84 protein-coding genes, 3 tRNA genes and 6 pseudogenes (2 of these 93 only partly in view) are annotated in these 115,343 nt (G+C 58.5%); 30 read left to right on the top strand and 63 right to left on the bottom strand.

The genetic code is table 11. The features are described from left to right. The 8 genes from atpD to CSQ86_RS01500 form a co-directional block, all read right to left on the bottom strand. Nucleotides 1-770 carry the 5' portion of a F0F1 ATP synthase subunit beta gene (atpD, locus tag CSQ86_RS01535; protein WP_100493374.1) on the bottom strand. The gene continues 718 nt to the left of window position 1, outside the view, so only the first 770 of its 1,488 coding nucleotides appear in the window; the start codon lies at nucleotides 768-770; its stop codon lies beyond the left edge, outside the window. A gap of 9 nt (nucleotides 771-779) precedes the next feature. Further along, on the bottom strand, nucleotides 780-1,700 hold the full coding sequence (locus CSQ86_RS01530) for a F0F1 ATP synthase subunit gamma (RefSeq protein ID WP_100493373.1): 921 nt from the start codon (nucleotides 1,698-1,700) through the stop codon (nucleotides 780-782). Nucleotides 1,701-1,703: 3 nt separating this feature from the next. Then, nucleotides 1,704-3,332, bottom strand: coding sequence for a F0F1 ATP synthase subunit alpha (gene atpA / locus CSQ86_RS01525; RefSeq protein ID WP_100493372.1), 1,629 nt, complete (start codon nucleotides 3,330-3,332; stop codon nucleotides 1,704-1,706). A gap of 84 nt (nucleotides 3,333-3,416) precedes the next feature. After that, on the bottom strand, nucleotides 3,417-4,247 hold the full coding sequence (locus tag CSQ86_RS01520; protein WP_100493371.1) for a F0F1 ATP synthase subunit delta: 831 nt from the start codon (nucleotides 4,245-4,247) through the stop codon (nucleotides 3,417-3,419). Nucleotides 4,248-4,293: 46 nt separating this feature from the next. Continuing rightward, on the bottom strand, nucleotides 4,294-4,812 hold the full coding sequence (locus tag CSQ86_RS01515) for a F0F1 ATP synthase subunit B (protein WP_100493370.1): 519 nt from the start codon (nucleotides 4,810-4,812) through the stop codon (nucleotides 4,294-4,296). A gap of 107 nt (nucleotides 4,813-4,919) precedes the next feature. After that, nucleotides 4,920-5,150 carry an ATP synthase F0 subunit C gene (gene atpE, locus CSQ86_RS01510; protein ID WP_033890625.1) on the bottom strand — a complete coding sequence of 77 codons (231 nt, stop codon included), beginning with the start codon at nucleotides 5,148-5,150 and terminating at the stop codon, nucleotides 4,920-4,922. Nucleotides 5,151-5,238: 88 nt separating this feature from the next. Further along, a complete protein-coding gene (atpB, locus tag CSQ86_RS01505) occupies nucleotides 5,239-6,048 on the bottom strand; it encodes a F0F1 ATP synthase subunit A (protein ID WP_033890627.1) in 810 nt (269 codons plus the stop codon). A gap of 370 nt (nucleotides 6,049-6,418) precedes the next feature. Beyond that, nucleotides 6,419-7,462: a homoserine O-succinyltransferase gene (locus CSQ86_RS01500; protein WP_100493369.1), complete on the bottom strand. Its 1,044-nt coding sequence runs from the start codon at nucleotides 7,460-7,462 to the stop codon at nucleotides 6,419-6,421. A 195-nt stretch (nucleotides 7,463-7,657) separates the two neighbouring features. Between CSQ86_RS01500 and CSQ86_RS01495 the strand changes: the two genes are divergently transcribed. Beyond that, a tRNA-Met gene (locus tag CSQ86_RS01495) sits at nucleotides 7,658-7,734 on the top strand. 48 nt (nucleotides 7,735-7,782) lie between these two features. On the opposite strand, the gene CSQ86_RS09705 is transcribed toward CSQ86_RS01495, so the two are convergent. After that, nucleotides 7,783-9,705, bottom strand: coding sequence for a cell surface protein (locus tag CSQ86_RS09705; protein ID WP_133119261.1), 1,923 nt, complete (start codon nucleotides 9,703-9,705; stop codon nucleotides 7,783-7,785). 232 nt (nucleotides 9,706-9,937) lie between these two features. Here CSQ86_RS09705 and CSQ86_RS01480 point away from each other — a divergent pair, with 232 nt between their 5' ends. From CSQ86_RS01480 to valS, 8 genes are all read left to right on the top strand, one after another. Further along, nucleotides 9,938-12,226: an alpha-1,4-glucan--maltose-1-phosphate maltosyltransferase gene (locus CSQ86_RS01480; RefSeq protein WP_165773695.1), complete on the top strand. Its 2,289-nt coding sequence runs from the start codon at nucleotides 9,938-9,940 to the stop codon at nucleotides 12,224-12,226. Between the two features lie 63 nt (nucleotides 12,227-12,289). After that, nucleotides 12,290-12,784 (top strand): inorganic diphosphatase, encoded by a 495-nt coding sequence (locus tag CSQ86_RS01475; RefSeq protein ID WP_100493365.1) that lies wholly within the window; start codon nucleotides 12,290-12,292, stop codon nucleotides 12,782-12,784. A gap of 165 nt (nucleotides 12,785-12,949) precedes the next feature. Then, a complete protein-coding gene (locus CSQ86_RS01470; RefSeq protein WP_100493364.1) occupies nucleotides 12,950-13,528 on the top strand; it encodes a manganese efflux pump MntP in 579 nt (192 codons plus the stop codon). 61 nt (nucleotides 13,529-13,589) lie between these two features. Then, nucleotides 13,590-14,294, top strand: coding sequence for a hypothetical protein (locus tag CSQ86_RS01465; RefSeq protein WP_100493363.1), 705 nt, complete (start codon nucleotides 13,590-13,592; stop codon nucleotides 14,292-14,294). A gap of 193 nt (nucleotides 14,295-14,487) precedes the next feature. Then, a complete protein-coding gene (locus CSQ86_RS01460; protein ID WP_165773723.1) occupies nucleotides 14,488-15,255 on the top strand; it encodes a winged helix-turn-helix transcriptional regulator in 768 nt (255 codons plus the stop codon). Between the two features lie 57 nt (nucleotides 15,256-15,312). Continuing rightward, entirely contained in the window at nucleotides 15,313-15,984 is a 672-nt protein-coding gene (gene nth, locus CSQ86_RS01455; protein ID WP_100493361.1) for an endonuclease III, read from the top strand. A gap of 24 nt (nucleotides 15,985-16,008) precedes the next feature. Beyond that, nucleotides 16,009-17,562 carry an ABC transporter substrate-binding protein gene (locus CSQ86_RS01450; RefSeq protein ID WP_100493736.1) on the top strand — a complete coding sequence of 518 codons (1,554 nt, stop codon included), beginning with the start codon at nucleotides 16,009-16,011 and terminating at the stop codon, nucleotides 17,560-17,562. 62 nt (nucleotides 17,563-17,624) lie between these two features. Then, on the top strand, nucleotides 17,625-20,366 hold the full coding sequence (gene valS, locus CSQ86_RS01445; protein WP_100493360.1) for a valine--tRNA ligase: 2,742 nt from the start codon (nucleotides 17,625-17,627) through the stop codon (nucleotides 20,364-20,366). Between the two features lie 405 nt (nucleotides 20,367-20,771). Here valS and CSQ86_RS01440 read toward each other — a convergent pair whose 3' ends face one another. From CSQ86_RS01440 to gatC, 12 genes are all read right to left on the bottom strand, one after another. Then, nucleotides 20,772-21,182, bottom strand: coding sequence for a transposase (locus tag CSQ86_RS01440; protein ID WP_100493359.1), 411 nt, complete (start codon nucleotides 21,180-21,182; stop codon nucleotides 20,772-20,774). A gap of 108 nt (nucleotides 21,183-21,290) precedes the next feature. Then, entirely contained in the window at nucleotides 21,291-22,970 is a 1,680-nt protein-coding gene (locus CSQ86_RS01435) for a SpaH/EbpB family LPXTG-anchored major pilin (RefSeq protein ID WP_100493358.1), read from the bottom strand. Nucleotides 22,971-23,423: 453 nt separating this feature from the next. Then, on the bottom strand, nucleotides 23,424-26,216 hold the full coding sequence (locus CSQ86_RS01430) for a SpaA isopeptide-forming pilin-related protein (protein ID WP_100493357.1): 2,793 nt from the start codon (nucleotides 26,214-26,216) through the stop codon (nucleotides 23,424-23,426). Nucleotides 26,217-26,689: 473 nt separating this feature from the next. Continuing rightward, nucleotides 26,690-28,624, bottom strand: coding sequence for a hypothetical protein (locus CSQ86_RS01425; protein WP_100493356.1), 1,935 nt, complete (start codon nucleotides 28,622-28,624; stop codon nucleotides 26,690-26,692). A gap of 218 nt (nucleotides 28,625-28,842) precedes the next feature. Next, on the bottom strand, nucleotides 28,843-29,232 hold the full coding sequence (locus tag CSQ86_RS01420) for a chorismate mutase (protein ID WP_100493735.1): 390 nt from the start codon (nucleotides 29,230-29,232) through the stop codon (nucleotides 28,843-28,845). A 421-nt stretch (nucleotides 29,233-29,653) separates the two neighbouring features. Beyond that, nucleotides 29,654-31,744: a transcription termination factor Rho gene (rho, locus tag CSQ86_RS01415; RefSeq protein ID WP_100493355.1), complete on the bottom strand. Its 2,091-nt coding sequence runs from the start codon at nucleotides 31,742-31,744 to the stop codon at nucleotides 29,654-29,656. 427 nt (nucleotides 31,745-32,171) lie between these two features. Further along, a complete protein-coding gene (locus tag CSQ86_RS01410) occupies nucleotides 32,172-33,785 on the bottom strand; it encodes an NAD(P)/FAD-dependent oxidoreductase (protein ID WP_100493354.1) in 1,614 nt (537 codons plus the stop codon). Nucleotides 33,786-33,900: 115 nt separating this feature from the next. After that, nucleotides 33,901-34,215, bottom strand: coding sequence for a DUF2469 domain-containing protein (locus CSQ86_RS01405; protein WP_100493353.1), 315 nt, complete (start codon nucleotides 34,213-34,215; stop codon nucleotides 33,901-33,903). A gap of 7 nt (nucleotides 34,216-34,222) precedes the next feature. Next, entirely contained in the window at nucleotides 34,223-35,302 is a 1,080-nt protein-coding gene (locus tag CSQ86_RS01400) for a GNAT family N-acetyltransferase (RefSeq protein WP_165773694.1), read from the bottom strand. 435 nt (nucleotides 35,303-35,737) lie between these two features. After that, complete coding sequence (gene gatB, locus CSQ86_RS01395; protein ID WP_100493352.1) at nucleotides 35,738-37,237, bottom strand: Asp-tRNA(Asn)/Glu-tRNA(Gln) amidotransferase subunit GatB; 1,500 nt, start codon at nucleotides 37,235-37,237, stop codon at nucleotides 35,738-35,740. Nucleotides 37,238-37,264: 27 nt separating this feature from the next. Further along, nucleotides 37,265-38,806, bottom strand: coding sequence for an Asp-tRNA(Asn)/Glu-tRNA(Gln) amidotransferase subunit GatA (gatA, locus tag CSQ86_RS01390; protein WP_100493351.1), 1,542 nt, complete (start codon nucleotides 38,804-38,806; stop codon nucleotides 37,265-37,267). Between the two features lie 5 nt (nucleotides 38,807-38,811). Beyond that, on the bottom strand, nucleotides 38,812-39,111 hold the full coding sequence (gene gatC / locus CSQ86_RS01385) for an Asp-tRNA(Asn)/Glu-tRNA(Gln) amidotransferase subunit GatC (protein WP_044089358.1): 300 nt from the start codon (nucleotides 39,109-39,111) through the stop codon (nucleotides 38,812-38,814). Between the two features lie 746 nt (nucleotides 39,112-39,857). Between gatC and CSQ86_RS01380 the strand changes: the two genes are divergently transcribed. After that, nucleotides 39,858-40,838, top strand: coding sequence for a hypothetical protein (locus CSQ86_RS01380; RefSeq protein WP_100493350.1), 981 nt, complete (start codon nucleotides 39,858-39,860; stop codon nucleotides 40,836-40,838). Between the two features lie 25 nt (nucleotides 40,839-40,863). Here CSQ86_RS01380 and CSQ86_RS01375 read toward each other — a convergent pair whose 3' ends face one another. The 7 genes and pseudogenes from CSQ86_RS01375 to CSQ86_RS01350 all read right to left on the bottom strand — a co-directional run bounded on the left by CSQ86_RS01375 (nucleotide 40,864) and on the right by CSQ86_RS01350 (nucleotide 46,502). Then, nucleotides 40,864-41,853, bottom strand: a complete 990-nt coding sequence (locus CSQ86_RS01375; RefSeq protein ID WP_243387542.1) for a permease of ABC transporter system — start codon at nucleotides 41,851-41,853, stop codon at nucleotides 40,864-40,866. Next, nucleotides 41,843-42,802 (bottom strand): ATP-binding cassette domain-containing protein, encoded by a 960-nt coding sequence (locus CSQ86_RS01370; RefSeq protein ID WP_100493349.1) that lies wholly within the window; start codon nucleotides 42,800-42,802, stop codon nucleotides 41,843-41,845. The genes CSQ86_RS01375 and CSQ86_RS01370 overlap by 11 nt, the downstream gene beginning before the upstream one ends. 104 nt (nucleotides 42,803-42,906) lie before the next feature. After that, a pseudogene (locus CSQ86_RS10070) lies at nucleotides 42,907-43,194 on the bottom strand (TrmH family RNA methyltransferase); the annotation flags it as partial. Nucleotides 43,195-43,298: 104 nt separating this feature from the next. Next, a pseudogene (locus CSQ86_RS10065) lies at nucleotides 43,299-43,815 on the bottom strand (RNA methyltransferase); the annotation flags it as partial. A 112-nt stretch (nucleotides 43,816-43,927) separates the two neighbouring features. Next, nucleotides 43,928-44,557: a type I phosphoribosyltransferase gene (locus tag CSQ86_RS01360; RefSeq protein WP_165773693.1), complete on the bottom strand. Its 630-nt coding sequence runs from the start codon at nucleotides 44,555-44,557 to the stop codon at nucleotides 43,928-43,930. Nucleotides 44,558-44,687: 130 nt separating this feature from the next. Continuing rightward, nucleotides 44,688-46,133 carry a DNA recombination protein RmuC gene (locus tag CSQ86_RS01355; RefSeq protein WP_100493347.1) on the bottom strand — a complete coding sequence of 482 codons (1,446 nt, stop codon included), beginning with the start codon at nucleotides 46,131-46,133 and terminating at the stop codon, nucleotides 44,688-44,690. An 87-nt stretch (nucleotides 46,134-46,220) separates the two neighbouring features. After that, entirely contained in the window at nucleotides 46,221-46,502 is a 282-nt protein-coding gene (locus tag CSQ86_RS01350; RefSeq protein WP_100493346.1) for a metal-sensitive transcriptional regulator, read from the bottom strand. A gap of 111 nt (nucleotides 46,503-46,613) precedes the next feature. Here CSQ86_RS01350 and CSQ86_RS01345 point away from each other — a divergent pair. Continuing rightward, a pseudogene (locus CSQ86_RS01345) lies at nucleotides 46,614-48,470 on the top strand (HAD-IC family P-type ATPase); the annotation flags it as partial. A gap of 114 nt (nucleotides 48,471-48,584) precedes the next feature. Further along, nucleotides 48,585-49,292 (top strand): annotated as a pseudogene (locus tag CSQ86_RS10060) (YHS domain-containing protein); the annotation flags it as partial. A gap of 86 nt (nucleotides 49,293-49,378) precedes the next feature. On the opposite strand, the gene CSQ86_RS01340 reads toward CSQ86_RS10060, so the two are convergent. The 6 genes from CSQ86_RS01340 to rpsF form a co-directional block, all read right to left on the bottom strand. Continuing rightward, the gene (locus CSQ86_RS01340) at nucleotides 49,379-50,113 is read right to left on the bottom strand and encodes an MIP/aquaporin family protein (RefSeq protein ID WP_100493344.1); all 735 of its coding nucleotides are present in this window, start codon (nucleotides 50,111-50,113) and stop codon (nucleotides 49,379-49,381) included. Between the two features lie 218 nt (nucleotides 50,114-50,331). Next, a tRNA-Lys gene (locus CSQ86_RS01335) sits at nucleotides 50,332-50,405 on the bottom strand. Nucleotides 50,406-50,958: 553 nt separating this feature from the next. After that, nucleotides 50,959-51,405 (bottom strand): 50S ribosomal protein L9, encoded by a 447-nt coding sequence (gene rplI, locus CSQ86_RS01330; protein ID WP_100493343.1) that lies wholly within the window; start codon nucleotides 51,403-51,405, stop codon nucleotides 50,959-50,961. An 18-nt stretch (nucleotides 51,406-51,423) separates the two neighbouring features. Then, the gene (gene rpsR, locus CSQ86_RS01325) at nucleotides 51,424-51,672 is read right to left on the bottom strand and encodes a 30S ribosomal protein S18 (RefSeq protein ID WP_033890661.1); all 249 of its coding nucleotides are present in this window, start codon (nucleotides 51,670-51,672) and stop codon (nucleotides 51,424-51,426) included. A 115-nt stretch (nucleotides 51,673-51,787) separates the two neighbouring features. Beyond that, nucleotides 51,788-52,489 carry a single-stranded DNA-binding protein gene (ssb, locus tag CSQ86_RS01320; protein ID WP_100493342.1) on the bottom strand — a complete coding sequence of 234 codons (702 nt, stop codon included), beginning with the start codon at nucleotides 52,487-52,489 and terminating at the stop codon, nucleotides 51,788-51,790. Nucleotides 52,490-52,560: 71 nt separating this feature from the next. Further along, a complete protein-coding gene (gene rpsF / locus CSQ86_RS01315) occupies nucleotides 52,561-52,851 on the bottom strand; it encodes a 30S ribosomal protein S6 (protein ID WP_003828111.1) in 291 nt (96 codons plus the stop codon). Nucleotides 52,852-53,087: 236 nt separating this feature from the next. Here rpsF and CSQ86_RS01310 point away from each other — a divergent pair, with 236 nt between their 5' ends. Further along, nucleotides 53,088-54,101, top strand: a complete 1,014-nt coding sequence (locus CSQ86_RS01310) for a ribose-phosphate diphosphokinase (protein ID WP_100493341.1) — start codon at nucleotides 53,088-53,090, stop codon at nucleotides 54,099-54,101. Between the two features lie 269 nt (nucleotides 54,102-54,370). Here CSQ86_RS01310 and CSQ86_RS01305 read toward each other — a convergent pair whose 3' ends face one another. From CSQ86_RS01305 to CSQ86_RS01295, 3 genes are all read right to left on the bottom strand, one after another. Continuing rightward, nucleotides 54,371-55,210 carry a YggS family pyridoxal phosphate-dependent enzyme gene (locus CSQ86_RS01305; protein ID WP_100493340.1) on the bottom strand — a complete coding sequence of 280 codons (840 nt, stop codon included), beginning with the start codon at nucleotides 55,208-55,210 and terminating at the stop codon, nucleotides 54,371-54,373. Nucleotides 55,211-55,423: 213 nt separating this feature from the next. Beyond that, a complete protein-coding gene (locus CSQ86_RS01300) occupies nucleotides 55,424-56,845 on the bottom strand; it encodes an MFS transporter (protein ID WP_100493339.1) in 1,422 nt (473 codons plus the stop codon). Between the two features lie 213 nt (nucleotides 56,846-57,058). Next, on the bottom strand, nucleotides 57,059-59,056 hold the full coding sequence (locus tag CSQ86_RS01295) for a glycoside hydrolase family 127 protein (RefSeq protein ID WP_100493338.1): 1,998 nt from the start codon (nucleotides 59,054-59,056) through the stop codon (nucleotides 57,059-57,061). A 180-nt stretch (nucleotides 59,057-59,236) separates the two neighbouring features. Here CSQ86_RS01295 and CSQ86_RS01290 point away from each other — a divergent pair, with 180 nt between their 5' ends. Next, nucleotides 59,237-60,289: a LacI family DNA-binding transcriptional regulator gene (locus tag CSQ86_RS01290; RefSeq protein WP_100493337.1), complete on the top strand. Its 1,053-nt coding sequence runs from the start codon at nucleotides 59,237-59,239 to the stop codon at nucleotides 60,287-60,289. A 10-nt stretch (nucleotides 60,290-60,299) separates the two neighbouring features. Here CSQ86_RS01290 and CSQ86_RS01285 read toward each other — a convergent pair whose 3' ends face one another. The 4 genes from CSQ86_RS01285 to CSQ86_RS01270 form a co-directional block, all read right to left on the bottom strand. Continuing rightward, nucleotides 60,300-61,352, bottom strand: coding sequence for a LacI family DNA-binding transcriptional regulator (locus CSQ86_RS01285; protein ID WP_100493336.1), 1,053 nt, complete (start codon nucleotides 61,350-61,352; stop codon nucleotides 60,300-60,302). A 145-nt stretch (nucleotides 61,353-61,497) separates the two neighbouring features. Continuing rightward, a complete protein-coding gene (locus CSQ86_RS01280) occupies nucleotides 61,498-62,382 on the bottom strand; it encodes a carbohydrate ABC transporter permease (RefSeq protein WP_100493335.1) in 885 nt (294 codons plus the stop codon). Beyond that, nucleotides 62,379-63,299 (bottom strand): carbohydrate ABC transporter permease, encoded by a 921-nt coding sequence (locus CSQ86_RS01275; RefSeq protein WP_100493334.1) that lies wholly within the window; start codon nucleotides 63,297-63,299, stop codon nucleotides 62,379-62,381. Before CSQ86_RS01275 ends, CSQ86_RS01280 begins: the two co-directional genes overlap by 4 nt. Before the next feature lie 115 nt (nucleotides 63,300-63,414). Then, entirely contained in the window at nucleotides 63,415-64,764 is a 1,350-nt protein-coding gene (locus CSQ86_RS01270) for an ABC transporter substrate-binding protein (RefSeq protein WP_240542215.1), read from the bottom strand. 421 nt (nucleotides 64,765-65,185) lie between these two features. Here CSQ86_RS01270 and CSQ86_RS01265 point away from each other — a divergent pair, with 421 nt between their 5' ends. Then, nucleotides 65,186-67,372, top strand: a complete 2,187-nt coding sequence (locus tag CSQ86_RS01265) for an alpha-galactosidase (RefSeq protein ID WP_100493333.1) — start codon at nucleotides 65,186-65,188, stop codon at nucleotides 67,370-67,372. A gap of 84 nt (nucleotides 67,373-67,456) precedes the next feature. Here the strand turns inward: CSQ86_RS01265 and CSQ86_RS01260 are convergent, their stop codons facing one another. The 6 genes and pseudogenes from CSQ86_RS01260 to dnaB form a co-directional block, all read right to left on the bottom strand. After that, the gene (locus CSQ86_RS01260) at nucleotides 67,457-69,595 is read right to left on the bottom strand and encodes an alpha-galactosidase (RefSeq protein WP_100493332.1); all 2,139 of its coding nucleotides are present in this window, start codon (nucleotides 69,593-69,595) and stop codon (nucleotides 67,457-67,459) included. A 350-nt stretch (nucleotides 69,596-69,945) separates the two neighbouring features. Next, a complete protein-coding gene (locus CSQ86_RS01255; RefSeq protein ID WP_423734792.1) occupies nucleotides 69,946-71,808 on the bottom strand; it encodes an ABC1 kinase family protein in 1,863 nt (620 codons plus the stop codon). A gap of 8 nt (nucleotides 71,809-71,816) precedes the next feature. Next, complete coding sequence (locus CSQ86_RS01250; protein ID WP_100493331.1) at nucleotides 71,817-72,089, bottom strand: hypothetical protein; 273 nt, start codon at nucleotides 72,087-72,089, stop codon at nucleotides 71,817-71,819. A 199-nt stretch (nucleotides 72,090-72,288) separates the two neighbouring features. Further along, entirely contained in the window at nucleotides 72,289-73,041 is a 753-nt protein-coding gene (locus CSQ86_RS01245) for a type 1 glutamine amidotransferase (protein ID WP_100493330.1), read from the bottom strand. Then, nucleotides 73,038-74,399: pseudogene (locus CSQ86_RS01240) on the bottom strand (MurT ligase domain-containing protein); the annotation flags it as partial. The gene CSQ86_RS01245 and the pseudogene CSQ86_RS01240, both read right to left, overlap by 4 nt. A gap of 5 nt (nucleotides 74,400-74,404) precedes the next feature. Continuing rightward, a complete protein-coding gene (gene dnaB, locus CSQ86_RS01235) occupies nucleotides 74,405-75,853 on the bottom strand; it encodes a replicative DNA helicase (RefSeq protein WP_207761537.1) in 1,449 nt (482 codons plus the stop codon). A gap of 319 nt (nucleotides 75,854-76,172) precedes the next feature. Between dnaB and CSQ86_RS01230 the strand changes: the two genes are divergently transcribed. Then, nucleotides 76,173-77,501, top strand: a complete 1,329-nt coding sequence (locus tag CSQ86_RS01230; RefSeq protein WP_100493728.1) for an MATE family efflux transporter — start codon at nucleotides 76,173-76,175, stop codon at nucleotides 77,499-77,501. 101 nt (nucleotides 77,502-77,602) lie between these two features. Here the strand turns inward: CSQ86_RS01230 and CSQ86_RS01225 are convergent, their stop codons facing one another. From CSQ86_RS01225 to ftsY, 4 genes are all read right to left on the bottom strand, one after another. Further along, a complete protein-coding gene (locus CSQ86_RS01225; protein ID WP_100493329.1) occupies nucleotides 77,603-79,429 on the bottom strand; it encodes a [protein-PII] uridylyltransferase family protein in 1,827 nt (608 codons plus the stop codon). Between the two features lie 129 nt (nucleotides 79,430-79,558). Continuing rightward, on the bottom strand, nucleotides 79,559-79,897 hold the full coding sequence (locus CSQ86_RS01220; protein ID WP_003828096.1) for a P-II family nitrogen regulator: 339 nt from the start codon (nucleotides 79,895-79,897) through the stop codon (nucleotides 79,559-79,561). 1 nt (nucleotide 79,898) lies between these two features. Further along, nucleotides 79,899-81,194 carry an ammonium transporter gene (locus CSQ86_RS01215; RefSeq protein WP_100493328.1) on the bottom strand — a complete coding sequence of 432 codons (1,296 nt, stop codon included), beginning with the start codon at nucleotides 81,192-81,194 and terminating at the stop codon, nucleotides 79,899-79,901. A 327-nt stretch (nucleotides 81,195-81,521) separates the two neighbouring features. Beyond that, on the bottom strand, nucleotides 81,522-82,736 hold the full coding sequence (ftsY, locus tag CSQ86_RS01210; protein ID WP_100493327.1) for a signal recognition particle-docking protein FtsY: 1,215 nt from the start codon (nucleotides 82,734-82,736) through the stop codon (nucleotides 81,522-81,524). Nucleotides 82,737-82,864: 128 nt separating this feature from the next. Here ftsY and CSQ86_RS01205 point away from each other — a divergent pair, with 128 nt between their 5' ends. Both CSQ86_RS01205 and CSQ86_RS01200 read left to right on the top strand, forming a co-directional pair. After that, on the top strand, nucleotides 82,865-83,635 hold the full coding sequence (locus CSQ86_RS01205; RefSeq protein ID WP_420838139.1) for a TetR/AcrR family transcriptional regulator: 771 nt from the start codon (nucleotides 82,865-82,867) through the stop codon (nucleotides 83,633-83,635). Nucleotides 83,636-83,749: 114 nt separating this feature from the next. Next, a complete protein-coding gene (locus CSQ86_RS01200; protein WP_100493325.1) occupies nucleotides 83,750-84,793 on the top strand; it encodes a glycosyltransferase family 2 protein in 1,044 nt (347 codons plus the stop codon). A 17-nt stretch (nucleotides 84,794-84,810) separates the two neighbouring features. Here the strand turns inward: CSQ86_RS01200 and CSQ86_RS01195 are convergent, their stop codons facing one another. Further along, nucleotides 84,811-86,508 (bottom strand): C69 family dipeptidase, encoded by a 1,698-nt coding sequence (locus CSQ86_RS01195; RefSeq protein ID WP_100493324.1) that lies wholly within the window; start codon nucleotides 86,506-86,508, stop codon nucleotides 84,811-84,813. A 92-nt stretch (nucleotides 86,509-86,600) separates the two neighbouring features. Between CSQ86_RS01195 and CSQ86_RS01190 the strand changes: the two genes are divergently transcribed. Beyond that, nucleotides 86,601-86,673 (top strand) — tRNA-Lys (locus CSQ86_RS01190). Between the two features lie 42 nt (nucleotides 86,674-86,715). On the opposite strand, the gene CSQ86_RS01185 is transcribed toward CSQ86_RS01190, so the two are convergent. Next, nucleotides 86,716-88,344 carry a serine hydrolase gene (locus CSQ86_RS01185; protein WP_100493727.1) on the bottom strand — a complete coding sequence of 543 codons (1,629 nt, stop codon included), beginning with the start codon at nucleotides 88,342-88,344 and terminating at the stop codon, nucleotides 86,716-86,718. Between the two features lie 608 nt (nucleotides 88,345-88,952). Here CSQ86_RS01185 and zwf point away from each other — a divergent pair. The 3 genes from zwf to CSQ86_RS01170 all read left to right on the top strand — a co-directional run bounded on the left by zwf (nucleotide 88,953) and on the right by CSQ86_RS01170 (nucleotide 92,403). After that, complete coding sequence (gene zwf / locus CSQ86_RS01180; protein ID WP_100493323.1) at nucleotides 88,953-90,491, top strand: glucose-6-phosphate dehydrogenase; 1,539 nt, start codon at nucleotides 88,953-88,955, stop codon at nucleotides 90,489-90,491. Continuing rightward, nucleotides 90,488-91,483, top strand: coding sequence for a glucose-6-phosphate dehydrogenase assembly protein OpcA (locus tag CSQ86_RS01175; RefSeq protein WP_100493322.1), 996 nt, complete (start codon nucleotides 90,488-90,490; stop codon nucleotides 91,481-91,483). Before zwf ends, CSQ86_RS01175 begins: the two co-directional genes overlap by 4 nt. A gap of 68 nt (nucleotides 91,484-91,551) precedes the next feature. Then, entirely contained in the window at nucleotides 91,552-92,403 is an 852-nt protein-coding gene (locus CSQ86_RS01170; protein WP_100493321.1) for a 6-phosphogluconolactonase, read from the top strand. A gap of 230 nt (nucleotides 92,404-92,633) precedes the next feature. Here the strand turns inward: CSQ86_RS01170 and gndA are convergent, their stop codons facing one another. Further along, on the bottom strand, nucleotides 92,634-94,088 hold the full coding sequence (gndA, locus tag CSQ86_RS01165) for an NADP-dependent phosphogluconate dehydrogenase (protein WP_100493320.1): 1,455 nt from the start codon (nucleotides 94,086-94,088) through the stop codon (nucleotides 92,634-92,636). Nucleotides 94,089-94,194: 106 nt separating this feature from the next. After that, a complete protein-coding gene (locus CSQ86_RS01160; protein ID WP_100493319.1) occupies nucleotides 94,195-95,469 on the bottom strand; it encodes a putative ABC transporter permease in 1,275 nt (424 codons plus the stop codon). Nucleotides 95,470-95,732: 263 nt separating this feature from the next. On the opposite strand from CSQ86_RS01160, the gene CSQ86_RS01155 reads away from it, so the two are divergent. The 8 genes from CSQ86_RS01155 to CSQ86_RS01120 all read left to right on the top strand — a co-directional run bounded on the left by CSQ86_RS01155 (nucleotide 95,733) and on the right by CSQ86_RS01120 (nucleotide 107,591). Next, nucleotides 95,733-96,758 (top strand): glycoside hydrolase family 43 protein, encoded by a 1,026-nt coding sequence (locus tag CSQ86_RS01155; protein ID WP_100493318.1) that lies wholly within the window; start codon nucleotides 95,733-95,735, stop codon nucleotides 96,756-96,758. Nucleotides 96,759-96,818: 60 nt separating this feature from the next. Next, nucleotides 96,819-98,084 (top strand): oligosaccharide MFS transporter, encoded by a 1,266-nt coding sequence (locus CSQ86_RS01150; protein ID WP_207761536.1) that lies wholly within the window; start codon nucleotides 96,819-96,821, stop codon nucleotides 98,082-98,084. Nucleotides 98,085-98,243: 159 nt separating this feature from the next. After that, complete coding sequence (locus CSQ86_RS01145) at nucleotides 98,244-99,266, top strand: LacI family DNA-binding transcriptional regulator (protein WP_165773692.1); 1,023 nt, start codon at nucleotides 98,244-98,246, stop codon at nucleotides 99,264-99,266. A 197-nt stretch (nucleotides 99,267-99,463) separates the two neighbouring features. Next, nucleotides 99,464-101,098 carry a beta strand repeat-containing protein gene (locus CSQ86_RS01140; protein WP_243387540.1) on the top strand — a complete coding sequence of 545 codons (1,635 nt, stop codon included), beginning with the start codon at nucleotides 99,464-99,466 and terminating at the stop codon, nucleotides 101,096-101,098. 96 nt (nucleotides 101,099-101,194) lie between these two features. After that, the gene (locus CSQ86_RS01135) at nucleotides 101,195-101,821 is read left to right on the top strand and encodes a hypothetical protein (RefSeq protein WP_100493316.1); all 627 of its coding nucleotides are present in this window, start codon (nucleotides 101,195-101,197) and stop codon (nucleotides 101,819-101,821) included. Between the two features lie 267 nt (nucleotides 101,822-102,088). Further along, nucleotides 102,089-104,749: a YhgE/Pip domain-containing protein gene (locus tag CSQ86_RS01130; protein ID WP_100493315.1), complete on the top strand. Its 2,661-nt coding sequence runs from the start codon at nucleotides 102,089-102,091 to the stop codon at nucleotides 104,747-104,749. Beyond that, a complete protein-coding gene (locus tag CSQ86_RS01125) occupies nucleotides 104,746-106,908 on the top strand; it encodes a YhgE/Pip domain-containing protein (RefSeq protein ID WP_100493314.1) in 2,163 nt (720 codons plus the stop codon). The genes CSQ86_RS01130 and CSQ86_RS01125 overlap by 4 nt, the downstream gene beginning before the upstream one ends. A gap of 65 nt (nucleotides 106,909-106,973) precedes the next feature. Further along, a complete protein-coding gene (locus CSQ86_RS01120; protein ID WP_423734797.1) occupies nucleotides 106,974-107,591 on the top strand; it encodes a TetR/AcrR family transcriptional regulator in 618 nt (205 codons plus the stop codon). Nucleotides 107,592-107,602: 11 nt separating this feature from the next. Here the strand turns inward: CSQ86_RS01120 and CSQ86_RS01115 are convergent, their stop codons facing one another. The 8 genes and pseudogenes from CSQ86_RS01115 to CSQ86_RS01085 all read right to left on the bottom strand — a co-directional run. Continuing rightward, entirely contained in the window at nucleotides 107,603-108,154 is a 552-nt protein-coding gene (locus CSQ86_RS01115) for an FMN-binding protein (protein WP_100493313.1), read from the bottom strand. A 96-nt stretch (nucleotides 108,155-108,250) separates the two neighbouring features. Continuing rightward, nucleotides 108,251-109,054: an ABC transporter ATP-binding protein gene (locus CSQ86_RS01110; RefSeq protein ID WP_100493723.1), complete on the bottom strand. Its 804-nt coding sequence runs from the start codon at nucleotides 109,052-109,054 to the stop codon at nucleotides 108,251-108,253. A gap of 79 nt (nucleotides 109,055-109,133) precedes the next feature. Beyond that, a complete protein-coding gene (locus CSQ86_RS10055) occupies nucleotides 109,134-109,523 on the bottom strand; it encodes an ABC transporter permease (protein ID WP_423734796.1) in 390 nt (129 codons plus the stop codon). 408 nt (nucleotides 109,524-109,931) lie between these two features. After that, nucleotides 109,932-110,441: pseudogene (locus CSQ86_RS10050) on the bottom strand (ABC transporter permease); the annotation flags it as partial. A 126-nt stretch (nucleotides 110,442-110,567) separates the two neighbouring features. Then, on the bottom strand, nucleotides 110,568-111,869 hold the full coding sequence (locus CSQ86_RS01100; protein ID WP_423734795.1) for an ABC transporter permease: 1,302 nt from the start codon (nucleotides 111,867-111,869) through the stop codon (nucleotides 110,568-110,570). A gap of 123 nt (nucleotides 111,870-111,992) precedes the next feature. Then, the gene (locus CSQ86_RS01095; protein WP_100493310.1) at nucleotides 111,993-113,270 is read right to left on the bottom strand and encodes a DUF2318 domain-containing protein; all 1,278 of its coding nucleotides are present in this window, start codon (nucleotides 113,268-113,270) and stop codon (nucleotides 111,993-111,995) included. A 216-nt stretch (nucleotides 113,271-113,486) separates the two neighbouring features. Next, on the bottom strand, nucleotides 113,487-114,176 hold the full coding sequence (locus CSQ86_RS01090; protein ID WP_100493309.1) for an iron transporter: 690 nt from the start codon (nucleotides 114,174-114,176) through the stop codon (nucleotides 113,487-113,489). Nucleotides 114,177-114,283: 107 nt separating this feature from the next. Continuing rightward, nucleotides 114,284-115,343 carry the 3' portion of an FTR1 family iron permease gene (locus CSQ86_RS01085; protein WP_100493308.1) on the bottom strand. It continues 734 nt past the right edge of the window, so 1,060 of the gene's 1,794 nt are visible here — the last part of the coding sequence; the start codon falls outside the window, past its right edge; its stop codon occupies nucleotides 114,284-114,286.

The following is a 115,343-nucleotide window of genomic DNA, read 5'->3' as shown; positions in this document are numbered from 1 at the left end:
TCTGCCATGGTCAGTGCGGTCAGCGGCACGCGCAGACGGGTACCCGGCTGCTCATCCATCTGGCCGAAGACCAGTGCGGTCTTCTCAAGCACGCCAGCTTCATCCATCTCGCCGATCAGGTCGTTACCCTCACGGGTACGCTCGCCGACGCCTGCGAACACGGACACACCGCCGTGGTTCTGAGCCACGCGCTGAATCATTTCCTGAATCAGCACGGTCTTGCCCACGCCTGCACCACCGAACAGACCGATCTTGCCGCCCTGCACGTACGGGGTCAGAAGATCGATGACCTTAATACCGGTCTCGAACATCTGGGTCTTGGACTCCAGCTGATCGAATGCCGGCGGGTTGCGGTGGATAGGCCAACGCTCGGTAACGGTAATCTGCTCATCCGGCTTCTTGTTGAGGATGTTACCGGACACGTCAAAGACGTGGCCCTTGGTCACATCGCCGACCGGCACGGAAATCGGAGCACCGGTGTCGTACACAGCGGCGCCGCGCACCAGGCCGTCAGTCGGCTTCAGTGCCACGCAGCGCACGGTGGAGTCACCGAGGTGCTGTTCGACTTCGAGGGTGATCTCGGTCGACTTGGCTTCGCCTTCCTCCTTGGCGCCCGTGTTGACGATGGTCACATGGAGGGCGTTGTAGATGTCGGGCATATGGCCGACCGGGAACTCAACGTCGATAACCGAACCCTGGACTCGGGTGACGCGTCCGTGAATCGGCTCGCCGTTGGTCTCGGAAGCCACAGTGGTCTGATTCTCAGCCATAGTGCGTTCCTACTCTTCCTTTGTGTTCAGTGCATCAGCACTGCCGATGATTTCGGTAAGTTCCTGGGTGATCGAAGCCTGACGGGAAGCATTGAGCTTACGGGTGAGGTCGTCGACCAGATTGCGTGCGTTGTCCGTTGCCGTGTGCATGGCGTTCTGGCGGCTTGCGGTCTCGGATGCCGCAGCAGTCAGCAGGCATTCGTGGATACGGGACTGAACGTACTTCGGCAAGATAGCGTCCAGTACTTCATCCAGGCTCGGCTCGAAGGCATACAGCGGCGGAATATCCTCCGCGGCCTTTTCGTTCTCCGGATCCGGAACCTTGGCTTCGTTCTCCACGATCTCAACCGGCAGCATGCGCAGCACACGCACCTTCTGAACCACCATGTTGATGAACTCGGTGAAGACGATGTAGAGCTCAGAAACTCCACCCTGCTCCGCCGGCTTCATGTAGGCGTCCATCAGTGTCTTGGAGATCGTCTCGGCGATCTCGACGCCGGGCTGATCGGTGTCGCCTTCCCATGTGGCCGCCACGTCACGGTTGCGGTACTTGTAGTACGTCGAACCACGACGGCCGTACACGAACAGCTCCGGCTGCTTGCCATCCGCTTCGAGGCGGGCCAGCAGCGATTCCGTTTCACGGATAATCGAAGAGGTGTACGGGCCGGCCATGCCACGATCCGAGGTGAGGGCGAGAACAGCCACGCGCGGGTTGTTCTCGTCCTTCACAGCGATCGGATGCGTGATATGGGTATGTGCCACCAACGCTTGCACGGCATCGAAAATCGCATCGGTGTACGGCTTCGCGTTCAGGGCCACATCACGGGCCTTGGCAATGTGCGAAGACGCGATCATCTCCTGAGCGTTGAAGATCTTCTCCAACGACTCAGTGGAGTGGATGCGTGATTTCAATGCGAGTTGCGAGCCCATGGCTTACTTCTCTCCCGCCACGATCTTTTCCTGTTCGACCGGAGCGGCCTTGGAGGTGTCAGGCTTCTTGTCGATCAGCGGCTTGCCGCTGGAGGTCACGAAGGTGGCACGGAAGGCATCCACGGCCTTGGCGAGGGCAGCCTCGGTGTCGGCGGTGAAGTCCTCGGTCTCGCGGATGGTCTTGAGGATATCGGTGTTGTGGTCGAGGTAGTCCAGCAGACCCTGCTCGAACGGAAGCACGTCTGCGAGCTCGAGATCGTCGAGCTTGCCGTGGGTACCAGTCCACACGGAAACGACTTCCTGCTCCATCGAGTACGGGTGGAACTGCGGCTGCTTCAACAGCTCGGTCAGGTGAGCACCACGGGTCAGCTGAGCCTTGGATGCCGCATCCAAATCGGAAGCGAACATGGCGAAGGATTCCAGCGAGCGGTACTGCGCCAGGGAGATCTTCAGCGTACCGGAGACCTTCTTCAGTGCCTTGGTCTGTGCAGCGCCACCGACTCGGGAGACGGAGATGCCGACGTCCACAGCAGGACGCTGGTTGGCGTTGAACAGGTCGGACTGCAGGAAGATCTGACCGTCGGTGATGGAGATCACGTTGGTCGGGATGTAGGCAGACACATCGTTTGCCTTGGTCTCGACGATCGGCAGACCCGTCATCGAGCCGCCGCCAAGGTCATCGGAGACCTTGGCGCAGCGTTCGAGCAGACGGGAGTGCAGGTAGAACACATCACCCGGGTAAGCTTCACGCCCCGGCGGACGACGAAGCAGCAGGGAAATCGAACGATAGGCTTCGGCCTGCTTCGACAGATCGTCGAAGACGATGAGCACGTGCTTGCCGTTGTACATCCAGTGCTGGCCGATGGCGGAGCCGGTGTACGGGGCGATGTACTTGAAGCCTGCGGAATCGGAAGCCGGGGAGGCCACGATGGTGGTGTACTCCATAGCGCCGGCATCTTCCAGGCTCTGCTTCACCGAAGCGATGGTGGAGCCCTTCTGGCCCACGGCCACGTAGATGCAGCGGACCTGCTTCTTCGGGTCGCCGGATTCCCAGTTGGCCTTCTGGTTGATGATGGTATCGATCGCGATGGCGGTCTTACCGGTCTGGCGGTCGCCGATGATGAGCTGGCGCTGGCCGCGGCCGATCGGGGTCATCGCGTCGATGGCCTTGAGGCCAGTGGACAGCGGTTCGTCGACCGGGTGGCGGTGCATCACGTCCGGAGCCTGGGCTTCGAGGATGCGGCGGCCTTCGCTCTTGATCTCGCCGAGGCCGTCAATCGGCTTGCCCAGCGGGTCCACGACGCGGCCGAGGTAGCCGTCGCCGACAGGCACGGAGAGCACTTCGCCGGTACGGCGCACTTCCTGGCCTTCCTCAATTCCAGCGAAATCGCCGAGAATCACCACGCCGATTTCACGGGCGTCAAGGTTGAACGCCAGGCCGAGCGTGCCGTCTTCGAACGTCAGCAGCTCATTGGCCATGCAACCAGGCAACCCCGTCACGTGGGCAATGCCATCGCCTGCCGTGGCGACATATCCCACTTCCTGAGTGGGGGTGTCGCTCGGCTGGTAAGACGACACGAAGTCGTCCAAGGCCTTGCGAATCGAGGCGGGATCGATGGTCAGTTCTGCCATGATCACTCCTTCTATTGGTTATTGTTCAGTCAAGTCTTTGCTTGTGTTCCGCTGTGCGACGGGTGCCATATGCACTCCTATCGCTCAGTTAGAGCCCGCTTTCACGGTGCGGTTGAGGTGCTGCAGCTGGGCCACCACGGTGTTGTCCGTGACTTCGTCGCCCACCTGAACGCGCATGCCACCCAGCACGCTCGGATCCACCACGGAGTTGATGTGCACCGGGCGTCCGGCCTTGGCCGAATAGACCTTGGTCAGGCGTTCGATCTGCTCGCGCTTCAACGGGGTTGCGGTGGTCACAGTGACCATCGACTCGCCCATATGGCGGGAGAACTTGTTGATCAACCACTGGATGGTTTCCAAGTAACGGCGGCGACGCAGATTGCAGGTGGCGTGCTCGGCGAGTCTCATCGTGATCTTGTTCAGACCCTTGCCGTCGAAGATTTCGCGGAAGAGCTTCACACGGGAGTCGCTGGATGCCTGGTCGTCGTACAGCTTGGCGCGCACAACCGGCAGGGTCAGCAGGGCCGAATGCAGCTGGGAGAGCTCAATGGACACCTGCAACGTAGCGTCGGTGGCGTCGGCGTAGTACATCATGGCGTCCACGCCAAAGTCTTCGACCGCGTTGGCGATATCACGGGCGCGGCTCCAACGGCGAGCGACCAAATCTGTCATGATCTCCACCGTCATCGGGTGAGCCTCACCCTTGAACAGTTCGTTCAGCACCGCAACCTTGTCTGAGACCGGGCGGGAGGGATCAGTCAGCGCGCGTTCCAACGCGATGTTGTGATCGAGCACGCTGGTGATCTTGAACAGTTCATTGCCGATTCGCCATGCATCCTCACGGGTGTCACGCAGCTTCGGGGCCAGCGAATCACGCGACTCGCGGTCTGCAATACGAGATGCCTCTCCTCGCATGGTCACCTCCCTTTCTGGTTACGGATGTTCCTGACGATGTTCACGGTCACTTCTTGGCGTCCAGGTCTGCGATCATGGAGTCAATCATCGAGGACTGCACATCGCTGTCCTGAAGCTTGGCACCAAGAATCTTGCCGGCCAAAGCGGTGGCCAGAGCGCCGACCTCGCCCTTGAGCGAGACCAAAGCCTGCTGCTGCTGGGATTCCAGCGAACGCTGAGCGTTGGCGGTGATCTGAGCGGCATCGGCTTCAGCACGGGCGCGGGCATCGGCAACGATATGCGATGCTTCTGCGCGGGCGTCGTCGCGAATCTTAGCGGCTTCCACGCGGGCGTTGCTCAGCTGGCTCTCGTACTTGGCCTTGGCTTCGGCAGCTTCCTTCTGAGCCTGTTCAGCCTTGGCGATACCGCCTTCGATCTTGGCGGTACGCTCATCGAAAATGGCCTGGAACTTCGGCATGAAGAACTTGTAGAAGAACACCGCGATGACGGCCAGAATAACCAGCGACCACACGATGTCGTAGACCTCGGGGATGAACAGGTTGATACCGTTTTCCGCTAAAGTCATTGCCGTTCTCCTTTCATAGCTTCATTTCCGTTTGTGATTGCTTCGTTACCACCGGTCGACTGCCATGCGTGCGCAATGTGCGGTCGTGCGGCAGGTAACGACGGCGATCACTGGAAGATGAAGCCGGCCACCAGTCCGAGGAGGGCCAGAATCTCGACGAATGCCAGGCCCAGGAACATCAGGGTCTGCAGACGGCCGCCGAGCTCAGGCTGACGAGCGGTACCTTCGATGGTCTTGCCGATCAGGATGCCCAGACCGATGCCAGGGCCGATGGCGGCAAGGCCGTAACCGATTGCGTTGAGATTACCAGCGACCTCAGCGAGGGTGATGATATCCATGGGTTTTTCCTTTCTGGTTTTTCTTCTGTAACGAAGGAAATCTTGAAAATCTTGAGGGATTGCCGGTGATTCGGGCTAAGCCCGTGAATCACTCGGTTTCCGGGTAGCTCATGTTGATGTATGCGGTGGTCAGCATGGCGAAGATGAAAGCTTGTAGTGCCGCGACCAGAATTTCGAAGAGGGTCATGATTAGGCCTGCGGCAAGCGTGCCAACGCCGAGGATGGACCACAGCTTGTTCGGAATCTCAATGAGGAACCACTGGGTGGCGGCAAGGCACACGCCGACGGTGATGTGGCCGGAGACCATGTTGGCGAAGAGTCGCAGCGTCAGGGAGACCGGACGAATCACGAGCAGCTCGAGAATCTGAATCGGGGTAAGCAGAATGTAGATCGGAGCGGGCACGCCCTTCGGGAAGAGCTCGTCCTTGAGGAAGGAGCCGAGGCCCTTCTCACGGATGCCGGCGATCCAGTACTGGCAGAAGCACCAGCCGGCGAAGACCAGCGGCATGGTGATGGTGGCGGTGGCTGCGATGTTGAAGCCGGGGATGATGCCACACAGGTTGAACACCAGAATGGTGAAGAACATGGTGGTGATCATCGGCAGGTAGCGCTGTCCGCGCTCCTTGCCCATCACCTGGTAGACGATCTGGTCACGCACGAATTCGATGACCCATTCCACAGCCCCCTGCCAGCGGCCGGGAATCAGCTTGGCGCGTGCGGCGGAGATGCCGAGGATGACCAGCATGATTACCGTGGCGATGATGCGCACCATGATGATGCGGTTCATGGCAAAAGGAGTTCCGGGGAAGATGATCTGCGGAAGAAGGAAGTCGTTAACGGTCGGGAATTTCGGACCGTCCGCGGCCAAAGCTAACCCGTTCAAAAGGGCTTCGTTCATTCTCACGCCTCCTGCTTCTTCAATGTCAGGTGTCAGTTTAGACCAGCGGGACGCGCAAATGTGACGTATTGGTTACTTCCGCTCCCCGCTCCGGGGCTTGCCGTGCGGGGACTGGAGTCGACGCTGCGGCATTCGACTCCGAATGACTGAAAGGTGATTATTGGCCTGAGTTGGGACAAAGTCAACGGCACTCGGGCGTGTCTGCCTTCAGCCCTACTGCCATAAGGTTTTTACCATTTTGTTATGTTCTGATTTCCGGTTAGACGTTTGCCACTGGACTGCCGAATTTTGTTTAATGTAGCGTCCGAATAGTGAACATCACTACGTCCGATGGGCGGTCACAATGTGGCACAAACACCCCAACAAGCAATCAACGCGTCTCAGGAATCACGCCATAACCGTCGTGCAGGAACGGCTCGAAGTTGTCCTTGCGCGGGCCTCCCGGCAGGTGACGAATCGAACGATCAGTGCCGAGCTTCTTCTCTTTCCTGAGCTCCGGCACCTCGGTTAAGTCATACGGAGTGGTCTGATACACCCAATTCAGCCAGTTGCGCCACAACAGATTGCCGTGTGCACGCCAGCTGAACAACGGCTCCAACGATGGGTCGTCATGCGGGAAGTAGTTCTTCGGGAACGGCACGTTGGTCAGCCCTTTGGCCATATCACGTTCATATTCCTCGGCGAGCGTGTACTTGCCGTATTCCCAATGCCCAAGCGCGAACACTTCGGAGAAATCACGCGTGGCCACCAGCCCCGGACCGGACTGAGGCCCCCAGGTCAGCACCTGCAGCTCCTGGTTCCTCAACTCCAAATCAGCCTCGTTCACGCCGGCCAAACGCGAATGCGGCTGCAAGGCAATCTCGTCAAAGCCATTGGTCAGGAAGCAGTACTCGTCCTGCAGATATTGGGGAAAGACACCGAAGATCTTCTGTGGGTAATCCACCTTGCGCACGCCATAGCGGTAATACAGCGCGCCCATCGCACCCCAGCACAGATACATGGTGGAGAACACATGGGTGGAGGCCCAGTCAAGTATGGTCTTGAACTCCTCCCAATAGTCCACTTCCTCGAACGGCAGATGCTCCACCGGGGCGCCGGTCACCACGAAGCCGTCGTAATAATTGTCTTTGAACGCGTCCAACGTCTCGTAGAACTTCACCAGATGGTCGGCGGAGACATGAGTGGCCTCATGGGTGGAGGTTTTCATGAAATCGACTTCGACCTGCAACGGACTTTTGGAGATGAGACGAAGCAGCTGCGTTTCGGTTTCGATCTTCTTGGGCATCAGATTCAGGATCACCAGTTTGAGCGGACGAACGCGCTGACGCTCAGCTTCAGGCTTCTCGAGGGCGAAGATACGCTCCGAATCGAGGATGTCACGGGCCGGCAGGCCACTGGGAATCTTGATAGGCATGTTCTCATTATGGCCACGAAGCGGATATGTCGCATCTTATGTGCATCACTTTGCGCCGCAGACCACATAGATTCCGCTTATGACCGGTTATTGCCGCACCACCCACCACCGATGCGACACGCCGAGCAATTCAATCATGTTGACATTATTTGATTCCACAGTATTGTAGATAGAGCTGTCTGAAAGACAAGCCGACGCGGGGTGGAGCAGCTCGGTAGCTCGCTGGGCTCATAACCCAGAGGTCCATGGTTCAAATCCATGCCCCGCTACCAATGGAAAGCCGGAATCTGACAAGGTTCCGGCTTTTTGCTTATCCAATGCTAGATTCGGCGCCTGTTGGCGATGAACAATACGATGGCCCCGAGCGTTATAGCCGCAGCGGCCACTCCAAGGGGCGGAACCACGTTGATGCCGGTGGGCGGCAGCGGTTCCTCAGGCTCCTCGGGTTCCTGCGGCTCCTCAGGCTCACAAGGTTCCTCAGGCTCGCAGGACTCGGTCACCCGCGTACGCTCCCGCGCATCGTCATAACGACTTGCCGCCGGCATCACGCGATCATCACCTTTGAATTCCCAGACAAACACATACCATCCGTGCCTATCGGCCGTGATATCCATCGGTTCGCCATCGGCGCTGAGAGCCCCTGTGCCGATTTTGAATGTCCCATTGCGCGCAGGAATATTCCATGTAATCAACTTCTTATGATGCTCATCTTCCTTGGGCACCTTGGCTCCACTCGGCTTGAACTCATCATCATTGGACGGATCGTTTGGATCGCCCGACCACCACACACTGACCTGCGCGTTAGGCCTATCAGCGCCAAAACCATAATCACTATTGCCAGTGAAGCTGCCATGATCATCGGGAAATCCGGAAACCGTAATGGTGTCGCTCAACGGGGAACCCACTTCGGCAGAATGCTCGGCTACCGTTGATTCCACGCTCACTTTGCTACGATTCGAGCTGCTCTCCTCGGTTTCCAGAAAGGTGCTGCTCCAGTCACCACTCAGATATTCTTTGGCCTCGTCGTTTTGTTCCGATTTGCGGAACACCCATACCCATGTTCCGAATCCACCCGACGAGTGAGTCAAATACGGTTTGCTGCCATCAGGAGTGGTCATGGCTTGCACCCGAGCAGTTTGGCCGACTCCGGTAAACGACGCGCTGCCATAAGCACGAGGCTTGTATCCGGCGTCTTCCAGACGGGCGAGATAACTATCGGCGGTTTCTGCGCTATTAGGCACTGTTATGTTGGCCAAATCCATCGCGCCAAGCCCATCAAAATAATACCCTTGCGCTTCAAGCAGCAGTCCCGGCACCCAGTGGCTCTGCGCATCCGCCACCGCGCTGGTCACTTCATCGAAAATCGCAGAGCCCGCGTCCAGCACTTTATCCGCGATCTTGGTATTTACCGATGGCATGAAATCCTTACGCACTTTGAATGTCACCGCACCACCGGGAATATAAGTCATCGAATCGAACGCCCGCATATCCTGCCGCGCATCCATATGACTCATCTGAGGAATCTCATAGGTAGTTTTAGCTGTTACCTCACCAAGCCCCGTAGCCTTCCATGCATAGGTTTTGGGCTCGCTGCCGGATGTATCGGTCAAGGTTTTCTCACCCGAGGTAAACACCGCAGGCCCCTCCAACGTAACGGTGAATGGTATGCCGGCCACGAACTGCCCGGAAGTGCTCTTTACCGATACCGTGATCTCGCCGTGGCGCAATCCCTCGGCATAGGTGCGCTCAACAACGGCGTCTTTGGGCGCCTTTGCCTCAGCCTCCGTCCAAATCTCCTCTGCACGGCTGAATATCTCCGGATATTTCTCCAGCAAATAGGCCCTCTGCGGCTTCCATTGCTTCTGATTGCCGAACCTATCCTGCACAAGCGTGGCAACCGCCGCATAATCCTGGGTGGATGCCTCCTGATATTTTTCGAGAATCCATGCCATAAGGCGCACTGTGGGATTATCTTCGACCGTACTTGTTGGCCCAATTACATAATCAGTGAGGTTGGATGCCTCAATGCAGTAATACCGGGTGCCATCCGAGCCATTGGCCACCACGCCAAGCTGCAGTTCCTCTCCCCCAAATGCATAGACAATCCTCTGGTCCATGTCCGAAGGCCACAGAGATGCCGCATACCCATTCGCCGGTATTCCCATGAACACGCTCAGCATCATTGCCAAGCCCGTCAGCATGGCCCCTATGGCAATCGCGCGTTTCCTCAATGATGCCGCCATGTCCTTTCCTTTCCTTGATATGGATTCGACCGCGCCGTTGCGAGTCGATAGACCATGAGCATGGCAGATTTCCGGCTCTCATCAGCCGTTTTTCGACCTATGTGGTCCGAGCTTGCCGTTTACCGGCGAGTTGTGGATAACTTTGCGCCGAAGTTATCCACTTCAAGCCATTTATCGAACGTTCATCCAAAAATTGTCCACAATGCACGCCAAATGTCGGATTCCCCTTAGAATGGGCCGTATGGCAGTACAACATAGCGCGGATTCGCGCACATCTGAAACAGATTCCCTCGAGGCCACTAAGGCCGCTCAGACCACTAAGGTCTCCAAGTCCTCCAAGGCGGTGAAGTCAAAGGCGACTTCCCGATCCAAAACCACCAAGACCACTCGCAAGCGCGTCGACGCCGAAACCGCACGCGCCAACGCAGCGCTTAAGGGCCTGACCGGCGAAGCTCCGGCCCCGTCCATCCCCGCTGATGAGCCTGGCCAGTTCGGCCGCATCAACGTCATGGACATCACACCTGGCGAAGAGCGTGGCATCTACCCGGCTCGCGTGGAACTTGGTGAACCGTTCAAGGTAACCGCTCAGGTATTCATCGAAGGCCGTACCAAGGTGGGCGCCACCGCCATCGTGCGCAACGCCCGCGGCAAGGAAACGCTGCGCCGCGCCATGACCTGCACCAACCCGGGGCTCGACCGCTGGGAGGTCACGCTGAAGTGCGGCGAACACAGCGACCTGAAGCCTTGGGAAGACGGTTATGCCGCGGTCAAGCGCCAGCTTGGCGAGTGGACCGTGACCATCGAAGGCTGGGAGGACACCTACAAGTCCTGGCTGCATGACGCCCGCATCAAGGTGAAGGTTCAGGACGATGTGGATAACGCCCTGAATTCCGGCGCCGAGCTGCTCGCCCGTTGGGCCGTGACCCCGGACGCCGGCCTGCCGGCCCGCGAGCGCAAGGCCCTGCAGCAGGCCGCCGAGACGATGGCCGACGAGTCCCTGAGCGCAGAGGATCGTCTGGCCGCAGGCGACAACCCGCATATCGCCGCCCTGCACGAGACCAACCCGCTGCGCGACGGCATCTCCCCCAGCCAGCCGCAGTGCTTCAAGGTGGAGCGCCCGAAGTCCAGCTTCGCCGCTTGGTACCAGTTCTTCCCGCGTTCCGAAGGCGCCACAATCGACCCGAACACCGGCAAGATCATCCAGGGTACGCTGAAGACCTCGATCGCAGGTCTCGAACGAGCCAAGGCCGAGGGCTTCGACATCGTCTATCTGCCGCCGATCTTCCCGATCGGTGTGACTAACCGCAAGGGCCGCAACAATTCGCTGGTGGCAGGCCCTGACGATCCGGGTTCCCCGTTCGGCATCGGCTCCGAGCTCGGCGGCCACGATACCGTAGATCCGTTGCTCGGTACGATGGATGATTTCAAGGCTCTGACCGCACGCGCCCACGAACTCGGCCTTGAAATCGCCCTTGATTTCGCCCTGCAGTGCTCTCCTGACCATCCGTGGGTCAAGCAGCACCCGGATTGGTTCCGCCACAAGCCGGACGGCACCATCGCATTCGCCGAGAACCCGCCGAAGAAGTATCAGGACATCTATCCGATCGACTTCAACGCGGATATGCCCGGCATCGAGAAGGAAGTCGAGCGCGTGCTCAACCTGTGGATCGACGCAGGCGTCACGATCTTCCGCATCGACAATCCGCACACCAAGCCGGTCCGTTTCTGGCAGGATGTGATCGCCGCAGTAACCAAGAAGCATCCGGAGATCCTGTTCCTGGCCGAGGCGTTCACCCGCCCAGGCATGATGCGCGCACTGAGCTACGTGGGCTTCACCCAGTCCCACTGCTACTTCCCGTGGCGCAACACCAAGGAGGAGCTGGAGGAGTATCTGCCGGTCACCAACGGCGACGACGGCTATTACCAGCACAACACCTTCTGGCCCACCACCCCTGATATCCTCACCGCCTACGTGCGCGATAACGGCATCGCCGGCCATTGCGTGCGCGCGGTGCTCGCCGCCATGGGCTCCCCGAGCTGGGGCATCTACAACGGCTTCGAACTGATTGAGAACAAACAGCGCCCCGGCTTCGAAGAGCAGATCGATAACGAGAAGTACGAGGTCAAGGTTCGCGACTGGTCCAAGGCCGCGCGTTACGGCGTGGCCAAGATGCTCACCTCGCTGAACAAGATCCGCCGTGCGCACCCGGCCGCCTTGAGCTACCACAACCTCACCGTGCTGCCCACCTCCGACCCGAACATTCTGGCATTCGCACGCCATACTCCGGCCGAACTGACCGGAACCGGCCAGGCGGATACGCTGATCGTTGTGGTCAACCTCGATGGCCACAACGCGCATCAGTCCATGGTGCATGTGGACCTCGATAAGCTGGGTCTGCCCACCGACCGCCCCCTCACCGTGCGCGATGAGCTGACCGGCCGCGAATTCCAGTGGGGATGGGACAACTACGTCTCGCTCGCACCGTGGGCTGATGTGGCTCATATTCTGTCCGTGCAGTGATGACTGCTCGCACAGTCGGTAGTAGTGTGTGTAACGAATAGTTTCCAGACAAGGAGATAAACAATGGCAGAAACCTTCAACGTTGTGGTCGAAATTCCGCGCGGTTCCAAGAACAAGTACGAAGTCGACCAGGAAACCGGCCGCGTATTCCTGGACCGTGAGCTCTTCACCGCAATGGGCTACCCGGATGACTACGGCTACATCGAGGGCACCCTGGGCGAGGACGGCGATCCGCTGGACGCCCTCGTGATGGTCACCAACTCCGTGTTCCCGGGCTGCGTCATCGAGTGCCGCGCCGTTGGTCTGTACCACATGGAAGACGAAGAGGGCGGCGACGACAAGGTGCTGTGCGTGCCGGCCGACGTTCGTTACGACGGCGTCAAGGACGTCAAGGACGTCAACGAGTACCACCTCGCTGAGATCAAGCACTTCTTCGAGCAGTACAAGGCCCTGGAGCCCGGCAAGGAAGTCAAGCCCGGCGACTACTGGACCGGTGCGGACGTGGCCGAAAAGGAAATCAAGGAAGCCCGCGAGCGTCTCGCCGCTTCTCAGAAGTGATTTCCTGCTGCGCTGACGCGCAATAAAAACATGACAAAAGGCTCCCTCGGGAGCCTTTTGTTGTATAGTGGTGTTTTGTCTTTTCAACTAGGCGTAGGCGGCGTGTGGGAGCGCTGGTCGAGGCCCATCGCGCAGTACAGCAGCGATGAACCTTCTACATATTTCATGATTGCAATCATCATCCAAACCCTGTTGATTTCCCTTTCCGTCTCCATGGATGCGTTCGCCGTGTCCATCGGCAAAGGCCTTACCGTTGCAAAAGTCCGCACACTTGATGCCATCAAAACCGCCCTGTGGTTCGGCGGATTCCAGGCGCTTTTCCCTCTGCTCGGCTATTTCGCCGCATCCGCGTTCAGTTCATACGTCACCGAATTCGACCATTGGATCATTTTCGGTTTGCTGGTGTTCATTGGCGGCAACATGGTGCATGAGGCATTCGAAGAGCCGGAAGAAAACGCCAAGGAAACCCCACAATTCGATTGGAAGCATATGCTGCCGCTCGCCGTGGCATGCAGCATCGACGCATTCGCCGTGGGCGTGAGCCTGGCCTTCATGAAGATTAACGTGATTTTCGCCGTCACCTGCATCGGTATCGTCACCGGCCTCTTCTCTGCGGCAGGCCTGTATATCGGCCGGGTGTTCGGCTCCCGCTGGCAGCAGCCTTCACAAATCGCAGGTGGCGTGGTGCTGATTCTTATCGGTCTGAAAGTGTTGCTCGAGCACCTGGGTATCATCGCTTTCTAATGACCTTCCACAGTGCAGCGTAGGATTGTTGCAGAAATCGACGCGCGCATGAGAGGTTCACATGACGGAAATCACCCAGGAAAATTGGAAGCATAAAGCCTTGGGCATGTTGCTGACCCAGTTTACTGCCTATGTGCTGCTCATCGCGGCCACAGCCATCCCCACCCGCAGCATGTTTCCAGCTATTCCGCTGATTATGGCCGCACTGGTGCTCGGTGAATTCGTGCTGTTCTGGCCTTTCCGCGGATCCACACTGGATCGCGCGGTGACCATCGCATTCGGCGTGGTCTCGCTGATTTTCGTGGCCGTGCCATTCCCTTCCGATGAAATACCACCTGAGCAAATCTCCAAGAACGGCGACGCATACCCGTGGTATTCCTGGGCTCTGGCCGCCGGCCTGCTGCTGGTCGTGCTGGTGATCTTCTCCTTTGCCCGCCAAATGGCCCGTGAGAATCGTTCACACCTTATTCGCGCTCTCTCTCATGCCGTAACTTCAGGCGTCGCCGCCATTGCGGTGGCCGGCTGGTGCTTCCTGCCGGCATTGGGTTCCATGCTGCTCAAAGGCACCACGGAGGGAACCATCACCGTTATCGTGCTGGTGATTCTGGCGCTGGCTTTGGCCGTGGCCTCCACCTTGTGGGTACGCGACGCCGACCCAGATCCGGCGATTCGCCATCCATGGATCGGCACCGGTCTGCTGCCCGTGATGTTCATGGGCGTGACCATCGCCGCTGCGACGCTTATTCTGTCCCGTCTTGGCATGTGAGTTATGTCGCAGGCAGCGAACGTTCATATTCCGCATACGTAACATCTGTGTGTCCCATGTACGCGCGTACAATAAATGGCAACGTGACGGCAGCGGTGTGAACGTTCAACTCACGAATCATCATATGCAACGATTCGCACACATGCTGCGAGTCCATGAATGAGGGGGAATTAGCGTGACGGATCTTACGTTGATGACATTCGCCAGCGACCCCGCCACTGTGCTGCCGTCCCTCGCACTGCTCTCCCATCGTGTACGCGTGCTGCCGATGGACGCGGCCAGCTTGGTCAAGATGCCGGAAAACACCATCCTGTTCCTTGACGCCCGCGATGATCTGGCCACGGCCAAAACCCTGTGTCGTCTTATTCACGCCTCCGGCCTTTCCACCCCGATCGTATTGGTATTGACCGAAGGCGGCTTCACCGTAGTGAATTCCCAATGGGGCATCGCCGACGTTGTGGTGACCACGGCGTCTCCCGCCGAGGTCGAAGGCCGGCTCCGCTTGGTTTCCGAGCGTGGCAATGCGCCGGCAGCCTCCGCCACTGGTTCGGCGTCCGAGCCCACCACCACCGTGGAGGATGGCCAGATTCGTTCCGGCGATCTCATCGTGGATACCAACGGATACACCGCTTCCCTGCATGGCCGCCCGATTGACTTGGCTTATAAGGAATTCGAGCTGCTCAAGTATCTGGTCCAGCACCCGGGCCGCGTGTTCACGCGCGCCCAGTTACTGCAAGAGGTGTGGGGCTATGACTACTACGGCGGTACACGAACCGTGGATGTGCATATCCGTCGTCTGCGTGCCAAGCTCGGCGGCGAATACGAGCATCTTATCGGTACGGTGCGCAATGTGGGCTATCGCTTCGATCCGCCTGAAAGCGACAAGGGCGATGCCGCAGCGCAGGAAGCCGCCAAGGCCAGCACACACAGTGCCGATGAATCCGACGACCTCTCGGCCTGATCGGCAGCAAACACAGCTGAGCAAACGTCTACATCTACAATCCACAGGGCCGCTCTTATGCGCGAAAGTAAATCCGCTCGCATCGCTCGCATGCATCAGGAATACGATGTGCTGTGCCAAGTGATTCCCGCACCAAAGTGCGCATTGAACTTCACTTCCCCACTGCAACTGCTTATTGCCACAGTACTAAGCGCGCAAACCACCGATAAACGCGTCAATACCGTCACTCCTGAACTATTCGCCACCTATCCGACCGCAGCCGCGCTGGCTGCAGCGAATCCGGCGCAGGTCGAGGAAATCATCCATCCGCTTGGCTTTTACCGGTCGAAAACCCAGCATCTTATCGGCTTGGCAACGGCTTTGGATGAACGATTCGACGGCAGAGTGCCAAGCACCATGGAAGAATTGACCAGCCTGCCGGGTGTGGGCCGTAAAACCGCGAACGTGGTGTTGGGCAATGCATTCGATATTCCCGGCTTCCCCGTCGATACCCATGTGATGCGCGTGACCGGCCGTCTGCGCTGGCGACCGGATTGGCGCTCGGCACACCCCGATCCGGTCAAAATCGAAAAGGAGATCACCGCCTGCTTCCCTCCCGAGGAGTGGACCGATCTCAGTCATCGGCTGATTCTATTCGGACGCGCTACCTGCCACGCCCGCAGACCCGATTGCGAGCATTGCCCGCTGGCTGATTCCTGCCCAGGTTTCGAGCCTGCCGCCAAGCGGTAGTGCGGCATCGTTAGACTGATGGGCATGCGCAGCGAGCAACATCGAAAGCAATATAACGGACTGGTCAGCTGGGGAGTCTTTCTGGGGGTAGCTCTGGCGCTGGGAGCGCTGGTGTGGGCCGGCTGGTCGGTGCTTATTCAGCATCGTTCGATATCGCTTTCCGCATTGATGCATGGCACACCGCAGTCATCGGTCACTATTGGCATCGATGACATGCCGCAGTCGCTGGATATTCGTTCGGCTGGCTCCTCCTCCGCCGAGCGACTGCTCATCGACAATGTCTACGAAACCCTCATCACTGTGGACCAGCAGAATCAGCTCAAGCCCGGGCTCGCCACCGTCTGGAAGGTCTCCGATAACGCGCTGAAGTACACGTTCACCATCGCGCCAAGCGTCACGTTCTCCAATGGGCATACGCTGGATTCCTCGGATGTGGTGTGGTCGCTACAGCAAGCGATAACGCAAAAGTACGCCGGTGTGGACGCGCTCGGCGATACGCAGTCCATTACCAATCCGGATTCCACCACCGTGGTCATCACTTTGGCGAAACCGAATCCCACGCTGCTACGCGCGCTGTCCGGCAGACTGGGCATTGTGTACGATTCCGAAGCAGGCAATGCGGATTATGCCAACAGTGCAGTCGGCTCTGGCCCGTTCACCGTCAGCGCATTCAAGGCCGCGCAATCGCTGACATTGCAGTACAACGGTTCGTACCATGGAGCCAAAGCCAAGGTCGGATCCATCACCTTCAATCAGTACTCCGATGAAAATACGCTAGCCAAGGCGCTGGCCGACGGCACTGTGGATTTGGCTATGCCGACTACCGCAACCGTGGCTTCCGCCGCGAAAGAGAAGCAGAACCTTAAGGTGAGCGAGGGCGCCACCACAGACAAAGTGCTGTTGGCATTCAATAACAGCACCGATTCGCTGATGTCGGACGAACAGATCAGAAAAGCCATGCGTCACCTTGTCGACGCGTCTTCGATCGCATCCTCCCAGCCGGATTCCGCTGGTGCACTGGGAGGCCCGATCAGCCCGCTGGAGCCTGGATATGAGGATCTCACTGGGCTGTTTCCATACGACTTGAATCAAGCTCGAACGATGCTGGGCTACTTTGCCCCGCAGTTCATTCCCTCGGTCGATATCGTGGTCACTGAACAGTATCGTTCGATAGCGGAGACCATCGCCCAGCAAATCAGCCAGGTGTCGCTGCCGAAAGTCAATCTTGAAGTGGTGTCCGACGAGGACTACGCCAAGCGTATTCAGGATGGTTCCTGGGAGCTCACCATCATGAGCATGAACGGCACTGATGATGCCGGCACATTCGCTGACCCGAGTTCCCTGTTCCATTACGATCATTCGGAGGCCGAGCAGGCGTATGCGTCCGCACGAGAAGCCACCAATGATCAGGACTATGCCGAGCGGATGAAAGCCTATGCGAAGGTCGTGAGCGAGGATGCGGCCAGCGATTGGCTGTATACGCGCAAATGCTTCACCGTGGCCAGCACCAAGGTTTCCGGCTATCCGACTTCGTTGATTGATACGCGCATGCCATTGGGAGCATTGGATAAGCAGTAGCTCCTGCACTCGTTATTCCATAAGTCATTCCTTGTCATACAACATGCATAAACTTTGGCTTTATGACTGAAGGCAATTCCATCATCAACGCCAACCTCACCCCGCTGCCCGACAAGGTCGGTGTGGACGGTCTTGAGGATAAGTGGCGCGCCGTTTGGGATGAGAACGGCACCTACAAGTTCAACAACACTCGTGACCGCAAGGCCGTGTATTCCATCGATACTCCGCCGCCCACCGTCTCCGGCTCCCTGCATGTGGGCCATGTGTTCTCCTACACGCATACCGATGTGATCGCGCGTTACAAGCGCATGCGCGGCTACGACGTGTTCTACCCGATGGGCTGGGACGATAACGGTCTGCCGACCGAACGCCGTGTGCAGAACTACTACGGCGTGCGCGTGGACGTCTCCCTGCCGTACGACCCGGACTTCAAGCCGCCGTACGAGGGCACTGACGGCAAGAAGATCCAGGCCAAGGATCAGGTGCCGATTTCCCGTAAGAACTTCATCGAACTGTGCGAGAAGCTGACCGCCCAGGACGAGAAGCTGTTCGAGGCGCTGTGGCGCAAGCTGGGCCTTTCCATCGACTGGTCCCAGACCTACCACACCATCGGCGAGCACCCGCAGCGCGTGGCCCAGAAGGCCTTCCTGCGCAACCTCGCTCGCGGCGAGGCCTATCAGCAGGACGCTCCTGGCCTGTGGGATGTGACCTTCCAGACCGCAGTGGCTCAGGCTGAGCTGGAATCCCGCGAATACCCGGGCTTCTACCACAAGATCGCCTTCCGCTTTGAGGATGGCACCCCGATTTACATTGAGACCACCCGTCCGGAGCTGCTGGCCGCCTGCACCTCATTGATCGCCAACCCGGATGATGACCGCTACAAGAAGTACTTCGGCCAGGAGGTCTACTCCCCGCTGTTCAAGGTCAAGGTGCCGATCCTGGCTCACCCGGCCGCCGAAATGGACAAGGGCGCCGGCATCGCCATGTGCTGTACGTTCGGTGATGTGACCGATGTGCAGTGGTGGCGTGACCTGAAGCTGCCGACCCGTTCCATCATCCAGCGCAATGGACGCATCGTGATGGATACCCCGGATTGGATCACCGACCCGGCCGGCCGCGAGATCTTCGCCGAGACCGCTGGCAAGACCACGTTCTCCGCTCGTAAGGTGATCGTTGACAAGCTGCGTGAATCCGGCGATATGGACGGCGAACCGACGCCGACCAAGCGTATGACGAACTTCTACGAGAAGGGCGACAAGCCGCTCGAAATCGTCACCTCCCGCCAGTGGTACCTGAAGAACGGCGGCACCGACCCTGATCTGAATGCCCAGCTCATCGAGCGCGGCAAGGAACTGAACTTCCACCCGGACTTCATGCGCGTGCGCTACGAGAACTGGGTGCATGGTCTGAACGGCGACTGGCTGATCTCCCGCCAGCGCTTCTTCGGCGTGCCGTTCCCGCTGTGGTACCCGGTCAAGGCCGACGGTTCCGCCGATTACGACCACCCGCTGACCCCGTCCGAGGATCGCCTGCCGATCGACCCGACCATCGATGTGCCGGAAGGCTACGACGAGTCCCAGCGTGATGTGCCCGGTGGCTTCACCGCCGAGAAGGACATCATGGATACTTGGGCCACCTCTTCGTTGACCCCGCAGATTGTGACCCACTGGGCCGAGCCGGATGAGGCCTCCAAGGCACTGTTCGCCTCCACGTTCCCGATGGATCTGCGCCCGCAGGGTCAGGACATCATCCGCACCTGGCTGTTCTCCACCGTGGACCGTGCTCACCTGGAGAACAAGTGCCTGCCGTGGGCTCATGCCACTCTCTCCGGCTGGATTCTGGACCCGGACCACAAGAAGATGTCGAAGTCCAAGGGCAACGTCGTGGTGCCGAACGAACCGATTGAGAAGTTCGGTGCCGACGCCGTGCGTTACTGGGCTGCTGCCGCTCGTCTGGGTCTTGACGCCACCTACGACGTCGGCCAGATGAAGATCGGCCGCCGTCTGGCCATCAAGCTGCTGAACGCCACCAAGTTCGCGCTGGCCATTGGCCGCGAGGACGAGAACCATCATGTGGCTGATTCCGCTGTGGCTGCTTGGAACCCGGCCGATGTGACCGAGCCGCTGGATCGCGCCGCCATGGCCAAGCTGGCTCTGGTGGTTCGTCAGGCCACCGATGCACTGGAGGCTTACGAGCACTCCAAGGCGCTGGAGGTCATCGAAAGCTACTTCTGGCAGTTCTGCGATGACTACATCGAGCTCGTGAAGAACCGTGCTTACGGCACTCCGGACGAGAAGGGCGTTGCTCCTTCCGAGAAGGCCGTGCGTTCCGCTCGCACCGCTCTGGGCCTGGGCCTCGACGCCTTCGCCCGTCTGCTGGCCCCGTACCTGCCGTACGCCACCGAAGAGGTGTGGAGCTGGATGCACGCCGGTTCCGGTTCCGTGCACCGTGCCGCATGGCCGACTCCGGAGCCTTACGTTGAGGCTGCAACCGGCGTTTCTCCGGAGCTGCTGACTTGGGCTGGCAAGGCTGTGGAGCAGCTGCGCAAGATTAAGTCCGAGGCCAAGGTCTCCATGAAGACCCCGATTCTCTCCGTGGCGCTGACCGCCGCTCAGGAGGGTGTGGACGCCATTCACGCCGCTCTGGGCGACATCGCTCAGGCCGGCCGCGTGGTGGGCAAGTTCGACCTGGTTGCCAAGCACGCCGAGGAATCCGCCGCTGAAGACGCCGCCGAAGGTGCCGCCGAGACCGAGGTGGCCGTGGCCGCCAGCGAGCTCGGTGAGCCGCCGATCAAGAAGAAGTAACCAGTCCCGACTCCCCTTGTCAGGGGAGCTGTCAGCGCTAGCTGACTGAGGGGTAGTTCAAAGCCGTTGAACTGATGCAACGTCAGTTCAACGGCTTATTTTTTCGAAATTATCCCTATGTTCGCGAAAATAAGCCGCTGAGTTAATCTCAGTGGCTTAAATTTTCGCAATCGTGTCACACTTCGTGAATTTACGCCACTGACGGCACTTCAGTGGCGTATTTTCACGAAGTTCGTCTTCTCCGCGAAATTATGAGCCACTAAGTCATGCTATGCGGCTTGTTTTCACGAACTATACCTTCATTTCGAAAATTTAAGCCAAGAACCGTCCTCAACGACCGTTTCTTGGAGGAATTTCATTACAGTTCCATCTGCCATAGATGGATCCACATCTAAGCTTGGTGTCCTATACAGCGTCGAGGCCGCTACGGGCGCGCAGGCGGCGCGATTCCTGCTCAAGATTCATAATGCGTAATGCCTGCTCTCGAATAAGTGCATCTCGCGGGTCAGCGTCGGCCGCAACGGGCGTGAAATCACGATGTTCGCCTACAGTGGCATCCACAATCTTGTTCAGGTTTGGGTCGCTGCGCCAGCGAGAGAAGCTGCGCTCAATGCGCTTGGAGCCCACTAATGCCGGCGGCAAGCCGGCCTGTTTGAACATTTCCGTGGGAGATTCGCCCACACGGTCCCGACGCAGGCATTCCACTTTGAACTCCTGCTCATAGGTGATGCGGTTATGCGTTGCATGCCTCACTGCCGGCAACGTATTCAAATACCGCACCTGTCCCTCATCAAACAACACTTTCCCGTGAGTCATAACAAAACTCCAAAAGATAAGAAAGTGGGCCTGTTTTGCAACAGGCCCACTCATTACTTGTTCAGAATTCAGCCCACAGGCCGTTCCTCATGAACAATTGCCAACCTTTCAGGCTTGGAGGGCCTTGCTGGTGCGGCGGCTCTTGGCGAACACGGTGGCGGCTGCGCCCGCGAGGAGCACGGCGATCACAGTGAACAGGGCGGTGCCGGCGGCACCGGTCAGAGGCAGCTGGGTCAGGTTCTTCACGTTGAGGACCTTCTGGTACGTCACGCCGTTGTCCTTGACGGTATCATTCGCCTTGACCAGGCCGAGACCGCTGTTATCAGCGAAGGAGGCGTTACCGTTGTCATCGATGGTGACGGTAAACTTCGCGCGCACCTGGGCGTAGCCGGTCGGGATGCCGGACTCGTACACGGTGTACGTGCCAGGGCCGAAGCCCTTCAGGGTGAAGTGACCCGAAGCGTCGGAGGTCAGCTCATCCTTGGCGCCCGTGGCGGAGGCGGTGGCCTTCGTCCACGTGCCGTTGGAGCCGGTGAACTTCAGCGCGGTGGCCGTGTTCGGGTCGGCGTTGTTGCCCGGGTACACCTTGAACTTGGCGTCGGAGATGCCGTTGCCTTCCTTGTCGACCTTCTTGAAGTTGAAGTCGTAGGTGTAGACCTTCGGATCGACCGGAGGCGTGGTGTCATGCTTGCTGTCGTCGTACGGGTTGTTGGAGTACTCGAGCTTCACGTCGTTCGGGTTGCCCGTGCTGCGGATCACGGCGTCGTCGTTCAACAACGCGTGGTACTCGACGGTGATGGCCTCGCCGATGCTCGGCTTGCTCTTGACGAAGTCGGTGAAGTCGATCTCGACGACCTGCTGCTTGCTGGCGTCGCGGTCCTTCACGGTCACGGTGTAGTCCTTGTTCTCCTCGAGGGTCTTCGTGCCGATCTTCACGACGGGCTTGTCGCCGGCCTCGTTGACGAAGGTCAGGCCCTTGGAGAGGGTATCGATCATCTTGTACGTGTAGGTGGTATAGCCCGTGTAGTTCGGCACCGTGCCCTTGAGCCGGTAGAGGACCTTGTCGCCCACAGAGACCTTGTCGGTATCGGTCTCCTGACCGTCCTTCACAATCACCTTGTCGATGGTGGGCAACGTGTTCTTCATATCGACCTCGCCCTGGGACAGGACCGTCTGGGTCGAGCCCTCGGTGGTGGTCCACGGGGTGCCCACGACGATGGCCAGGGAACGTGTGGAGCCTTTGACCGTAGTGGTCGAGGCCACGGCGGCATCATCCACGATCAGGTACAGGCCGACGCTAGGCAGCTCGATGGTCTTCTGCCTGTCGCTGCCCTGTACGTCCTGAAGGGTCACGGCCTGCAGCCCACCAGCGACCGTGGCGTCCTTGGCCAGCGCATCCGCGAACAGACGGGTCTTACCTGTATACTTCGAGGCGCTGTCGCCGGACTGGTCCAGGGTGCCCGGGGTCTCCAAAGCCCACTGCAGCGGATCCTTGCCCTGCGGCACGGTCGCGCCGGCGTCCGACAAAGCATCGGTCACCTCGCTCTCGTAAGCGTCCACAGTCTTCACGCCGGCGACACCGTTGTTGGCGGTGTAATCGGCGATCTTCACGGCCTTGAACGTATGACCCGTGAACTGGGCCGCGTCCTCGGCGTTCAACGTAATCGTCTTGGTCGTCGGCAACGACACCGCCGCATTGGCGGTCGAAACGCCTAGGGCCAGGCCGCTCACACCGACCGCGAAGGCGGCAAGGGCGGCGAACCCCTTCTTCAACAATGAACCCTTCATCAGAGATCCATTCCTTTCTCCGCCCCCTTGGCCGGCTTCCTACACCGGTAGACTGGAGGCTGGTTGTGGTTAATACCAACTGCAATCACCCCGGGCAACGGCGTCGAATCATTGGCGTGAACCACGCCGCCGCCCGGTCCTCATGCACCCCGCCGCAAAACACACCTCATACGACGGGAAGTCTTTTATTTCTGTTCAGTTATGAACCAGATGGGCTGCGCCCGACTGTTCTTTTTGCTTCTCTCCCCCACCCGGCTTCCGCCGGGAGCTCGTCCAGCAATTAAGGACGAACTTCGTTCGCCTCTCTTGTTGGCTCGACTGTCGTCTCACACATTGCCTACAAACAGCTCTGCTGTTTGCTTCACGGCAATGTCCCATCAGAGGGGGCCAAGCCCAGGGATTGTTCCTGGCTCCCTCTGATGAGGGAGCCAAGGCCGAAGCCGAGGCTATGCCTCACAGCAGCAGCTCCTCCCTGCGCTTGCGCCACTCGTGCCAGACGGCACCGGCCACGACGATGAACAACGCCAGTCCGCCGCCCGCGAGAATCCAGCTGCGCGCGGTCCCACGGCCACCGGTCAACGGCAAGGCCGATATCGGTATACGCTTGTTGACGATTGTGATTGGTCCTTCGCCGGACAAATCACTCCAGTGGAATACCCATTCGCCATCAGTTCCGCGATTCTTGTCGAACCAGACGTTCACCTGATACGGCTTGCTAACTTGCTGATAACCATCAGGAGCCTTCGTCTCCACCAACTCATAAGTCAAAGGATGTCGAATATCAGTCACGACCTTGTTCGGCGTAAACGTGATCTTGAACTGGCCCGCAGTGTCATCTTCGTCCTTGCAAGAACCCTGAACTGCCCCTAGTGCACCCTTATCAGTGACCGTGCAGCTGAACGGAGCACTGCCGGCGGACGCACCAGTCTGTGTGAACGTCCATTCAGCACCCGGCAATAAAATACCGTCCAAACCCAAGCCATTTTTCTTCGACCATTCGATACTCACGTTTTTTGGCGTGTTCGCAACGCTATCCGTCGTATCGCTGGCACCTTCCGCCCGGATTCCGACCGGATTGCTACCATCACGACCCGCCTCAATCGTGAACTCATACGTCACATCGGTCTTCGTATACCCATCCGGAGCCTTCGTTTCCGTGAGCTGATACTTACCGGTAGGCAGATTCTCCACGCGAATCTCACCTGGCAACGTATTGGCATCGAAGTACGTGGCGTCATCCTTGGCATCGGAATCGGAGAACCGATCCGTAACCGTCACATCAATCGTGTTTGTCTTGGTCTCGGCACCCTGTATATGCCATGTCGATGGAGACGAGGTAATAACCTGATTCTTCGTATCGGTCTTATTCCATGCGACGGCACCGGTCTGGCGGGTGTTTTGGATGGGCTTACTGTTATTGACCTTGGCCAGACCGCCCGACGTGACCGTGAATTGCCGCGCCGTCGAATCCAACGCATACCCGTCCGGGGCCTTCGTCTCGATAAGGTAATACGTCCCCGCGCTCAGACCGGTCACCTGCAGGCTGCCCGGAAGCGCATCGGCGTCATGAGCGCCGTTATCCACGATTCCGTCAACAGCCACATCCTGGCCGGCCTCGTCCTTCGTAATCTTCCACGCGGACCCGGAAAGCGCCTGACCACTCGTATCGGTCTTGCTCCATTCCACACCACCACTCGTCGGGCAAGAGGTAATCGCATTACCGGTCCATGGGAAGTTGTGATGTTCCAGACCTAAACCGATGCCGTAACCGTGGTCTCCATCAGAGCGGATATCCTTATACGGATATGCCTCGGATAGCCATAGGTCTCCATTGGAAAACAGACGGCCGTTCGTGCTCACCCAATCCTGAAGCTCGGTCGCGTGCGCGGCAAGGATGCTGCCCGGCAGGGTCGCAGCGCTATCGCCATGGTTCTTAGACTCCGGATAGTCCTTGAGCACACCATCCTTCATCGCATCCGGGAACGGAGCCCACTTATCGCCGTTATGGATGACCAAGGAACCATCCACGTCATCCTCGAAATTCCACATAATCGACTGGGACGCGGTAGCGAAACCCTTCGCCGTCTCAGTGTTGAAGTACCCCTGACCGACATCAGTGCCGTTCCAGCCGAACTGCCAGCCGGTGTTCACCGTCAAATCACCCTTGCTGTCAGCGCCTTTCACGTTGACCAGCACGGAGGCGCCTTCAGGAATGTTCTCGAAATCGTAGTAGACGCCGGTCCAGCCGTACTTGGACATCGCTTCGTTCACCTTGGACATATCCAAGCTGAACACCTGAAGCGTGTTCTTCGCGTTGCCGTCACCGGTGAACGTGACCTTGCCCTCATGGAGCTTCAACTTGGTATAACGAGCCCATATCGTCTGCCCATTTACCGTGCTCTGAATCTTGCTGATGCCGTCGCCGTTCTCGTCGTACGTGCCGTTGTCGTTCTTACCAGCGTCGTAACGCGCTAAATCGTTGCCTTGCACCCACTTGACGACTTCGGAAGCGATGCTCTGCTGCACATCAACCTTGCCAAAGTTCACATTGTCATACACCACGCCGGAAGTCGGAGTTGTATTCTGGAAACCGTCAGCCATGGACTTCAACGTATTCTGGAATTTGTAATAATTGACACCGTTCACATTGCCCAGAGCTGCGGCACGTGCCTTCTCATCATCCGATTCGCCAGACACCGTAACGGTGCCACCATCTACTGCATTTACAGCTAGCCAATTGGTTCCACTGATGCCGGAGTTAAACCTGCCGATAGTTCCGTTTGAGCCAAACAGATAAAACGGCCAATCCACAGCATCAGCGGCGCGGCCAACCGCCAAAGCGGTCTTGCCGCTTGGAGCCGGATGGCCCGATCCCCAAGCCACACTTCCTACTCTGATACCTTGATTGCCCGTCAGCGCATTGTCTACTACGGTCACGCCTTCAATCTCGGCCACATACGAACGATCACCGGCCTGAAACTTGCCATTGCCTGCATTGGTGTGTTCACTCGCCGGAGGCAGACCGACGTACATGTTTTTGCCCGAGTACGTGGATACACTTGCATCCGCTGAAAGCACACTTTCGCCACCCCACTCGAACTGGTCGCCCGGCTTGCACTCAACTACATTGTTCGATGCACGGCTTTGGCGCAACGTTTCAGATGAATCAGATTGCGGCGCAGTCTCCACAGCCGAGGCAATCGGCACCCCCACGAACAGCATCGCGCCAGCGACCAGACCGGCCACGACACGACTAGTTAGCTTGGAGAATACCCCCCCCCAATGGAATTATTCTTTATCCGACGCATAGCATTCTCCTCAGGCTCTCAAACCCAATTCCCCTGCCGTTGGAATCGCCGACACATCCTTACGACCCCTTCGGCACTCTGTTCGGCAGTTTAGGGCAATGCCCCGTTAATTGCCACAGATACCCCCGTTATGAAGTTCAAGGGGTGCCACTAAGCCCAATATATGATACGCAATGTGTCCAATTCACCGCAGAAAGAGATACAGCGCGTGAAGAGAAAAAGCTCCTTCATACTTAGGCCCAACACCAACTCCCACATTTTTGGATCCTAATATGTGTGTGACTCCCACATTTTGGTGGGGGTAACCGAGGTAGTCATGGGTGGCTAACCTGCCATTGTGGGCGATTAACGGGCTACGGCCATATCTGAAGCGTCACTCCAGCGATTGGGCGCGTGCGAAATAAATCACATTCACACGGTAGGGATCACCAGAAGATAAGCGGAAGCGCGCGCCGATGACCGCTGCGAAACCGCAGCCAAGTTCAGCCGGCTTACAGCCTGGGCAATGAGCTGGCCCGCGTCGCCAATTTCCACCGTTTCGGCAATCAGCGTGCTCATATCATGTGTCAGCAATGTGCCGCCGGAGTCACTTTGACTGAAACCGAAGAGGATTGGAGCCGCATCGGTTTCGTCCTTCTCCGTACCCTGCCTTGCCGCAGCATCATCCGTCGTATTCGTACTTGCGGAGCTTCCGGAGCCGGCACCAGCAGAACTATCCGATTTGCCGCCGCCGAGCGCGGAAGTCAGCCCGTTCGCATAGCTCATCACATCGCTGGCAGACATCGACATCGTGTCATCTACCAACGAAGCATTGGAATCCTGCGATTGCTGCTGCTGAGCAGCTTGCGCTTTCTTGCGTGCGATAGCAGCCTTACGCTTGGCTTGAGCCGCCTTGGCTTTCCCATAGAATGACTCAGCCTGCGAATCCGCCAAACCCTGCGTGAGCAGATGCACAGCAGAGTCAGAAGATGTGCTCTGCATCGTTTTCGCAGACGTGATGCTGCCGCCCTCGAACTGATTGGAAAATCGCAGCAGAATCTGCTTCAACGCCTGCGACTTACCTGTATGCTCGCATGCGGTGGCGAGCGCAGCCATTGCAGCGTCTACCTTGGCTTGCGAATCCTTGAGTTCATCACTGCTATTGGTCTCGCCGATGGCTTGCTGCGCGTAGGCGCTGGCATTTGCGGAGGTCCCGCCGGTCAAAGCGCTGAGATTGGCCGTGTACACATCCGTGTATTTCATCGAATACGGAATCATCGCAGCGGAAAGCTGGCTTTGGCCTGCCGAATACTGTTTGGCTCCTTTGGTGGCTTCCTCTGCGGCTTCCTTGGTCAGGTCATCAATCAGACCTGTGGTCCCTTGTTGCTGAATGCGACGAATCACCTCATCCAATGCGTCCACAGCACCGTCATGCATATGCGCTGCGCTCACATTGTTCACCGCGTTTGCCAAATCGAGCACCGCTTGGGCGAGCGGCGTATCGCCGGAAAGCTCGCCAGCCGTGCCGACCAGTGCCGGCAACTGCGTGGAAGTACCGATGGAACCAGACAAATGTGTGGTGTATGAGCTTACATACGCAGCCATATAGTTCTGGAATGTCTGCTTATGCGTGGCGGCGCGTTCAGAGGTCACCGTTTGAGCAAGCTGTTCTTCGTTGGCACGCAAGGCCTTGAGCTGATTAATCAACTGCTGGTGCTCGCCGGAGCCGGCATCGGTCAGCGAATCGACCAGGGTGGATGCGGTGGATGTCAATTGAGTGATATCGCCATCGATAGCAGATGGCAACGCTGCGAGCGCGATGGAGCTCATTGTGAAATGCTTGGCATTCATATAGCAGCTGAATTCCAGCGGCGTTCCAGCTTGGCCGGCCGCTGCAATCAGCGTATTGGTATCCTGCGTGCTGACGGATACGTTGCTATCCGCGGAAACATCGTCGGCAACTTGGGTCGGAATAGTAAATGCCGCAACGGGCATGGTGCGGTTTGCCGCATGGTTCGCCCCACCCATCGGGCGAACCGTAACATGTACGCCCACGAGCCCAGAGGCGTTTGCAATCTCATCAGCGGAAACGTTTGGGCCATCCAACGAATAGCTGACGCTAATGTTCCACGGCAATTGCGCTGCGGAGGCGGGAATGCGCTGTACGGCAGCCACCGAATCCTGGGTGGGAGCCGTTGCCGCATACAATCGTGTGGGCTCGCCTTTGGAATCAGCCACCGCATAGACATCGGCGGCCGCGTTCAACATGGCAGCATAATCGGGTTCTTCAGGCCGGGAAAACCATGCACCACCTGCAGAGCCGGCCACGCACAAGGCGCAACTGAGCACTGCAGCGGTAAGCTTCATATCCGTAAATCCAATTCTTTCGTGCGCATCACCATGCGCCAACATTCAGGCCGCATACCAATCTAGCCGACATCATGGCATCACCATATAGGCAATATGCTTGCGAATAACTAGTAATGGTCATCCCATCCGAGGCGGGGAACTCATTCGCTGAGGAGCACTGCCAAAAGAACTGACAATATCAACAGCGTCAACGGCAATCCGCATTTACCGATAATCTAGGCGAACACGTCGAGTACGCCCGGATCACCACCGGCCTCGGCGATGCGCTGGTGACGCTTTTTGGCCTCGGTCACCACAAATTCGCGGTATTTCTCGGCGATTTCCGGGTCCAAACCGGCATCGATCGCGATGCGGTGAAGACGTTCAATTTGATAATCCTCGCGCTTCATATCTTCGGGAGCGAATCCGGCATTGGCTTTGAGCACACCGACCTGTGACGTGGTCTTGAACCGCTCGGCAAGCAGGGAGATAACCGCGGAATCGATATTGTCGATGGATTGACGAAGCGCCTTGATACGCGCCACCGCCTGCGCGGTTTCCGGGTGGGCCGCCGCTTGGGCGGAATCGATGGTCGTCCTCTGCCAGTCACTGCTCGTTTCGCTCATAATCATGAGGATACTCCCCCGAAGCGCCATTCTCCATGGTCAATCGATGTCGAATCGAAGCTATCTGCCTTGCAAGGGGTACATTGAGCACATTGAAAACATCTATCTGCTTTGCAAGGGGTACTCTGTAGGACTTACTACGAGTATTCATCGCCCACGCGTATCGCCATTTCGCCAATTTATAGGCCTTGATACTCGGGCAGGTACCCCTTGCAAAGCGAATAGGCCCCCGCAAACGCGCAAATATACCCCTCGCAAAGCAGATAGCCCTCCGGCTTATCGCGGAACATCTTTCCTGTACCTTGTACCTGCATTGCCACCGGGACCGTTTCATTCCACGTTACGCAAAAGGGTGAATACCGAAGTACCGGTATTCACCCCTCAGATATCAGATTGAATCTTTTAACGACGTGTAGCTCAATCAGTTGCCGTTTACGGCGTTGCCGTTGTTGGCCTGCTGCACGATGGCGGCGAGGAAGTCGCGGTTGGTGGCCGTCTTCTTCAGGCGAGGCACCAACGTCTGGTAGGCCTGCTCGGGCTCCATACCGCCGAGCAGTCGACGCAGACGGTAGATGATCGGCAGCTCCTTGGGCTCGGTGATAAGCTCCTCACGGCGGGTGCCGGAGGCGTTGATGTCGATGGCCGGGAACAGGCGCTTGTCCGCCAGCTCGCGGGAAAGACGCAGTTCCATGTTGCCGGTGCCCTTGAACTCTTCGAAGATCACTTCGTCCATCTTGGAGCCGGTTTCCACCAGCGCGGAAGAGATGATGGTAAGGCTGCCGCCGTTTTCGATGTTGCGGGCTGCGCCGAAGAACTTCTTCGGCGGGTACAGCGCCTGGGCATCCACACCACCGGAAAGGATTCGACCGGAAGCCGGAGCCGCGATGTTGTAGGCACGAGCCAGTCGGGTCATGGAATCGAGCAGCACGACCACGTCCTGGCCAAGCTCCACAAGGCGCTTGGCACGCTCGATGGCGAGCTCGGCGACCGTGGTGTGGTCGGAAGCCGGGCGGTCGAAGGTGGAGGAGATGACTTCGCCCTGGACCGTGCGCTCCATGTCGGTGACCTCTTCCGGTCGCTCGTCCACGAGCACCACCATCAGATGCACTTCGGGATTATTGGTGGTGATTGCGTTGGCGATGTTCTGCAACGTGATGGTCTTGCCGGCCTTCGGCGGGGAAACGATCAAACCACGCTGGCCCTTGCCGATCGGAGCCACGATATCCATGATGCGGCCGGTGAGCTTGTTCGGCGTGGTCTCTTGCCTCAAGCGCTCCTGTGGGTAGAGCGGGGTGAGCTTGGAGAACTGCGGGCGATTCATGGCCTCTTCCACGCTCTGGCCATTGATGGAATCGATGGACTGCAGCGGCACAAACTTCTGGCGCTGGTTGCGACGGTCGCCTTCGCGCGGGGCGCGAATGGAACCGTGCACGGCATCGCCCTTACGCAGGCCGTACTTCTTGACCTGGCCCATGGAAACGTAGACGTCGTTCGGGCCGGGCAGGTAACCGGAGGTGCGCACGAAGGCGTAGGAGTCGAGCACGTCGATGATGCCGGCCACCGGGACCAGATCTTCCTGCGGCTCTTCGCGGCGATTATCGCGAGCATCATCTTCTACATTGTTGTCGCGATCGCGGCCGCGCATACGGCGGCTGCGTCGATCGTTGCGATCCTGCCGTTCGCCACGGTCGGCTCGATCAGCGCGATCATTGCCGCGATCGGCACGTTCGCCACGGTTGCGGCTGCGACGGGTGAATTCACCACGCTCCTCGTCCTGCTCGTCTTCGTCGAGCGGTTCGTCGTTCTTCTGTGTGGGCAGCGTGGCCAAGATATCGTCGAGGTCACGCACGTTCTCTTCATCATGCTCAGCATGGCGACGACGACGCGGCTGGCTGTCTTCGTCATCGCGCATGCGGCGAATCAGCGGCGCTTCCTCGTCATCACGGCGGTGACGGCGCTCGTTCTGGGCAGGAGTTGCACCGTCGAGATCGAGGCTGGCCAGCAGATCATCGGCCGCAGGGGCAGATGCCGTTCCCGTATGCTTGCGCGGCTTACGACGAGTGAATTCGCCCTCATCATCATTACGCTTGCGACGGGAGTGAGTTTCAATGTTGGCATCAACGTCATTCTCATTCTTCTTGCGGCGGGAATGACGTTCAGTCTTACGTTCGGATTCAGCAGCGACCGGTTCGGGGAAGTCAATCTTCGGTTCGGAAGTCGGCTGTTCCGCAGCAGGTTGCGCATCATTGACATGCGCATCAGTTGCAGGCTGTTCCACCGGCTTTTGCGCATCGGTAGCAGGCACTGATTCAGTTCCGGTCTTGGCAACTTTGGTGGTCTTAGGAACACGCACAGTGACACCTGCAGGAGCTTCGCCACCGTTGCGCGCGGCCTGCAAAGTGGCAAGGAGTTCAGGCTTACGCATGGTTGAAGTGCCACGCAATCCCATCTGCTTGGCGAGTTCCTTGAGCTCAGGAAGCTTCATATCTTCTAGATTCTGGCTATTTGCCACTGGTTGCCCTTTCCATACCGAACAGGCACATGCCTACTTACGGAGTTAAGAGTGATTTGCGGGTTCACCCGCTCATGAATGCTCGCTGCGTCTTAAGCGCCCTTGCGAACTTCGAATACTTTACAACGCATCACCGACCAACGCAAAACCCTACGAAAAACGGCCTACCGCGTAATGCGATAGGCCGTTTGATGTCATACGGAGCCAGCTTCAGCCAGCATATTTACTATGCAGCAAGCTGCGCTTCTCTCCCCTCAGTCAGCTGCCGCTGCCAGCTCCCTCATCAGAGGGAGCCCGGAAAAGAGGCATACGCTCCACTGATTACTTTGCGTAGCAAAATAAATAATGTGTGTGGCCTCTAGGCGTACCGAGGGAAGGCGTCCGAAGGTACGTCGACCGAGGGACAACGACGAGGACACTCCATCATTTACTTTGCTTCGTGGTAGGACTTTTCGGTGTTGACAGACCAAACATTCTTCTTGGAGGTCTTGCCGGTCTTGATGTTGCTCACGGCTTCCATGGCGGTGGCCATGGAGTGGTCCATGTTGTTATAGCGGTGCTGACCATTACGGCCGACGCAGTAGAGGTTGCCGAAACCATCGAGGTATTCGATGAGTTCATCCATGTGCTCGTAGGTGTCGAAGTAGGCGGGGTATGCCTTCTTGACGCGTTCGCGATGGGAGTCGAGAACCTCTTCCGGGCCGTTGATCACGCGCATACGGGTGAGCTCGGAGATGGCGAACTTGGTCACGTCCTCTTCGGACATGTTCCAGAAGGAGTCACCCTCCTCGCAGAAGTATTCAAGACCGATCCAGACGGTGTTGTCGACATCCTTGACCAGGTAGGGGCTCCAGTTGTTGAAGATCTGGAGACGGCCGACCTTGTAGCCCGGATCCTGCACGTAGATCCAGCAGTCCGGAACGATCGGCGGGTTGCCGAGGGTGGGGATGTCGGTGGTGTTCTTGAGCTTCAGGTGCTTGACCAGCAGGCCCACGGTCACGAAGTCACGGTATGGCAGACCCTTGGCCACGGCAGTCATGTCATCCGGGGCGGCCTTGGAACCGGTGGCCTCGGGATCGGCACCGGCGGCGTCGATGGCGTTGACCAGGTCCTTGACCGGCATGGAGGAGATGAACTGGTCACCGGCGAGCTCGGTACGGTTGCCTTCGGAATCCTCATAAACCACGGAGGAGATGGCACCATTGGTCTGGCGCACTTCGACCACCTTGGCGTCGGTCAAGACCTTGACACCGGCAGCCTCACAGTTGGATTCCACGGTCTCCCACAGCTGGCCCGGACCATACTTCGGGTACCAGAATTCCTCGATCAGAGAGGTTTCGACTTCGGCGTTGGAGCGCTTCTTCGGCAGCAGCTTCTGGAAGGCGTTCTTCAGCACGCCCATGATGCTCAGGCCCTTGACGCGCTGAGCACCCCAGTCGGCGGAAATCTGGGAGGGGTGACGGCCCCACAGCTTCTCGGTGTATCCTTCGAAGAACATCGAGTACAGTTTGCGGCCGAAACGGTTGATGTAGAAGTTCTCCAAGTTGTCTTCAGGCAGCTTGTGGAACATGGACTTCAGGTAGCTGAAGCCGGCCACCAAGGTGAGCTTGAAGCCCATGGCCTTAAAGGTGTTGAGGCTCAGCGAAATCGGGTAATCGAAGAAGCGACGATTCCAGTAGATGCGGGAGACGCGGTGACGCTTGAGCATCACCTTGTCTTCGACCTCGGGATCCGGGCCGCCCGGCTCCATGTCATGTTCACGGCCGAGCTTCTTATCATCGTAGGAAGGAGCACCCTGCAGCGGCAGAACGGTCTTCCACCACTCCATGATGCGGTCGTCCTTGGAGAAGAAACGGTGTCCGCCGATATCCATGCGGTTGCCGTTGTGTTTCACAGTGCGCGAGATACCGCCAAATTCGCGGGTTTCCTCGAGCACGGTTACGTCGTACTTATCGGAGCCGCCATCCTTGACGAGCTCCCATGCGGCGGTCAAACCAGCGGGACCACCGCCGATAATCACCACGGATTGCTTTTCGCTCACTTGCATCTCCTTACAACAAAATCAGCGATAGCTTACCCTAAGCCTTGGAAACGCACGCTTTAATTGTGCATTTCGTCACGATTTCTCTTCGGCAATCGGCTGAACTCTAGACTGCCTATTGAATGTCGTCGGGGATGTCGATGTCTGTTTTCTGCACTTCTTCGACGTTGACATCCTTGAAGGTCACGATGCGCACGGACTTGACGAATCGGCTGGAGCGATACACATCCCATACCCACGCGTCAGTCAGCTGCACATCGAAATATACGTCCTGTCCAGCAGAGCGGACGTTGAAATCAACTTTGTTCGCCAAGTAGAAACGACGTTCTGTTTCCACAACATAGGTGAACAGCTTGATAACGTCGCGATATTCCTTATACAGGGCGAGCTCGGCATCAGTTTCGTAATTGTCGAGATCCTCGGCGCTCATGCTAAGTTCACTTCTCGCTTTCCGTGTCACGCTTACGGCCGCGGCCCAACGTACGCCACCAAGCATCCTTGGAGGTCTTACGCTCGCTCTGCCCATACGGCCAATTGCTTTCCTCTTCCGCACTCAGGCGGGACTTTTCATGCTTCTTGTGGTTTTCCTCAACCGACTGCGATTCCGCCGAATGCACGGCATGCACATCGGTCACCGGCTTGGCGTTGGAAGCCGCATCGGCCGCAGAGGACCATTTGGATTCCTTCTTCACGCCCGCATCGCCGCCCTCGGTATTCTGTCGCAATGCCACTGAATGCTCGCGCGCGGCGAGTGCTTCCTGGACGCCGGGGTTGTTTTCAATCAAATGCATACCGAACGCGTCAAGCGAACGAATCGGATCGTACTCGTCCACCAACGTATCCATCACAATCAAATCCTGGTACTTGCTGTTTTCCGCATCCCACAGGGCATCGCGGGAAGTACCGGAAGGCACGAAGCCAAGCGACTGGTACACGGAAATCGAACGCGTGTTCTTCTCAGGAACTGCCACCCAAATACGATGCATGCCAAGGCCTGCCGGTTCGGATGCGAAACCGTACGTCATGACGCGCGGCATGGCATCACGCGAATAGCCACGGCCGCGATAATCCCGGCCGAGCACGATCTGGATACGGGCCGAACGAGACCATCCATCAATATCAATGAGGAAAATCATGCCGATTACATTGTCGGTGGCGGAAGCATCGGTTTTGCCATCATCATCGTGATCGGCATCAGTGACCACCGCCCATGCAATCGTGCGGCGGGACTCCGGATCGCCCACACCGGATTCGCCCGGCGCCAGTCCGGCTTCCCAGGCTTGAGAACGACGTACCCACGTTTGAATCATTGAACGTTCGGTGGCTGCGTCCTTGCCAGTGATTTTCGATGCACCATAAAAGGCGTCGAGCTTGTCCAGGCAAGGAAGATCCTCCACAGTGGCGGGGCGCAGATGCACCATCTCGCCTTGAATCGGCGGAATGACGATGCTCTGAGGCAAGTCACGCTTGACCTGCGCGTCCGCTGGCATGCTCAACGTCTCGTTGGTCTCGGTCATTTGATGTTCGTCCCCTATTTCGGCTCACAATGGCTCATGGCTCATGATTCGCTCACGATCAGTGCCGAACATATCTTACTCTGCTGGGTGAACGCTGGAAAGAGGCTGTGGAGGACGCACTCTTATCTCCGTCGCTCCCCTCTCCGCGCAGTTACTGCCTTTGTATCGCCCAGAACAAGCAGTAACTGCGCGCTGCGGCCACTCTCCTGCGCAGTTACTGCCTCTTTGCGCAACAAAATAGGCCGTAAATGCGCGGGAATATTGTTCTTTTCGCGCAGTTACGGCCTATTTACTCGGGCTGTCTGCTTAACGGCTCGCCTCCGGCCCCTGCAAGAACGGACCGGCCTACGGCCGGACTCAAACCGACCTTCGCTCGGCTACCGCCTCACTCAGGCTGACGTTACAGACAGCCCACCGGGCTGTCTGCTTAACGCGTCAGCCCTTGATCTTGCCCATGACCACCTTGGTGACGGCCTTGGCATCGGCCTGGCCGCGGGTGGCCTTCATCACGGCACCGATGATCACACCCATCGGCTTCATGTTGCCGCTCTTGAGCTTCTCGACCACATCGGGGTTGGCCTCGAATGCGGCGTCGACAGCGGCTTCGATAGCGCCGTTGTCCTCGACGATCTTGTAGCCGTGCTTCTTGACGACCTCATCCGGGGTGCCTTCGCCCTTCAGCACGCCTTCGACGGTCTGCTTAGCGAGCTTGTCGTTGAGCTTGCCGTCGGCGATGAGCTTCTCGACTTCAGCCACATCGGCCGGGGTGATCGGCAGCTCTTCGAGGGAGACGCCCTGAGCGTTGGCGGCGCGGGACAGCTCGCCCAGCCACCACTTGCGAGCACCGGCGGCCTTGGCACCGGCCTTGACAGTGTCCTCAATCAGGTCGAGGGCGTCGGCGTTGAGGATGTCGCGCATCTGCAGATCGCTCAATCCCCACTCAGCCTTGAGACGGTTGCGACGTTCGCGCGGCATCTCCGGCATCTGGGCCTTGATCTCTTCGATGTGCTCCTTGGTGATGTGCAGCATCACCAGATCCGGATCCGGGAAGTAACGGTAATCGTCCGCGTCGGACTTCACACGACCGCCTGCAGTGGTCTGCGTAGACTCATCCCAGTGGCGGGTCTCCTGCAGGATCTCCTTGCCTTCGTCCAGACGAGCGGCCTGACGGCGAATCTCGTACTGGATGGTCTTCTCGATGCCGCGGAAGGAGTTCACGTTCTTGGTTTCGGAACGAGTGCCGTACGGGGCATCGGCGGACGGGCGCAGGGAAACGTTCACGTCGGCACGCATGTTGCCCTGCTCCATACGAGCGTGGCTGATGTTCAGTGCACGCACGATGTCGCGAATGGCACGCATGTAGGCGCCTGCGATTTCCGGAGCGCGGTCGCCAGCGCCCTCGATCGGCTTGGTCACGATCTCGATCAGCGGTACGCCGGCACGGTTGTAGTCCACGAGGGAGTGATCGGCGCCTTCGATACGGCCGTCGGCACCACCGACGTGGGTGTTCTTGCCGGCGTCATCCTCGATGTGAGCACGCTCGATCGGCACACGGAACACAGTGCCGTCTTCCAGCTCAACGTCCAGGTAGCCGTTGCCGTTGGTCGGCTTGTCGTACTGGGAGATCTGGTAATCGCGTGGCATATCCGGGTAGAAGTAGTTCTTGCGGGCGAACTGGCTCCACTCGTTGATTTCGCAGTGCAGAGCGAGGCCCAGCTTGATGGCATAATCAACGGCGGCCTTGTTGACCACAGGCAGGCTGCCCGGCAGGCCCAAGGAGACCGGGGTCAGCTGGGTGTTCGGTTCACCGCCGAACTCGATGTGAGCCGGGCAGAACAGCTTGGTGTTCGTGCTCAACTCAACGTGGGTTTCCAGGCCGAAGACCACATCGTATTTCTTGGTGGCATCGGCGTACTTCATCAGTTTTTCAGCCATGATGTTGCTTATCTTTCCTTCCGATGCTTACTTGGCGAGGCCGTCAAGCCACGGGGTCTTGAGGCTGTTCCAAATCGGGCCGCCCCAGCTTTCCTCAAGTGCTGCCTCGAGTGCGGCAGCCGGCTTGTACATGACTTCGTCGCGCTGTTGCGGGGCGATGAACTGGAAGCCGACCGGCAGACCGTCATCGGAGAGACCGGTCGGGATGGACATGGCCGGCACACCGGCGAGGTTGGCCGGAATGGTGGCGATATCGTTCATGTACATGGCCAGCGGATCGTCCATCTTCTCACCGAACTTGAAGGCGGTGGACGGGGAGGTCGGGGAAACCAGCACGTCGGCCTGTTCGAAGGCCTTCTTGAAGTCCTGGATGATGAGGGTGCGGACCTTCTGAGCGGAGCCGTACCAAGCATCGTAGTAGCCAGCGGACAGTGCGTAGGTACCGAGGATGATACGACGCTTGACCTCGTCGCCGAAGCCAGCCTCACGGGTGTAGGCCATCATGTTGGCGGCGGTCTGTGGCACGCCGGCCGGCGGCATGACGCGCAGGCCGTAGCGCATGCCATCGTAGCGAGCCAGGTTGGAGCTCACCTCGGACGGCATGATGATGTAGTAAGCGCCCAGGGAGTAGCCGATGTGCGGCACGGAGACCTCGACAACCTCGGCTCCCATTTCCTTGAGCTTGTCGACCGCCTCGTTGAAGCGGGCCTCGACGCCGGGCTGGAAGCCGTCGCCGCCGAGTTCCTTGATGAGGCCGACCTTCAGGCCCTTCAAGTCGCGCTTGGCGCCTTCGCGCGCGGCGGCGACCATCGGGCGCGGGCCTTCAGGAATGGAGGTCGAATCACGGCGATCATGGCCGCCGATGACTTCCTGCAGCAGAGCGGAATCGAGCACGGTACGGGAGACCGGACCAATCTGGTCGAGCGAAGAGGCCATGGCGATAGCGCCGAAACGGGAAACGCCACCGTAAGTGGGCTTGACGCCGACGGTGCCGGTCAGAGCACCCGGCTGGCGGATGGAGCCGCCGGTATCGGTACCGAGGGCCAGAGGAGCCTCGAATGCGGCGACTGCGGAGGCAGAACCACCACCGGAACCGCCGGGCACGCGCTCGGTATCCCACGGGTTGTGGGTGGTCTGGTAGGCGGAGTGCTCGGTGGAGGAGCCCTGTGCGAACTCATCCAGATTGGTCTTGCCGAGCAGCGGCATGCCAGCGGCCTTGAGCTTTTCGATGACGGTTGCGTCGTACGGCGGCACCCAGCCTTCGAGAATCTTGGAGGCTGCGGTGGTTTCGATGCCCTTGGTGACGATCATGTCCTTGATGGCAATCGGTACGCCGGCCAGCTCAGGCAGGGCGGCCTTGTCTTCGGCGGACTTCTTGTCGAAGGCGTCGGCCTGCTCGAGCGCCACATCGCCGGAGACCTTCAGAAAAGCCTTGATGGACGGTTCGGCGGCTTCGATGACCTTCAGGTGGGCTTCGACCAGCTCACGGGAGGTGACGTCGCCCTTCTTGATGGCAGCGGCCTGCTCGGCGGCGGACAGCTTAACGAGAGTTGCGGTTTCGTTGCTCATCGGGTTCACTCCTCGCTTCCCAGGATTCGCGGTGCCACGAACATACCGGCCTCGGTCTTCGGGCCGCCGGCGAGCGCTTCTTCCTGCGTGAGCGGGGTTTCGGCGACATCCGGACGCAGGTAGGCCTCGAGCGGAACCGGGTTGGCAGTGGGCTCGACGTCGTCGGAAGCGACTTCCTGAACCTTGTTGATGGAGTCTGCGATGACGTTCAGTTCGCCCTGCAGACGGGTGATTTCCTCATCGGTGAGCGCGATTCGGGCAAGATCGCCCAAATGCACGATTTCTTCGCGTGAAAATGTTGGCATGCGCCTTACTATACGAGCGGTTTGTGACACGCGGTTATCGAGAAGCCTCATTTTTCCCGCCTGTTGGAGCCTTTGGGCAATCCGCAGCCTATTCCAATCACTCATTCACTCCATCAGCTGCCCTTAGGCGGGGCAAAACCTCGGGCCAGCCAACAACCCACTCCACTGGCAATCCCTCAACGAGGCAAAACCTCGGGCCAGCTTACGGAATGAATCACTAATCACCTCTCAGCGTGGCAAGTCCGCGGCCAAGCCGAGGAATCACCCCATTCACCACCGACTATCGGAGCATACCTTTGAGTCAGCCGAGGAAACGCCCCATTTACCACCTCCCAACGGACCAAAACCTCGATCACGCCAAGGATTCACCCCGCTCAGGAGCTCTTAATAAAGCAAACTATCGTAATTACCGAGGAAACGCTCCGCACGCGCCCCACCAGTGAATCAAAATCTCGAAGCAACCGAAGAAACGCCCCGCTCGCAGCTTCTCAGCGAGGAAATATCTTGACCGAATCGATGAACGGCCCCAGTCGCCCCCCCCTCGAACAAGTGAGCGACAAATATCAGGCACCTCGTGTCAGTTATCCACATTCCCAAATATTGCCAACAAATCCAAGATTCTTGGAATCGTTCACAATCGTCCAAAATCCGCCATAATCATCAAGACTCAAATTGAAGGCAGAAGCTAGAACCACATTGCTGCAGATAGGTGGACACCCTATCCATCACTGGCATACCGTCGAATCATGAAGCATCACAAAGAAGTGGACGCCATGATTGCCCGAGCCGAAGCGGAGCGCAGATGCGCTTTCGGAATAACCAAAGCACATCGCTCAGCGTTGGCACGCCGAGCACAAGCGCTTGAGCTCAAGCGCGTATTCCCGAATATGTATGCCGCGCCAGAATACTGGAAATCACTGCCGCCAGACGAACGCACGAGACACCTAGCCAGAACTTTGCATCTCAAACATCCACATTGGATTTTCGCTGGAATCACGGCGGCTGCTATTCATGGTCTCGAACATCAATGGCATCTCCATGACGGCTCCATCACCATCGCCGTAACATCGCAGGGGCCCAACGCTAGTAGTTCACAAGTGAAACGCATATTCGTGCCCAATTGCACACCGGAATATGCCAGCGGACTTCCTGTGACTGGAAAAGCCAGAACCGTAGTGGATTGCGGCCTGTCCACCGAATTTCGTTTCGCGCTTCCCATTATTAATTCAGCACTGCGTAAAGGAGTCGCCATCGCAGAAATCCTCAACATTTGCAGCACTATGCGTCGCGATTGCACGTCGATATTCCGTTTGTTGCATTATGCCAACCCCTCATGCGAAAACGGCGGTGAATCACTAGGGCTAGGAACAATTATTGAAGGTGGTCTCATGGTTCCAGAGTTGCAACAGGAAATCACCGATCCGCAAACCGGAACCTTATATCGCGTGGATTATCTCTGGCGACTTCCTACAGGCCGCCTTGTTGTAGGCGAATTCGACGGCTATGAAAAATACGTGAATCCGAATATGAATAACCGGAGAGGAGTTCGCGGTGCGGTTCACGCGGAGAAGGAACGGGAGACAGGACTATATCGAGCCAAAGTCGATGCCATAGTTCGATTCACTTATGAAGATGCGATGGCTCAACATCCTGTAATCAATAAACTCAGAGCAGCGGGCATACCGAATGCCAAATCAATGATGGCACCGTTGACAGTTGCACATTAAGAAAAGCACTGCACCAGTGTACACATTATTTGATATCAGCTTTTGCCGTAACAACAAGGCCGCCGACCCATGCCGCGGCGACCCAGGCGAGCAGTATAAACCCGGATTGCCACCATTCGGGAATCCAATAATTCTGCTGCGAGGTGACGGAGGAGACCGCATCACTGTTAATGCTGGCTCCAAGGAAGTTGTTCATCGCCATATCGGGTGTGAGATAAGCCAATGTGCCGAGCCAGGAGACTTGGCTGACCGCCATGGAAACGATGGCCAGTATGGACGAGAGCACCATGAGCAGCACGACCACCGCGCTGACCCCGCCCACCGTGGAACGGGTCAGACCGCCCAGTCCTACAGCCATCAGTGCAATAAGCATGATGATCACAGGGAATCCGATCACGGTTATGGGAATGATGCGCCACTGATCATCACTGAGCGCAGTGACATCATGACCTTGCACGAACAGCCACAGCACACCGGAGGCCAGCAGGATGCCCACGACTCCTGAGGCGAGCGCATACAGCGCCACGGCAATTGACTTGCTGATGTAGAACATGCCGCGTCGAGGATTGGCAGTCAGGCTGGATTGGATGGCGGATGTGGTGTATTCGCTGGTAATGGCCATGACGCCGAAAATGCCGATTACGAGCGCGGCGGTGCTGCCGGATGAGGCCAATACCGCCCAGAGGTCAACGGCGGCGAGCGGCTTGGGCTGGTCAAGGGTTTTACCGGTGGTGATATCGATGGTGGCCATGAACGTTGTGGCCCAGGCGCTCAGCGCGGCCATGCCCACCATGAGCGCAGCAGCCAGACCGAGGAGAATCCATGTGGATTTCAACGATTTGAGTTTGAGCAGTTCGGCTTTGAGCGAGCCGAGGAACGATAGTCGGATGCGACGGCTCCAACGATTGGCACGACGACTGGCTGGGCGTCGCTCTGCTGCGTGTGCTGTTTGGGCGCTCATAACAGTGGCAGTGACGGTGGCATTGACATTGGCGTTGACATTATTAGTGCTCATCGTGCCGCGCCTCCGCAGTCAACTTTGCCTGATATTCGACTTGGCTATGGGTCAATGCCATGTATGCTTCCTCCAGCGAGGCATGTTCCTCAATAAGCTCATAGGTGACGAGCCCGGCTTGGGCGAATACGCGAGCCGCCGCAATCAAATCGGCTCCGGTGATGCGGAACACTTCGCCAATGGGTGGGTCCGCCGGTGTGCGTTGATCCGACACGACTCGCACTTCTTGTGCGGAAGCGAAAATCGCTTTGAGCTTGTCAGGCTCGGGTGTGACCACGCGGATGGATCGCGTGGAATGTTCGGCCACGAACTTGCGGACTGTGGTCGTCTCCAGAATACGGCCTTGGCCGATGATCACGAGATCGTCGGCAGTGAGCGCCACTTCGCTCATGAGATGTGAGCTCAACAGTACGGCTCGTCCCTGCGAGGCGTAGTAGCGGCATAATTCGCGCACCCATTTCACGCCTTCTGGGTCCAGCCCGTTGATTGGTTCGTCCAATACCAGATTATGAGGGTCGCCCAGTAACGCCGCGGCAATGGATAGGCGCTGGCTCATACCGAGCGAGAATCGCCCCGCTTTGCCTTTGGCCACGCTGGTCAAGCCGGTCATGTCAATGACCTCGTCCACTCGACGTTTGGGAATGTTATTGGTATAGGCCAAAGCCAGCAGATGGTCACGTGCCGATCTCGACCGGTGTGCGGACTTCGCATCCAGCACCGCGCCTACTGCACGCATCGGCGCACGGAGGCTGGTGAATGATTGGCCATCAATCAATGCCTGACCACTGTCCGGGGCGATGAGGCCGAGCATCGCACGCATGGTGGTGGATTTACCCGCCCCATTGGGCCCAAGAAAACCGGTGACCTTGCCGTCTTCGGCTGTGAAGATCACGTTATTCAGCACTTGTTTGGACTTGAATCGTTTGCTGAGCCCCTCAACCTCAATCATGATTCAACTCTACGCGACGTTTCAACGCCCCGCTAGCCTTACAGCGGTTATTGCCATCGCAGTTGTTTGATTTTGATATTGGGTGCCGGCCTGACTAGTCGCGGTTAATCGTGGTTAATCGTGGCGTGTTGGGCAATCCAGGCATGCATGGCTACGGCCGCTGCGGCACCGGCGTTGATGGAGCGAACGGAACCGAACTGGGAAATATAGACGACGTCATCGGCAAGGTCGAGAGCTTTTTGGCTAAGACCCGGGCCTTCCGCGCCGAACAGCAGCAGGCAACGCTTGGGGAATCGGTAGGTTTCCATCGGCACTGCACCTGGGATGATGTCCAATGCGATGACTCGAGCGGCTTGTAGTTCCTTAACGTGATTATCCGCATCGGCGAGTTCCGTCATTGCGGTTTGCACGGGGGAAATACCGCCAATGCTGCCAGCACTGAAAGAGTCGGGGATGAACGGCTGCCCATCAGATGCTGCAGTATTCGAGCCATACTCGTGAATGTGGATTGCGGCTGCGGCGGCTCGGGCGCGCTCGGCGGCGATTTCGCCGGCAATGCGGTTGCGCCAGCATTCCACCAGCTCGGCGATGGATGGATGATGCTCCACATGCTGGTAGAGCTCGGTCATCAGAGCGCCTTTACGGTTCCATTTATGCGGCCCGACAATATGCACGCGCTTGGCTTGGAAGGCGTTGGCCGTGCGCACCATGGATCCGATATTGAAATCGTGCGTCCAGTTTTCCACTGCGACTTCGAAGTCATGGCGACCACGTACGTCCAAGTCGTCTTTGATGGCTTGCACCGACCAGTAACGGTAACGATCGAGTACATTACGCCGATCGCCAGCGTCCAGCAATTCAGTATCGAAACGCGCATCATAGTTCGGTGATGCTGAATCATCCGGTCGCGGTTCACCGGGATGGGTCTCTTCCCACGGCCCTACGCCGATTTCACGGAATTCCGGCTCGCCCGAGGCTTTGGCGGCTAAAGAAATCTGATTAGGTGCGTGCACAATTGCTCCTCTACGGGAATCAGCGTCGCACGAACAGCCCCTCTCCTGGGTCTTGCGGGCGACCATGCATAGTTGCCCTCACCTCACCTGGGCGAGAACATCGAATGCAACGTTAACGAAGTTCGGATTCGTCGAAGACTTGGACGAAGGGCAGTACCTGGCCATCTCCCGTTACCGGGTTGACTACGTTGATATTCTTCGCGCCGCCACCCACAAGAGAGGCGATGGCCACTACTTTGGCGCCCAGCTGCTCGACAATGCCGAAGTCAAGGCTGAGTTCATTACCATTGCGCAAGGTGACCAGCGAGCTGGTCTGCACATATGATTTTTCGGACAGCCACGCATCCAGCAGCACCACTCGGCGGCCTTCGATGGACGGCCCCTTGATGGAGGGATACACAAAGTCCATCACAAAGCCGTCCAAATCCTCGCCACGAGAGGCGGCCGCCTGAATCATCGCGGAAACCATCGGCACGGCGGCGGCGGTCAACGCGCCTACAGCGTCAAAATCATCGACCGAATAACCGGCATCCTCCAATGCATCGATCAGCACATGGCCCATAATCGGAGCGGCATGATGATCGAACGTCACCGAAGCGAGTTCGGAGAACGGGCGGCCCACCACATGCTCTTTGAGCAAAGAGGCCAGTTGTTCACGCGGTTCCATCATCGCAAAGTCGGCCGTGTTCTTTGCGCCGGTGAGGTCCGACGTACCCGTTGGGCGGAATCCAGATTCAGTCATGGTGTAAGCCTATCGCCTGAGGGGGTCAGCCAAGTCAACGCACCATGAAACGGGCTCGAATCAGTGCTCCTCATGCATATTCCCCCCGTAGAATAGTTGCCCTCATGCGACCAATCCCAGATCAACGAGCTCAAGCTCGCTGATTGGCCTCATGATCGGTCTCCGCATCCGATGGAATGACTTCAGGCGCAGAGAGTTCGCTGATATTGCCTTTATCGGATTCGATAAGCGGCACTTCCTCGATCACCTTGGTCGGCTCGATTTTCTGCAGCTTTCGCGCCGTGGGCAGCACGCGGCGTTCCAAACTTGCCGCGAACTTGTTATAGGCGCCAACCGTCTTGGAAATCTGGGTTCCCAGTTTGGTGGCGTAATCGCCCAATACCGCGAAACGGTCATACAGCTCGCGAGATAGGTCAAAGAGTTGCTTGGCATCGTCAGTCAACGATTGCTGCTGCCATGCATATGCCACCGATTTCAGCACCGCCCAGAGTGTGACCGGAGAGGTAAGTGCCACCTTGCGGGAGAACGCATCGTCCATCAATGTGGGGTCCGCCTCCAAAGCAGCCTGAAGCAACGCCTCGTTCGGAATGAACGCCACGACGAAATCAGGAGCAGTTGCGAACGCATTCCAATATGCTTTCTCCCCAAGAGCACGCACATGCTCACGCAATGCCTTAGCATGCGAGCGCAGCAGGTCATCACGACGTGTCAAATCCTCGGGACTTGCCGTCTCAGGAATCTCACATGCCCGCTGATAATCGGCATATGGCACCTTGGCGTCAATCGGAATGGTCTTGCCACCCGGCAAATGGACAATCATGTCCGGGCGCAGCACCCGACCGTCCGCGCCGTTGACCACCACCTGTGTATCGAAGTCCACATGCTCCAGCAGTCCTGCCGATTCGACGATGTTCTTCAGCTGTGCCTCGCCCCATGCGCCACGCACTTTGTTATTACGTAGCGCAGCGGAAAGCGAACTGGTTTCCTTGTCCAATCGAGCCTGTTGGTCATTCAGTCCCTTGAGCTGAGCCCCCAAGGCGCCCATCTCCTGCTTACGGCCTTCTTCAATCTGGGTGACCTTGTTCTGCAATGCGTCAAGATTCTTGGCCACTGGAGCCAAAGCCTCCAACACCTTGCTCTGCTCCTTCAGACGCGCTTCCTGCTCTTGGCGCTTGGCTTCGGCGGCTTTCGCCTCCGCCAGCCGCTTCTCCTCGGCAGCCTTGGCCTCAGCCTTGCGGCGCTCCTCGGCTTCAGCCGCCGCGCGCTCACGCTCACGCTGGATACGAATCTGTTCAGCCTGTTGCGCCTGGGTCAACTGCGATTTAACGAACGCCAGCTGCTGATTGAGACCATCCACTTGCGCCTGGGCGGCCGCGTGAGACGCGTTGAGCTCGGCAATGTCACCCCGAGCATTCTGCAACAGCGCCCGAGCCTCTTCCAGCTCCTGGGAGCGAGCACCACGAGCCATTTCCTGACCCTGATGACGCCCCAGCAGTAAACCGGCAAGAAGACCGAGCCCTGCACCAATCACTAATACGGCAATCACGAGGATTGCGCTTCCCGTTTGTTCAAGCATGGTCCCAGTATCGCATCACTTTTCCAGGAGGGAATAATTTTTCCCTCCCAATTTTTATGGTGCATGGTGGAAGAGCCACTTGTGGTCTTAAGACTTGACCAACCTCGCGATAGCCGCCGAAGCCTCTTTGAGTTTCTCGTCAGCTACCGCCCCACCCTCGACCGACGCCTGACGAATGCAGTGACCAAGATGATCATCCAACAACAGCAATGCAACGGACTTCAACGCCGAATTCGAAGCGGAAATCTGCGTGAGGATATCAATGCAGTATTTGTCTTCCTCCACCATCTGCTCGATGGCGCGAACCTGTCCTTCAACACGACGAAGGCGGGCCACGATCTTTGCTTTATCACCGCTGTAGCCATGCATAGCTGCGCACCCCTTACTTTTCCAAGAGCTGAACATCATCGATTATATACCCTATAGGGGTATTGGGTATACACTGTGGACTGAGTAGAATAACGAGAGGAAGGAGTGGGCATGGGGTTCAACATATTCTTATTCGTAGTGGCCTTGCTAATCGCCGCCGCTGCCACATGGGCAATTCTGCGATTCTTCTTCGCACCACAGCAAGGAACTGCCGGCACCATCAGCAATGGCCAGCAACAAGCGACCATTACCGTCAAGGGAGGCTACTCCCCTGCCGTAGTGAATATGAAAGCCGGAGTACCCATCACCTTGACTTTTGACCGTCAGGAGACAGGTGAATGCACCTCCCATGTGGTCTTCGGCGATTTGGGCCTTGACGCCATGCTCCCCGGCAACACTAGTACGGACGTGAAATTACCTGCGCTGCCCGCCGGCGAACACCCGTTCGCCTGCGGCATGAACATGGTGCATGGGCTGCTGCGCGTGGAGGGTGACTCCGCTGCCCCCATCCCCCAAGCCGGCGTCTTGCAGCAGACATCCAGCGAGCCGGTAGACGCGGCACAGGCCGAGCAAAGTGAGGCCCAGGAACGCCGCAATGAAATCAAAGCGCTTACCAAACTGGTCATCGTCGGCGCGGTACTTACTATCCCAGTGTTTCTCACCACGATGCTGCATATGGCCGATTCATCGCTCGTACCGCACTGGATGGTCAATCCCTGGCTTCAAGCCATATTGATCACGCCGGTGATGTTCTACTGCGGACATCCCATTCATAACGTCGGCTTTCCCGCACTGGCGCACCGCTCACCGGACATGAACTCACTGGTCTCCTTGGGCACCGGCGCCGCATACCTGTACAGCCTGATCATCTGTATCGCGCCGTGGGTGTTCCCGGAAGGCTCCCGCGAACCATATTTCGAATCCGTAGGCGTAGTCATCACACTGGTGCTTGTTGGCCGACTGCTGGAGAACAAGGCTCGCGAAGGCACCGGCAAAGCCGTTCAGTCATTAATCAAGCTACGACCACGCACCGCACACAAACTTCGCGAAACAGTTGTAAGCGCAAATAGTATCGCGACATTCTCCGCGGATGGCGAAGTCTCCAAAGCACAGTGGCTCAATCCCGCAAACTGCATCGATATTGACGCCGATGCAATCGCAACCGGAGACCTGCTCGTTGTGCGCAATGGCGAGCGCATACCCACCGATGGCGTTATCGTCGCCGGCGAGGTCACGGTGGATGAATCGATGATTACCGGTGAATCCAAGCCGGTAATCAAAACCAAGGATGCATTGCTCACCGGCGCAACCGTCGTACTGAAGGGTGATTGCGTCATGCGCGCCACCCAAGTCGGTGCGAATACTGTGCTTTCGCAGATTACGACGATGGTTGCGCGCGCACAGGCCACCAAGGCGCCGGTGCAGCAATTGGCCGATCGCATCGCTCGGTATTTCGTACCGGCGGTGATGATTATCGCCGTATGGACGTTTGCGATTTGGGTGTCAGTCGGCCCGAGCCCTCAATTGGCCCATGCATTGGTGACCGCGGTCAGCGTGCTGATTATCGCCTGCCCGTGCGCATTGGGGCTTGCCACGCCACTTTCGGTAACGGTGGCGCTTGGTCTTGGTGCCACAAACGGTGTTCTGGTCACGTCCGCAAAGGCTTTGGAACAGGCGAGGCGCATCGGCACCGTGGTGTTCGACAAGACCGGCACCATCACCCGCGGCGTAGTGGACGACACTGCCGACTGGAACAAACCCAGCTATGAGAAGGACACCATCAAAGATGGTTCGGTTAAGGCGATTGCGGCATTGCGCGCACGCGGCATCCGCACGGTGATGCTGTCCGGCGATAAGGCCGAAGTCGCCGGTCGCATCGCGCGAGAGGTCGGCATCGACACCGTAATCTGCGAGGTCAAGCCGGATGGCAAGGCCCATTGGATTGAGCACTTGCAGCGCGAACGTGATGCTCAGCAGGTCGGCGAACAGTCTAATCTCGGCAATTCGACAGGCAAAGCCAATCAGCACCACACTGGTGATAATCAGCACAGCAGCGTCACGCTGACGAAAAAGCCTGAATCCAACCTCATCGCGATGGTGGGAGACGGCATCAATGATGCGCCTGCACTAGCTCAGGCCGATCTCGGCATCGCCATTGGCACTGGAACGGATGTGGCTATGCAGTCCGCTGATGTAACGTTGATGAGCGGCGATTTGCGCGGCGTGCTCAAGACCATCAATCTTTCCGAAGTCACTATGCGCAACATTCGAGAGAATCTGGGCTGGGCATTTGGATACAACATCATCGGCATCCCCGTTGCAGCCGGTGTGCTGTTCCCGTTCACCGGCTGGCTATTAAGCCCGATGATCGCCGGACTCGCCATGGCATTAAGCTCCGTCTGCCTCGTGCTGAACGCCAATCGTCTGCACACGGCGAATATCAACAGTGGCATCGGCACCGCTATGGCGAACCAGTCCACTACTCCCAACGCGAACAACTCGGTACCGGAGACCCATGAACCCACTATCATCGTCGATGATCGCACCGAGCTCACACATTTGTCCGGTCAATCACACAACACCAAGGAGAATCCTATGGATATGAACATGCACATGCATCACAACGCCCCTGTGGATGGCGAAACCGCAACCGATCCGGTATGCGGCATGACCGTCAGCGTGAACGCGGACGCCATCACGCGTGAGTTCGAAGGCAAGACCTACTACTTCTGCGGCGAGCATTGCGCCAACAACTTCGCCAAGGCACCACAGATCTTCCTGGAGAAGTAGCCCCAAGGCCGAACAGCAGTCTCATACAACAATGACCTCCATCATTACGATGGAGGTCATTGCATATCTACCGGGAAGCCGGGGAATCAGGCGGCAAAGAAGACCACAAACATCCAAGCGCCGATGATGGCACCAACAATCGGGGCCACAACCGGAATCCAAGCCTCGTTCCAGCGAGAGGTGCCCTTGGATGGAATCGGCAGGATGGCGTGCAGAATACGCGGCATAAGGTCGCGAGCCGGATTCAGGCCAGGGCCGGTCGGGCCACCCATGGAGGTGACCAAACCCCACACAATGAAGCCGACGACGATTGCGGCAGCGGCCGGATCCTTCTCACCCCACGGGTCCATCAGGCAGCACAGTGCGCCGAAGACGAGCACGAGGGTGCCGAACATCTCGTTGATGAAGTAGTTGAGCTTCTTGTTATCCGCATCGGTGGTGCAGAAGGTGGCGAGGATGGCGTCTGCATCCTCGGTCTCCTTGTAGTGCGGATAGTAGGTCAGGTAGACGATGAACTGGCCCAGAGCGGCACCGAGCAGCTGTGCGATGATATACGGCAGTACTTCATTCCACGGGAACATGCCGGTAACGGCCTGTGCGATGGTCATGGCCGGGTTGATGTGAGCACCGGAGACGGCACCGAACATCAACACCGGGAACATCACACCAAAGCCATAGCCCATGGCGATGTTCAGCCAGCCGGCATGATGGCCCTTGGTGTTCTTGAGTTCGACGTTGGCCACGGAGCCGTTGCCGAAAATCATCAGAATGGCGGTACCGAAGAATTCGGCAGCCAGCTTGGTAAAGAGGGAGTATTCCACTGCTTCTTCTTTTCTCGTTCTAGTGAATAATGTGACCCGCAGCGGCCGAATGGCCAAGTCACGCAAACGGGATAAGTGTACGCCGAGGGCTGAACGTGGGGACACTCATCAAACATACGCTCAGGCTCATTTAGTGTGCGTTTGGTGAGGTGTTTGCGGAGAGGAGGGTGAAGGATGGAAAAACAAAAAACCGGAACCTTTCGGCTCCGGTCTATCTGTGCCCCCGCAGGGATTCGAACCCTGGACACGCTGATTAAGAGTCAGCTGCTCTAACCAACTGAGCTACAGGGGCGTTGGTTAGTTGTTGAAGTGTTCCTTGCAACGAGTGATAAATATACTCAGAATCAAAACGAACGCAAGCTACGGCGTGTCGCCCGGAATTTCAACGTTTTGAAATTTGTGATTTTGCGGCGAAACACTGACTCTGTGCACACGTCGTACCTGCCGATATTAGAGCTTCACAAAATACACACATATTAGCCGCTTTCAATATCTCAGCTCTCTCAGCATGGATGTGCGTTGATTCTTATAAGTCTCTCCCTCAGTCAGCTTCGCTGACAGCTCGTCCCGCAATTACAGACAGGCTTCGCCTGCGATCCGTTAACTCGCTGACGCTCGTCCTCGCCTACAAACAGTCCATCAGGCTGTTTGCCCTGCAGCTCAGCCCGTCAGAAGAAGCCACTAAAAAAGAGAACCGGCAAATCTTCCCTAGCTCGCCCCATCAAACGGAGCCGGGGAAGAAACAAAACGAAAGCCCCGCGCTGTGCGAACACACAAACGCGGGGCTTTCAATGCTTAAGCTCAGACTTCCAGTCTGAAAGATTCCAGCATTACGCCGGAATGGTTCACTCGGCCACGACCTTCACGAAGAAGGAAGCGGTGATCTCCGGGTGGAGGGCCACCTTGGCGGGGAAGTCGCCGGTGGTCTTGATGGACTCGACCTCGATGGACTTCGGATCAACCGGAGCCTTGTCGGACAGAGCGATGGCGATGGCTTCCTTGGAGATGCCACCGAACAGCTTGCCGGACTCGGAAACCTTGGCGGCGATCTCGACGGTGGTGCCCTCGATAGCAGCCTTGGCAGCCACGGCGTCTTCACGGGTGGCGACGGCCTTGGCCAGACGAGCGCGCTTCATAGCGGTAATCTGAGCCTCAGCGCCCTTGGTCCAAGCGAAAGCCAGGCCCTGCGGGAACAGGTAGTTGCGAGCGTAGCCAGCCTTGACGTTGACAACGTCGCCCGGGTGACCCAGGTGAGCCACGGTCTTGGTGAGAATGATCTTGGTTTCAGCCATTGTTCAAGCCTTCCTAACTCAGCGACCGGAAGTGGCGTACGGCAGCAGAGCCATCTCGCGGGCGTTCTTGATAGCCTTAGAGATCTCGCGCTGTTCCTGAACGGTCACACCGGTGATACGGCGGGAACGGATCTTACCGCGGTCGGAGATGAACTTACGCAGCAGCGCAACGTCCTTGTAATCGATCTCGGTGATCTTGGCAGCCTTCAGCGGGTTCGGCTTCTTCTTGAACGGCTTGACCGGCGGCTGCGGCCTCTTACGTGACATGATGTTCTCCTTTAAAAAATTAATTTGATTGCTTGCTGTTCAGCTATGTGCAGTGCAGTACCGAGCAGTACCGAATCACGCAGTACTACTGACTTATGCGGCAGCGAATACGACGCTAGAATTCCGGATCGTTGTCGTCTCCACCGAATTCGGAAGAGCCACCGAACGTGAACCCGGAATCAGTGGATCCTGCGGAGCTACCGGAGCTCCATGGATCGACTGCAGGCGCGGCAGGGGCAGACGGGGCAGCGGGCTGCTGAGAGTATCCAGCACCACCCTGATAACCACCGTTGTAGCCACCCTGGTTCTGACCACCGGAGTAACCGGACTGGCCGCCATTGTAGCCACCATTGCCGGCACCTTGACCGGCCTGGTTGCCATAGCCCTGCCCGGGCTGGCCACCTTGGAAGCCACCGGAACGACCCTGGAAGCCGCCCTGGCTGGTCTGACGCGTCACCTGAGCGGTGGCGCGGGACAGTGCCGGGCCGATTTCATCAACGCGCAGTTCGACGACCGTGCGCTGGCTGCCATCCTGGGCCTGGTAGGAACGCTGGGTCAGTCGACCCTGAGCGATCACACGCATACCCTTGGACAGGCTGCTGGCAATATTGGAGGCCAGCGACGAAGCGCGGCCATCCCATGCCGAGCAGTTCATAAACAACGTGTCGCCGTCTTCCCACTGGTTCGTGTTGCGGTTGTACTGACGAGTGGATGCAGCGATGGTGAAATTCACCACCGTCGATCCGCTGCCAATAGTGCGCAGCTCGGGATCGCGGGTAAGGTTGCCGACCACGGTGATAATGGTTTCGCCTGCCATGCCATGCCTTCTTACTTGCGTATTACTTGCAATTGCACATCAGCTGTTGTAGCTGACTAAACGCTTTGAATTCAGCCCTTACGAAGGATCTTCGTACGGATCACGGATTCGTTGAGGTTCAGCACACGATCGAGCTCATCGCTAGTAGCGGGCTCAGCAGTGTACTTCACAACGACGTAGTTGCCTTCGGTCTTACCGGCAATCTCATAGGCGAGCTTGCGACGGCCCCAGTAATCGGGCTCATCGAAAGAACCGCCCTCCTTGGTGACGAGCTCCAGATACTGCTCGGTCAGCTTCTTCAGACCGCGCTCATCCAGCTCAGGATCGGCGATGAACATCAGTTCGTACTTATGCGCAGACATCACCCACCTCCTTCGGACTATTCGGCCACGGACGTTCCGTGGCAGGAGTGTGTATACGCTGTGCCCGGAAGCCATGCAGACACACTGCTTCCATTTGGGCAACTTGTACATCCTATGGCTAAGGCCAGACAGCAAACGCCGCAACACAATCATCACATTCAGCCCAATAAGGCTTAGGGGTGCTTGTACACTATGGTGAGGCTGAAATACACAACAACACAAAAGGATGCGAAAGCATGTCGGCAATTCTTGAAGGCACTCCGGATAAACGACTCGTTCTGGTCACGGGCCGCGCCTACCCCGAGCTGGCTGAGAAGGTGGCCGAATGTTTGGGCACCGAAATTCTCGAGACCACTGCCTACGACTTCGCCAACGGTGAGATGTACGTGCGCTTCGCCGAACCGGTGCGCGGCGCGGACGTATTCGTGCTGCAGTGCCACTCGGGAGACATCAACAAGTGGATCATGGAACAGCTCATCATGATCGACGCCCTGAAGCGTGCCTCCGCCAAGTCCATCACCGTGGTCGCCCCGTTCCTGGGCTACTCCCGTCAGGACAAGAAGCATCGCGGCCGCGAGCCCATCACCGCCCGCCTGATCTTCGATCTGTTCCGCGCCGCCGGTGCCGACCGCATCATGACCGTTGACCTGCACGCCGCTCAGGAGCAGGGCTTCTTCGACGGCCCGGTCGATCACCTGACCGCCATGCCGGTGTTGCTTGACTACGTGCGTTCCGCCGTGGACCTGAGCAATGCGACTATCGTCTCCCCGGATGCCGGCCGCATCAAGGTCTCCGAGCAGTGGGCCGCCAAGCTCGGCAATCTGCCGCTGGCCTTCATTCATAAGCAGCGTGACATCACTCGCCCGAACCACGCCGAAGCCCACGGCATCATCGGCGATGTGAACGGCCGCGATTGCGTGGTGGTGGACGATATGGTCGATACCGCCGGCACGATTTGCGAAGCCGTGCGCACACTGAACGAATCCGGCGCCAAGTCGGTGACGCTGGTGGCCACCCACGGCCTGCTTTCCGGCCCGGCCGTGGAGCGTCTGAAGAACTGCGGCGCACATGAAATCGTGTTCATGGATACCGTGCCGGTCCCGGAGGAGAAGCGTCTGCCGAACATGACCGTGCTCTCCGTGGCGCCGTTGCTCGCCGCTGGCATTCGTTCGGTGTTCGAGGAAGGTTCCGTGGCAACGCTGCTTGAGGGCCTGCCGGAGGATATGCGTCCGCGCAACATCTACGCGTGATTCTTCCTTCTTTTTCTTTATTAAATGTGAGAGCCGCCAAGTACAATGCTTGGCGGCTCTCACATTATTCCGACTTACTGTTGCCTTAGTCTCCCCAATTCCAGTGTCCATAATTCCGGTTATTAGCTTTATGTTCCTGAATTCCGGACACTGACATTCGGTAACCGTCCATAATTCAGGTAGTTACGGCTATTTACCCGATTTTCGGACACTGAGGCAGCTTCCGGGACAATACAGCAACTTGTTAGGCGGTGAACAAGGACCACAAATCAGATGAAAGCGCGTTCGCCAAAGATGGCGGTACCGACGCGCACGATGGTGGAACCTTCTTCGATGGCATAGGCCAAGTCATGGGTCATACCCATCGACAGTTCCGTGCAGCCCGCTGTGCCTTCGGCTCCGGAGGCGAGAATCTGGTCGCGCGTGCGGCGCAAATGCGCGAACCCCGCACGAATCGTACGTTCGTCGTCCACATGGGCTCCGATGGTCATCAGGCCTTGTAATTCCAAGCCGCCCATAGCGCCAATGCGCTGGGCAAGATCGATGGCATGGCTTGGCGCGCAACCGGATTTGGATTCCTCACCGGATTCATTGACCTCCAACAGCACGCCTACAGTGATACCGCGCATCGTGGCACGACGGGCGATTTTCTCCGCCAGTTCGATGGAATCGACTGATTCGATGGTGTCGACCACCGGCAACACTTTGCCGATTTTATTGGATTGCAATTGACCGATGAGATGGAACGGAATGTGCGTCGCAGCCGCAGCAGCACCAGCCACAGCACCGTCCGCAGTCGCATCAACAACACCCAGCGAAAATCCGCGCTCCCCCAGTCGCTTCGCCAATCCAGCCGACTTCACGGCGACTTCCTGCGGACGATTCTCACCGATCATCCGAATACCGGCATCGATAGCCGCCAGAATCTCTCCCACATCGCGGGTCTTCGTCGCAGCCAAAAGCCTCACCGAGCCCGCCTCGCGTCCGGCGGCAGTCTCGGCCGTCGCAATCCTATCGAGCACGCGATGCACACCGTCAGCGATTTCCTGCGCACGAGCTGAATCAATAACTTCGTTCGCAAGGTCTTTGTGATCCATATAAGCCGTCATATTCAACACCCCTTATGCCACACTCGCCCTACCGAGACGCAATACTGGCGCAATTACTCCTTATATATACAATATGCGCCCGGCAGCCGAAGCGACCGGGCGCATATTGCGATTGGAAAGGAAGGATTACCTTGTGAATATCACTCGATAATCATGTCAGTTGACCGATGTCGACCGCAATCGACTGGAGCCAGCTGAGAGTCACGCGAATGATCACGCGTTCTCAGCTTCGGCCTTGAGCTGAGCCTCATGACGGGCGGCCAGCTCGGCCTTGATCTGCGGCTCCATCTTCTCGAACTTGCGGTAGAAGGACATGATGACAGCCACGATGATGTAGACGATCACAGGCAGCCAGATGAAGCAGAAGCTGATGGCGTCCTGAGCGGCCTGGGACTGCACGTCCTTGGTGGCGTCGTAGCCGGCGGCACCCATGATCTCGAGCGGCAGGAAGGCGCCAAAGCCGGAGCCGACCTGGATGCAGAAGGCGGAGCCGACTGCGGTCAGGAAGCCTGCGGCGTGGATGCCGGTCTTCCATTCGCCGTAGTCAACGGTGTCGGCCAGCATGCCGAACGGCATACCGATGGCGATAGCGGCACCGAACACACCGATGGTCCAGAAGGTGACCAGCAGCGGCACATTGTGGCCGGCGAGCGGCATCAGAGCCTGGCCGAGACCGCCGATGACGAGACCGATAATCATGGTCAGGGTCTTGTTCTTGGTCTTGTTAGCGATGATCGGCATAGCGATGGTGCCGAGCAGGCCGAGCACCTGAACACCGTTGAAGATGGAGACGAGGTCGCGGTTGTTGAGCACGTACTGGGCGTAGTAGGTGGACACGCCGTTACGGGTGGACTGAGCAACCCAGTAGATCACGAAGGCGACGACCAGGATAATCCAAGGCCAGTTGCCCTTGGCAGCCTTGAGGGAGTCCTTCAGCGGAATCGGCTTGTTGAGTTCCGGGTGGTAGTTGCGCTCGGTGAGGTTCTTGAAGGAGAAGAGCAGCAGAATGATAGCCACGATGCCCCAGATGGCGGTGACGATCATGAAGCCGGTCTTATCGCCGCCACCGAACTGGACGCCGAACCAACCAACCAGCGGGATGGTGAAGGAAGAGGTGATGAAGGAACCGATCTGGCCGCCAGCCATACGGAAGGAGTTGGCGTTGTTGCGCTCGGTCGGGTCGGAGGTGAGGTTCGGCAGGATTGCGGTGATCGGGGTCTGGATGCCGGTGTACACAGCGCCAGCGGCCAGGATGTAGGTGATCAGAGCGTACCAGAACTTCGGAGCGCCATCAGGCAGGCTCGGAGCGGTGAAGGCAATCCAGACGGTGATGGCGAACGGCACGCACAGCCAGAGGAACCACGGACGGCTCTGGCCCCACTTGGTGTTGGTGTGGTCCACGATGGAGCCCCACACCACAGCGGAGATGGCGTCAGCGAAACGAGCCACGAGCAGGATGGTGCCTGCGCCCAGTGCACCAGCGGCCGGGATGTGGAACACGTTGGTGTAGAAGTACATGATGTACGACGAAATGGTCACATACAGCAGGTTGCCTGCCATATCGGTGAAGGAGTAAGCAATCTTCTCCTTGACCGAGAGCTTCACTGCGGAAGCGTCCTGAGTTGCTGCACTCATTGTTTTCCTTCTTCTTTGATGTGTTGCGATTAGTACAACAGTTGTGATGCTGGCTGCCCTGTATAGGAGGTCCCGGGGCAGCCGATGGTTGCAATCCGGCAGATAGTCAGGCGGAATGATATTGGCGTACCTCTGCGCTGTATCTGCTGTGATTGGCTAGGGTTGACTCGGCGCAACCGCCGAGTCAAGTGTTGGTGGTGGATGATCCGAGGCTTAGAAGTCGGAGTCGAACCAGACCTGCATCTGGCCGACCTCGCGGTTGGCCCATGCGTAGTACGGGATGAGCTTGAGGTCGTAGGACTTCTCGCCGACCGGATGCTCCTCGACGTCCGCGAACAGCGGGAACGACTCGTCGTCGTGCGTGCGCTTGGTGGCCGGGATCGTGATGACCTCCACGCCGTCGAGCTCGCCGAAGTGGTACTCGGCCTTCGCGCGGGACGCGTCGTGGCTGCCGATGTGGTAGTTCCACAGCGGAGCGGAGTTATCAGCCTCCTCGGCGCAGAACACGATCGGACCGCGCATCACGGCGATCTTGCCGATATCGTGGCGAACCAGTGTCTTGGAACGCATGAACTTCACAGCCATGTCAAGATCCAGGGTGATCTGGGTCTCGCCCGGGGTCAGCTCGATGGTCACAAAGCCGTCAACAACCGGCAGACGACGCGCGTCCTCGCCATTGACCTTCAGCTCATGCTGGGTGGCGGACCAGGACGGGATACGCACCAGGAACTTCACCGGTTCGACGCCCTCCGGCACGTCCACGGTGAACTCGATGTGGCCGTCCCACGGGAAGTTGGACTTCTGGGAGACCTTCACACCGTCGAAGAATTCGGCGTCGTTCGCGATGAACTGGTGGGCGACGATCTCGCGCTTGTCCTCGTGCACGGTGTACAGGTAGCGGTCCACGGAGGCGATCAGACGGGCGATGTTGGCCGGGCAGCAGGCGCAGCCGAACCACTCGGCACGGTGCATGAGCACGTGGTAGCGGTCGGGGTTGTGCTCGGTGGCCTGGGGATCGGCCTCGAGGGCGTTCACGTAGTAGAAGTGCTTGCCGTCCAGTGCGATGCCGGCGATGGAACCGTTGAACAGCTCCTTCTCGAGCACGTCGGCGTATTCGCCCTTGGTCTCGATCTCGAGCATCTGCTTGGCAAGGAAGCTCATGGCCACGGAGGCGCAGGTCTCGCCGTACATCGTGTCGTTCGGCAGATCGTAGTCGTAGGTGAAGGCCTCGCCCACGTGGGTGGAGCCAACGCCACCGGTGATGTACATGCGCTTGGTCACGATGTTGTGCCACAGACGCTTGGCGGTCTCCTCGAGCTCCTTGTCGCCGGTCAGGCGAGCGACATGGGCGACGCCGGTGAGCATGTAGCCCACGCGCACGGCATGGCCTTCTGCGGTCTGCTGCTGGCGGATCGGACGGGCGGTCTGGGTGTACTCATGCGTCCAGCCGCGCATCTGCGGGAAGATGTCGGTGGAGCCATCGCCGATCTTCTCGTTCTGCTTGTCGTAGAAGCTCGGGTCCTTGCCGCGCACGTCGATGAAGAACTTGGCGAGCTTCAGGTACTTCTCCTCCTTGGTGACCTCGTAGAGGCGGGCCAAGGCCAGCTCGATCTCCGGATGGCCATCGGCGCCCGGGATCTTGCCGTCCTCTTCACCGAAGTTGGCGTCCAGGCAGGCGGCCATCTTCTCAGCGACCTCAAGGGCTTGCTGGTTGCCGGTGACCTCGAAGTAGGCCACGGCGGCCTCGATGTAGTGGCCCATCACGTACATTTCGTGGGACTGCTGAATCTGAGTGAAGCGCTCACGGTTCTCGAAGGCACCGGACTTGATGATATACGGGGTGTCCAGGTAGCCGTCGTCCTGCTGGGCGCGGGCGATCAGGTCCACGACCTTGTCGCACAGCTGCTGCAGCTGCTCATCCGGCTCGTAGGCCAGGGAGTAGGCGGCCTCTTCCAGCCACTTGTACACATCGGAATCCTGGAATACGAAGCCCTTGAACTCGCCTTCCTCATCGCCGGCTGCGATGCGCAGGTTGCGCACGGCGCGGCTGTAGTGGTAGTCGATATCCTGCTTGGCGCCGGAGGGGTCGCGCGGAATGTCGATCTTCTGCTCGTCGTTGATGACCGCCCACTGGTAAGGAATCACTTCCTTGGCGACGTTTTCACGGTACCGCTTCCAGAACGGTGAAGTAACCGTGACATGCTGGCTCATGGTTCGTCCTTTCTACATTGGAGGTGCTGCTGATTACTACAATTTTTTTCACGTGAAAACAGGCTGCTCTGCCGACCGATTTTCACGTTCTGACCACTTGCATTGTTGATGGTATGCAATCGCATGTAATCAAAAATCCAGGTCTTGCAAATGCGAAAATTTTCGCATAAAGTGAGCGCCATGAGCCGCAAACCAACCCTTGCCGATGTGGCATCGCTCGCCAATGTCTCCGTGGCCACCGCCTCTAAAGCACTGAACAACACCGACCGCGTATCCGCAGCCACCCAGCGCGAAGTGATGGCCGCCGCCGAACAACTGGGGTATCACAAAGCCTCCGCAGCACACAACCGACACAAACGATCCGGGCTTATCGGGCTGATTACCTCCGATTACAACGGGCGTTTTGCGCTTCCTCTGTTGACCGGCGCGGAAAATACGCTCGGTGCTTCGAATCATGCGGCATTGTTGATGAGTTCACATGGCCGCCCGGCTTTGGAGAAAAGCCACATCGACCGATTGGCCGCACACGGCGTGGATGGATTGATCGTGGTGGGCAATACCACGAATTCGCGCCCGCCGCTCGATCCACGCACCACGATGGGCTTGCCGGTTATTTATGCATACGACCCTTCGCGAGATCCCAATGACTGCAGCATCATCTGCGACAATATCGGCGCCGGCGCGCAGGCAATCGAGTATTTGCTGAGTATAGGCCGACGCTATATTGCCGTGATTGCCGGCCCTGAAGATTTTCAAGCGGCAAAAGATCGCGTATTGGGCGCACAACGCACGTTCATTCTGTACGATTTTCGCCCGGTTGCCGTGTTGTTCGACGCATGGAGCGAGGAATGGGGCGAACGCGCGGCCAAACTGCTGGTGGAGCAGCACCCTCACTTAGATGCGATTTACTGCCTGAGCGATGAGATCGCACGTGGCGCCGCGCGCGGACTTGCCTCCATCGGCAAGCGCGTTCCGCAGGATGTGGCCATTATCGGGCACGACAATTGGTTTGTTTTCGCCTCGAACGCGCACCCTACACTGACCACATTCGACAACAACATCACGATGCTGGGCAAAACTGCGGCCAAGTTCATTCTCGATGCATTGACCGGCAGACCTCATCATGGCCTCACCACCATCGAATGCCCGATGATCGTGCGCGAATCCACTGAGGCCAGGCGCCACACCGCTTTGGAAAGCACCGGGCGGGTCTACGAGCGCAACATACAGTGATTGTCGCCGCTCAGACCGACGGTGGGGCACCGGCCGAGGCACGAACCACCAGCTCGCCCTGCAGCTCGACGAACCGCGGCGCCAATATCTCGCCCTGTTCCTGCGCCTCGATACGGGACAGCAACAGCTGCACGGCACGACGACCCGCAGCGGGGAAATCCTGGCGGTACGTGGTCACAGGCGGCGTCCACACGCACGACAGCGGATGATCATCGAAACCGATGACGCTGATATCGTCCGGAACGCTTTTACCTTCATCCTCAAGACCACGAATCAAGCCCATCGCAATCTCGTCGTTGCCGGCGAAAATCGCGGTAAGACCATAGACATGTGCCATCTGGCGGCCGATTTTGCGTGCGTCGGCAGGTAGCCACGAACAATGCCACATATCAGGAATCGGCTTGTCGTTGGCGCGTAGCACGGCCTCCCAGCCAGCGGTTCGGCTGTATCCGCCGCCACCGCCAGGAATCGTGACATGGGCGACGTTTGTATGACCCAGGCCCAGCAAATACTCGGTGATTTCACGTCCGGATTGGTTCTCACGCAGGTCGACCTGATCCAGATTGGGTTCGCGATCGCCGGCGATGACCACTTTGGTGACTGTGTCCGGGATATAGGTCAGCGCCTTGGCGGCCAGTTCGTCATACTTCATCACAATGACGCCACCCGGGTTCTGATCCATGACCATGGAAATGGATGCGCGCAACCCGTCAGTGGAATCATTATCCAATTTGGAGATGCTCACCGGATAATTGTTCGAACGGGCCTCGTCTTCGATGCCCTGAATCGTCATCGCCGAGCCGTACAGCGTAGTGTCGCTCGTGAGCACGGCAATGGATTTCATCGTCGAATTGACCAGTCCACGGGCCACACGACTCGGATGATAATCAAGCAATTTGATGGCATGAGCAATACGATCCCGACTTTCCTCGCTGATGCGGGGAGAATCGTTCAAGTATCTGGACACCGTTGACACTGATACCTTGGCAAGCGCGGCTACATCCTTGATTACCGGCGCCCGCTTCTCTTTGGGCCTTGGCATATGCACCTGTCTGTCTTCCATCAACAGCCATTATATAGAACAGTGAGCGATGGAGCGTGTGAGTAAGGAACGCCCCGGCTCCCCCGATTGGAAGGAGAAAAACCTGTCAGGGGATTCGGGGCGTTCCGGGAAGGAGGAGGGAATTGAACGTTGGTTATTGGGCTGTTTACTTAACGGCTCCGCCAGTGATACCGCTGATGATCTTGCGCTGGCCGATGACGAAGACAATCAGGAGCGGGAGAGTCATCAGGATGATGTAGGCGAAGATGAGATGCCAGTTGTTGAGGTACAGGCCTGCGCTTGCCACATTGTAGAGGTTGAGCGGCAGGGTACTCATCTTGCCGGAGAGGATGAACAGCGAGTAGAAGATGTCGTTCCAGATGTACAGCACCACCAGAATCGTGGAGGATGCAAGCGTCGGAGCGAGCAGCGGGAAGATGATCGTGAAGAAGATCCTCATCGGGCTGGCACCATCGATGCGGGCCGCCTCTTCCAGAGACGGCGGAATCGTGCGGATGAAGCCGGTGATGAAGAAGATTACCACGGACAGATAGATGCCGATGTACACGCAGTTCATGCCAAATGCAGTGCCGGACAGTCCGATCATCTTGAGGAGCATCATGATGGTCACCACGGAAGGCGGCAGGATGACGCCGGAGATGAACAGCGCGTAAAGCATGCCCACGCCCTTGGATGTGCGGCGGCCGAAGATCCATGCGGCCATCGAGCCGAAGAGCAGGCAGATGAACACTGAAGGCACCGTGACGAGCAGCGATCCGAAGAAGGCCTGGAAGACCTTGCCCTGTACGATGACTTCCTTGAAGTTATCGATGAGATGCCATTGGCTCGGCAGCGCCATGCTCGGCACCACGGCCTCGGCCTGGGTCTTGCCGGCAGTGACAATCAGAATCCAGAACGGGATGGCCAGGAACACCAGCATCAGCAGGATGACGATCACCGCATGGACGATGCCATGGACTTTCGAGGACTTCCTGACGACGGTGAGGTTGTTGGTTTTGACACCGGATTCGCTATAGGATGCGCTACTCATAGGATCTTCTCCTCACGCTTACGCAGGTAAGTGACAAGCGGGATGGCGATGATCATCACCATCACGAAGAGCACAAGGCTCATGGTGGTCGACTGGGAGTACAGGCCCTTGCCGAACGTACGCCAAATGAACAGGTTCAGGATTTCAGTGGATCCGCCAGGGCCGCCGTTGGTGGTGGCCTGAACGATATCGAAGGAGTTCATCGAGCCGAGCAGTGCGGTTGCCACGTTGAAGGTCATAGCCGGTGCGATCAGCGGGAACTTGACCTGCCAGAAGGTCTGCCATGCGTTGGCGCCGTCGATGGAGGCTGCCTCAAGCACTTCGGAATCGATGGTTTTCAGACCGGCGAGGTAGGTGAGCATTGCGAAGCCCATCCACTTCCAGCCGTGAATGATCGTGACGATCACGATGGTCCAAGTCGTGGAGCCGAGCCACTGGATGTCAACGGTATGGCCGGCGAAGAAGCCGAGGATCTGGTTCAGCACGCCGTCGGTCTTCAGAATGGCCTGCCAAATGTAGCCGGCGCCGAGGGCGGACATGATCACGGGGATGAAGAACATCGTGCGGGCGAAGCGGTTCAGAGCCGTATCCTTCTCGAGGAGCACGGCGAGCGCCAGGCCGAAAGTGTTTTGGAAGAATGCTACAAGCACTGCATAGATCAGGGTGACCTTGATGTCCGACATCAAGGTGCCGCTTTCGAACAGCTGCTTCAGATTGTCTAGACCGTTGAAGTCGATGGTCTTCTTGAATGCGGACCAATCGGTGAAGGCGTAGATGAAGTTCATGACCGTGGGCAGGAAGAAGAAGACCAGCAGCATAACGCCCGCGGGAACGATGTAGCGCAACGGATAGTTCTTGCGCTCCAATGTCCGTGTACCCTTGACTGGTTTGACGGACGAAGAGACGTGACTCGTCATTTTTTTCGTTTCCTTACAATTAGTGGCTGGGCGGCCGGGGCCCGAGATGCTGAGCGCTATCTCGGGCGTTGCCCGGCCGGATGCCTTAACCGGAATCGATGGGTAATCTACCCGATCAGAATCCCTTGACGCCCTGCGCCTTGGCGATCTGGGCGAACTGGTCCTGAGTGGTCTTGGCGACCTGCTCCGGGGTCATGGTGCCGTTGACCATGTTGGCGAGGTTCAGGTAGAGATCCGGGTTAGCCACTGCCTGGGACTGCATGGAGCCCACGGCGTTCTTCAGAGCGGCGAATGCGTCGAGCTGGGCCTGCGGAACGGTGTCAGGAGTCTTGACATCCTTCATGATGGAAACGTAGTTCTGATCCTTGATGAAGGTCTCGTACTCGGAGCCGAGCCAGAACTCCATGAACTGACGGGTCGCGGCCTCACGCTTGGAATCGCCGGTCTTGAAAGCGACGATGCAGTTGCCCTGCTGCGGGATGGAGGTGGCGATGTTGCCTTCCTTGGAGATCGGGAAGAAGCCGATAGTGTCGTCGAGCTTGGTCTTGTCGTTGTCGGCCAGGGCAGCGATGGCGCTGAACATCGAGTTGGTCTGGATGATCATGCCGGCCTTGCCGTCAAGCAGAGCCTGAGCCTGGTCGGTGTCCTTGGCGGAGCCTGCATCCTTGTTGTACAGACCGTCATCGATCATCTGCTTGTATTCCTTGATGGCACCGAGGATGTCCTTGCCCTCGAAGCTGTCCTTGTTGGCGTTGACGTTGTCCCACAGACCGTCCTTGGCGGCCTCGGCGAGCTGCACGTTCACAGCCCACTGGGTGCCCCACTGGGAGCCGGCCATCTCGAAGAACGGGGACTCGGCGGCGCCGGAGCTCTTGATCTTGTTGGCTGCCTCGAGCAGGCCATCCCAGCCCTTCGGGGTGTCGGTGATGCCGGCCTTCTCGAAGACCTGCTTGTTGTACCAGACGCCTTCGGTGTCAGGGGCGGAGACCAGAGCGCCGTAGTAGGTGCCTTGATACTTGCCGCCGGCGTCGGCGATGCCGTCAGCGTAGTTCTTGAGCCACGGAGCGTTGTCCAGCTTCTGCAGCTTGTCCTGAGCCACGAAGCCGGCCAGGGTGGACGGCACGGCCTGCCAGAACATGATGTCCGGGGCGTCGCCGGTGGTGATCTTGGTCTGCACGTTGGATTCGTAGTTATCCGGGATGGTCTGCAGATCGATCTTGGCGCCGGTCTTGGATTCGAAGTCCTTGATGACCTTCACAGGAATCTTATTGGAGTTCTGGGCTGCCCAGAACGTCAGCTTCACGCCGTCAAGCTTGGTGTCCTCGGCCGGCCAGTAGTCGGCGGAGGAGGTATCGGTGTTGTCGTCGCTGCCAGCTGCCGCAGGGTTGCCGCAGCCAGCGAACATCATGCCCAAAGCCGCAATGCCAGCAACGGCGGCGGTCGCTTTCTTCCAGTTCCTCATCATTGAGCCTTTCCTTGAGGATTCTTCATTCCACCCTCCAGCGGGATGAATTCTCGGCGTTCACGCGCTACCATGCCCCTCACTGCGGCACCGCAGCTTCTTGAATCCCGATAGCCCCAATCATATGTGGTATCGATTCCACGTCAACCATACACGGCGTGTCGAGGCAAAAATGTCATGCCGTAACATAAGTGAACAAAACTTACCAAATGGCTTATTTTCAACGCTTTTAGCCCATCATCGCCACGGATTGTGAGCCTTAACACTTTTTGCGCTGATTTTGTGGTACCGATTCCACGATGTATGCTGTTTGGTATCGATTCCTTGCGAAAGCGCAGCGAGAACCATCGTGAGAACACCACGAGAGAACAACGCATGAGCGCCGCGAGAAATACCGTGGAACACCAATACGACGAGGTATGTCATGCATACGAAAATCATCACCATCAGTCAGCCTGCATCATGCGATGACGCCGGCGGGCGAGCACCACAATCAACAATCACGCTTGCTGTCGGCCTGAACGACAACCGACTCCCACACATCGTCGCCATCACCAACAGCACAGATCGCAACAGCGCTGACTGCAGCAGCGCCGATAAAGCAGACCTCCAATTCCCGCAGACCCTTGATGCAGGGTTGTCCATCAGCGAATTCCCCACCTTGTTCCCCACCCAGGCCGAGGGCTGGACCGGTACGCCGGCAATCCAAGTCAACCGAGGCGGCGTGGAACTGTTCCCCGCACTGAAGGTCACCTCGCAATCGAAGACCAGCGATTCGTTCACCTTCGAGGCCACCGATCACGCCGCTGGGCTCTCGCTCACAGCCACCATCGTGATTGGAGACGAAGGCCTGATTCGGGTCGATACCGCGCTGACCAACACCGGCGCCACCCCGTTGACCGTAGCCCGGCTGACCCCGGTCGTACCGCTTCCCCCGCAAATCAGCGAAATCCAGACCTGCACCGGGCATCACCTTCGCGAGCGCGCGCTGCAACGCCAGCCGCTTACGGAAGGTCTGTTCGCCAAGGACGCGCATATGGGTCGCCCCGACTTCAATTCAGCCACTCTGCTGGCAGCCGGCACCACCGGGTTCGGATTCGAGCACGGACTGGTATTCGGCGCGCATGTGGCATTCAGCGGCAACAGTACGGTGTTCGCCGAGCGCACGCCTTATACCCACGGGGTCATAGGCGGCGGCGAGCTGCCATACGCCGGCGAAATCACGCTGCAGCAAGGCGAAACCTATCGTGCGCCACGACTGCTGGTCTCCGTGGGCGATGGACTCAACGCGGTCGCCGCCCGATTCCACGCTTACCTACGATCCTTCCATCCGGAGCTTGTCTCCAGGCCGCGCCCGGTGACACTCAACACCTGGGAGGCCATGTATTTCGACCAGAGCGAGGCCAAGGTCATTGCGTTGGCTGATCACGCGTCCTCCATCGGTGTCGAACGTTTCGTCATCGACGACGGTTGGTTCAACGGACGCCGTGATGACACCAAGGGCCTCGGCGACTGGCAGGTGGATCGCAGCATCTGGCCGGATGGACTGCACGCCGTGGCGGATCACGTGCATGGTCTTGGCATGGAATTCGGCCTCTGGTTCGAACCGGAGATGATCAGCCCTGATTCCGATACGGCACGCGCACATCCCGACTGGATTCTGGCACCGAACGCCGAACGGATGCCCGTCGAGGCGCGCAGCCAGCAGGTCATCGACCTGACCAATCCTGAAGCGGCACAATATGTGGAGGATTGCATCGATCAGCTGGTCGGCGAATATCATATCGACTACATCAAATGGGATCACAATCGGTTCCTCACCGAACCGATATCCCGCGCATCCGCATTGCCGGCCGTCCATCGGCAGACGCAGGCGTTCTACGACATCGTTGACCGTCTGCGCGCACGGCATCCATGGCTGGAGATCGAATCCTGCTCGTCGGGCGGAGGACGTATCGACGCGGGCGTGCTCACCCGCTGCAGCCGCGTATGGGCGTCCGATTGCACCGACCCGATTGAACGCGCGGATATTCAGCGCGGCACCTCGCTGATCGTGCCACCGGAGATGATTGGCGAGCATATCTCCGAATCGCCGAACCATGCCACAAGGCGCACAACCACGCTGACCACGCGTGCGGCGATGACGTTCTTCGGCCATCTGGGCATCGAATGGAACATCATGAAGCTTGGCGATGCCGAACTCGCCATGATCAAACGGTGGGTGGAGCTGTACAAGGAGCGTCGCGCGCGTATTCCACAGGGCGATCTGGTTCACGAGGACAGTACGGATCCGGCGGTGCGCGTCGATGGTCTGCTGGCTCCGAATCGCTCGTATGCGGTGTATCGGTTCGCCGCGGTCGCTTCGTCACGTGAATACCCGTATGGCCTGGTTCGCCTCCCCGGCCTTGACGAAGCGGCGACATACCATGTGCGGCCGCTGGGCGGCACCGAACTCTATCAAAGTGAGATGAGCCCGAACTGCAGGACTCGCTTGGATTGGTGGAGCGATGAAGGCATCACGGCAGCGGGAGCGCTTCTGACGCAATGGGGCATCCGTCTGCCCCAGCTCGCCCCTGAACATTGCCTCTTGCTTGAAGTGGAGCGGATATAACGATAAGCGGCTTCCCCTCTTTGAGGGGAAGCCAGATAACGTGAAGGCGGTCATACATCGTATGACCGCCTTCAATGTCAATGTCTATGCCCGGAATTCGAAGGTACGGGAGACGTAGCCGCCGCCATCCGGCACGGTCACTGTGGCCTCGCCGGTTTCAGCGTCCCAACGCACTGGCCAGTCGGCGAATCCGCTGCCCACCGGGAACAGTGTCTGCGGTGTGACCGCCTTGCCTTTGAGATGCGGCAGAACAAGCGTCATCTCTTCCCCGTCGCTTTTACGAGCCCACACCGTCACCAGAGTGCGATCGGCCGCTTTAAGCCCCAATGCGAGCACCTTATCGTTCCAACCGGGCAGCCCGAGCGGCCAAAACGGCACTGAGGAGCCGATTACCGGCTGGACGTGAGCCTTGTATGCCTCGACGGATTGCACGATCAGCGCACGTTGGGCGTCGCTCATCCGGTTGATGTAGCCGGACAGGAAGAAACGCCCAAGGAACGTGGTGTTGAGGTTGAACGCGAACTCCTCGGGATTGTCTTTGGCATTCGGATACGCCCAGTTGCCGGCCTGTTCGGGGGTCATGAGCATCGGCGCGGCCGCCGCGATGGCCGGATACAGGCGGAAGTCCTGCTGGTCGGAAGTGGACTGCACCTGGAAGCGCGAGGTCTGTGCGAAGTCCATGCGCATGCCTCCGGAGGAGCAGTTCTCGATGATGAGGTCCGGATGACGGCGATGCAGCCCCTCCACCCATGCGCTGTAAGCGCGGTTGTGCCCCAGCAGGCCGTCGCCAGCGCTGTCGGCGTTCAGGTCTGTGCCGGCGTCGGGTGAGACGTTGTAATCGAACTTGAAGTAGCCCACGCCGTAATCGTTGATCAGACGATCCACGGTATCGTCCAGATGCTTGCGGGCTGCAGGATCGCGCAGATCGAGCAGATACCGCTCCTGCTCGACCACGCGGTGGCCGTACCGGTGGAAGAACGCCGATTCGGGCAGGGATTTTGCCATCGGGCTTTTGACGCCGATCACTTCCGGTTCAAGCCACAGGCCCGCGATCATGCCCGCGTTGCGAATGGCGTCAATGACCTCAGTGATGCCGTTCGGAAAGCGCTTCTTGGAAGGCAGCCATTCGCCCACGGACGGCCACCAGTCGCCGGTGTCGTCATACCATCCGGCGTCGATGCAGAAGATCTGGATGCCGGATTCGGCCGCACCTTGAATTAGCGGCAGCAACTTGTCGGTGGTCGGATCGCCGTTGATGGTATTCATGTAATCGTTGAAGATCACACGAGGAAGCTTGTTGTCCGCCTTCGCGATGCGCATGGCACGGCGGTAGGCGGTAACGTTAGCGATCGCGCCGTCGAAATCGGCGGCCAGTGTGGCGGAAGCGGGCACAGTAGTGAACGATTCGCCCGGGGCGAGACGCTTGGCCCAGTCATGGTTCACATTGGTCGGACCAGCGAGCGCCAGATAGCCGTCTTCGGTATCGCGGCCGACCTCCCAGCGCCAGGCGGCGTTGTGCTCGATCTGGAACAGCCAAGTCAGTCCCAGCTCACGAGAGTCCAGCAGAGCGAGCGGCGTGTACCTGCCGGTGGACCATGTGCCGGTATTCACCACGGAATGTGCGCCACGCGGATTGTGTCCGGTCATCTGCTGGGCTAGACGCGGAAACAGCTCGCTGGTGGGCGTGGCATGCCAGCGGCCTTCACCAAGCCATTCATTGTCGCATTCGATCAAGCGCCACGCATCACAGTCGGCGGGCTTGCCGGCGGGCGCACCGAACGCCGAAATGAAGCTGGTCACGGATTCAAGCACAATCGACCCGTCCGCGGCAAGGGCCGGCGAATCCTCTGCGGTCGGGTGGCCTGCATTGGTCACCGTTGCGCTGACCTGGAACATCGGCACATTGTCCGGAAGCTCATAGTGGACGGTGACGGTGAGGCCCAGCGCCGCATCGGCCAGCTCTACATCAAGGTGTTCACCGCGGGAGTCGCGGCTAGTGGCGTGGGACACGTACCGAAGCGCACGGCCGATATCCGTATGCGCCAGGCGATCGTTCGCCAGCCAGTGACCGGTGCCTGTAGCCAGAATCTCCACAAGGGAGAGTCTGTGATCGAAGTGCACATCGAGACCGGCTGTGTGCAATGCACTGATGGCCACCGGCTGATCGTCCGCCCAAGTAAAAGTCAGGGTCAACGCTTCGTTGCCCCACATGAAGGTTTGCATGACACTCCTTGCCTTTCAATGACGAGTCTTCCCGTATGCCCGCAGACGTTCACGTCCTCGTCGCCGCATCGCCCGACCAGCAGCGGACACACGCGCCACGCATACACTCTCGTATGTTGTGGTATCGATTCCACATCTTACAAAAGAGCGACTTTGTTAGCAAATCAAACACACTTATTCTGCGCATGGTATCGATACCGCAGCACTGCAGAGCACAGCAGCACACTGCACAAAACAGCAGCACACTGACAATACTGTTTATTGCTGCTTACTGCACAGTACTGTTCGTTACTGCGCAGTACCGCTCCCGCGCCGCACCGACTTCGGCATGCTGCCGCCGGCCGCACGAGCTACCGCTTCTTGGCCTTACGGCCCTTGAGGTAGATGTCGATAACAATCCAGACGCCGAGCACAAAAGCCACCACATAGCCCATGAAGCCCACGATCGGGATGCCGAAGATAATCGGCTTCATACCGGCGTAATACACGATGGACGAACCGATGAACAGACCCACCACGATCAGGGCCATGGTCAAGCGGTTCACCATGTCGGAGAGCAACTGGAACGGCTCTTGGGATCCGACAAGCTCCATGTTCATGCGCAGCTGGCCGCGGGTGAGCATGCGGGCGGCCACATTGAGCTCGCTCATGGCGTCCAACGCGCTGTGTAAGGCCACATGGCTTTCGACGCCCAGATCCTTGAGTTCGTCCTTGATGGCTTGGCTGGTGGTTTTGGAGGTCGCGATGTGCTGGGAGATGATCTCGATCATGTTCACGTCTGGAATGAACTCATCCAGAAGTCCTTCCAACGTGACCAGTGCACGCCCCACGGTGGTGATGGAGCTGGGCACTTCGATGCCGTGACGCTGTGCCAACGACGTCAACGCGGCGATGAATGCCGCCAAATCCAGATCCTTCAGATCCACCGTGCCGTATTCCTTGACGATTACGTCCAGGTCCGCAAGCAGCGACGGATAGTCGGCGGGGTCGGCTTCCGCACCGGCGAAGCGCAAGAGGCCGTCCGCCAAATCCGGCGAATTCTGCTTGGCCACGGCGAAGATCATGTCCTTCATCACCGCGCGGGTTTTGGCGTCAAGCCGGCCGGTCATGCCGAGATCGATGAGCACGATCTGCCCGCCGCGAATGATGATGTTGCCCGGGTGCGGGTCGGCGTGGAAGAAGCCGTCATCCAGAATCTGGGTAGCGTAGTTGTCGACCAGTTTGGTGCCGATGTCTTTGAGATCGTAGCCGGCGGCGACTAATTCCCCGGCATGCGAAACGGAGATGCCGTCCACGTAATCCATGACCACCACATGCTCGGTGCACAGTTCCGGGTATGGCGTCGGGCAGTCCATGTACTTGAACCGCGAGGCGAAACGCTTGAATTCGGCGAGGTTACGCGCCTCAACGAGGAAGTCCGTCTCTGATTCGAACGTATCCCAGAGTTCCTCGACCACGCCTTTGAGGTCGACAATCTGAGAATTGCTCATTACCTTGCTTGCCGCTTTGGCGATGGAACGCATGATGGCCACGTCCTGTGCCATCGTCTCACGTACGCCAGGGCGCTGCACCTTGATCGCCACATCCTCGCCGGTCTTCAGCTTGGCGCGGTGCACTTGGGCAAGCGATGCCGAGCCCAATGGCTTCAAATCAATATGCTCGAAGATTTCACTGGTCGGGCGGCCATATTCCGCCGACAATACATCCAGTACGGTGGCGTACGGCATGGGATCGGCGTCCGCACGCAATTTGGCGAGTTCGTCGCAGAAGCTTTGCGGCAGAATCTCGGAGCGCATGGAGAGAATCTGGCCCACTTTAACGAATGTAGGTCCAAGTGCCTCGCACATCAGGCGCATTTTCACAGGCGTCAAGCCCTTGAGCGCATCGAATTGGTTGACAATGCGCACGATTTGCGCCAAGCGCTTCATCTTGCTGCGACGTGTCAGATGGTAGCGCTGGGAGAAATCGTCACGTCTCGGGCCGAACAGCCCAATGGTTTCCGTATTGACTGCGGCCCATTGTGCATATGCCGCGGTCGGTGGATAGTCGGATGACTCGGTGGAGTGTGATTCGTTGGCGGAAGGCTTGGAGGCAGACGACGTAGAGCCGGACACCCCGGATGAGGTGACCGGCTGAGTTCCTACGGTTGCACTATGCGATGCGGTATCGCGCACCGCACTCTGCGCCGTCTGCTCCGGTGTCTTCACAGTCACGAAAGTTATCAGTCCTTGTCAGCGGCGTCGGATGAATCAGCCGGAGCGCCTTCAGCGGGCTCTTCTTTCTCGGCAGCATCCTTGTTGGCATCGTTGACCAGGGCCTCGCCCACCTTGCGCTTGAGCTCGGTGTTCAGTGACTTACCCTGCTCGACGGTCAGCTCGCCCTTCTTGACCAGATCGTCAACGAGAGCGCTGCTCTTCTCATAACCGGTGGCCAAAGCGCCGATGCCGGCCAACAGAACCTTGCGGACGCCTTCGCCCAAATCGAAATCAGCCATAATAACCCCTCCTTCGAGGTTCGACGCGGCCTGATGCCTTGTCTCGTATTCACAAGATTAGCGCAAATACGCGTCGTTGACGCTAGGCCTTACGGCTGATTTCGTCTAATGACACTTGATATACAGCTCCGCCGGCAGACTCCCCTCAGTCTTCTAAGGCAACAACTCCTCTCCATGAGGGGAGCCGGAAAGTCCTCGCTTACCTTGGGCGCATCGCGGCCGTCTTGCGCGCGTTGGCAGCCACCTCGTCGAGTCGAGCGATTTCAGCGGCCTGCTCGGATGTCTGATGCGTCTTCTCAAACGAGCCGTAGCGGCGAGTGACAGCGGTAGTAATCAGGAAATCCGAAATGGCGGGATTCTTAGGCAGCAGCGAACCGTGCATATATGTGCCGATCACGTTGTTGACGCGTGCGCCTTCGGTGTGGTCCTGACCGTTATTGCCGCAACCTTCGGCATCCACCTTGCCGAGCGGCTGCACACCGTCTCGCAGGAAGGTCTGGCCGGAATGGTTCTCGTACCCAAGCACATCGCCGAATTGCTCGGAGTGCTCCACGAGGTTACCGATCATGCGCACATCCTGGCCTACGGTGTAGGCGCCGATGACGCCGATGCCATCCAGCCGTGTGCCGTCAACGGTTTCGAAGTATTCGCCGAAGAGCTGGTAGAGGCCGCAGATCATCAGCATGGGTACGCCATCCGAGGCAAGTCTCCGCAACAAATCAGCACGCATGTAGAAATCGTCGATGATCTTCTTCTGGCCGGTGTCTTGGCCGCCGCCGCCCAGAATCATGTCCACATGTTCGGGCCAGTCATCGCCTTGGTTGTATTGGTGGATCACCGGCTCGTAACCATAGAGTTCCAGCCGGCGGCGGATGGTCAGCACATTGCCCGAGTCGCCATAGATGTTCATGTCTTTCGGGTAAAGGGACATGATGTCGATTGTTGTGCTCATCGGCCCACTCCTGCGTCGCTTACTTCGGTGATTCGTCCTAGTGTCGCACGCGCCTTCAGCATGGCGGTATAGGTGCAGTAGATGTGCTTGCGAGTGCCGGGATTGGCGTTGACGAACGCAGTGACCGCACGCTCCAGGTCGGTGTCCACGTGTTCGACCGACACCTGGTCGTAACCAAGGCGCAGGGCCATATCCCATGCGCGCACGCCGGAGACCATGCCAACGCCGCTTTCCCGCAGCGAAGTGAAGTCCACATCCCACAGCCAGCTCATATCACGGCCGTCGGCATACTGATCGTTGATGATGATCATCGTGTCTGCACCGGAGGGGCTGAAGCTGGCTAGCGATAAGCGGAAGCCCATCGGATTCTTGACCAGCAGCAGTTCCACTGGCGAACCGTTCACATTGATGACTTCGCCGCGGCCGAATGCCGGAGTGACACGGGAGACTGCGGCAATGAGTTCATCCGAACTCACCGCGCATGCGTGGGCGGTGGATGCGACCTTGGATTGTGCTGCTGTATCGGTCATCACGGCACGCACTATGGCGAGCGCCGCGGCCGCGTTGTACAGATTGTAGACGCCTTCGAGTTTCACGGCAGTGGAGTATGACTGCCCGTCCATGCCGAACATGGCTTCATGGTCGCCGACTGCGGTGAGCGTCACATCCGCCGGCAATGCATGCTCCTTGCTCGGCTCGGCATCTGCGATAACTGATGCGGCATCACCCTCCACAGACACTGTGGTGGCCATGTCATCATCGGAGGGGAAGTAGTGCTTGAGATTCTCGGCCAAGCCGAAGTACTTGACCTGCGTACCAGCCGGCACCTTGGCTGCGAGCGCGGCGATGCGCGGATCCTCACGGTTCAGCACCACAGTTCCGGTGGTGGCTTCAGCGACATGGCTCAGCAGTTTCGCGGTGGTGTCAATCTCGCCGAAACGGTCGAGCTGGTCGCGCATCACATTGAGCAACAGCGCGTAACGTGGTTTGACCTGCTTGACGAAATGCACGGCATAGGCTTCGTCGAGCTCGAGCACGGCGATATCCGCATCCAGTTTGCCACTCAAGCTGACCTCGTTGAGCAGCGCGGAAACCACGCCGCGCACGAAATTCGAACCGGTGGGATTGGTGAATACCTTCAATCCCAGATCGGACAGCATGGAGGCCACCATGCGCGTGGTGGTGGTCTTGCCGTTCGTTCCGGAGACCAATACCACGCCGTATGGCAGCTGTGCAAGCGTGCGGGTCAGGAATCCAGGGTCGATGGTCTCCACGATCTTGCCCGGGAATGCCGAGCCGCCGTGTTTGGTAATACGGGACGCGACACGGACCAGTTTTCCGATGGCTGGTGTTGCGAACATCATCACACCCCCTGATTGGCGTTGTAATCCTGCGGCATATCCTTGAATTTCGACGTGGCGCCAAGGAATGCAAGATGGAAGGTTTCAGTTGGACCGTTACGATGCTTGGCCATGATGATATCGGCCTCGCCTGGGCGATCCTCCTTATCGTAGAAGTCCGGGCGGTGCACGAGGAACACCACGTCGGCATCCTGTTCGATCGAACCGGATTCACGCAGGTCGGAAAGCTGCGGCTTCTTGTCATTACGCATTTCCGGGCCACGGTTCAGCTGGGAGAGCGCCACCACAGGCACCTCCAGCTCTTTGGCCAGAAGCTTCAGCGCACGGGAGAATTCGGACACCTCCTGCTGGCGGGATTCCACGGCTTTGCCGGACGTCATCAGCTGCAGGTAGTCGATGACCACAAGTTTCAGATCATTGGTCTGCTTGAGCCGGCGACACTTCGCACGAATCTCCATAAGACTCATGTTCGGGCTGTCGTCGATGAACAACGGCGCGTTCTGCATCTTGGTCCAGAACTGGTTCAATGTGTTCCAACGTTCCGGCGTAATGTCATCCGCACGGCGAAGCGCAGCCATAGGGATATTGGTTTCGGCGGAGATGATGCGTTGCGCGAGCTCCACCTTGCTCATCTCGAGGCTGAACACCACGGACGTCATATTGTGGTGCAACGCGGCGGCGCGCGCGAAATCAATGCCCAACGTGGACTTACCCATAGCCGGGCGGCCTGCGACAACCACCATCTGACCGGGCTGCAAACCCTGCGTCACATCATCGATGTCGCGGAAACCGGTGGGCACACCTTTATTCACCAAGCCTTGCTGCAGCTTGTCCAGCTGGTCAAGGGCGTCATGCACCACCGGGCCGATGGCCGTGTAATCCTGACGCACCTTGCCCATCGACATCTCGTAAATCTCGGATTGCGCCAGGTTCACCACATCCTCGGCCTGCGAACCTTCAGCGGAATAACCGAGCTGAGCGATTTTGGTACCCGCTGCGATCACATTGCGCAGAATTGCACGCTGATGCACGATTTCGGCGTAATACATGGCGTTGGCAGCGGTAGGTACCGAAGCCACGAGACTATGCAGGTAATCGGCCCCGCCGACTTTTTCGAGGTTGCCGTCCGCAAGCAGCTGGTTGGCCACCAACACCACATCCACCGGCTGGCTGGCGGAGAACAGGTCGATGATGGCGGTGTAAATCGTCTGATGCTTGGGCTGATAGAAATCAGTGACATCAATGGTCTGCGAAACCTCGCCGATGGCATCCTTGCTCATCAGCATGCCGCCGAGCACAGCCATTTCCGCGTCGTCATCGTGCGGAGGGACGCGGTCGAAAATAGGGTCGGCCGCCGCTCCGGCCTGTGCGCCACCTGCAGCACGGCCATTGCCACCTGCAACCGAGCCGCCCGTGTAGCCCTGATATACGTTGTCACTTCCTTCTGCCATAGCTCCCCAGTATAGAAGGCGGTTGTTGAGAGGGAAAAAATTTACCGCAACCGAAAACGCATCGTATGGTTATGCACATAGACCGATGCCAGATATCCCCATCTGACATTGCATCATTAACGCTACGTTCACCTACAAGTGAGCTGTGCGACACGCAGAAGGCGCGAATGTGGATAGAAAAATAAGTTATCCACATTTTGGGGATAACTTGGTGGATAATCCACTGAGTTATCCACATACGGGGGATAACTTGGTGGATAGTCTGGGGATAACCTTTTAGGACGAAGGAGGCGAGTTGCGCAACGTAGTTAAGCATGATATGCGAACGGACATGCACGCCACCAGTCGGCAGATTCTTGCCCTCGCATTGCCCACGTTCGGCCAGCTCATCGCCGAGCCTACCTTCATTCTCATTGACACGGCGATTGTGGGCCACATCGGCGACGCTGCCTTGGCGGGCCTCTCCATCGGATCCACCATTATTCTGACGGCTGTTGGCCTGTGTATTTTCCTGGCGTATTCCACCACTGCCCAAGTCGCGCATCTGCTGGGAGCCGGCAAACGACGCGAAGGATTGCAGGCCGGCATTGACGGGCTTTGGCTGGCCTTGGGCATTGGACTTGCACTTGGCATTGCGCTTTTTGCCGCCGCCGAACCGTTATGTCGTGCGTTAGGCGGGCAAGGGGAGGTGCTGCATCAAGCCACGCTGTACACGCGTGCGGTGGTGTTGGGAGCGCCGGGCATGCTGCTGGTATATGCAGCGAACGGCATTTTCCGCGGCTTGCAGAAGGTACGCATCACCCTGATCGCAGCGGTCAGTGGCGCCATCTTGAACACTGTGCTGGAAGTGCTGTTCGTACTGGTCTTCCGCTGGGGCATCACCGGTTCAGGTGCAGCTACGTTGATTGCGCAATGGTATATGGGCTTATTCCTGGTTGTCCCAGCGATTCTGTGGGCGAAGGCCGACGGTGCAAGTCTGCGGCCACGTATAAGTGGTATTGCCGCAGCCGGCGGCGACGGCATTCCGTTGTTCATCCGCACGCTGGCGATTCGTGCGGCGATGGTGGTCACGGTGGCCAGCGCCGCACGCATGGGCACCTCGGTGTTGGCGGGATTCCAAGCGGTGAACTCAAGCTGGAACTTTGCCATGAATATGTTGGATTCGGTCGGCATCGCCGGCCAAGCTCTGGTGGCCACCGCCTTAGGAGCGGGCAATCGAGTCCGGGCCAGGGAACTCACGCGTGCGACCGGTCGCATGGGTGCACTCACCGGCACGGTTATTGGCTTGGGGTTCGCGGTTATCGGGCTGTTTGCCGGGCACTTCTTCTCCCCCACGCCACATATCCAACTGTTGATTGCTGCCGGCATGGTGACCATGGGACTGTTCTTCCCATTACAGGGCTGGATGATGGCCATTGACGGTATCCTGATCGGCGCACGCGATTACCGCTATTTGGCAGTCACTTGCACATTGACCGCAGTGGCGTATGTCGCAATCATTACGCCACTCGCCAATTACGCCGAATCTCAAGTAACCAGCGACATCGCGCGCACCATACTGCTATGGGCGACGTTCAATATCATTCTGATGGGCGGGCGCGGGCTCTTCAATGGCTGGCGCGTCCGCGGTGATGATTGGATGGAATAGAGATACGAATGGCAGCATATGCTGCCATTCGTACTATTTAATAGGTCTCTCCCTCCGTCCGCCTTCGGCGTCCACCTCCCTCATCAGAGGGAGGCAATGTATTACATCGCGGCTCGTACTGCGGAATACATGGTGTGCACGATCTGCTCACGCCACTTCGACCAGCCGTATTTCTTGGTGATGGACTCGCCTGCGGTGGCCCCAAGGGAGGAACCGTCCGCACGCGTGAGGTCGTACAGCATATCCAGCAGGAGCTTGTCATGATGCAGACGATCGGCGAGATCAGCGGCAACGGCCGGATCATTCGGATCCTTGCCGGTCGCGAATTCCGAAAGCGTCAGATGTTCGCGCACGAGCACAGTTGCCCAGTCAATAATCTGCTGCGGGTATCCCATACGCTTCAGAATCACCGGCACATGGCGGGCGCCTTCGGCGGCATGGTCGCGAACGAAGGCGCGCTTGCCGATGTCATGCGTGATGGCTGCAAGCAATAGCGCCTGATAATGCTCGTCGTCGTAGCGCCCACCGGCCGGTGTATCGCGTGTGATGCGTGAGGTGACTTCCACCATGTGGCGGTCAATGGTGTATCGGTGCGCGGCCGATGCGGATGGACGGTTGCGGATACCCAGCCATTCAGGCATCCAACGGCCGGGAATGTCTACGAAGTCGATGCTTTCCCACACATCCATGAGTTCCGGACCGCAAGCCAGCAAACGCACGAACAATTCACGCGATTCATCATCCCACTGGTTATCGCGAATCGGGCATTTCTTCAAGTTCACCAATGTGGATGGATTGATCGGCAATCCAAATTCGCCGGATGCCACGGCCATGCGCAATGCCAGCTTGGCGTCTTGGGTGGGGTCAACACCAGGTGCCAAAACAAGCTCGCCCTCATGCTTGGCGATGCCCGGGGCCACGATGTCGAACTGCGGGGCTTCGCGCTTGCCTCCGGCACGTTGCGAGAACATTTGGAAGAACGCGAAGCGTGGCTTCTCATGGGTCAGTGAATGCTCGGCACGGGAAGCGGTGGAATCCAAAGCAAAGGAAATACGGCGACCCAGGCGGGCGAGCATCGTCTGCAAGTCATCGATGGAGTAGGCCGCACGCTCTTCCTCCGGCCAAGTCGGATCCGCGAGACCCAGCATCGCCGCCACTTTGGCCTGATACGGGGTCAGCAGCAGATTCGTATCTTTGCCGGCGACCAGATGAATGCAGTCGCGCACATCGAGCAGTCGCTCCACAGCTTCGTCATAGCTGCCATGTGGGCGGTCAGCCAGCCAAGAGGTGGCGAGTGCGGAAACTAACACCGAGTCACGCAAGCCTCCGCGCGCCTCCTTGATATCCGGCTGGTTCACGTACTGGAGTCGCGCGAATTCATCCAGTCTGGATTTGGCGGAATCAAGCAGCTCCGGCAGACGCTTGCGCGCGGCTTTGCGCCAGCGTTCCAGAATCGAGGCGGCTGTGGTACGAATCAGCTCGGTGTCCCCTGCGATAGGCTTCACATCAAGCCAGCCCATGGCTGCGGGCAGATCATGGTCCGTGACTTCCTCGCACTGGGCGCGTGTGCGAATGGAATGGTCCAAATCAAGTCCGCTGTCCCACAACGGATACCACAGCTTGTTGGCGAGCTCATTGAGCTGCTGATCATTGACAGCACGCGGCTCGTAGATAATCACCAAATCAAGATCCGAGCTGGGGCCGATTTGGCCTCGGGCCAGGGAACCGACCGCGGCGAAACCGATACCGGAATCAGGCACGGTGAATGAAACGGCCTCGCAGGCTTCGCTCCATAACTTCGTCAGGCTCTGCATGGCCAATTCGGTGCGTGCCTTGCGCTTCGCCGTGCCGTTGCGATAGACGCCATCCGCATCCGGCTGGCTCATCTCCATGAATCGCTGCTTCAAACCATCTACTGCCGATGCCATTGCCCCAGATCTTTCATCGTGTCATACATACAAAAATGTAAAAAGTCCCCGCACGGCGACAAACGCAACGTGCGGGGACCTGTCTTATTTCATAGCCCGAACCTCAAAAGAGGATGATCGGACGCCTTATCAGATCGCGGCGGAACCGGTCTCGCCGGTACGCACGCGGGTCACGGAGTCAAGCGGGGCAACCCACACCTTGCCGTCACCGATGGTGCCGGAGCCGGCGGACTTGACGATCACGCCAACCAGCGTTTCGGCATCGGCGTCATCGGCCAGAACCTCGATGCGAATCTTCGGAATCAGATCCACGGTGTATTCAGCGCCGCGGTAGACCTCGGTGTGGCCACGCTGGCGGCCGTAGCCGTTAGCCTCGGACACGGTCAGACCGTGCACGCCGGCAGCTGCGAGAGCCTCCTTGACGTCGTCGAGCTTATGGGGCTGGATGATAGCGGTGATTAGCTTCATCTCACTTCACCTCCTTGAGAACGGAGCTGGCAGTACCAGCAAAATCGTAAGCACGTTCGCCCTGATCGGCAAGATCGATGCCGCCGACTTCCTGAGCCTCGGTGACGCGCCAGCCGATGGTCTTCTCAAGAGCGAAGGCGATGATGGCGGTGATCACTGCGGAGTAGAGGATGGCGACGAGAGCGATGAGGAACTGAACGACGAGCTGCTTCCAGTCGCCGCCAGCCAGCAGGCCGGTGCCCTCACCGAAGAAGCCGACGAGCAGGGTGCCGGTGAAACCACCAACGCCGTGGACGCCAACAACGTCGAGGGAGTCGTCGTAGCCGAACTTGAACTTCAGACCGCAGGCGAGGCAGGTCAGGATGCCGACGATGGCGCCGAGCACGATGGCCCACAGCGGGGAGACCACATCGGCGGCCGGGGTGATGCCGACCAGGCCGGCGACCATACCGGAGGCAGCGCCCATGGCGGTGTAGTGACCGGAACGAATCTTTTCAGTGAAGCCCCAGGAGAGCATTGCGGCAGCGGTTGCGGCGGAGGTGGAGACCCAGGCGTAGCCGGCGGTGCCGTTGGCGGCGAAGGCGGAACCTGCGTTGAAGCCAAACCAGCCGAACCACAGCAGGAAGGCGCCGAGCATCACGAACGGAACGTTGTGCGGACGGAACGGCTGGGTGCCGAAGCCCTTACGCTTGCCGATGATCAGCACGATGATCAGGGCGGCGACTGCAGCGTTGATGTGGACGACCGTACCACCTGCGAAATCGTGAGCAGTTGCGCCGATGGCCTTGGAAATCGCGCCGTCACCGGAGAGCAGACCACCGTTCCAGACCATGTGGGCCATAGGAGCGTAATCGAAGGTGATCCACAGGGCGACGAAGATCATCCAGGTGCTGTACTTGACGCGCTCTGCGATAGCGCCGCAGATCAGGCCGACGGTGATCATCGCGAAGGCCACCTGGAAGGCAACGTCAACGGAAACCGGGTAGTTGTTGGAGTTCAGACCGGTGGTGGTGAACACACCGTCCTGGGCGACCATGGAGTCCTTCAGCAGGAATCCGCTGGCCGGATCGCCGAAGATGCCGCCGATATCGTTGCCGGCGTAGGCGATGGACCAACCCCACAGGGTCCAGATAATCATGGTGACCGACAGTGCAGCCGCCTCAAGCATCAACATGTTCAGAACGGCCTTGGCACGAACCATACCGCCGTAGAAGAACGCCACACCAGGCGTCATGAGGAAAACTAAGGACGCGGATGTGAGGATCCATGCGGTATTTCCGGAATCAAGCGCTCCCATGTCTACCTCCCTCTCTCTTTCGTTCATGGCGTCGAGGGTTCGGAAAATCTCGAAGCCCCGGCGTCTAGTTCCAATAAATGCCGTCCCCCTTGTGGGGGCTAACAGTTCGTCAGTAAAAGCCGGTCGCGTTTTCAATTCGTTACATCAAGTTACGCGATTGTTAAGCGCCAGAGCATGGATGCGACTCTTCAAGGAGGGGGATTTCGGCTTGATTCCAATGGATACGGCAGGGCCCCGAACTATGTTTCGAACATAATTCGGGGCCCTGTTTACGTGGTTTGCAGCGTTTCACGCGTTCATAACGTGGACGCTAGGCGTGCGATTTGCTCAGGCGAGGATGCCGTCGACGAAGCCTTCCGGATCGAACGGCGCCAAATCGTCCGGGCCTTCGCCAAGGCCGACGAGCTTGACCGGTACGCCAAGCTCCTTCTGCACGCTGATCACGATGCCGCCCTTGGCGGAACCGTCCAGCTTGGAGAGCACCACGCCGGTGATGCCGATGGCTTCGGCGAACACCTTGGCCTGGGCCATACCGTTCTGGCCGGTGGTGGCGTCGAGCACCAGCAGCACTTCGCCCACCGGCAGCTGCTTTTCGGTGACGCGGCGGATCTTGCCGAGCTCATCCATCAGGTTCGACTTGTTCTGCAGGCGGCCCGCGGTGTCGATGATCAACACGTCGGCATCCGACTCCTTGGCCTTGCCGGCGGCTTCAAAGGCGACCGACGCCGGGTCGGCACCATCCTTGTCCGAGCGGACGACCGGCACGTTGACGCGAGCGCCCCAGGTTTCCAGCTGATCCGCGGCGGCGGCACGGAAGGTGTCGGCGGCGCCCATCACCACCTGCTTGCCTTCCGCCACGAACAAGCGGGCGAGCTTGCCGGCCGTAGTGGTCTTGCCAGTGCCGTTCACACCAACCATGATGATCACGGATGGCTTGTCCGCACCCGGCTTTTCGGCATTCAGACGGCGGTCGGTATCGCGGCCCACCAAGTCAAGCAGCTTTTCCTTCAACGTGGCGCGCACTTCGGCCGGATCCGATTTGCCGGTGATACGGGCGTCGGTCCTCAAATCATCGACCAGCTGGGCGGAGGCTTCCGCACCGACATCGGCGAGCAGCAGCGTATCCTCCACGTCCTCCCAGTCGGATTCGGACAGATTGTCCTTGGCGAGGATGTCGAACAGCGCCTTGCCGAACGGGTTGCCGGACTTGGCGAGCTTCGCCTTGAGCCTGGTCAGTCGCGAACCTACGGATTCCGGGGATTCCGGTTCAGCAGCCGGCTCAGCGGACTGTGCAGACTGAGTACTCTGAGCGGCATCACTGGCATCAGCCGCGGCCTCAGCCTCGGCTTCGGCAGCCTCCGCAGCCAAGCGCGCGTCCGCCGCCGCCTTGGCGTCACGCGTACGTTGATCATCAGGTGCAACCTTGCCCATCGCGCGGTCAAGGTCACGTTTGCGGGACTTGGAGAGCCAAATGCTCAGGGCAATCAGCACAACCGCTACGACGATCACGCCAATAACGGCCAAAACAGTATTCATTTCCATACCTGACAGTCTAAGTGTGGGCCTTCCCGTACAACCGATACAGCCTTATGCCGCCCACGGAATTTCGCCGATCACCGGCACCGACGCTCCCACCGACTAAGGTGGTCGGCATGGCACATTCCTCACGTATGACTTCACTGCAGCGACGAGAACAACTCATCACGGTCGGGCGCGCACTGTTCGCGGCCAAAGGATTCGAAGCAGTGAGCATGGAGGAGATCGCCGCACACGCCAAGGTTTCCAAACCAATCGTCTATGAGCATTTCGGCGGCAAAGAGGGCCTGTACGCGGTGATTGTGGACCGCGAGATGCGTGCGCTGATCAGCACGTTGGCGGACGCGTTGGACGCCCCCACCTTGCATCCGCGCCAAATCGTGGAACGCACGGCTCTGGCGCTGCTGACATATATAGAGGAGAATTCCGAAGGGTTCCAGGTGTTGGTACGCGATTCGCCTAGCACCGACCCATCCGGCTCGTTCAGTTCGCTGCTAGGCGATATTTCGATGCGCGTGGAGGACATTCTTTCCGAAGCGTTCAAGCGTCAGAAGCTTTCGACCAAGGGCGTACCGTACTATGCGCAGATGCTGGTTGGCATGACCGTATTCACCGGCCAGTATTGGGCGGATAGGCCGAAGGTAAGCAAGGAGCAGCTGGCGGCCTACATTGTGGATTTGGCGTGGCATGGCCTGAGCAGGCTTGATTCCAAGCCTCAATTGCGATTCGAAGGTGCGCGGGCGCATCGCGAGGCCCAACGCACGGCCCAGCACGAGGCGCGACAGCAGCAACTGCAGTCTCATCTCAGTCCAGACTTAGGGCCAAGTGACGATACTGGCAATGCCAACGATGCTCAGACAGGCACCGAGCCGCAGAACATGGGCGCAGAGCAACAACTTGCGTAACGACTGCGCCATGAACACCCGCAAGGTGCTACGGTTTGAACAGCACAACGAAAACGAACATATCGAATTATCGATTGCACATAATCGACCGAACCATGTGAGGACGTAACGAGTATGGCCAACGCGGTGACAACGGCAAAGACGCTCACGTTTGTGATTCCCGCATACAATATGGAGTCCTATCTTGACCGTTGCGTCAATTCAGTGCTCTCCGCCTCAAATCCCGAGGATATTGAAGTGCTGATCGTGGATGATGGTTCGAAAGACGGCACGCTGGCATACGCGCAGAAGCTGGAGCGCAACAACCCCGGCATCGTCCGTGCGATCCATCAGGAGAACAAAGGCCATGGCGGCGCGGTGAACACCGGCATCGCCGCAGCCACCGGCATGTACGTCAAAGTGGTGGATGCGGATGATTGGGTGGACCCGCAGGCCATCAACACCGTAATGGACACACTGCGTGCGCAGCGTGAAACGACCGAGCCCATCGACATGCTGGTGACCAATTATGTGTATGACAAAGTGGCCAAGCGGTATAAGCACACGGTGAACTTCCGACGTGTGATTCCCTCTGGCCGCGTGCTCGGCTGGGACGATCTGGGGCATTTCGGCCTGGCGCAATACATCATCATGCATGCGCTCACCTTCCGCACGCAGGTGGTGCGTGATTCCGGCCTGAAGCTGCCGGAGCACACGTTCTATGTGGACTTCTATTACTCCTACCAGCCGTTCCCATGGGTCAAGCGCATTCAGTACTTGGATGTGCCGTTCTACCATTACTTCATCGGCCGCGAGGGCCAGAGCGTGCAGACCGACGTGATGATTCGCCGCGTCGATCAGCTGCGCTTGGTGAATCGTCTGATGACCGAGGCCACGCCGGAACGCGGCACGGTGCCCGAGGGACTGTACCGCTATATGATTCACTTCCTGGCGATTGAGTCCTCGGTGACTTCTGTGTTCCTGATTCTTTCGCGCGATAAGGCCAACTATGCCAAGAAGAAGGAACTGTGGGAGGCGATTGACGCGTACTCGCCCGCCATCGGCCATGATGTGCGCGGTAAGCTGATGTCTCGTGCGATCAACCTTCCCGGTTCGGTGGGCCGTTGGATTGTGCGCAACGGCTACACCATCGCCGAGAAAGTCGTCGGTTTCAACTAAGGCGAGTCAGCATAGCGCTAGTCCGTCCAGCGGTCGGACATGGCGAAGCTATTGTGCATGAGATTGCTGGCAGTGTAGACCACGTTGTGCAGCAGCTTGGTCGTATGCTTGCGCAGGTAATCAGCCATCTGCTGGTTTGCCGCCTCCAGTGCGGACTGCACGGACGGCGCAGCGTTTGATTCTGCCTCACCGGCAAGCTGCATATCCTCCAACGCGATATCGGTCTGCTCCACCAGCCGGTGGCCGAACGCACGCACACCTTCCGCATACCCTTCGATGGCATTATGCGTTTCAAACCAATGTGCGTCCGCCACCACGGCGATCAGGCGGTTCGTCCAATACAGATTGTCGGTGGAAACCTCCGGCGTGGTATCACGCAGGTAATCCGGCGTATCGCGCACGTTCGCGTAGAACGGGGCAATCGTGGTGAATGGGCCGGAACCGAAGGAGACCCACATCACCGCGCGATTAGCGGCCGGCTCGTAAGGACGCAGCTGAATAGCCACCATGTGCCCGGTGCGATTCACACCAATCGGGCGATAACGGTGGCGTGATTCCGCCGTGCCCTTGGTGCCATACGGATCGTATGGCGTGCCTTCAAAGTGGCTGGAAAGCAGGAAGTCCACGTCCTCCAGACTCACCTTGCTTTCCGGCACACGGCACCACGGGATATCGTCGGATTCAGGCGTGTATTGTGCGGCTGGGGAATCCCAATCCTCGCTGGGATTCAGGTGGCGCTGCATATACCAGGCGCGCGGCGTGTTATAGATATGGTCCTTCGGCGTGCTCGCGCCAAATACCTTGCGCGGATTGAATCGGTTTGGCAGCGCTTCCACTCGTGCCTTGACGCGTGCTTCCCTATTGGCTGCCGCCGAATCGGTATCGGCTGCAACCACAGCCGAGCCGGAGCCGGCAGCACGGCGGGCATGGGACCCGGTGCGCGAGCCGGTGCCGTGAGCATGGCGGCCACCAGTCGCAGCCGGGGTGCCCATCGTGCGGTCGAGATGATGTTCTGCGATGAATTCGCGCAAATCAGCGCTGCACATGTATTCGCGTTGACGGCCGAACGCATCGGTGAAGCTGAAGTCGTCGATGCCCAGCTGATTCGGAATCGTGGCGTAGCAATCGTCCGGTACACGGCGGGCAATCCAATGGTGGCCGCCGATGGTTTCCACATACCAGATCTCATTCACATCGGAGATAATCACACCGTTGGATTCATAGGTGCCATAGGTTTCCAGCAGCTCGCCCAGCCGCTTGACGCCTTCGCGTGCGTCAGTCACATATGGCAGTACCAGAGTGATGATATCTTCTTCGCCGATGCCTCCCGGCTGTTCGGGCTGGTAATCGGCATCCTCCGGTTCGCCTACGGCAGGGCGGAGCTCGACCATCGGGTCGGCTGCGAGCACACGCTCGTTGACGGCGATGGTTTCAGTGGCGCTCATCGCCACGTTATGTTCATTCGTTCCGGCTTCCGCCAGAACGCCTCGATTGTGCAATACGTTCGGGGCGATGGTGTAGCGGCAGGGATTATCCGGCAAATCTATGGCCACGTGACTCAATACACTCACATAATGCCGTGGCTGGTCTTCAGGCGCTACAGCGACCAGATGCTTGGGATCGTAACGGCCGGAGCCGGAATCGTCATCACGGGCGATGATGGTCGAGCCGTCGTAACTTGCGTTCTTGCCAATGAGAATCGTGGTGCATGACATGTTGCCCCACTCTAGGAGCCGAAGTGGTCGGTGTCCACATGCGCAACGCCGATTATGCATTGTCCGGCATTCGCGTGTATCTTAGAAACGTTGCCCCTCTAGCTCAACGGTTAGAGCAGCGTCCTTTTAAGTCGTGGGTTGTGGGTTCGAATCCCACGGGGGGCACAAATAAACCCTTGGAATCTCAACGATTCCAAGGGTTTTTGCTTACAGATCCTCGTAAATCAGCAGACTGGCCTGTGCGATCTTATGCCAGCTGGCCCCATCGGTCATAATGACCATCGCATAATCGCCTTTGTCGCATCGCACAATCGCCGCATCATTAAGCAGACTGTCCAAGAACCCGACCTTGTCTTGCACCACGCCATCCGAGCCGATGCCAGTGGGGATGCCCTCGCGATACACCTGCTCACCCATAAGTTCGAACAAGTGATTCGCAGAATCCGCACTGACAATAGAGTTGCTGTAATAGCCTTTCAGCACAGTGGCCAGATCGTTGGCGGTTGTGGTCATATCGCCATATTGGAAATTGGTGTTATTCGCACCGATTTCATGCGCCTGCTCAGTCAACGAATCAAAACCATAACGAGTCAGCCACGCCTCCGGACAATCATTATCCGAATCGACGATCATCGTCGCCATACAAGAACTCAACGTCATGCCGTTAAGCGTGCTATCCCACGTCAAATCGCCTGATTCCACCGCATGAATCATCGAATAAGCCACAAATAGCTTATATGTGCTGGCTGAGGTGGTCACCGCATCCGCATTGATTTGCAGCTTGGATTTCCCTGTACTCAGGTCATATACAGCCACCGAATACGTAGCATCACCAAATAGCTGGCTCAGCTTATCTTTCGTATTTCCTTGAGTGGGCAACCCTTCGTACAGCTCGAAATTATCCACTTCGGTAATCGAGATGCCAACTGGCGAGTTGCTGCCGCTGGCAAGCATGGATGCCAACGAGCTGGCCGTGCTGCCGGCATCAATCGCGCGAGAGGCATAGCCTTTAACCGCGAACAATGACGGCACCACGCCATCATCAACGGCTTTCTGCGCCACTTGAAGGGCGACTCCATGAGATTTCAGCTGCTTGATCAACGTAGAACTGATGATGGTCACGTCCAGCTGAGTGTTATCTTGCTCGTTCGCGGTTGTGCTGACGGCCTTGGCGACGCTATTGGCAGGTAGGCTCCAGCTGCCATCGTCATACGTGAATGTGACACCGTCACCCAGTGCGGCATTAATGGTCTTCAGCAATTGCTGAGCCGCATCTATCGAAACGGTCGGCTGCACGATGTTCATCTCAATGGTCGCAGTAGCCAAATCATCATCGGTGTCGCTGCTGGCGAAACTGGAACCTGCGGCTTTGCGAATATCGCTGGCGTTGAAGGTGTACCCAACCGAGGGTGCCACCGCCCGCAAAGCACCGTCGGTAAATTTCACCGATGCATTGACCGCATCTGCATGCGTCTGGCCTTTCGAGGCGCCGAACGCATCAGGTAGGTCATCGGATGTGGTGTTGTGCACGAACAGCCACGAGAAAGGGATGACGCGCTGTGCCAGCGAATGCCGGGATGCCGACTTGGCACGCGCATCGTAATCCACAGTGATTCCGGCTTGTTTTGCAGTAAGCGTCACCTTGGTTGATGTAGTGGCATCCGTGAGCGTCACCTTACGTTGCAATGTACGGGCATTCAATTGTTGAGCCGCACCATGAGCGCTCTGCCCGCCAACCGAATAGCCGTCAAGCGTCGCCAAAGGGTAAAAACGATCAGACGGCCATAGCAGCTGGAATACTTCAACGAGCAGAACCAGGCCAAAGCAGGCAACCATGATGCGTCGGCGAGTGTACACACTGCCGCTCAACACAGAAAAGCGGCCAAAACGCCGTTTCGCGGGAGTGTGTTTGCCGCAGTCCGCGGAACTGAGATTCCTCAATGTCGTATGCAGGTATGCCAGGTTTTCCCCGCAGACTTTTGGGTGGATGCCGCAGATTTCGGCTTTCGTCCCCGGTGCTTCATGTCGATCAGGCTGACGGGCTCCGCGCGATGCTCGGCACGCTCTGAATCCGGCAGAGAAACATAGTGAGACGGCGGAAACGAAGGTGGTGTTTTAGGCATGCGTGTACTTCATAAATCGCTAGCAGATACATTGGAATCAAATAGTGGACACTATTTTTCTCCAAGAGGATGACATGACACATTCGTAGACTACGTAGCGAAAAGTACGACGTGATTTCGCTGAATGTTTACTTATAAACCAGCGCAAGGCAACGCTTCGCAAGCACATGATCCACACTGTTTTCGTTTATCCATAAACATCTTGCAAATGGACGCTTTTCAACCAAGTGAGGCTTGATATGAAGCAAAGTGCCTCACATCATAATATTTTTCGTATCGCTTCTAGCGATACATGCCAGGCGAGGTCTACGCTTAGAAAATATGAGTGAACTTTCCAATTGGAGCAATCCGCTGCGCGATTCGCGCGATCTGCGCCTGCCCCGCATCGCCGGCCCGTGCAGCCTGGTGATCTTCGGCGTCACCGGTGATCTGGCGCAGAAGAAGCTGCTGCCAGCCGTCTACGATCTCGCCAACCGCGGCCTCTTGCCGCCAAGCTTCGGCCTGACCGGCTTCGCCCGCCGCGACTGGACGCAGGAGCATTTCATTGAATTCGTGAAAACCGCCGTTCAGGCCCGTTGCCGCACGCCGTTCAAGGAATCGACGTGGAAGAACCTTGCCGCAGGTATTCGCTTCGTGCGCGGCACGTTCGACGACCCGGAGGCTTTCGAGCGTCTGAGCGCCACCGTGCAGGAGCTCGATCGCGACCGTGGCACCCGTGGCAATCATGCGTTCTACATGTCCGTGCCGCCGCGCGCCTTCCCGATCGTGGCCAAGCAGCTGGCCGCATCCGGCCTGTCCCGTTCCTCTGAGGGCGCTTGGCGTCGCGTGATTATCGAGAAGCCGTTCGGCCATGATCTGGCCAGCGCCAAGGAACTCGACCATGTGGTCTCCGAGGTGTTCGACCCGAGCTCGGTGTTCCGCATTGACCATTACCTTGGCAAGGAAACCGTGCAGAACCTCTTGGCCTTGCGCTTCGCCAACGCCATGTATGAGCCAATCTGGAACGCGAACTATGTGGACCATGTGCAGATCACGATGGCCGAGGATATCGGCATCGGCGGCCGCGCCGGCTACTACGACGGCATCGGCGCCGCACGCGATGTAATCCAGAACCATCTGCTGCAGCTTATGGCACTGACCGCCATGGAAGAGCCGGTGAGCTTCACCGCCAAGGATCTGACCGCCGAGAAGACCAAGGTGCTTTCCGCAGTGCGTCTGCCGAAGGATCTTTCGCTGCACACCGCCCGCGGCCAGTACGCCAAAGGCTGGCAGGGCTCGCACGAAGTGGTCGGCTACTTGGAGGAGAAGGGCATCGACCCGGCTTCCACCACCGAAACCTACGCCGCAATCGAACTTGATATCGATACCCGCCGCTGGGCCGGCGTGCCGTTCTATTTGCGTACCGGCAAGCGTCTGGGCAAGCGTGTGACCGAAATCGCCGTGGTGTTCAAGCGCGCGCCACACCTGCCATTCGAGCAGACCGCCGTGCGCGAACTCGGCAAGAACGCCATCGTGATTCGCGTGCAGCCGGACGAGGGTGTGACCATGCGCTTCGGCGCCAAGGTACCGGGCGGCACCACGATGGAGGTCCGTGACGTGAACATGGACTTCAGCTACGGCCGCTCCTTCACCGAGAATTCGCCGGAAGCCTACGAGCGCCTGATTCTTGACGTGCTGTTGGGCGATCCGCCGCTGTTCCCGACCACCGAAGAGGTGAACCTCAGCTGGGAAATCCTCGATCCGATTGAAGAGTTCTGGTCCACGCTCGGCCAGCCGCAGCCCTACCGTGCAGGCACGTGGGGACCGGCCGAAGCCGATGAGATGCTGGCGCGCGAAGGCCGCCACTGGAGGATGCCATGATCATCGATCTGCCAAATACGCGCACGCGCGAAATCGCCCATAAGATTGAGCAGCTGCACGAGGAGCGCGGCGAATCCGCCACGGGCCGTGTACTGACCCTGTTGATTTCCGCGGACGACAGCGAACTTGAGCATGCGCTGGAAGTCGCGAATGCGGCCAGCCGTGAGCATCCATGCCGTGTGATCGCAATCGTGCCGGATACAGATTATGAAGCTGATACCGCCGAGGCCGGCGTGAAGGCCATGGAGAAGACCGACAATCCGGCCATCGACCTGACCGACGGACCGGCTGAGTCGAATCTCAATGCCCAGGTGCGTTTCGGCGCCGATGCCGGCGCTGGCGAAATCATCATCCTGCGCCCGCGCGGCGGCCTCATCAATCACCCGGATACGTTGGTGATTCCGCTGCTGGTGCCTGATGTGCCGGTGGTGGCGTGGTGGCCGACGAACCCGCCGTCCAACCCGTCCAAGGATCTGATGGGCGCCATGGCTCGCAGCCGCATCACCGATGCATTGCGCTCCAACAACCCTGAAGCCACCATCGAGCGTTTGCGCCGTAATTGGACGCCGGAAGACATCGATTTGTCGTGGACCCGTCTGACCGTCTGGCGCGCCATGCTCGCTTCCATGCTCGATCAACCACCGCATCTGCCGATTACCGCGGTAAAGGTGACTGGCCCCGACGAGTTCCTGCCAATGGATCTGCTATGCGCATGGCTGAGGTTGAAGCTTGGCGTGAATGTGGACGTGGAGTATGTGAACGATGCCGAAGCCGTGACCGGCGTGTATCTCACGCGCGCTGACGGCGTGGTATCGCTTGAGCGCCCACATGAGGATCAGGCATTGATTTCGATGCCTGGCCAGACGCCGCAGGCCATTTCCGTGCCGGTGCGCACGATTGAAGACTGCCTGACCGAGGAATTGCGCCGCATCGATCCGGATGAGGTGTACGCCGAAGTCATCAATGAAGGCTGGGACCTGATTCGGCACTAAGTCCCATTACTTCCCTCAGCTAGTTATCCTTAGCTGAGGGAAGTTTTTTTATTGAAGGAATAATCGTTATGGCAAACCGCACACTTATCGTGTATCCCAATAAAAATTTGATGCTGCAGGCAGATGCGCAGCGTTTGGTGCTGGCGCTGCTGGATGCGCTGAACGAACGACTAGCTGACGGCAGCCATCGCGCACGCGTGGATGTGGCGCTGTCCGGCGGTTCGGCAGCGCAGCCGCTGGGCTTGGTATTATCGGATCCTTTGGCTGATTCCATTGACTGGTCTCGCGTGCACTTCTGGTTCAGTGATGAGCGTTTCGTGCCGGCTTACGACACTGATCGCAATGCGCTGGAAGCCCGCCGTCTGCTGCTGGACCGGCTCGTTGCCGAGGGCAAACTGCCGGAAGCGAACATCCATGAGATGCCGGCGGACACTCGTTCCGCCGATGAAATCGCTACCGTTATGGCCAATGCGGAAAGCAGTGACGCCGACGTGCGCGCTGCGGCAGACACCGATAACGCAACACTGCTGGATGCCGCCGCTCGCGAATACGAACAGGAGCTGATTCGCGAGATGGGCCCAGAACCGGTGTTCGACCTGATGATTCTGGGCATGGGGCCGGATGGTCATTATGCATCGCTGTTCCCCGCATCTTCCGGTCATCACGAAGTGGACGTCACCGATCGGCTGACCGTGGGCGTGAGTCACTCCCCCAAGATGCCGCCGTTGCGTATTTCCTTGACCTCGCCGCTGATCGCCCGTTCCCGCCACACTTGGTTCTTCGCAGCCGGCGCAGGCAAGGCCGATTCATTGGCTCACGTATTCGCCCGACCTAATAATCCGGAGTACCCGTCCTCCTATGCGGGCGGCACCGAGGAATTCGTCTGGTTCTCCACCGAAGAGACCGTCACCAAACTGTAAATACAAAAACACCTCATCAAACGTACTCTGAGGATGATTCAGCGTACGTTTGATGAGGTGAGGGGGCGGACTCAGGCCTGCTGCTCTTCAGGCTGACCTTCTTCGCCTCCGGCCCCTGCAATTACGGACTCGCTCTACGAGCGAGACTCAGTGTTGGCTCGATGGCATAGCCACCGAGCACTGAGCCGGTCGGACAGCCCACAGGGCTGTCCTTAAGCCTGAAAGCGAAGCTATGCTTCGATTTCAGGCTTACCCGGCTCAGCCCATAACGTGTGGAATACGCCGGGCTTGTCTACGCGGCCGTAGGTGTGGGCGCCGAAGAGGTCGCGCTGGGACTGGGTCAGGGCGGTGGGCAGGCGCTTGGAGCGCAGACCGTCGTAGTAGGCCAGGGAGCTGGAGAACACCGGGGTCGGGATGCCGGCTTCGATAGCGCGAACAATCACATGACGCCATGCATCCTGGGATTCACCGATGATCTTCTCGAAGTACGGGTCGAACAGCAGGGAAGCCGGCGGGTTATCGCCCTTGAAGGCCTCGGTGATGCGGTCGAGCAGGAACTGGGCTCGAATGATGCAGCCGCCACGCCAAATGCGTGCCACTTCGGACAGGTTGATATCCCAGCCGTATTCCTTAGCACCATCCTGAATCTCATTCAGGCCCTGGGCGTAGGCCACGACCTTGGATGCGAACAGTGCCTTGCGCACATCCTCCACGAATGCGGCCTTGTCTTCGCCGGCCAGGTCGATGGTCTTGTTCGGGCCAGCCAGGCCTTCCTTCTGGGCGGCTTCACGCAGCTCGCCGTGGGAAGACAGGGCGCGTGCGAACACGGACTCGCCGATGGAAGCCACCGGGGAACCGAATTCCAGACCGGTCTGCACGGTCCAAGTACCAGTGCCCTTCATGCCGGCGTGATCGACGACCACGTCCACGAACGGCTTGCCGGTCTCGGCGTCCTTGTGGTGCAGAATCTCAGCGGTGATCTCGATCAGGTAGGAATCAAGGTCGCCCTTGTTCCACTCCTCGAACACATCGCCGATCTCCTCGGCATCCATGCCCAGGCCACGACGCAGAATATCGTAGGCCTCACCGATCACCTGCATGTCGGCGTACTCGATGCCGTTGTGCACCATCTTGACGAAGTGGCCGGCGCCATCGGTACCGATGTGGGTCACGCACGGTTCACCATTCACCTTGGCAGCGATGGATTCGAGAATCGGGCCCAAAGTCTTCCAGGATTCCGCAGTGCCACCGGGCATCAGGGACGGGCCGTTCAGCGCGCCTTCCTCACCGCCGGACACACCGCAACCCACGAAGTGGAAGCCCTTGGCACGCACTTCCTTCTCGCGCTTGATGGTGTCCTTGAAGAAGGAGTTACCGCCATCCACAATGATGTCGCCCGGCTCGAACACCTCTTCAAGCTGCTCAATCACGGCATCGGTCGGCGCACCGGCCTTGACCATGATGACGGCGGTGCGTGGGCGCTTCAGGGAGGCCGCGAACTCCTCCAGCGTCTTGGCCGGCACGAAGTTGCCTTCAGTGCCATGCTCGTTCATCAGCTTTTCGGTACGGGAGTAGTGACGGTTGAACAGGGCCACCGTATTGCCGTGATGCGCCAGGTTGCGCGCCAGGTTGGAGCCCATTGCGGCCAGTCCAATAACACCGATATTTGCTGTAGCTTCGGCCATCTGCCTTGCCTTTCCTTGCAGTATTAAGGAACGATTCTTCCGGAATCCAAGTCTATCCTTGACACCGGAAGCCCGCACGGCCCGTCTTACGCTCATCGCGTAGCGCCTACATACGGCCGGCTTTGGCGAGGTCGATGGTCATGGTTTGGAAGCGGGCGGCCATGTAGTCGTTGCCGTAATGTTCGCTGAACCAGAGGGCAGCTGGCGAGGTTTGCGGCTGACCGGCGAGCCTGCCATACCAGCAGTCGAGCGCCATCAGCGTGAATACGATGTCGATGATCATCAGCACCGCGCACACTGCGGTCAACGAATACCGCACTTTCCATGGGATGCGATTGATCAGCGCCAGCATGCGCGGCAGCAGCCAGCGCACCCACACCAATCCAATCAGGCCCCAGAAGAACATGTATTTGCCGGACGTGCGGCCATCGATGGAGAGCCACTGGCCGGTGTAGTCCCAAGCGGTGATGCCGAACGCCACCTCCATGAACCAGCTGGTCACGTACTCGAAGGTGCCGCCGATCACCGCCGAGGCGCAGAAAATCAGTCCGGCGTTCGCTTTCCAAAGGCGATTCAAAAACACGGTGACCAGCACCGCTCCACAGCCGTAAATCGGCGAGAACGGACCCCATAACAGGCCTGCGCGATCCTGCAGTTCACCGTGATACAGCGCAAAGTGATAGATGGTTTCGATGATGAGACCGCCCACGGATGCGATGGTGAACAGCCAGAAGATATTGAAGAAATCCAGTGCGATGTAGCCTTTGCCGCTTTGGTCACGGCCGAGCATACCGGCGGCAAGCGCGGCATCGTATTCATCGCGGTCATCCATACGTTTGAGCGCGCGCTGCAGCCGGCGTTCTTCGCGCAATGAGGGGTCGGCGGTCACTGAAATCACCACGAGGATGATCATCTGAATCGCAGGCAGTACCAGATTCCAGCCCAAACCCTGCAGGGCCAGCGATAGCATGCCTTCCGCCAATGTGAGCGGCATCAGCACGTATGCCCAGCGCGCGGCATAGCGGCGACGATTGCGTAGCAACAGGATGCCGAAAACAATCAGGCATGCCGCATTGGTAATCAGCACCAACGTATGCAGAGCGGAAAGGATGAACGTGAGGCTCATGGCATCCACGTGCACACGGCCGGCGAGAATTTCGCGCACGCTGTAGATGGTGGCGAACACGGTAAACGGCAATGCGGCCAGACCATTGAGCAGAATCAGGATGCCATAGACGCGGGCCAGGATCGGCAGTCGCTTCGCGTCAAGGTCCATATCGGCACCGTCCAGTTCAGTGGCCACCAGGTCCGCTTCAATGGCGGACTCCTCGGCGGCAGCGGCAATACCGGATTTATTGAGTGATTCTTGTGCATGCGCCATACAGCCACGCTATCAGGCTCCGCACGACACGCCGTATGACTGTGCACGTTTCCAGTAATTGCAACAGGTAGCACATACTGCAATATTAAAGAACTTGCAAAACAACAGCACAGGCGTATATTTAGCAACTGGAAACGTGCACAGTGCTGTTTCAGGTTTGGTCAGCGTCAGACACATGCCGACCAAGAAGTCGCAAACCTGGCAATAGCATCACGCACACCGACACAACGATGTTCACTGTTCAACATCAACGAGGAGACACCATGGCATTACTGCCGAATCCGATTGTGCTGCAGCGCGCCGATCCATACGTGCTGCGCACCGATGATGGTTACCTATTCACCGGCTCCTACCCGGTGTACGACCGCATCACCCTTCGCCGTTCCAAGACCCTCTCCGGCCTGCAGCAGGCCGAGGAACACACCATCTGGCACAAGCACGAGAGCGGCACCGGCGAAATGAGCGAACTCATCTGGGCTCCGGAAATCCACCGAGTGAACGGCCAGTGGGTCATCTACTTTGCCGCCGCACACACCACCGAAATCGACCCGGTGGCCGACACCTTCCAGCACCGCGTATTCTGCCTGACCTGCGACGACGCCGACCCCATCACCGGCGAATGGGTTGAGCGCGGCAAGGTCGACACCGGCATGGATACCTTCGCACTGGACGCCACCAGCTTTGTGCACACCGATGGCCACCAGTACCTGATCTGGGCCCAGCAGGACCTCAACATCGAAGGCCACTCCAACCTGTACATCGCCCGCATGGAAAACCCGTGGACGCTCGCCACCAAGCCGGTGATGCTCAGCAAGCCGGAACTTGACTGGGAGAAAATCCGCTTCATCGTCGAGGAAGGCCCGGCGGTTCTGAAGCACGGCGACAAGATCTTCGTGACCTTCTCCGCCTCCGGCACCGGCCCCGAATACGCGATGGGCATGCTCACCGCCAATGCCGATTCCGATCTGCTCGACCCGGCCAACTGGACCAAGTCCAGCAAGCCGGTGTTCACCTCCGATGAGACCGTGCGCCAGTTCGGCCCAGGCCACAACTCCTTCACCACCACTGAAGACGGCCAGGATGTGCTCATCTACCACTGCCGCAACTACGTGGAGATTCTGGGCGACCCGCTGTTCGACCCGAACCGCCACGCCCGCATGGGGCTCATCACCTGGAACGAAGACGGTACTCCGAACTTCGGCACCCCGCAGATGGACACCCGCTGGACTCCGGCAACCACCGACGTACTGCCGGCGGATGGTCACCTCGACGTTGACGAAACGCTGTGACCAGCCATCAATAACCCTTAACCACCACAACATCTCACCAATCCAAGAAACGGAATCATCATGGCACAGGAACAATCAACCTCTCTGCTGAGCTCACTGAAGCGCGGCATTTTCTGGAACTTCGGCGGACTCTACTTCTTCTACTTCGCCGTCTGGCAGCTCATCTTCACCTTCCTGCCGTACTGGTTGAAGGGCCCGGCCGGCATGGACACCACCGCATCCGGCCTCGTGTTCTCCATCATGTCGTTCGGCGCGCTGATTCTGCAGCCGATCTTCGGACCGATTCAGGATCGCCTCGGCCTGAAGAAGGGCCTGTTCATCTTCGTGGTCTGCTGCATCCTCTTCCTCGGCCCGCTGTTCCAGTGGGTGTTCCTGCCGCTCATCGGCGTTAACCAGATTCTCGGCGCCATCGTGATGGGCGCTTACCTGAGCCTGTGCCTGAACGGCGGCGTTGGCGTTATTGAGGCCTACAACGAGCGTTCCTCCCGCGCCTACCACTTCGAGTATGGCCACGCACGTCTGTTCGGCTCCCTGGCCGGTGCTACCGCTTCCTTTGTGGGCGGCATCATGTGGGCCAAGAACACCGGCTCCATCTTCTGGGCAATGACCTTCTGCGCAGCCGTGCTACTCGTGCTGATCTCCATCGTCAAGCTGCCTGAGGACCACATGGCCGGCGCTGTCAAGGCCACCGAAGGCGAAGATGAGGATAACGAGCCGATCTCCCGCGAAGAGTGGGTTTCCATCTTCAAGAACCGCAGCTTCTGGGGCTTCTGCCTGCTGATCATCGGCTCTGCCACCATGTACGACGTGTTCGATCAGCAGTTCCCGAACTACTTCGCCTCCTTCTTCTCCGACGCCACCGCCGGTGCCACCTTCTTCAGCCGCGTGGTCTCCGTCCAGATTCTGCTTGAGGCCATCTGCATGCTGTTCATGCCGGCTCTGATCAACAAGATTGGCGCCAAGACCGGCCTGCTGATCTACGGCGGCATCCTGTTCGTGCGCGTGCTCGGCTGCGCCTTCATCAACACCATCCCGATGCTGGTCTTCTGGCGTTTGCTCGCCGCCCTGGAGATGCCGTTCATGCTGGTCTCCGTGATGAAGTACATCACCCGCGTGTTCGATAAGCGCCTCTCCGCCACGGTTTACATGTACGGCTTCGGCACCGCCAAGCAGATTGGTCTGACCATCTTCTCGCTGGTGATGGGCAACATGTACACCCAGCTCGGCTTCCACCACGCCTACCTGCTGCTTGCAGTGCTCATCGCCGTGTTCGTGATCGGCGGCTCGCTGCTGATGCGCAACGACAGCAAGCAGGTTGAGGCCTGATACCGTACTAGCATCATCGCACCATATGCAACGGCCGCATTGCCCTTCCGGGGCGTGCGGCCGTTGTGTATGCCGAGCAATCGCCACCGGCTACAATGGGAGCGTTTCAACTTCCGCGGGCTATCCGCACAAGCGGACATTCCGCATGAAAGGTTTCGAGTGAACCAGCACAAAGCCACCATCCACGACGTTGCACGTATTGCCGGCGTTTCCCGCGCCACTGTGTCCCGCTATCTCAACGGTCGCAAATGGGTGAGCCAGGACGCCGCCGCCAATATCAAGGCAGCCATCGAACAGACCGGTTATGTGGCCAACAGTCATGCCCGCGCGCTGGTGACCGGTCGCGCCGGATCGGTGGCGTTCCTGCTGGGAGAACCGCAAAAACTGCTGTTTGAGGACCCGAACTTCGCCGCGCTCTTGAGGGCCGTGGCCGATGAGCTCGGTAAAAAAGGGGTCTCCTTCATCCTGATGACCACCGACAACCAGGATGAAGCCAAACGTAATCTCGCCTACCTGCAGGCCGGCCATGTTGACGGCGTCATCCAAGTGGCCTGGCATAAGGATTCCAGCGAAATGCTGAACGGTTTGGTCGAGGCCGGCATCCCTACGGTCATCGCCGAACAGCCGTCTGACGAGACCTTGCCCGTAGGCTATGTGCACGTCGAGGATTATGGCGGCGCGCGCAAAGCCTGCGAATATCTGCACGAGCGCGGAGCGAAGCATATCGCGATGATCGCCGGTCCTGCAGGCCCCAGCGGCACACGCGACCGCATGCACGGCTTCCTCGATACTGTGGCCACGTTCGCCGATGACTCCGGCAATGCACAAGATCGCATCGTGCACGGCGATTACTCCGCAGACAGCGGTGAAACCGCCATGATTCAGCTGCTTGACTCCGACCCCGCCATCGATGGCGTCTTCGTTTCATCGGATACCATGGCCGCCGGCGCCATCAAAGCGTTGCGCGCACGCGGACTCAAGGTTCCGGACGATGTGCAGATCGTAGGCTTCGATGATTCCTCGGCAGCCACACTCGCCGACCCCGCTCTGACCACGATTCGACAGCCGTTCGCAGCCATCGGCAAGCATCTGGTCGATCAGCTGATGCGCCTGATCAACGGTGAGCAGCCGGTTGGCGTCACACTGCCCACCGAATTGGTGGTACGCAACAGCACACGCTGAATAATCGTCAGCGCTTTCAGGAAACGTCCAAAAACCTTCCAGAAACCATTGCCGTAACTTACGGATTCCCTTACCTGCCGCCCAAGCCGACATTAGGCCTTTCGCTGTGTACTTGAATCATCACAGACAAGCAATGTTTGGCTGCATCCCACCGCAAGCGCGGGGTTCAGCCGAACAGTCTCGCGAAAGGAACCATCATGACCAGCATCTCTTCGTTCGGCAAGCGGCGGACGACCACCGCAGACGGCAGCGCCAAAGCACGTCGATTCGCGCATATGCCGCTCGGTAAGGCAGCCGCCACCGCAGCGGCCATCTCCCTGGTCACCGGATTCGGATATGGCATGGCAGGCACGGCCATCGCCGGCAGCCTCGGCTGGGGCCGCAGCTCAAGTTCCAATAGCAGCGCCATATTGCAAGGCCAGCCCGGCGGTGGCGCGAACACGATGAATTACGACTACACCGGCACGTATTCCGGCGCGCTCACCGCGGACGGCAAGGAAGTGACCTCTGACGGCGAAACCACTGAGGCCACGGAGTCCGACCAGAACGCAGCACTGGCCCAGAACGGCGGCACGCTGACGCTCATCAACGCCACGTTGAACAAGTCCGGTGACTCGGATAACGCCGACAACAACAACTTCTATGGCACCAACTCGGTGTCGCTGACCGTGGGCGAGGATTCGAAAACCATTATTTCCGGCTCCTCGATTAATGCTTCCAGTTCCGGCTCGAACGGCATCTTCGCCACCGATTCCGGCACCGTGCTGGCCAATGACGTGACCATCAACACGTCCGCCGATAATTCCCGCGGACTCGACGCCACCTATAGTGGCACAATCCTGGCGAGCGCCATCACCGCTACCACCAAGGGCGACCACAGCGCCACCATCGCCACCGACCGTGGCGGAGGCTCGATTTCCGCCACCGACTCCGAGCTCAGCACAGCTGGCTCCGGCTCGCCGCTGCTGTACTCAACCGGCAATGTGCAGGTGTCGGGCGTGACCGGCACGTCCACCGGCTCGCAGATCGCCGGCATGGAAGGTCTCAATACGATCCTGATCAAGGATTCCACGCTCACCAGCACGGTAACCGGCAAAACCGCGAGCGACCCGGTGGCCAATGGCGTGATCATCTACCAGTCAACCTCAGGCGATGCCGAATCCACCACCGGCGAGCACGCCACTTTCCAAGCCGCCGACTCCACACTGAAGTCGTCCATCGAATCCGGTTCGATGTTCTACTTCACGAACACCACGGCTGACGTAGTGCTTTCCAACACCACATTGGACTTCGACTCCACCAAGGCAGCGCTCATCACCGCAGCCGGCAATGACTCCAATAATTGGGGTTCAGCTGGCTCAAATGGCGCAACGGTGGTATTCACCGGGCGCAACCAGACGCTGAATGGCACGGTTGCCGCCGACACCATCTCCTCGGTGACGCTCAACCTGTTGGACGGTTCAACCTGGACCGGCAAGGCGAGCATCACCAAGAACGCGAGCGCCACCGATAGCACCACCTCCGATGCGCCAATCACGGTGAACGTAGACGGCACCTCGACCTGGGTGGTAACCGGCGACACTACTGTTTCTGCGCTGAATGTGGCCAACGGCGGTTCGGTGGTTGATTCGGACGGCAACACCGCGACCATTGTGGCCGGCGGCAAAACCGTGGTGAAGGGCACCGGTTCGGCGACCGTCACGGTGACAGGCAATTACGGCACCACATTGCCGGATTCCGCCACCAGCAGCGATACCACGCTCAGCACCGACCTCATTGACCGCTCCGATTTCGACAGCGAATTCGGCACTTCCACATCCTGGAGCATGTAGCGAACACCTAATCCGATTGGATTATTCGCCGCAGACTCCTCTCCCCTCCAGTCGTTCCAATCATTCCATTACACACTTCCCCGAAAGGATCCCATCATGACCAGCAACAACATCAACCCGAACATTCCAGCCAAGAACACCACTGATACCGCAGCAACCGAGCCGATTGCCAATGGCACTGCATATGCCAACAATGCTCAAGGCACTGCGCAGCCCAACACCGCGCAGCCAGTCGGCGCTTCCGGTAACGCCAGCAACCCCAACTGGAACTGGCAGCAGACCCAGCAGTCTCGCATGAATGCGCCTCAGCCGAATCGTTTCGGTACTGCTGCAGCCATCAATCATGATTCCCCGGTCAAGGCCATCACCGGCAAGGCCGTGGCCATCATCGTAGGCATCAGCCTGGGCTGCGGCATCCTTGGCGGTCTCGGCGGCGGACTGGCATATGGCGCAATCTCCCATGGATCCAGGACCACTTCCAGCCAGCAGATGCAGATGCCGGGCGGATCCAGCTCCCAAGGCGGTCAGTCGCAGGGTCAGGGCGGCGGCATGCCGGGAGGCATGCCCGGCCAGTCCAATGGCAAGTCCGGCTCCGGCAATGGCCAGTCCACCGACGGCAACAGCAGCTCCGGTTCCGATTCGTCCAGCTCCTCCGGTTCCACCGGCTCCTCTTCCAGCCAGCAGAGCGGCACCAGCACCGATACCGGCACTATCGAGAGCTGACTTGCCACTCCATCAAATAATTGGACACAATGCCCAGCGACGCACGGTTAATCCGCGCGATTACGCTGGGCGTTGTCATATCCGGCCATTTTCGGCCAACCCAGACCAAAATCTCCCGACGCCGTATTACGCTACTCAATGCGTAGCGCTACGCTTAACGTATCGCTACGGAAAACGTAGCGCACAATCATGCCTAGGCAATGCCGGGCATCATGCGCGTAGCACTGCACACAGCACAGCAAGCACAACAGGCTCCGGGGGTAATCAGTGGGCAACATTCTCAAGGTCCTCAAGCGCGATTTCATGCGCCTGTTCCGAGTGCCAGCCGCATGGGTGATTCTCTTCGGCATGGTATTCATCCCGCCGCTGTATTCCTGGTACAACATCATCGGCTTCTGGAACCCATACGGCAATACCAAAGGCATCACCGTGGCCGTGGCCAACAACGATGCCGGCACCGACAATGCCCTGATTGGCAAGCAGAACCTCGGCGGCCAGATCGTGGACCAGATGAAGAACAACGATCAGCTCGGCTGGACGTTCGTTTCCGAAGCCGAAGCGATGGATATGGTGCAGTCCGGAAAAGCCTACGCCGCCATCGTGATTCCGAAGGATTTCTCCGATTCGCTGGCCGGCGTGGTGACCGGCGGCGAATCCAAGCCCACGTTAGAGTATTACGTCAACGAGAAGGCCAGCGCCATCGCCCCCAAGGTCACCGACGTTGGGGCCTCCACGGTGGATCGCACGGTGAACTCCACGTTCGTCTCCACGGTGTCTAAGGTGCTGACCGAAACCATCAACAAGGTTGGCGACAAGGCGCTCCAAACCGGAGACAAGACCAAGGCGAAAACCGTCACATCGCTGAATGAGGCTTCCAGCGATGTGCAGCACACGCGCAATACCATCGCCAAGCTGCAGACCAAACTGGATGACGCGCCCAACAAGACCCGCACCGCGCGTCAGGCGTTGGAGGATGCCCGCAAACTCGGCATTGACGCGGCCGAGGGTCTGGCAGGCACCTCCAAGCTCATCGGCACTGCGCAGAACAGCATGAACGGGTTCGTCACCTCCACGTCCGGCGCATTGGACCAGGGGTCAAGTCTGCTCAGCCAAGCCTCTGCACAGGCCAATCAGAATGTCGGTACAGTCACCGGCGTGATCAATGCCGCGAACCAGCAGGTCGGCGGCATGCTCAATACCGCCGAAGACATCAATCAGGCGAACGCGGACATTCTGGCCACGCTCAAAGATCTGCCGAGCGCCAATCAGGAGCCGCTGAAGTCGGCCATCGACCAGTTGGAGAAGCGCAACAGCCAACTCGGCAATACGCTCGGCAATCTCGACGATCTCAACAATTCGATTGGCAGCGCATCCAAGAACACCGCCGGACTGGCGGATAATCTCAACACCGCCACGCAAACCACGCTGCAGGCCACCAATGACGCCCGCAGCACCTTGGTTTCCGGCTCGTTGCCGCAGCTGAACAATGGGCTCAATACCTTGAGCACCACGGCGATCACGCTCTCCAACGACATTACGTCTCAGGATTCGCTGATCAGCCAATCCAAGAACGCGCTCGACCAGCTGGACAAGGCCGTAACATCAACCAAAACCGCGCTCACCGATACCGATAAAGCACTGGCCACTGTACAGAACAAGCTCGGTACATTGGCCACCGATATCAAGGCGATGAGCATCTCCACGTCGCTCGATTCGCTAATCGACAGCGACGGGTCGCTTGATGCAAGCAAAATCGCCGACTTCATGATGTCCCCCACCGTGATCAACGAGAAGACCATCTACGCGGTGTCTTCGTATGGTTCCGGCATGGCTCCGCTGTTCACCACGTTGGCCCTGTGGGTGGGCGCATTCGTGCTCGTGGTGATTCCGAAGCTCGAAACCGACAATGAGGGCATTGATGGCCTGACACCTACGCAAGGCTATCTGGGCCGTTTCTTCCTGCTGGCCACGCTGGCTTCTGCACAGGGCCTGGTAACCGGCATCGGCGACCTGGTGCTCGGCATGCAATGCGCGAGCATCCCGGTGTTCCTGCTCACCTGTTGGATTACCTCATTGGTGTATATGTCGTTCATCTTCGCCCTCTCCACCACATTCATGCATGTGGGCAAGGGCATTTGCGTGGCGTTGGTGATTCTGCAGGTGCCAGGCGCTTCCGGCCTGTACCCGATTGAGATGATGCCGAAGTTCTTCCGCGTCATTTACCCGATGTTGCCGTTCACCTACTCGATTGACGCGATGCGCGAAACCATCGGCGGCTTCTATGACGGCCAATGGTTCGGATATATCGGCAAACTACTGATTTTCGCCGTTCTCGCCTTCCTGCTGGGTCTGGTGGCACGCCCGAAGCTCGCCAACCTGAATCGTTTGTTCGCCCGCGAAATCGAGGAGAGCGACATGATTCTCGGCGAGCCGGTGCATATCGAAGCCAGCGAATACAAAGTCACGCAGGCGATTTCCGCTCTGGCCAACCGCAGCGAATACAAGCATGCGATTGAGCGCCGCGCCGCCAAGTTCACCCAGCAGTATCCGAAGCTGCTGCTCGGCGCGCTGATCGCCGGATTCGTGGTGCCGGCCATCCTGATCATCGTCTTCTCCCTGACCACCAGCGAGAAGATCGTGGTGATGGCCACATGGCTGGCCTGGGTGCTGATCATCATCGGCTTCCTGATGGTGGTGGAATACATGCGAGATTCCATTCGCCGCCAAACCGAGCTTGGCAATCTTTCCGACGAATCGATTCGTTCGATGTTGTACGGCCGCCATGCCGAATCCTCCAACAGCAGCGATGCGCCCACTACCCGGCTTCCAAATCTGACCGGCAAGAATCTCAATGAAATCGCGAATCTGACGAATCTTACAAACCTGCACGGCATTGCCCAGAACAAGGAAGGCAAGCACGCACGATGAGCAAAATCTGGAAACTGTTTATTGGAGACGTGAAGCGTCTGACCAGCAATGTGGTCTCCATCATTATCGTCATCGGTTTGGTGATGATCCCCGGTCTGTTCACCTGGTTTAACGTGGCCGCCTGCTGGGATCCGTTCTCGAACATGTCGAACTTGAAGTTCGCCGTGGCCAATGTGGATGAGGGCTACCGCTCCGATCTGATTCCGGTGAAGGTCACCGTGGGCGATCAGGTGGTGAACGCGTTGCGTGCGAACAGCCAGCTCGACTGGACGATCACTTCCAAGGATGACGCCATCGATGGCGCAAAATCTGGCAAATACTATGCGGCCATCGTTATTCCGAAGTCCTTCAGCAAAGACATGATGACCTTCTTCTCCGACGATGTACAGCATGCCAAGCTGACCTACTACCGCAACGAAAAGAAGAACGCGCTGGCCCCGAACCTGCTGAACGAGGGCACCGACGAGGTTGCCGCGGAGATCAATACCACGTTTGCCAAGACGATTACCTCCGCCGGATTGGAAATCGCTTCCTCGCTGGCCGACCAGCTTAATAAACCGGAGGCCAAGCAGCAGCTCACGGCCTTCAACGCGAACATCGCCGACTTCGCCACGCAATTGACCAGCACATCCGCCACATTGGGAACCTACAGCGCGCTCACCGATTCCGCGCAGACGCTGCTGGAGACCTCAAACAGTCTTATTCAGCAGGCTTCCGATTCGGCTACGACAGCCAGCAAGAATCTCAAAACCGCCAAGCAGGGCGTAACCGATGTGGCTGGCGCATTGACCACCACCACCGATGCGATGAGCAAGGCGTTGGATGCAAGCTCCAAGAGTTTTGGCGCGGTCTCCGATTCCATCGACAGCCTGTATCAAGATGCCAATAACGGTTCCACCACTGTGGCCAAGGAACTGGATGCCCAAGCTTTCGCAGTCGCCGATCAGATTGCCCAGTACACGTCGATTCGCGATACACTCGCCGGCATTCTGGGCGATGACGCAACCGTCATTAAGGCGTTGAATCGTTCAATCGCCCGTCAAACCAAGCTGAAGGATGCGTTGAATGCCGCGGCGGATGATGTGCGCAATAAGAATACGGAAGTGCAGAATAAGCATCAGCAGGTCAAGGACCTGGCCACTCAGGCGAAGAACAGCATCGCCAGTGTGAAGTCGGATTTCGCCACGAATGTGAAGCCGCAGATCGAGTCGCTTGCTGCTTCCGCTTCCGATGCTTCCGGCATTCTGCAATCCAGCTCCGCACAGTTGAAGACCACGCTGGGTGATGTGGAAGACGCTTCCGGCGACACCAATACGATGCTCGCGGATGCCCGTACCACGCTCAACAAGGTTTCCGACAAACTCAACGAGGCAAGCTCCGAACTGAGTTCCTTCAACACCAAGCTCGCCGATGCCCTGAACAGCGGCGATATGAGCATGGTCAAGGAAGTGCTCGGCAATGATCCGGAGGCCCTGGCCAGCACATTGGCCGCTCCGGTGCAGCTCAAGCGCAAGGCCGTGTTCCCTGTGGCGAACTTCGGCTCCTCGATGGCTCCGTTCTACACGCTGATTCCGCTATGGGTGGGCGCACTACTCATGGTGGTCACGCTGAAGACCACGGTATCGCGCAAGATTCGCCGTGAACTTGGCGACCCACGCCCGCATCAGCTGTTCTTCGGCCATTACGGCGTATTCGCGCTAATCGCCCTGATGCAGTCCACGGTGTCGTTGGCCGGCGACTTGCTGTTCCTGCATGTGCAGGCGGTGCATCCGCTGCTGTTCATGCTTTCCGGCTGGCTGGGCTCGCTGGTGTTCTCATTCTTCACCTACACGATGGTGGTGAGCTTCGGCAATGTGGGCAAAGCCATTGGCGTGCTCATGCTGATTGTGCAGATCTCCGGCGCGAACGCCGCCTACCCGGTACAGATTCTGCCGGACTTCATCTCCAAGGTGAGTCCATTCCTGCCGCTCACTCATGTGGTAACGATGATGCGCGCGGCCATCGCCGGCATTTACAACTTGGACTACTGGAAGTCCGCCGGATTACTGCTGCTGTTCGTGCCGCCACTGCTGCTCCTCGGTCTGCTGCTGCGCAAGCCGTTGGTGAAGTTCAACCAGTGGTATGTGGCCAAGGTGGAAAGCACCAAGGTACTGAGCTGATACGGCCTTGAGGAAGGTATTTAAGGAAAGAAGAAGTCATGGAAACCGTATCCGGTACTGCCACAATGACTACACCGGCGGCCGATGCCACATCGCCGACCGTGCCGCGTTCCGAGCGCCGGCGTGAAGCCACGGATCGTAAACTCATGCATGCCACGTTGCAGATTGCCGTGGAGCGTGGCATCAGCGGCGTGACCATTGAAGAGGTGGCCCGGCGTTCAGGCGTGGCCAAAACCACCATTTACCGCCGATACCATAACTCAAACGAATTGCTGCGCGGCATCAGCGCCATGTATTTGGTGAATGCGGAAGATGAACTGTCACCAACGTTGAGCCCCACGCGCGAACATTTCACTGTGATGCTGGGCAAATTGGTGGATTGGGTGCGCGCGAATAACATCGACGTGCGCAGCGTGGGCATTGTACTGTCCAGCGAGGCTGAGTTCTTTCACCATATCGTCGATCAGGTGGTGACCCCATGGCTCGGCAAACTCAGGAATTTCTTGAATTTGGGGGCCGCGGAGGGTGTGTTCCGTTCCGGTCTGGATGAGCGGCTGCTGCTCTCCACGATCATCGGCTCGCTGGTGGCGTATGAAGCCATCGACCAGCATCCTGCCGACAGCGACATTGCCGCCTGGCCGCAGCGCATGACCGATCTGCTCTGGCCTGCGCTGCTGGCGTAGTTCGCTGGTGGCTATTGCTGGATGGAGGCTTCCTGCCGGGCGATTTCCAGAGCCTTGTTGAAGGCATCGGAAGTCCAGCTGGCACCGGCCACCTTGTCGACCTTGAGGTCCTTCAGCGGCTTGCCGTCCACCACGCCATTGATGGCCTTGGCGAAGGCATCCTGATGGTTCTTGGAGATGGTGGTGAATGGATGGCCCACAATCTCCACGTTTTCGACGTTGCCGTCTTTGATGGTCAGATGCACGTCGATGGAATCCTCACCCACCGGGCCGTACTGGCCGTTGATGGAGTAGTCGCCATCCTTGTAGTTGCCGGTATCCTTCTTATCGGACGTGGTACTGGAGGACTTGTCCTGTGAGGAATCCGACGAGCTGGAATCAGAGGAATCAGAACCGCTCGACTGCGATTGCTCCTCCTGGGATTTCTCGGTCTCTCCGGAGTTGCCGGCATAGGAATCATCCATAGGCGTGGCCTTGGATTCGCCGCAGCCGGCCAAAAGCGCGCCGGCAACCACCAAGCCGGCGGCCGCCAGAGTAGCGGACTTCTTCAATGCGTCAGTCATACCGTTTCACCTTAACTAAAAACTCGCCTTCGGCGAGCGTGTCACATCACTTCACGACTGTCGTCGTTCAGCCAACTCTACGAATAACCCACTGGGTTATTCGCTTAACGAGTTGGCCGTTTTGGCGGCCTTGGTGGGGTCGGCGAAACCGATGGCGGTCTCGCCGGTCTGAGCGCCCTCTACCTTAGCGCCAGTGGAGGCCGGCTTACCACCAGCGGCTTCATAGGCTTCACGAGCCTTCTCGTCATTCCACTTCTCGCCTACGAGCACACCGTGGTTCAACATAATCTCACGTTCGGCGCAGCTTGCCACCAATGCATCATGGGTGACCACGATAATCGTGGTTCCTTGCTCGTGCAGCTGGCGGAATAGGTCGAGCACGATCTTCTCGTTCTTTTCATCCAGGTTGCCGGTGGGCTCGTCGGCCAGAATCAGCTTCGGCTCATTGATTAATGCGCGGGCCACGCATACGCGCTGCTGCTCGCCACCGGAAAGCTGGCCGGGCAGGTGGTGGGCGCGATCCTTCAATCCTACCTTTTCCAAGGCTTCCAAGGCCTGCTTCTCATCGACCACCGAGTGGTAGTACTGCGCCACCATCACGTTTTCCACGGCGGTCAGATGTGGCACAAGATAGAACTTCTGGAACACCAGACCGATGAGGTTCTTGCGTACGTCCGCCAGCTGGCCGGCGTTCAGATCCTCCAGCTTGCGTCCTTCGAGCTTCACCGAGCCCTTGGATGGCGTATCCATGCAGCCGATCATGTTCATCAGCGTGGTTTTGCCGGAGCCGGATGAGCCCACGATGGCCAGCCATTCGCCTTGCGGCACGGTGAGGCTCAGGTCATCCACGGCATGCAGGTCGCCGTAGATCTTCGAGATATGGTCGAGTTCAAGCAGCATATCCATGATGTTCTCCTGATTTTCTAGTAAGTCTATTTCACTCCACTGAGCACGGCGGCTCCCCCTCCGGGAGGGGAGCCTATTCTTCGCGCAGCACGACTGCCGGGTCGATACGGGTGGCACGGTGAACGGGCGGAATGGAGGCGATGACGGCGACCAGTGAAGCCAGAATCACCGAACCGGCGGCCAGCCACCAGTTGAAGCCAATGGAGCGATTGAACACGGCCACGCACAGCCATTGCGCGAGACCGAAGCCGATGGCCGTGCCGAGTAGACCACCAATCAGACCATACATGGCCGATTCCACGTAGAATTCGATGCCGATGGCCGCGGAGCTTGCGCCGAGAGCCTTGCGTAGGCCAATCTCGTTGCGACGCTGGGACACAATCGAGCTGATCGTCGTGCCCACGCCCACGAGAGTGAGCACCAGCACCACCAACGACACAATCCAGAACAGGGTCTGCAGCATCGTGATGATGCGCGTATCGGATGAGGTGATCTTGGTGACTGGCTGTGCCTTGACGTGCATCGAGGTCATGGCGTTGATGCTCTTGACCAAGGCGTTCAGATCTTCGGTGCCGGCCGAGTATTCGATGACGTCCACGCCGCGCGTGGTGCCGGTGAGCTTGGCTACGTCATCGTTGGTGGCGTAGATGATGGAGTCTTCGCTGCCACCGGTGTCCACGATGCCGGAGACACGGAATTCAGTGCCAGAGGTGTCCATGATGTCGCTGGAGACGCGGCCGTCTTGGGTCTGCTGGCCGGAGGTCTGGCCAGAGGTAGAGGAATTCGCAGATTGCTGCGAACCGGTGTTGTTGGAGGTCTCTCCCTCAGTCTCCGCATTCGCGGAGCCAGCTCCCTCATCAGAGGGAGCCGAGGTAGATGCGTTGTCGGAGGCGCGGTAGCCGATGGTGATGCGGCCGCCGACTTCAAGGCCCATCGCATCGGCCACGTCACGGCCAATCAGCACTTTGCCAGCGGACGGCCACTTACCGTCCACCACCCAGTGATGGTTGAGATTCTTGACTTCCGCGGCATCAATGCCAGCCATTACATAAGGAGCCGCATTCACGCGCACGTTCTCATATCGATAGGCGGCATGCTTTTCGGTTCCCTTGGCCGCCACCATCTCGGTGGTGTGCTCGACCATTGCCGAATCGATGCCGTTCTTGCCGTCCGCACCGGATTCGGTAGGCGTGACGATGAGGTTCGCGCCATACGCGCGCATTTCCTCGTTCATCTGCTGCGGCACGGCGATGCAGATCATCGCCAGGCAGAACAGCGTGGCAGCGCCCACCAGAGAGGCCACTACAGCCATCACCGCACGCGAACGACGGCGGAACACCGCGCTGAACAGCATTCTGAAGAACATACCGGTATTCGTCATCGGCACTCTCCTTTCTGTAGTTCTTCTCTCCCCCAGTCAGCTTCGCTGACAGCCCCCTCATCAGAGGGGGCCAAGAAGATCTCGGTCGCCTTAGCAGCCCCCTCAAAAGGAACCAAGATATGGAACTCAGCGACCATGGAGCACCTCCGCAGGCTTCAGACTCAGAATCGAGCGAATCGACGAAGCGGAAGCCAGTAACACAGTCACCGCAAGCAACACGAACACGAGCACGAATACCATCGGCCGCATCGTGATACCCGAGCCGAATACCACATGACCAATCAGCTGTGCCACGCCTGAGCCAAGTCCGGCACCCACCACAGCGCCCAGCAGCGAAATCGCCGCGGTCTCAGCCATCATCAGACGTGAAACCGCACCATCCGTCGCGCCAATCGCCTTCAGCAATGCCAGCTCAGCCGACCGCTCGCCAATCGAAGCGACCATAAGATTCGCCACGGCCACGGCTGCCGCAATCAGACTCAGCACTGTCATCAAAATCATCACAGCCTGCGTCTTCTGCAGCACATTGCCTTGCAACGCCGCCACCTGGCGCACCTGCTTGGCCACGGCTCCCGGAATCACCTCTTCGATCTGGTAGGCGATCGAGCTTGGGTAGGCGGTGCAGTACCAGGTCTCCCATTCATCCTGGCTCAGCGCGGCTGGATTCTTGGCGGCCTTGCGGGCCAAGTCGTTCTCCGGCGTGGTCAGCGCCTTGACTTCGATCTTGTTCACCGAATCCGGCAGGTTCACGAGCGATTGCAACTGGTCTGAGGAGACATACATTGCGCTGTTGTCGTCATCGCCGGAATCGTAGACACCGACGATTTTGAAGTCGATGGACTTGTCTCCGCGCATCAGCGAGACCGTGCCGCCAACCTGCACGGCAGTCTCATCTTCGTGAGATTTTCCGGCGTTCACACCCAGCGACTTGGCGAGGTCCTTGCCAATAACGGCTTCCTTGGTGCCGTCCTTCGGCCAGCGGCCCTGCAACGTCCACCATGAACGCATACCTTCCACGCCCACCACGGTGGTCTCGCCGGAAGGCAGCTTCAGCTTCTTGTTGAACCAGGTACCCACCACCGGAACGTTCTTCTGCGTGGGGTAGTCGGCAAGGCTGACCGACCAGCCGTTGCCTTCGGTCACCGGCTTGGTATTGATGGCGGTGACGTGCTGGTTCAGTTCAGGCGCAAAGTTCGTGATATTGAACGCCCAGAAAATCGTCTTGATCTTAGCCGCGTCCGATTCCTTGAGGAAGGAGGTCGGATCGCTGGCTGAGGCCGAACCGCCCGAAGTGCCGGCATCGCCGCCTTCGGTGTTGTACAGGTCGGACACCACGGCGTCAGACTTCGGCTGCACGGTGATGTTCGAGCCATAGGTGGACAGTTCGGCGTTGAGCTTATCGCCCACGTCGAACACAACGCCCAGCATCGAGACGCTGACCGTGGCGGATAGGCACACGGTCAGCGCGATGAGCAGACGCCTACGCAACTGGCGCGTGAACGACCGCGCGATCATTCGCAGAAAGAACATGATTTTTGCCTCCTGCCCTGATCACTGGAAGTGGACGCTCAGGGCATCCAGATCCGTGGTTTGGATGGTGATTTTGCCGTTGCCGGTCTTGTACGGGAATGGAATCGGGTTGCAGCCGCCCTTGAAGCCGATGGTCGCCAGGTTGATGGCCACTTCGCACTTCTTGCAGATGATCTTGCCGTTCTTCTCGTAGTAGCCGGCGTCGCCGCAGTTCTCACAGGCGTCAAGGCCGATGCCGTACGCGCCGCCGTTCTTGCGGATGATGATGAAGCGCATCACGGTGCCGTCTTTGGCCTTGTATTCGAAGCGATGCAGGTGGCCGTCCTCCACTTGGGTGAACGGAATCGTGGCCACGCCGTCCTTCAGCGAGTAGGACTCCGGTGGGGACAGTGTAATGGTCTGATGGGTGGCGGCCACACCTACGGTCAGGGTTGCGGTGACGCCGATGGCTGCAATGAGGCTCCATACGGCGGCGGCGATGGCGTGACGGCGGAAGGCCTTATGGCGACGCAATGTGGCTTCGTTCGCACCGGGCACATCGTGGGTCTTCATACGGAAACCGGCCACCACTGAAGCCACGGCGGGAATCAGGAACACCAGAGCCTGGGCCATGATCATTGCGGAATTATGGTTGATGGACCAAGCGAGGGCCACGAACATCGTATGGTTCATCGGGAAGCCGCGTGCCTGCAAGATCTGCGCGAGACCGGTGAAGTGCTGGATCAGCAGAATGGCCATCATGGCCACGACAGCCACGGTGAAGGCCGCGCGCACTGCGGTGGTGCGCATCGTGCGGAAGATGGCGGCCACGATAATCGACATGGCCACGCCGAGCAGGAAGCCCAGTGCACGCAGCAGCATGGCAGAAGTAAATGCGGTCTCGCCAGGCTCGACCCAGATGGTGAGCTGCAGAATCACGTCCGGCAGCGCGTAGAACACCGTGAGCGCGATTTGCACAGCGGCCACGGCATTGGCCACATGCATCCATAGCGCATGTTTGGCCCAGTTATGGGTGATGAGATGCGCGCACAGCACCACGGCAAGCGCCAGCACATCGATGATGACGGCGACGATCAGCACCGGATAGTTGATGAACGTGCGCTGGTTGATAACCGCGGTGGCTCTCAGGGCCGCGAATACGATGGCGGCAACGATGCCAATGCCAAGGCCCCACAGTCGCCAATAGGCGCTCAGTGGCTTATCGCGGCCCTCGCCCACCGTGAGCATTACGCTCAGGCACATGACCAGCAACGCTGGGGCCAGCGTCCCCGGCATCACCGCAACGAATTGTTCCAGCATTCGCGCCCTTTCTTAAATCCGTACTTCGGCTCCTCTACCAGAGAGGAGGCTATACAAATTATGTCCTTTTATCCGGCAAAAGCCCCCTCTGATGAGGGGGCTGTCAGTAAAGATGACTGGAAGACATTTATATTGCGGCTTACGCCGCCTTCTCTCCCTCAGTCACAGCTTCACTGTGACAGCTCCCTCATCAGAGGGAGCCGAAAAAGAACGGAATCACCATTGGCGAGGAGTGTAATCCCAGTTGTCGAAGGTGACCTCGATCGGCTCGGTCCAGAAGTGGCCCTTGACGCCGGTCTCAGGATCGACGTGGAGCATCCAGCCCTTGGCGGCCGGGGACTCGATGGAGAGCTTGAGCTGGTAGGTGCCAGCCTTGTCGAGCTTCACGTTGGCACCGTAGTGCGGGCCGTCGGAGGCGTTCATCTGCATGAAGGTACCGGAGGTGGCGGTGCCGCCTTCGACTTCCTTGCCTGTGGACTTGTCGATGATGGTGTAGTTCACGGTGAGGTCCGGGATGAAGTCGCCCTTACCGTAGCCGAGTTCGGTGCCCTTCTGGTTGGCGTGGATGTCAGCTTCGAGGTGGAAGGAGGCGTCCGCGGCCTTGAGACCCATGGAAGCCGGCTCCATATCGATCGGCTGGAAGTAAACGGCACCCACGGTCAGCGGGCCGGCGTCCTGATCCTGCTCTTCAGCGGTGCCAGACGGGCCGACCGGGACCTCTTCGAAGCCGGCGCCGGAATCGGAGGAGTCGGAGGAGTCGCTCTTGGCGGAGTCGGAGGACTGGGAGGAGGAGTCGGACTTAGTGTCAGACGCGGTGTTGGCGGAACCGCAGGCAGCCATGGACACAGTCATGGTTCCGGCGAGCAGCAGGCCGAGCAGAGCGGCCAGTTTCTTGTTCTTCATCATTTCTCTATTCCTTTTCTCTGGTGAATCGGGATTCACGTTTGCTATTGAATTATTGATTTGCGCGACTCGGATTGGATGGCATCCAAGGCCGTGCCGCAAGTCTGTAGTTACTTTGCAGCCGATGCCTTCAGCTTGCGCTGCTTGATGAAGCCGACCACAAACAGTGCAATCACTGCAATGGCGGCAAGCACCTGAGCCACAATGCATTCGACGTACGGGTAGAAGCCAAGCCAATCATTGGTAGGAACGCCCTGCAGGTAGTTGGCGGGCAGTGCGTCACCTTCGATCAGTGCGTGCACGCCGCCGCCCGCAAAGACGACCACGAGCACGGACATCAGAATCGATGTGACCAGGAAGAACGGGCCAATCGGAATCTTGACGGAGGTGAAGCGAATAATCAGGAAGATGATCACCAGCACCACGGCCGCAGCAATGCCACCGGTCCACATGCCTTGCGAATCCTGGCTCATCGAGTAGATGGACTGGTAGAAGATCACGGTTTCGGCGCCCTCACGGAACACGGCGAGGAAGCTCAGCATGGCAAGCGACACAATCGTGCCGAATGCCACCTTTTCGCCGGCCTCAACCTGTGAGGAGACGGACTTGACGGCAGCCTCGGTCTTGTTCTTGATGTAGCGGTTCCACGCTTCCACGGAAGACTTGTTGAGCATCCAATTGCTGGTCCACAGCAGCATGCCCATGGCAATCAGCGCGCAGATGCCCTCCATGATTTCCTGCTGCGGGCCGGAGCCGCCGAACAGCAAAGTGAAGATCACGGCGATGATGCCGGAGCCGGCAAGACCGGCAAGCACACCCACGTAAATCCACTTGGTGAAGCGCTTGTTGCCGGACTTGACGAGGTAGGCCACCACAGCAGCCACCACGAGCAGGGCCTCGAGACCTTCACGAATCAGAATCAGAAACGCCTGGCCGACCGCGCTGGTGATGAACTTGGTGAAGCCGCCTTCCTTATCGGCGGCGCCACCGTCGAGGATGCCGGCATCCTTGACCAGCATGGCCTTCAAGTCGTCAATCAGCTTCTTGGTGTCTTTCAGGGATGCGCCGGTGTTCATGGACTTGCGGCACATCTTGAACTGATATTCCACCTGCGAGACGCGATCGCCACTGATGGCGTTCATCACGTTCTTTTCGAAGCCAAGCTTCTCG

It is taken from the genome of Bifidobacterium felsineum (assembly GCF_002802915.1).
GTDB lineage: Bacteria > Actinomycetota > Actinomycetes > Actinomycetales > Bifidobacteriaceae > Bifidobacterium > Bifidobacterium felsineum.
The sequence above is the reverse complement of the archived record's forward strand: the minus strand, read 5'-3'. Positions and strand labels throughout refer to the sequence as shown.

What these genes read in the sequence shown, in the direction of transcription:
- CSQ86_RS01530 (WP_100493373.1), bottom strand. Translation starts at nt 1,700, where the DNA reads ATGGGCTCGCAACTCGCATTGAAATCACGCATCCACTCCACTGAGTCG.
- atpA (WP_100493372.1), bottom strand. Translation starts at nt 3,332, where the DNA reads ATGGCAGAACTGACCATCGATCCCGCCTCGATTCGCAAGGCCTTGGAC.
- CSQ86_RS01520 (WP_100493371.1), bottom strand. Translation starts at nt 4,247, where the DNA reads ATGCGAGGAGAGGCATCTCGTATTGCAGACCGCGAGTCGCGTGATTCG.
- CSQ86_RS01515 (WP_100493370.1), bottom strand. Translation starts at nt 4,812, where the DNA reads ATGACTTTAGCGGAAAACGGTATCAACCTGTTCATCCCCGAGGTCTAC.
- atpE (WP_033890625.1), bottom strand. Translation starts at nt 5,150, where the DNA reads ATGGATATCATCACCCTCGCTGAGGTCGCTGGTAATCTCAACGCAATC.
- atpB (WP_033890627.1), bottom strand. Translation starts at nt 6,048, where the DNA reads ATGAACGAAGCCCTTTTGAACGGGTTAGCTTTGGCCGCGGACGGTCCG.
- CSQ86_RS01500 (WP_100493369.1), bottom strand. Translation starts at nt 7,462, where the DNA reads ATGCCTATCAAGATTCCCAGTGGCCTGCCGGCCCGTGACATCCTCGAT.
- CSQ86_RS09705 (WP_133119261.1), bottom strand. Translation starts at nt 9,705, where the DNA reads ATGGCGGCATCATTGAGGAAACGCGCGATTGCCATAGGGGCCATGCTG.
- CSQ86_RS01480 (WP_165773695.1), top strand. Translation starts at nt 9,938, where the DNA reads ATGGGCCGTATGGCAGTACAACATAGCGCGGATTCGCGCACATCTGAA.
- CSQ86_RS01475 (WP_100493365.1), top strand. Translation starts at nt 12,290, where the DNA reads ATGGCAGAAACCTTCAACGTTGTGGTCGAAATTCCGCGCGGTTCCAAG.
- CSQ86_RS01470 (WP_100493364.1), top strand. Translation starts at nt 12,950, where the DNA reads ATGATTGCAATCATCATCCAAACCCTGTTGATTTCCCTTTCCGTCTCC.
- CSQ86_RS01465 (WP_100493363.1), top strand. Translation starts at nt 13,590, where the DNA reads ATGACGGAAATCACCCAGGAAAATTGGAAGCATAAAGCCTTGGGCATG.
- CSQ86_RS01460 (WP_165773723.1), top strand. Translation starts at nt 14,488, where the DNA reads ATGACATTCGCCAGCGACCCCGCCACTGTGCTGCCGTCCCTCGCACTG.
- nth (WP_100493361.1), top strand. Translation starts at nt 15,313, where the DNA reads ATGCGCGAAAGTAAATCCGCTCGCATCGCTCGCATGCATCAGGAATAC.
- CSQ86_RS01450 (WP_100493736.1), top strand. Translation starts at nt 16,009, where the DNA reads ATGCGCAGCGAGCAACATCGAAAGCAATATAACGGACTGGTCAGCTGG.
- valS (WP_100493360.1), top strand. Translation starts at nt 17,625, where the DNA reads ATGACTGAAGGCAATTCCATCATCAACGCCAACCTCACCCCGCTGCCC.
- CSQ86_RS01440 (WP_100493359.1), bottom strand. Translation starts at nt 21,182, where the DNA reads ATGACTCACGGGAAAGTGTTGTTTGATGAGGGACAGGTGCGGTATTTG.
- CSQ86_RS01435 (WP_100493358.1), bottom strand. Translation starts at nt 22,970, where the DNA reads ATGAAGGGTTCATTGTTGAAGAAGGGGTTCGCCGCCCTTGCCGCCTTC.
- CSQ86_RS01425 (WP_100493356.1), bottom strand. Translation starts at nt 28,624, where the DNA reads ATGAAGCTTACCGCTGCAGTGCTCAGTTGCGCCTTGTGCGTGGCCGGC.
- CSQ86_RS01420 (WP_100493735.1), bottom strand. Translation starts at nt 29,232, where the DNA reads ATGAGCGAAACGAGCAGTGACTGGCAGAGGACGACCATCGATTCCGCC.
- CSQ86_RS01405 (WP_100493353.1), bottom strand. Translation starts at nt 34,215, where the DNA reads ATGAGCGCCGAGGATCTCGACAATTACGAAACTGATGCCGAGCTCGCC.
- CSQ86_RS01400 (WP_165773694.1), bottom strand. Translation starts at nt 35,302, where the DNA reads ATGACCGAGACCAACGAGACGTTGAGCATGCCAGCGGACGCGCAGGTC.
- gatB (WP_100493352.1), bottom strand. Translation starts at nt 37,237, where the DNA reads ATGGCTGAAAAACTGATGAAGTACGCCGATGCCACCAAGAAATACGAT.
- gatA (WP_100493351.1), bottom strand. Translation starts at nt 38,806, where the DNA reads ATGAGCAACGAAACCGCAACTCTCGTTAAGCTGTCCGCCGCCGAGCAG.
- gatC (WP_044089358.1), bottom strand. Translation starts at nt 39,111, where the DNA reads ATGCCAACATTTTCACGCGAAGAAATCGTGCATTTGGGCGATCTTGCC.
- CSQ86_RS01380 (WP_100493350.1), top strand. Translation starts at nt 39,858, where the DNA reads ATGAAGCATCACAAAGAAGTGGACGCCATGATTGCCCGAGCCGAAGCG.
- CSQ86_RS01375 (WP_243387542.1), bottom strand. Translation starts at nt 41,853, where the DNA reads ATGAGCACTAATAATGTCAACGCCAATGTCAATGCCACCGTCACTGCC.
- CSQ86_RS01370 (WP_100493349.1), bottom strand. Translation starts at nt 42,802, where the DNA reads ATGATTGAGGTTGAGGGGCTCAGCAAACGATTCAAGTCCAAACAAGTG.
- CSQ86_RS01360 (WP_165773693.1), bottom strand. Translation starts at nt 44,557, where the DNA reads ATGACTGAATCTGGATTCCGCCCAACGGGTACGTCGGACCTCACCGGC.
- CSQ86_RS01355 (WP_100493347.1), bottom strand. Translation starts at nt 46,133, where the DNA reads ATGCTTGAACAAACGGGAAGCGCAATCCTCGTGATTGCCGTATTAGTG.
- CSQ86_RS01350 (WP_100493346.1), bottom strand. Translation starts at nt 46,502, where the DNA reads ATGCATGGCTACAGCGGTGATAAAGCAAAGATCGTGGCCCGCCTTCGT.
- rplI (WP_100493343.1), bottom strand. Translation starts at nt 51,405, where the DNA reads ATGGCTGAAACCAAGATCATTCTCACCAAGACCGTGGCTCACCTGGGT.
- rpsR (WP_033890661.1), bottom strand. Translation starts at nt 51,672, where the DNA reads ATGTCACGTAAGAGGCCGCAGCCGCCGGTCAAGCCGTTCAAGAAGAAG.
- ssb (WP_100493342.1), bottom strand. Translation starts at nt 52,489, where the DNA reads ATGGCAGGCGAAACCATTATCACCGTGGTCGGCAACCTTACCCGCGAT.
- rpsF (WP_003828111.1), bottom strand. Translation starts at nt 52,851, where the DNA reads ATGTCTGCGCATAAGTACGAACTGATGTTCATCGCCGATCCTGAGCTG.
- CSQ86_RS01310 (WP_100493341.1), top strand. Translation starts at nt 53,088, where the DNA reads ATGTCGGCAATTCTTGAAGGCACTCCGGATAAACGACTCGTTCTGGTC.
- CSQ86_RS01305 (WP_100493340.1), bottom strand. Translation starts at nt 55,210, where the DNA reads ATGACGGCTTATATGGATCACAAAGACCTTGCGAACGAAGTTATTGAT.
- CSQ86_RS01300 (WP_100493339.1), bottom strand. Translation starts at nt 56,845, where the DNA reads ATGAGTGCAGCAACTCAGGACGCTTCCGCAGTGAAGCTCTCGGTCAAG.
- CSQ86_RS01295 (WP_100493338.1), bottom strand. Translation starts at nt 59,056, where the DNA reads ATGAGCCAGCATGTCACGGTTACTTCACCGTTCTGGAAGCGGTACCGT.
- CSQ86_RS01290 (WP_100493337.1), top strand. Translation starts at nt 59,237, where the DNA reads ATGAGCCGCAAACCAACCCTTGCCGATGTGGCATCGCTCGCCAATGTC.
- CSQ86_RS01285 (WP_100493336.1), bottom strand. Translation starts at nt 61,352, where the DNA reads ATGGAAGACAGACAGGTGCATATGCCAAGGCCCAAAGAGAAGCGGGCG.
- CSQ86_RS01280 (WP_100493335.1), bottom strand. Translation starts at nt 62,382, where the DNA reads ATGAGTAGCGCATCCTATAGCGAATCCGGTGTCAAAACCAACAACCTC.
- CSQ86_RS01275 (WP_100493334.1), bottom strand. Translation starts at nt 63,299, where the DNA reads ATGACGAGTCACGTCTCTTCGTCCGTCAAACCAGTCAAGGGTACACGG.
- CSQ86_RS01270 (WP_240542215.1), bottom strand. Translation starts at nt 64,764, where the DNA reads ATGATGAGGAACTGGAAGAAAGCGACCGCCGCCGTTGCTGGCATTGCG.
- CSQ86_RS01265 (WP_100493333.1), top strand. Translation starts at nt 65,186, where the DNA reads ATGCATACGAAAATCATCACCATCAGTCAGCCTGCATCATGCGATGAC.
- CSQ86_RS01260 (WP_100493332.1), bottom strand. Translation starts at nt 69,595, where the DNA reads ATGCAAACCTTCATGTGGGGCAACGAAGCGTTGACCCTGACTTTTACT.
- CSQ86_RS01250 (WP_100493331.1), bottom strand. Translation starts at nt 72,089, where the DNA reads ATGGCTGATTTCGATTTGGGCGAAGGCGTCCGCAAGGTTCTGTTGGCC.
- CSQ86_RS01245 (WP_100493330.1), bottom strand. Translation starts at nt 73,041, where the DNA reads ATGAGCACAACAATCGACATCATGTCCCTTTACCCGAAAGACATGAAC.
- dnaB (WP_207761537.1), bottom strand. Translation starts at nt 75,853, where the DNA reads ATGGCAGAAGGAAGTGACAACGTATATCAGGGCTACACGGGCGGCTCG.
- CSQ86_RS01230 (WP_100493728.1), top strand. Translation starts at nt 76,173, where the DNA reads ATGCGAACGGACATGCACGCCACCAGTCGGCAGATTCTTGCCCTCGCA.
- CSQ86_RS01225 (WP_100493329.1), bottom strand. Translation starts at nt 79,429, where the DNA reads ATGGCATCGGCAGTAGATGGTTTGAAGCAGCGATTCATGGAGATGAGC.
- CSQ86_RS01220 (WP_003828096.1), bottom strand. Translation starts at nt 79,897, where the DNA reads ATGAAGCTAATCACCGCTATCATCCAGCCCCATAAGCTCGACGACGTC.
- CSQ86_RS01215 (WP_100493328.1), bottom strand. Translation starts at nt 81,194, where the DNA reads ATGGGAGCGCTTGATTCCGGAAATACCGCATGGATCCTCACATCCGCG.
- ftsY (WP_100493327.1), bottom strand. Translation starts at nt 82,736, where the DNA reads ATGGAAATGAATACTGTTTTGGCCGTTATTGGCGTGATCGTCGTAGCG.
- CSQ86_RS01205 (WP_420838139.1), top strand. Translation starts at nt 82,865, where the DNA reads ATGACTTCACTGCAGCGACGAGAACAACTCATCACGGTCGGGCGCGCA.
- CSQ86_RS01200 (WP_100493325.1), top strand. Translation starts at nt 83,750, where the DNA reads ATGGCCAACGCGGTGACAACGGCAAAGACGCTCACGTTTGTGATTCCC.
- CSQ86_RS01195 (WP_100493324.1), bottom strand. Translation starts at nt 86,508, where the DNA reads ATGTCATGCACCACGATTCTCATTGGCAAGAACGCAAGTTACGACGGC.
- CSQ86_RS01185 (WP_100493727.1), bottom strand. Translation starts at nt 88,344, where the DNA reads ATGGTTGCCTGCTTTGGCCTGGTTCTGCTCGTTGAAGTATTCCAGCTG.
- zwf (WP_100493323.1), top strand. Translation starts at nt 88,953, where the DNA reads ATGAGTGAACTTTCCAATTGGAGCAATCCGCTGCGCGATTCGCGCGAT.
- CSQ86_RS01175 (WP_100493322.1), top strand. Translation starts at nt 90,488, where the DNA reads ATGATCATCGATCTGCCAAATACGCGCACGCGCGAAATCGCCCATAAG.
- CSQ86_RS01170 (WP_100493321.1), top strand. Translation starts at nt 91,552, where the DNA reads ATGGCAAACCGCACACTTATCGTGTATCCCAATAAAAATTTGATGCTG.
- gndA (WP_100493320.1), bottom strand. Translation starts at nt 94,088, where the DNA reads ATGGCCGAAGCTACAGCAAATATCGGTGTTATTGGACTGGCCGCAATG.
- CSQ86_RS01160 (WP_100493319.1), bottom strand. Translation starts at nt 95,469, where the DNA reads ATGGCGCATGCACAAGAATCACTCAATAAATCCGGTATTGCCGCTGCC.
- CSQ86_RS01155 (WP_100493318.1), top strand. Translation starts at nt 95,733, where the DNA reads ATGGCATTACTGCCGAATCCGATTGTGCTGCAGCGCGCCGATCCATAC.
- CSQ86_RS01150 (WP_207761536.1), top strand. Translation starts at nt 96,819, where the DNA reads ATGGCACAGGAACAATCAACCTCTCTGCTGAGCTCACTGAAGCGCGGC.
- CSQ86_RS01140 (WP_243387540.1), top strand. Translation starts at nt 99,464, where the DNA reads ATGACCAGCATCTCTTCGTTCGGCAAGCGGCGGACGACCACCGCAGAC.
- CSQ86_RS01135 (WP_100493316.1), top strand. Translation starts at nt 101,195, where the DNA reads ATGACCAGCAACAACATCAACCCGAACATTCCAGCCAAGAACACCACT.
- CSQ86_RS01125 (WP_100493314.1), top strand. Translation starts at nt 104,746, where the DNA reads ATGAGCAAAATCTGGAAACTGTTTATTGGAGACGTGAAGCGTCTGACC.
- CSQ86_RS01120 (WP_423734797.1), top strand. Translation starts at nt 106,974, where the DNA reads ATGACTACACCGGCGGCCGATGCCACATCGCCGACCGTGCCGCGTTCC.
- CSQ86_RS01115 (WP_100493313.1), bottom strand. Translation starts at nt 108,154, where the DNA reads ATGACTGACGCATTGAAGAAGTCCGCTACTCTGGCGGCCGCCGGCTTG.
- CSQ86_RS01110 (WP_100493723.1), bottom strand. Translation starts at nt 109,054, where the DNA reads ATGCTGCTTGAACTCGACCATATCTCGAAGATCTACGGCGACCTGCAT.
- CSQ86_RS10055 (WP_423734796.1), bottom strand. Translation starts at nt 109,523, where the DNA reads ATGCTGCAGACCCTGTTCTGGATTGTGTCGTTGGTGGTGCTGGTGCTC.
- CSQ86_RS01100 (WP_423734795.1), bottom strand. Translation starts at nt 111,869, where the DNA reads ATGCTGGGCGTTGTGTTCGACGTGGGCGATAAGCTCAACGCCGAACTG.
- CSQ86_RS01095 (WP_100493310.1), bottom strand. Translation starts at nt 113,270, where the DNA reads ATGCTGGAACAATTCGTTGCGGTGATGCCGGGGACGCTGGCCCCAGCG.
- CSQ86_RS01090 (WP_100493309.1), bottom strand. Translation starts at nt 114,176, where the DNA reads ATGATGAAGAACAAGAAACTGGCCGCTCTGCTCGGCCTGCTGCTCGCC.